The sequence below is a fragment of the Paenibacillus sp. MY03 genome (assembly GCF_002165585.1).
Lineage (GTDB): Bacteria > Bacillota > Bacilli > Paenibacillales > Paenibacillaceae > Pristimantibacillus > Pristimantibacillus agaridevorans.
Map to the genome: position 1 here is coordinate 1 of NZ_MXQD01000025.1, position 112,583 is coordinate 112,583.

A 112,583-nucleotide genomic window follows, 5' to 3' on the forward strand; every position below is an offset into this window, starting at 1 on the left:
ACTTGCCTACGTTGTTTGGCATTTTTGCTTACAGGGATGAAGTAACCATCACCTTTGTGGTAGGTCTGTCGCTTGTCTTGTTATCCTTGTTCTTGATTAATTACAAAGAAAGGGGGATGTCGGACAACGGCAAAAACGTGCAGTCCGGATGGCTGCCGCTGGCCCTATTGGCTTTTGTAGGCAACGGTGCATGCAGCATTGTTCAAACTTCATCGCAAAAAAGCCTTGCAGGCCAATACATGGCGGAATTTATGATTGTTTCTATGTTGGTCGCCGTCGTCATTTGTGTGCTTATTATGGGGTTGCGCAAGGAATATCGTTCCTTTTCGCTCCGCTCGGAAGGTCTTTACGGGATATTAAGCGGCGCTTTTATTGCGACTACCAATTTACTGGTGATGTTATTGTTGGCGGGCAGTCTTCCCGTCAGTTTTATTTTTACCTTGATTTCCGCCGGCAGCGTCATTACGACCTATATCGCTTCTCGCTTTATCTTCCGGGAAAAACTAAACACGATGCAAAATATTGGATTATCCGTTGGTTTATTATCCATCGTTATTATCACCATCTAATTCAGGAGGTTTTCATGATGTATACCGTTAGCGTGCCTGTTTCCATCCAAACGATAAACGAACAAAGTATATTAGACATATTAAAAAAACTTCAACAGCTTAACGCCAATGAAGTTTATCTCATCCCCCTGAAGGTTGATCATTGGGATGACACTTGTAAGACAATACGGACTTATTTGCCTTTCTTCACCAGCCATAACATCGAGGTTTGCGTGTGGATCGGCGGTTCTCTCGCCCATTACATTTATCCGGAAGCGTACGACACGATCATAGATCTTGAAGGCGGGACTTCCCAACGCATATGTCCGCTGGATCAGCGCTTCGAGGCTTACTTCTGCGATCTCTTCCAACAAATCGCGGCAACCGGCGTCAAAAAGATCGCGCTGGACGACGATTACCGAATGAATTGGACGACTACGCCTCCGGCTTGCTTCTGTCCGAAACATCTGGAGCTATACGGCGCCATACTGGAAGAGCCGATGACGCTGGAATCCATGCGCGAAGGCATCTATTCCTCCGATCCCGGCAAATATCGCGACGTTTGGCTGGAAGGCAGCCGCGATTCGCTGTGCCAGCTTGCAACGGCTATACGGAGATCCGTCGATGAGATCGATGAATCCATTAATATCGTGCTTAGCTCCGGACCGGCGCATTGGGGAGCAGACGGAGCGAGCGGCCCCGACCTGGCGACGATCTTTGCCGGCAATAATCAGAAGGAGCTTCGTATGAGCGGAGCGCCTTTCTGGGGACAGCGGGTCGGCACGGCGATGGATTTTGCTCGAAAACAAGCGGCGCATTGTAAAAAACATGGAATCAAAACACTGGCCGAAGGCGATGCTTACCCGCGTCCAAGATATGCCGGGCCTGCATCAGGTATTGAAAATCTGGATTTGATCGCGCGAGCGGATGGCAACTTCGACGGTATTCTGAAGTACGGGCTGGATTACAATTCCTCGCCGAACTATGAACCCGGTTACGCCCAATTTACGGAGAGAAATAAGGAGCTGTACCGGCAGACCGAAGCGATGTTTGCCGGCAAACAGGGTCGGGGCATCCATCTGTTCGAGCCCCTGGACGCGAACTGGCATACGCGCCGCGTCAGTCGTCAGCCGGAATTCGATGCCATGTGGTCGCCCGGCGTCGCCTTTCTCAATGACAATTCCATCCCCGCGGTGTTCGAGCCAGGCGGCGTCAATCTGGTATTTGGCCAACATGCATGGATGCTGGATCCCGAGCTTCTGGCGAACGGTACGATACTGGATTATACTGCGGCTATGATTCTGGCAGAGCGCGGCATAGATGTCGGCATTGTGGAAGAGCTTCAGGGGACGGATGGCAATTTCACTTATGTAGGCGCCGGCAGCTTCGAATATTACAAGGATGAACAGGAAATCGTTGCTCTCTATGGAAATGTGCCTATACACAATTTGGTCGTGAACGAGCAGGCCGTCGTCCTGACCGAAATTAGCGTGAGAAATCAATCCATGACCGGCGCTTATCGGTATGAGAACGCCAACAAGCAGCGGTTTCTTGTATTCCCATTCGACGCTCGGGAGAGCAAGTCGGTTACCGGCTTGTTCCGGAGTTATTGCCGCCAGCGGCAATTGATCAGCGCGCACGAATGGTTATGCGGAAGCAAGCTCGATGCCGTCTGCCTGGGAAACCCGGACTTGTATCTCATGGTCAAAAAGGATGAACAATCGATGGCCGTAGGCTTGTGGAACTTTTTCCCTGACCGCATCCAGCAACCGGTTATCGAATTGGCGGACGACTATGCCGAAATTGAATTTATTAACTGTACGGGCACGTTGTCGGGCCGTACTGTTCAATTAGACACGCCGCTTTACGCTTTCGAATATTGCGCCTTCAGTGTGAGGAAGTGAGTTTCCTGGAAGAGTTTTCTGCTATTTCCTTACCTATAGGTGGGTTTTTTCAGACGGGTCGATTACCTTTAGGCATACAACATTATTAAAAGCTGGGAAATTCTTGTTCACGAAATTACGCAATCGTATACGATTGCAATCGCATTTTTTTGCTTGGATACGTCTAATCCAACGTACTTTGTGGCAAAACTCATATTAGGAACCGACTCCTTTGTTTTGTAGCTCTGATTTGGATTGTATTGGGTGTTCACAAAACTCCATTACTTCCAAATTAACCTACGTAGAAGCAAAGTGGATGTCGGTTTCGTTCATTACAACTATGGGGGCTCATGCGGAAGGTTGACATCATAATGGTCATCCATTATCTTATTATTGTTCCTATCACTTGTGAAGCAGGCAACTTTCGTCGGGACAAGCCTTAAGTCGGTGGATGAAGTATCCGCGCGCTTAAAGGATCCTTTAGGATGGAGAGGCAGGTCATACACATGGAAACTGGCAAGAAAGCTAGTATTACCGTAGAAGTCGAGGTTCACGCGCCTGTTCAGCAAGTGTGGAAGTATTGGACGGAGCCTCAGCACATTATGCAGTGGTCGTTCGCGTCCGACGAATGGCATGCGCCTAACGCAGAAAACGACTTGCAGGCTGGAGGTAAATTCCTCACGAGGATGGAAGCCAAGGATGGCAGCTTCGGATTCGATTTCGCCGGTGTTTATGATGAAGTAAGGGAACACGAATTTATCGCGTACACACTTGGCGATGGACGGAAAGTCGCGATTACGTTCACTGGGCAAGGGGATAGCACAAAGGTTGTTGAAGTTTTCGACGCCGAGGACACCAACCCTATTGACATGCAGCAAGCAGGCTGGCAGGCGTTTATGGACAACTTCAAATCGTACGTCGAAAGATCCGAAGCTTAATAAAGGCAACACACGAAACACGCGTTTAAACTACAAATTCCAATTTCGAATGAACCTTCCGGCAGGAAGGTTTTTTTTTGCGGCGTGCGTACTCTTAAGCTGTATTAACGCTGGGTACCAGTTGAACGAGCTGGCGTGTATGATTTTTCATACACGTCTGCCTCGTCGCCCCCACATTCGGCGGATGCGCAGACTTATGTATACGAGGCGAGGCGTCCGGTAACTTTTAACATCTTTAAAGCAGTCGCGGTCCGCAGGACCAACGCGTGTGGGCTACGGCTTTTTCGCCGCATTTCATTACTTAACAATACGATGCAGCCTCCCCCTATTGCAGGAATTGATTGCAAGCCGCTAAAATATCGAAGCCCTTTCAATCGTATCTACAATTTAAGCTTGAAGAAGGAGGCACACCATCCAAAAGTTTGATGATTTATACGGCTATCCGTCGATTTTTTTTATTTGGAAATGTAAGCCAGTAATTTGTAACGCAATTGAAATATTTCTTTCATCCATCTTTAATGTTAAGAGCCTATAATAGAACTCGACCCCCTTTTTAAAATATAAATTACTTTGGCCCGCTGCCCGTTGCAGCGGGTCCCTTTTTTTGTAGGCAGGAAAAAACCCTTACGGCGCAAGGGTTCGCAGCACTTATGCAGTTGATAAAATGGTCGGCAAACCCGTTTTGGTCGGTTTTTGGTCGGCAGATGCGGGGATATTAGAGGATACAACCTGTTATTTCAAGAGATTTTCCAACGCTTCTGCGGCATTGGATTTGATGTTCGGCATGACGTGTGAGTACAAATCCATTGTAATTTTGTAGGAGCTATGACCGAGCATCGACTGAACGACCTTGGGATGAATATCCAGACTGAGCAGCAATGTCGCACAAGTGTGCCTGAGATCGTGAAATCGAATTCGGCGCATCTTATGCTTCTGCTGGAGCCGCGCCCATACATCGCCCAAACTGCGCAACGACAGAGGTTGACCGCTTTTGGTACAGATCAGATGACCAAGATTATGATAACCATCGCCATACTTCTCTCTCTCTTCCTCAATGGTTTGCAGCCGTATCCGTATTTGCTCAACGATGTAGTTGGGTATATCAACGGAACGAATACCGCTTACCGTCTTGGCACCTGGCTGAAGCGCCTTTTTGAAATTGATAATATTTCGGATCGATAAGCGTTTGTTCTCCAAATCAACATCCGAAACGCGCAAGCCCAGTATCTCGCCGCGACGCAAGCCGCAATGAATGGCGAGAGCGAAAATCAGGTGAAGGCGGTGGCTCCTTGTCGCAACTAAGAACTTTTTTGCTTCCTCTGGAGTCCAGTAAGACATCTCGCGAGATTGACGCTTTGGCTTTGTGATTAGTGACGCTGGATTGCTGGCTATCATTCCTTTAATTACTGCATCCTGAAGCGATTTGTGTATGATGTGGCAGAAATTTTTATTGTGACCTGACGAGAATCCTTTTCCTTCAATAGAACGCACAATGCTTTCTACAGCCATGGTGTTCAAATCCGAAAGCAGCGTTCTTCCAACAATGGGAATGATATGGTTATTGATCATCCGTGTGTAGCTGTGCTTTGTACTTTCACGCAAGTCCCTCCTGTTCTTGATCCATTCAACCAGGTAATCAGCATAGAGTGTTTTCTGCGGCTTAAGCACAACCCCATGATTAACCTCGTTGCGCTTCGCAATCTCCGCTACCTCTGCCTCTTTCTTTGTCCGAAATCCGCGCTTCTTATAAGTAACTCGCTTGCCATGTACATCCCTTACTTCAAAAACGTAGTAATACTTGTTTTTCTTCGCGTTCTCATCGAGTTTCACTGGCATTTCAATTATCCTCCCTTTGATTTTTCGTGAATTATTTCACAAGCTATTCTTTGATGGATCGCCACGAATGCTCACAAGCCGCATTTCGCATCACCTCCCTTCAAGATTCTGCTGTTACTGACCATTCATCCAATTAAAGAAAATATCACGAGTTACTCGAATCGACTTTCCTATACGAATGACATGGAATTGTCCTGAATTGACGAGCTCATATGCTTGGCGGCGGCCAATCCCAAGGATTTGTTGAATATCTGCGACTTGCAAAACATCTGGATAAGATTGATTCATTTGAATCACACTCCTTCTTTGGTTTTAGTAGCACACTTACGCTTTGGCTTCGTATCTTTCACTTCATTGAATTTGTCATTACCTGATATATTTGCTTTCGTTATATCAGGATGCTTCTCGATGACAACGCCTTTCCTGCCGAGTCCTGATGGACTAGGGGCTTCAATCATACGAATGTATCCATGATCGGCTAACACGCTCAATGTGCTGTCGAGGTTGTAAGCATTGGCAAACTTGCCTTTGGTTTTCTTCCATAGTTCCTGCTTCTTGATTACTTCCTCTTTGTCTGCAACAATAATGCTTAATAGATACTTGGCATCATCCAATCGTGAGTCAGACTTCATCACTCCGAATGCTGTCCTCGCCTGATTGACAAAGTATTCGCTATGCTGAATAAGTCGGTTTACGGTTTCTTCTGATATCTCTGTTGGTAGTTGCTCAAGTGAATCGGCAGTCTGTAGATGCTCCGCAATATGAAGTAATGACAAGACTCGCAGCATTTGACCAGGGAATCGCTCTGCCCATGAACGCATGGAATGATGGGTGAATTCATCCGAACCGTTCAATCGGTATTCATGCTTCTCAGCAAAAGCAATCCAAGCCTTTTCGGCAGCTTCCTCCAGATATAAACAGGAGGGGGCTTCTACCTTGTGGTTCATTAGAATTTGAATCTTACGGCTGTAGAATTCCAACTGTCCCCGATCAATGGGGGCTGGAACAACCTTCCGAATGCCTACAGGTTGCGGGGCAGCATACAGAAATCGTCCAAGGAATCCGCGTTCCAACAGACGTGCAGGCAAACCCTGTAACAAGCCAGGTTGGACGAAGAGGCCGATAGTCAGGATTGGTTCATAGAGTGTCTCAGATGGTCTTCCGACACGGTGTACTGTCATGTAATCACCAGTGAAGCTTTTCAAGTAGATGTCCAAAGAAGGCACGTTGCTGTACCTGCCATTGAAGTTGTCGAACAGCCCACCTTCCGACGATAACATTGCCATTTGTTCGTTATTGTCTTTCATTAAACCGATTAGCTTTTCAGGTGTAACATCATCGGTGAGATAGGTAGGCGGCTTCAACTGTTCCTCTGCCACGCCTTCATATTTCCTCCGATACTCAGCTTGAGCATCCTGTTGGAACTTGATTAATGGTTCTGCGAGTAGATTATATACAGCGCTCTTCCGCTCGCCTGATCGCATAGAGACGAGCGTGTAGAGATTTGTCTTTTCGGTGTGCGCTCCATTAAGAAATGGCTTAATGACGAACTTCTTCGCAGTTGCAGCCGATAAAACGGACAATAGAGTAATTCCAGATGCATCAATCGGTGTTTGAGTTGAATCAGCGACCATTTCAATCAGATGGCGGAAGCGTTCTGGCAGGATGGATGCAGGAAACGGCTCAAGATTTGGCGAATCAAAGGGTACGACGTCTTTCCATTCTTCTTTTAGAAATTCGCTGATCTTCACTGCCAAGGTATTAAGTTTTGTTGTCATAGGTTGATGCCTCCATATTCGTATTGGTTTTCGGAATGTTGGCTCCATTCGCCCTCGCTCCATTGCGTGTTGCTTGCTCTGGAGATGACTATAAAGCAGTTTTTCGGCATGTTCAATAGCCCGAAACCCTTGTGTGGTCAGGCTTTTTCACGACTGGATAAATCGACTGATCTACTGCTTTAGGCCATTGATTTGACTGGGAAAAACGTTAATTTGTGTGGTTGACGTGAGTTCTGACCGCACTAATCAAATTAGCGAAAAGGGGATGCTGGACATGGAAAATCAATCTGTTAACGGACAAACATTACTACCTGATGAGATACGGAATCTACTCTTGAAACTACCTGGATTCAGGATGAAGCAAATACGTTTAAAGTTAAATGCTATGTATCCTGGGGAATTTACACTGAAATCTGTTGCTAAAGCTGCGAAGTATTCTGAAAGTGGTTACGCAAAGCTAGAATCAGGTGAAACGATCAATCCTCAAGATGAAACCATAAGGGTATTTAGTGAATACTTTAGCAACTACAATGTCCCGTTAGGATTTTTCGATAAGACACCAGTCGGTTCCGTTGAACCGTTCTTTCTTGGTAAACAAGAAGATATGCTGCCGTACTTCGATTCCTATCACAAGGAATTTGGTCAAAAACACCCTCTGGATTCCAGGGAGCTATCTGATATAGATGATGACTATGTGTATTCTGACTACGCAATAGATGTCGATCAGGATGATGCAGAGGAAAGCGAGGATGGTGGTTACACGCTGAATCAAATTGGTATCGAGGTTACGTTAAATGCTTATCAGGTGTCTACTGGAAGTATTCTATGGGCAAGAAGGTTGAATCAGATGGCGGCAATACCAATGAATGAATTATCCAACTTTGAAAAAGCAGTGCGTAGGGAGGTTAATGGCGTAATCAGCCAATATAGCCAAATGCAATCACTTCAAGAACAATTACAGGATAGCCAGACCAGACAAAGACTGCTTGAAATGCAGGTAGCACTAAAAGAGAAAGATCAGAAATCCGACTCTGATTCATCACTTGAGCGATTAATCGGAACGCTCTTGAAGGTATAAGACACATATGTTTTATAGGGCACTCTCTTTTTGGAGTGCTTTTCTGTTACTTTGAATACGAACATATATTCCTATTGTGTATTTCTTCTGAAATGGTTTCGATGCTGTTTGAAGGGAAAATGCAGGAGATAAGTATGTGCCAGTTTCTTGACACGCATTCCCTATCTTACTAGCAGAGGACAGTAACCATGGACATTCTCACCGACACTAAGCGACTCAAGGTTAGGCTAACCGAGCTTCAGGCCCGCATATTCTTCGACCGTGTAATCAAACCGTACAACAATAGACGCGATGATCCGATGTACTTCTATACCATCCAAGACAAGCACAACGGGGTTTACCTCGGCCTGCATCCACGCGAAGCCTGTATTGCCAAGAAGTATACTGTAGCACTCTCGTTTCACAGCTATTCGCATGGCAGCGCACTATTGGAGCTTATATTCAGTGTTGTGCCGCTGGAACGATGGATGGTAAGTGAAATGCATGTAGCGTTTGATTTCGGCCTCCCATACGATCAATTCCATATTGTTCGGCCAGCTAAGAAGGCCACCGTGGAGATCAATCCAACATCTATGTATGTAGGCAAGCCCAGTTCTGCCTCCAGCTTGTATATCTACGATAAGCAGGTGCAAATGAGGGAGAAGTGGGGAATACTCACCGACATATGGACAAGAGTGGAAATGCGGTATAATCTGCCACGGATGAAAAGGGTATCTGAACTGACTGTAGAGGATTTCGCTGCCGCCGACCAATATTATGTAGTTACCGACATATCGCAGCTTCCTGATCATCTAAGGGGCATTATCGATGATCTGAATGCCGATCTGATCAACTGGAAGGATGATGTACCCAGAAGGACAAAAGATAAAATAAGAGAGTGCGCATCCACACAGGCCATCAACCTGTATGAACCGCTACTCTCTAAGTTGGAGAACACCGATATTGGCGCATTCATATACACACCAACGAAGCAGCATGGCGAGCTGACTTCATAAGCAGAATAAGCATTAGACAATTACTCGTCAAGTGCGGACAAAATGACTAATATGGCTGTATCCCGCACCATTCCTGGTCTCATTCCCGTTCCGAGTATAATACTAGAATAGGACGTGAATAGATGCACGGCGAAATATCCTATTGATGTCTTCATTTTGGTATGATTCTAGTCCGATTTGAGTTACTGGAATCATCTCATATGTATCAAGGGTTTGGAGCATTATAGTATTGTTAGCTTTCCTTTTCGAACAACTGGATTAAGGTATGAAAGTCCCCGATTACTTGTCCTGCGAATCCAATTCCTTTACGTTCAACGTCGTCGATCCCATATTCATCTATTAAATGGTTGAGGCTGGACCAAGCCCGATCAATCTGCTCCCTTTCTTCATTAGTAAAGATGTCGATTAGGAGATCATCCGATATAGTTATTTCCAATGGGATTTGTCTAATGGATTCCCAATCGATAACCACAGGAGAAGGGGCAAATGGTGAATCAACTTGATACTTCCCGAGAACTGCCTTATGTATTTGTCTAGCCGTTTTAAGGATACGCTTGATGTAAAGTAGCCTGAGTAGTTCTCTCCGCTGACGCTCCTTCTCCTGTATTATTACGAATTGCATTCTAACGTGTTCATTGGATTGCCGCCTCTGCGCTTCTTTCTGCTGCGAGCGCATTCCTTTCAGCGGCCTGAGTGTTTCGGCGGGCAGTCCACCAAGAGAATACACTGACGACAATAGCTACAACAGCTAATATCGAAGAAATCCATTCTACGGGTTCCATTTCCATGTACGGTCACTCCTTTCTCATATGAATGTATTAACAGATGCTTTAGCGGTCAAGGGCCGAAGGGGCGAAGCCTTTACCCTTGACGGCGTATCCTTCATTACATGCTGACCAATGCCTCTCCAACTTGCTTGGAGAGCCTGCTTGCGGCGAGCTGCCCTAAGCATTAATCTCTTTCGTGTATGCTCTGATGAATTGAAGAAATGCCCTAATGCAAGCTGATTTGAATTGATCGTAGGTAAGATCGACTTCGTATACTCTTCTTTGACCTTCATTGCCTCGGTCACGTTTGCGATTAAATTCCACATGATTCTCCGCTACAGTCACAGAGTTCATCATACTATAGTCGCTATTAGCGAAACTGAAATTCCAGTAGTTTCCTTCGTGAGCGAAGCAATTTCGTATCTCGTTGATGATCCGTGCGAATATCTCCATCGTAATCTGAGTACTCAAACGATCAGAATTATTGATTCGAGCCTTGTACTCGGTTTCAGTTTCGTGGCTCAGTTGTTTGAACCTGTATCGTTCGTCTCCTAGACTTCTACGGAAACGTTCGAGGATCAAGCGTTTATCGTCGGCTTCGATGAATTGATTGAAAAAGTCTATGACAATTTTGTATTTCAACATCTCAGCCCCTGCCAGTGAGTACAACGTTTCAATGCAGACAACAAAATAGAAAATCTTAAGAGAGTCTTTTCCAGGTCGAACCTCATCCATAGCATCCGCAAGCGTTACTAACCTATGTACGCTATTGAGCATTCTACGCGGAATATTGTTACTCCGCAAACGCAAGGCAGAAGTAATGAACGCGGCAAGCTCCTCCTTGTCCGAAACGAATGGAGCGTAAAATTCCATTAGCTCAGGAAAGAGCGATTCATCATTCATGGCGGTAACAAAATACAAGTAAGCGTCCATTTGAGCATCTTCATCGGCTGTATTTGCTATTTCCAATGCCTGATCTTCGGAAAGATCAAGCTTCTCGCAGAACACCGATAACGGCACATTCGCTTCTTCTAGCATTCGGAGCAATGTTGACATTTGCATCTCCCCCTTAGTGCTGATTATAGCACGTCCCACCCAGAGACAGCGTAATATTTGACCTTTAGTGGGGACGGACATGAAATGCCTAAAACCCAGTAGTGACGCGGCTTCGCAGTCTTTTTGTATCGAGGTGTGTGTAAACATGACGAAATAGAACTTCGCTTCTAGAAAAATTCTCCAGAGGTATTGATTATCAGTTCCCAAATGGTTATATATGTATTGTGAGTTAGAACCGCTACTCAGCGGCGGGGATATCTCCTTCCTTTTCCTTCGGCTCCTCTTCAGCAGGGGAGGAGCCATTACTACATATAGCAAGGAGCTGCTTGTATGCAATATAGAAACCTTACAGAGGAACAGGTGGAAATGGTAATAAGCTATTTGTTTAATACCCGAGAGCCAATGATGATTATTAATGAAGATGTCCTAAGTGTAGGAGACATATTGAAGCTCAAGAGAATACATGACGGGTTCAGTCAGTCCGAACTTTCTCGATTACTCAAAATGTCGACGGGCACTTTATGTGAAATTGAACGAAACATAAGAAGTGTCCCGCCAAGGAAACAGAAAGCGGTGGATAATTACATTTATAAGACGTTGTTCATGCTTGATCGGCTTGAGTTTATAAAAGGTGGCAAAACTGATGAGCAAGGCAACTTCATTCTGGATTTATATGATATTGAGGACGACGAGGAGGATGAAGATAATGAATAGTTATGATGAATTAATTGAGGCTCTAAGGCGGGAAAGTGAGTTAAGCACATGTTCGGAGGCCCAAATGGCCGCGAATGCTCATATGATCAACTTGTACACATGCTTAAAGAACAAACGATCATCAAGCAGCGAGGCTAAGACTGCAAAAGATATTACAATGGACATCATGCTCCAGCGTCTCGCAGACCCACAATACCGCTTCAGCGTTAAATCGCTTAGAGAAGACTATTAATCAGATGTATAAGGGAGAGACGGCCATAATAGCCATCCCTCCGATAATGAATCAATTGGCTCGATAAGCGTCCTCCGCTTCTGATTCTGATACCTCATCCATAGTCCTACGCATTAGATGCTCCAATTGACGAAGCTGTTCGCGGGATAATCCCAATTGTTTTGCTGCTAAAATGGCATAACCTATTGCTGTTTCATTTTTCATGATAAGTACCTCCGTAAGGTTTTGTTTTAAACTGTGATTGGTGGGAATGAACGAACCACAAAGCGCGAAATGAAATGGAGCGTGCCATCCCATCGCCGAAGGCGAGCAGAAAGAGGGAGACAGCAAGTTATGCCGCCTCCCAACGATGATTACATCAAATCTCGTTCCTTCAATGATACGAAACTGTCTTTACTCACAATGACGTGATCAAGACAAGGAATTCCGATGATCTCCGAAGCCTGGGAAAGCCGCTGGGTTAACTGGACATCCTCGGGAGATGGAGTGCAGTCGCCAGAAGGATGATTATGAATAGCGATAATAGAGCTTGCCGAACGCTTTATGGCTGGAATGAACGTCTCGCGGGGGTGAACTAAGCTGCTGTTTAACGTGCCGCGAGATATCATCTCCGTACCGATAATGCCGTTCTTCGTTGAGAGCATGATTATGTGAAATTCCTCGACGTTCAGAATTCCGATTGTATGGCGGAATATATCGAATACGTCTCTCGGTGAGCGGATGAATTTCGGCGTTTCCTTCGGCATATTCAAAAGCCGCGCCAACTTCATGGCTGATTGGATTTGCTTGGCGCGCATTGGACCAATCCCCCTGATCGATTTAAGCTCATGCTCTGTTGCATCCATCAGGTCGAATGGCGTGTTGAACCTGGAAACCAGTTCTTGAACGACTGGGCTGCTCTCCTTGACGCAGAGAGCTTCGGAGAGGGCCGAACGGAATGTATATGAATAATTCATTTGTACATAACCTCCAATGGTTTGATTGAGATAAACAAAAATAGGGAGTCAGCCGAAGCCGCTCCCCCTTGAATGGGTTAGAGATGAATGATATTATTGAATCGAAAAAGGTTTTACTGAGGGCGCTGGCAGGCGTCCTTTTTCATGCTTTGCAGTTGCTCAATCTGCATATCCGTCATAACCAACTTGGCCAAGCAACGCATATACCGTAGCCCATCTTTGGAATGAAGTGGAGCATTGCCATCCAGACGCTTCCTGACGCTCTGTAGAGCCTTTTTACGCTCTTGTAGCTGTTTAATCATTGTGTATCATACCTCCTTAACCAACTCGATTTTGACGCTTTAAATGGCTTTCTAACTGCTTGGGGTAGTACTTGGCGAAGTATCCGCGAACATACCGATTAGAAAGTTCCTCGTCGATCTTCCATACGCGCTGGAAGTACACCCCCAAGACGCGAGCCGCCATAACCAATTGATTCTGCATTACAAGCTGACGCAGCAGAGTAGTCATCTCGTCAGCTATTTGTTTTTTCTCCACGCTTGTTTACCTCCAGTTGATTGTTGATTGTTTCCTGCCATTCCAACATGGCATGCACGACTTCCAACAGGCATACACTGAACGGATAATCCTTGATGAGATGATCGGAATGATTTGGTTCCAATCGCTCAAATTCTTTGCTTAATAGAATCATTGCCGTCGATGCATCCCTTAGCTTCTTATGGAACTCATCCATATGAATCACCTCCTAGTGGCGTACTTCTCATTCCGCCCAATATAGTTGCTGTTAAACAAAAAAAGGCTCCCACCAATACCGTGTTGGTATCAGTAGAAGCCTTAGTGAATCTGTTTTCTTATTAGCTTACGCAGTTGTTGGTTCGCCTTTTTGGAGAAGGGATCTTTGTGCCTGCTCTTTCTCCATTCAATATACTCGTTCCAAATGGTTGAGCGAATTTCTTCCAGAGTAGCTAAGTCAAGTCCCGTCAGCCGATGAAACAAATTGTTGACCTCATAGTTCTGGGCGGACAAAGCACCTGCATCATACCGCCATTTTTCCTGCCCTATGCTCAGCACGGCGGATATGCCATATACCTTGATGCATACTTCTCGCTGGCATACGGTTCCCCGATAATCATTGAACTCTGTGAAATGAAGCTTTTCTGTTTCATAAATCTGGTACTGGATGTTATCGACTTTCCTAACCGCCAGCAGTTTCTTTGTCATGGCTCTTCACTCCGATTCTGAATTGATATGGATGCCGCGCCGAATCAACTCTTGTTTAAGAAGTTCAATGAACTCCTTGTCCAGACTTAACTTATGAGCCAACTCATACGCTCCCAACAATAGTTCGTCGCTCATTTCATTCACTGGCTTCTGATTATTCTGCATTTATTTCTGCCTCCTTCCTTTGTATGGGCATCATCTCACAGCCCTGGATAATCTCTGTCATGCCGATGCACGCAAAAAAAGGCCGTATCCACTCCATCTTGGAATGAATAGGCCTTTTATTGTCTGCTGATTATTCGTCTTTCCAATCAAGCATATAGCTTAGCATTTCGTATGCTCTCTTTTGGTCAGTAACGCTTCTGCCCTGAAATTTGGAAACAAGCAGGGATAAGTAGTACTCATCCCTCCCTTTCTCCAATGGCTGAATGAATCTAAACAACTCCTCGAACGGCACATCAAGTGCGACGGCAACCTTCTCAATGCTTTTCATCGTTACATTGTTTTCGCCTCGTTCAATACGACCGATGTATGTATAATGCAAGTCAGCTAGCTCGCCCAGCTTCATCTGGCTCCACTTGCGTTGTTCTCGTAGTGATCGAATGCGTTCTCCTACTACCTTCATTGTACGACTATTCATTACTCTCACCTCTAAGGCAACGATAGCTTAGAGTTAATAGAGCATCGACAGCGCATTGATATTATCGGACGGATATTATAGCATATAAGTAACAATTGTGATATATATACTATAGATGTTCAGCTGGTTCATTAGTTGTAGTCTGTAAGTACTGCCATTCTGTGGTCAGGGGGTAGGCGATTTAAGATGCCAATTGTCTAATTGGTGCTACATTATGTCCTGCGCTTTTTTTGTAATTTTTGAAATCTACATTATGATTTTTCTTCATATTTATTGAAAGGAGCTATTGTCATGCTATGGGGAGCTGTCGTTGGCCTGGGTTTTCTAATTGCAATGTTCCTTGGAGCAAAGGGTATGGGCGAGAAATTCCAGTTAGGATGTCTTATCGGAATCGTGGTCATCGTCATTCTTGCTATTTTGTTTGTCGCGTTATTAACTTCAATGTAACTGGAGGGCATACATATGAATGCTGTAGGTAGAATGTGCTTGCTCTGCTTATTGGTATTAATTGCAGGCTGTGGTACAGATGCAACAGACAATAGCCAAGCGGGAGCAAAGGCTAAGGTGACTCAATTGGTCAAAGACAGTATAGGTAATCAGTTAGGAGCCACTGTGGCCAAAACGGTAAAGGTAGATATCTCAAAGGTCACTGTAGACGAGTCTGAAAGCAGAATGTACCTTGAAGGCAATGCTCAGTATAAACGTGAAGGCTGGAGTGAGAATGGAGTTGAAAAAGAAAGTATGACTACCTTCAAGTTCCAATACAATTTACAGCACAATGGAACCGAATGGACTGTGAAAAATAAGTTGCACTACGATGAAGAAGCAAGCTATAAAGATAAAAAATAGGGGTGAACGCGTTGCGTCGAATATTCAGTTTGGTTTTGGTTGCACTTACAGTATCAATCTTAGGATGCAGTAATAATGCTAGCCAAGAGGGTTCATCAGTTGTCTATCAAGGGAAAGCTATAGAAGGAATATCGGATGTTGCTTGGAAGTTTAAAACGGAACCAAAAACTAATCTCAGCCAACTTCTAGTTACACCAGAATATACATACTTTGGTACTGATAAGGCGCTCTATGCTATCGACACTAAAACGGGGAAGGAGAAATGGAGCCATCCCATAAATGGACTCCCGTCTGTTCCTGCCTTAGTTGGAAATACCTTGATTTACAATGATATAGGCGGAATTCGTGCTGTAGAAGCCGATAGTGGTGTGGGAATCTGGAAATACGATTACAACGAGAATGTAGCTGCTGAAATAATGGAGAAATCAACGCTTGCATCCTCCAGCCGAGCATTTATTGTAAAAAATATGAGCGATGGGCGAACATCCATAAATGCAATTGATATAAAGTCAGGCAAGGTAAGCTGGGAATATGGCGAAACCATTCCTTACAACGGGATAGTACTCGTCGCGGATAAGCTATACTTCTCTGTACAGGGAGTCATTCATATTGTCGGTGAAAACGATGGCAAGCTTATCGACACCATTCCTCATGATGCAATGATTTCAAATCTGAAGGTTATAGATGACCAACTATTCGCTGCTGATTTGGGAGGAAGTATCACTGCTTATGATTTAAGTTCAAAGGAACGGATATGGCAGTACAACAATGAAGACTTAGCTTTTCCAACTTCGCCGATTCTAACCGTCTTACAAAATCGAGTAGTCATCTCTGATGTGAAAAGTGGCCAAATGATCGGACTTGATTCTAAAACAGGAAATGAATCATGGAATACAAGAATCGGTGACGAAAAATACCTATTAGCCATACCATGGGTTATTACGCAACCGTCTGTACTCTCAGATACATTATATGTAGGTACTTGGGATGGGGAGCACGATATGGCAAAAGGCTTTCCTGCCTATTCAAACCTCATTGCGATTGACAGCAACACAGGAACGGAGTTGTGGCGGCAAAGGGTCGATGATTACATCATGCATTCTCCTGCGTTCATTAATGGTCAGACCATCATTACAAATATGTATGAATCCATAACGGCATATAATGAAGGAAAGGCTCCAAAGCAACCGACAACAAGCTCAGAGTCTTCCGTTGAGCCGTCTAGTAAGCCAGATCATCAATCAATGAGTGAAATAGAAACAGATGCGATATTAGAAGAGGAGATTCAATTAATCGATTTTGAAGGAGATTGGTCAACAGCTGATTCCAATGAGATGGAGATTACTCTAGAATTTACAGATAGCGAGAATGGCATTATCACTTATCATACATCTGGCAGTGATGTACCAACCCCATTTCAATACGTTCATTTTGACTACAACACTCTTATGGCAAAGATTGGTCCTGAAGAGGAACCGACTGTACTTGTCCTTTATGAGAAAGGAAAGTTGGGTTACAGAGATAATCAAAATGATTATACGCTCGAAAAAGCAGATGTAACAAATGATGTTGATGATTGGGCTCAATTAATCAGAGATGGATTCGAAGGTAAATGGTGTGATTCAAGTCAAACGTATTGTTTTGAACTTAAGCTAACTGATGTAGTGGAGGGGACGCTTGATTATTACCAAGAGCGAGAGCCATCCCAAGAATCATTCCGTATCACCTACATGGATATGTATGACATCACGATTGATATTGAAAACTCGGGGCAAGTATTCCTTAGCTTGAGCAAAGATAAGGAGACAATGACATATGAAACAGATTCATTCACTGAAATGATGACAAGACAGAAATAGCGCCCATGCGGCGCTATTGGTATATTAGGAATATCTTGCACAAAATCTAGAAACAAATTACACTTGTTTTTGTTGCATTCAAAAAGTTTTTTCAAAGCCTAATAGTAAAAGGAGATGTTATCTTTGACTCCAGAAGAATTACTGGAAGTTTTGAAACGGTACAGTGACTACACTGCGGCTGTGCCAACTGATTTTGATTTATTCTATAAATGGGCGCCTATAGTTTCTCCTATTGTATCGCTTATACTGGTCCCTTTTTCTATATATATAGTTTATAGAAATGTGGATAGAACCCAAAAAAAGAATAGAGAAAACGATATCTTGAAGCAAAGACGTGATCTGGAATTGAAATCAGCAGAAGAGATGTTGGAGGAATTGACTAAAGTAAAGATAACCTACCAGGACATAATTGGAATCAAGCTAATCTACGAAATGTTCGTATCAATTGGCTCCACAGTAACTGTGGACTCTATTAAGTCTCACATTGCTAAGTGTATGGTAGAGCAACATAAGGTTACTAATTCAGTTGCATCACAGTTTAGAAAAAGAAGGATCATATTAAAAGATTTAAATAGCGACATAGAGAAAGTATATAATTGTGGATCTGATATGGGGGATAAACTAAATCAATTTTATAAATACTTTTCGAGCGAACCAGGTCACACTGATAATGAAATCATGCAAAGTGCTGCTATTATAAGCCAAAGCGCTTTGGATTTAACGGACCATGTAAACCAGATAATTGATAAACTTCAAGATAAATATTTTGCACCTTTGTTTGTCGAGAAATCTTAATTTGGACCTATCATGTTACAAGCATTCAAAGGTATGGCGGCAGAATGAGGAGCGACATTAATAGTTAGAGAACCGCTATAAGTTTTTATAAAGAAGGTGTGTGCGTGCATTATCTTAAATTTAAAAGGGAACAGTCAGGGAAATGCAACATATGCGGTAAAATCGAAAAGCTGACATGGGATCACGTTCCCCCTAAAGGTGGCCAAGCCTTTAATGATATTGAGCAGGAATCTATCTTCCAATACTTGGCTGGTAGTAATGGAGAGCGCAGATATCAGTTTTCTCAGAACGGAGTCAAATATAGAACGATTTGTAGTAACTGCAACAATGCATTATTAGGAGCAAAGGCCGATCCTGTGTTGAACGAACTTGCATCGGACGTCATGCTTATGATTAAGACCAAGATTATGCTGCCACAGGCAACAATTCATGTTAAGACAAAGCCAGCACTAATCTGTAAATCATTACTCGGTCATATGCTCTCAGCAACTGGTGATTACGGTGATAGCAAAATTGACGATAAGTTTAGAGAATACGTGCTGGACGAATCAATGATTGTTCCTAAAGGAATAAAGGTGTTTTATTGGATATATCCGTACATGAGCCTAAAGATAATTAGGGATATCGCAATGCCGCAATACAGAGGTACATGGAGTGATTTTAGCAGAGGGGATATTGGTATGTTCAGCATACTCAAATACCCCCCTGTCGGTTATTTGGCTACAGATTTAGATGCCTACGAAGGGTTGCATGAATTGACGCAGTATTGCGGAAAACGCTTGGAGGACGAGACGGAGATTCCGTTCAGAATGGACATAATCCATCCTGAATACTGGCCTGAAGCTGGTGAGGGTACCTTTGTCATGGGAGGAGAAAAATTGGGGAATGGAGTGTCTGCCAAACCCCGCAAACGAAAGTAGAGTTTGAAGCAACCGCTAATATATTCCAATTCATAACAAAGGCTGCGGAGGAGTTAGTCCCACACAGCCTAAGCTAAGCATTCAATGTGTTCGTCTCAGTTGTTCTAACTGCTCTGTTGAAAGCCCAGTCAGTTCTGCTACGATTGATAAGTCCATTCCTTTAGAAAGCATGTTCTCGGCAACTTCCAATTTCCCTTTTAAATTACCGAAAGACTCTCCTTCTGCTCTTGCACCCTCTAGCATGGAAGCCTCATCATGCAGAGCCTTTTGTCTCATCTCGTACATGCGACGTGCTTCTGCATCCTGGCTTAGATATTCCAATGCAGTCATCGCTTTACCCAAAGCTGGTTCGTTCACCCTCAACACCTCCCAGTTCGTTGTATCTTCGCTTTTCAGAAACAACAGCCAGTTGAGCAGGCCGCCTTCACTCGGTATGTTCTGCGCATTCAGCTTGGACAGCTCCATGATATGGATTTCAATATCGTCGACCAGCGTAATGCCGCTATGGTCTTCCCGTAGATGGAAGACGCTGTGGTAACGGTCGTTAGGCAGAATGGAGAAGTTAAGAATGTTGATCGTGACACACTTGCGAAGCCGCTTGTATGACTGTCCTTCTTCAAGCTGCCCTGCGTACTGCTTGCTCCAATAGTACAGCGTGCGCTTCTCATTATCGTACTTATTGAACAGTTGCATTTCCACGTTAATGAGCTTGCCTTCAGCCGTTCTGGCCTGAATGTCGAAGATCGATTGCTTATCGCGCGGCGAATCCTTATCCGTGTATGGGTTCATAAGGACGATTTCGGTGAGCGGCGGTTCTCCAGCCTCCAGAAAGGTTCTGTTAAGAAAGGCAAGCAATATATCCTTGTTCTCTTCACTGCCGAATATACGCTTAAATACGAAGTCGTTCTTGGGATCAAGCAGTTCATGCATCCGAATCAACTCCTATCTTTGTCAATATTATACCATAACAGGCTCGTATTCCACATACGCAAAAATGCCCGAAAACACTGCATCAAGCAGGGCTCCGAGCATTCCACGCGAGTATACCAGCTTTGTTTTTTTGGTCGGTTTTTGGTCGGCAACCCCAGGAAACCGACCAACTTTTTGGGATACCACAGGACAACTCCCCCTCTGCCGACCTGCCTCAAAGCCTTTTAAATCATGACATTAGGACACCTCCGCAATTACACGGATACGCGAGGAAACTGGTCGAAAACCACTGACTCACTGCCCGTTGCAGCGGGTCCCTTTTTTTGTAGCGGGATGCCGCTCGTAGAGGTCGATCATACGTGCTCCAATGATTTCCGTTTACCAGTGTCCAATGCCCTGAGGAGCTGTGCGGTTCTTGTACGCCGCCTTGCTCAGTATTTGACTGTCGCGCTCCATTCGGTATTGTCGAACTGGGTGTTGCCGATCGAGTCGAGCACGAAGTAAAGATTGTCTCCGGCCGTCACGGATACCGACAATTCGTAATCGATTCCGACCGTGTTCGTGGCCCCGATCGTTTGCCAACCCGATGCCGGCCAAATTTGCGTGCCGTTCTTCATGATTTTCGCCTGGACGCCGTTGCCTCCTTGTCCCTCATAGCCTTTCGCGATATGCCCGAATACGGTCACCGTGCCCGTTGTCGGAGCGGTCCATGTCCGGGCCGATTTCACCGTCGTATCGGGATGGTTCCAGTAACGGGACAGGATCGAATAGCCGGTTCCTTTCCAGTAGCCGTTTGCCGCGTTCCAGGTCAGATTCGTGTAAGTGACGAGATCGCTAGTCTGCTTATAAGACCAATTTCCGGCTCCCTGTACATTTCCGAACGAGTTCGCCGCATTGTCTCCCGAAGTCGCCGCCGTCGCGAACGCGGACTTATTGTCGTCTCCGTCAACCGTTCTTATTGTATACGAATCGGATAGCGAAGCTCCCGCGAGAAAGACATAATTGCCTTTGGCGACCTTCGTGCTGTATACGCCGTTTTTGTAAATTTCGTAATGGGACACCCAATTGTTGTCGGCGCCGGCCGTCCATGTCAGCGAAACGCCTCCGCGGTTCATTTGAGTCTCGAGCGTTTTGGCAGCGGCGGATGGCGCTGTTGGATTCGTCGAATCGGTTCCCGCGCCCGGATAGTTGGTGACGTTAAGCCAGACGAGATCTCCGCCCCAATCTTGCGCGCCTATGCCGTTGGCCATCCAATAGGCTCCCGTATTCGAGACCTGAAAGCCCGAATTGTGGAAGCGGACCGTATAATTCAAAGCCGGCTGCAACCCTTTGGGATATACAGTGACAAAATTGGCGTTGAAATGGCTGTGCAGAGGAATAATGACGCCTTTGGTGTTGTCGTTGTTCATCCGCTGGACGTAATACGTTTTATCGTCGTTGGTAACCTTGTCCGGATGATACATTTTTGACCAGCGTCCGGCCAACCCGATCGATTTCATGAAATGGTAGATGTCCGCGTTTTTCCGGAATGCTTCCAATTGCGCTGGAGTAGGCGTTCCGTCCGCGTTCCATTGCCATGCGCTGCCCAACAATGCCCTTAAAGTGACTTGGCTCGCGGACCAACTCAGATTAGACCCCGCATCCAGATCTCCCCAATACTTATCGGGCGCATACAAATAAGAAGGCGTATATATCGAATAATGCCCGTTCGCGCTGTCCGTCGTCTGAACGATGTCCGCGTAGCGGAAAGCTTCCACCGACATTTGACGACCGCCGCAATTGTTGACATTGATGCCTGAATTCGGATTTGCCGTTTTGAAGTCTTTCATCAGTTTAAAATAATTAAGGCTCGCATTGATTTGATTTACGCCGGCGCCGTCAAAGGAGCCCCCGCCAAAATCTTGCCGCCAGATCCAGTCTCCCCACTCCGCGCGTTTGGAATTCAACTTATTCAGCATCCAGCTATTTACCGCCGAATTGGACATTATGAGCTCGTTTTGCATATTGTTCGCAATGCTGCAATCCGAAACCGTACCTGCGGTATCCCATGTTGGATTGGCCGTCAATACCGCCGAGCTTGCATTCGCATTCCAAATGGGCATCCATACCATCAAGTCCATTTCATTCTTCTTTGCCAGCTTGTTCAATTGCCCGAAATTCGTCGTCGTAATATTATTCCAATCGCCCGCACGGTCGTACCAATGGTCGTCGATATGCCACATATCCGCTCCGACGTAACGGAAATACTCTGTAAATCTAAACATATTGGCGTGATCGAATTTGGTGCCCGCGCTCCATATAAAAGGCTTGACGGCACCCACCCACTTGTCTTTAGTCAAATCCCATTTGTAACGGTATTGGAAATCTTTTAACGCGTTGCCCGCGTCATCCAGATCTCCCTTGTATACCATGATGTGGGTGAGCGGAAGCCTTAGCGTGGCGCCGGCGGCCAGCGTCGTTCCGTTCGCGCCGTATGCGTCAACTTGCACTGTGCCATTGCCGCTAAACCTCGAAAACCAGTTGCTCCCGTAACTCCAGCCGAGCAGAACTCCGTCGTCGTGGGCCGTACGCCGGTACACGACTTCCTGCAAATAGTCTTCCGCGCCGTAATGCACGGATTGCAGTTCCCTGATCCAGCCGCTCGAAGGCGTATCGGTTTGCAATCGAAGAGATGTCGCCTTGTTATTGCCGCCGGTAAAATAGTAGAACTTCGTGTCTCCGGACGCGATATCGGTGGACATGACATTCGTAGACAGTAATTCCGGATCGGAGATCGTATAGCCGCTGCCTGTACGGTTTTTGAATTCCGTATATTGCTCGATGACGCCGGTGCTCGGCCATATGATGTAATGCAGCGTCACGTCGAGCACGCTGTTGCGGATCGTAATGTCCTGGGTGACTGAACCCTGTTCCCCCACAGCCGAAGACTCGCTCACCAGTGTCCATCCCCCGCCGTTGCCGTGGTAGCTCGCGCCGGACACCGTTATGCGGAATTCGGTGCCGGTCTGGCCGCTCTGAAGCATTTCGCGCGAAGTAAGTTTGTTGTACAGACGGGTCATTCTGAAGTTTCCTCCGCTCAGCTGCACCTTCTTCTCGATCGTCCCCGTTCCCATCGTCCAAGTACCCGTGACACTGTCATAGTTCGCATAGGCGTCGCCCGAAGTCGCGGCGACGACTTCGTTTCTGTCCATCGTCACTAATAATCCGCCGAGTACCAGGATGGCGGCCACCAGTTTGATCAAAATCCGGTTCATCTCTTCCCGGTTTTTCACTGAACATCGCTCCTCATTTCGAAAGATTTGGCCTTGTAAACAATGAAGCTTCTCTTCACCTCCTCTCCGGACGAGCGTAAATGAATGAATGAATGAATTATCCTTTCACCGCCCCTGCCGTCATGCCTTCGATCAAATATCGCTGGGCGAACAAGTAGAAAAGCAGCACCGGCATCGCACAGACGACCAATACCGCAAACAGCAGCTCCCATTGCGTGCCGTATATCGAATTGAATTGATAGACCGTCATTGGCAGCGTCTGCTGAGACGATTTCGGCAGCCATATAAACGGGCCGATGAAATCATTCCACGTACCCATAAACGTCAGAATCGCGCCGGTAACCAGAATCGGCTTCAACTGCGGCATGATGATTACGAGCAATAGGCGGAAAACGCCGCAGCCCTCCATCATCGCCGACTCGTCGATTTCTTTCGGAATCGATCGGATAAAACCTGTGATCAAAAACACAAGCAGGGAAGTCCCGCCCGCCGCACCAAGCAGGATGAAGCCGATCCTAGTTCCGTACAGTTGCAAATAGTCCATGACAAGCACGGTAGGAATAAGAAAACCGCCGGGAATAAGACCGAAAAGAAAAAAGCCATATAAAAGCCGGGTGATCCCATCCTGTCGTCGCGCCAGAATGAACGAGGTCGCAGAAGACAGCAGCATCTGGACAACGATGGCGAACGCCGCGAAATAGATGCTGTTATACAAACCGGTCTTGAAATTCGACGTTTTTAACACTTCAGTATAGTTTTCGAAATGTAGCCGTTCGGGCAGCGCGAAATTCAATTGAGCCGCTTCGACAGGTGATTTCAACGAAATCTGGACCGCGAAGTAGAACGGAATGAGCACGACCAGCGTCAGCAGCAACGTGAACAATTCCAGAGCGCCGAGTTTGAGTTTGTTTTTTTTGGTCCGCATCACAAATCGACCTCCCGCCGCTTGAAGTAGTAAATCATCGGGATCGCGAGAAGCAGAATGCTGACGACAAGAATCAGGTTGATCGCCGTGCCGTAAGCCCGTTGGCCGGAGCTCATATGGAGTACGACGAGTCCCATGACCGTCGGAGCGTTCGTGCCTCCGCTGCCGGCCATGAGATACGGCAGATCGAAAGCTTTCATCGTTCCGATGAAGGCCGAAATCATGTTGACCGTAATGGCCGGTCCGATAAGCGGGAAGGTGATGTTGCGAAAATTTTGAAACGCCGTCGCTCCGTCGATTTTCGAGGCTTCGTTTAGCTCGGACGGTATAAGCTTCAGGCCCGCGAGAAAGATCGTCGCCGAGAAACCCATCCACCACCAGCCATGGATGGAGCTGATGACGAATATGTTAATATCCTTGTCCGTCAGCCATCCCATGATTTGGTCCCCAAGCCCAAGCGCCGTAAGAAGCTGATCGAAAGGGCCGTTCGGATACAAAATCGCGGAAAACGTGTACGAGATGATAAGAGAAGAAAAAATGACGGGCGAGAAGAAGGCGCTGCGAATGTAGCCGCTCGTTTTAAATGCCATGTTCATAAGCAAAGCCAGGCCCAAACCGACGATATTTTGCAGCACCATAACCATGAAGGCGTAGATGACCGTATTGCGAAAGGCGAGAGCCGTCTGTGGATCGTCGAACAACGCGTATCGGATATGCTCGAGTCCTACAAAGTGAATGCCTTTGTCGTTGAGCGCATGCCAGTCGGTAAACGCCGCCCCCATCCCCACGGCGGCCGGAACTAAAAACAGGACGGCATAAATCAATGCTTGCGGTAAAACCAAGTAGAGCGAATAATATTTGTTTCTCATTTCACTTCACCTTCTGATGTATGAATTAAAAAAGGGAAGGAGCAAGCTTTCGACCCTTCCCTTCGGTATAAGCATTTCTCTTAGAAGCCCGGCAGCTTTGCGTCTTTTCCGCTCTTCAGATAACCTTTTTGCGTCTCTTCGAGCACCTTGTCGACCGATTTTCCTTTCAGCACAATCGACGCGCGATCAAAGTCGACCGAGATGCCGGGTGCCAGAATGCCGTGGTAAAACGGCTTCGCTTTACCTTCCTCCATCAAGCTCGCGACTTCGGCTGTGCCAGGGTTCAGCTCGGTATTGATGCCGACGAAGGACGGCATACCTTTCATTTGTCCGTAGTAGGCGTTCAAGTTTTCGTCGCTCGTAAAAAATTCGAAGAACCCTTTTGCCGCATCAAGCTGTTTTGAGTTTTTATTTAGATATAGCGCCCAAGGATCGGAAAACGCGAGATACGGATCGTCGTTGATCGGCAATGGGAACATTCCGATATCTTTTCCCGCTTCCGGAAACTTCTCGATCAAGACCGGAATCGCCCAGTCGGCTTGCAGAATCATGCCCGCCGTGCCGTTCGCAAGCGCCGCGATTTGGCTGTCATAGGTTGCCGACCCGGCATCTTTGTTGTATAACCCCTTGTCCGCAACTTCCTTCAATTTTTCAAGCACTTGCCGGAAAGCCGGGTCCGTCGTGAAATCGTAACTGCCGCCATTGATTTGATCGATAATCCCTGGATTGTCTTTCTGGACAATATTTGCGACCAGGGAATAGTGGAACAACAACGTCGGCCAACCGTCCTTCAATGCCTCATAAATCGGCGTCACGTTTGCCGCTTTCAGCTTTTCTGCCGCTGCGATAAACGCTTCCCATGTCGTCGGCACTTCGATGCCGTTGGCGGCGAACACTTTTTTGTTGTAGATGACGCCCGTCACGTTGACCGCCGCGGCCGGAATGCCATATTGTACGCCCCCTACCTTCAAATAAACGGGAACCTCGGCGATGGCCGGGCTGATTTTCGAAATATACGGTTCCCCGGAAATGTCGAGGAAATTTTGGTCCGCCTGAATGCTTTTCAGCTGGCTTTCCGTACCGTAGTACGCGACAATGTCGGGAATTTCATTGGCTGCCATCTTGCCGGCCAGAGCGTCGGAGAAAGGCTGTCCGCCCGGCGTGACTTGAACGTCGAGCTTGTTGCCCGTTTTCTCTTCGTAACGATTGAGTGCGGCTTGAAACGACTCCGTGTACCAATCCTTATTGATCAGCATCGTCAGCGTGACCGGATCGGCTTGCGGTTTTTCGCCGGCTGGCTGGCTGGATTCCGGTGCGCCCGGTGCGGTCGAAGCCGCTTTGCCGTCGTTCTTTGAATTTGCGCACGCGGACAATAACAACATGACCGCCAGCAAGACGTTTAATGTAACCGCGATCTTTCTGGATTTCCTCATTCTTCTTTCCCCCCGAAATTTAAGTCGTACTGCCCTTGCATCTAAATGATAATGGATGAAAGCGCTCAACAAAATGGATGATGTTGTTCGGGGGTTTGCATTATTTTGCTGAAATTGCCCGGTATTCGGAAGGGGTGCAGCCCGTCTGGCTGCGAAATACGCGGCTGTAGTAGTATTGATCGGCGAATCCGACCAATTCTGCGATTTCCTTGAACTTAAACGAAGGGTTTTCCACAATGAGCTTTTTCGATTGCTCAATGCGAACCTTAAGCAAATATTCAATCGGAGATTCGTCCTTGTATTTCTTGAAAAGTTTACACAAGTGGGACTCGCTCAGTCCGAATTGCTGCGCCAACTCGCGCAATGTCAACTTATTTGGATAATGTGTTTCCATATACCTGCAGACGAGGTTTACAACCTCTTCGTAATCCGTTCTCGTCGGTTCCGGGTTTGCATCAACCGCTTCTTCGATCGTCGAGGCGATCACCCGTCTAAGCCGATCGGGTTCTCCGCAATCCGAAAGCAAATCCTCCACGAGACGCTCGGCGTTGCGGCTTTGCGAAAGCTCGATATGATTGGCGCTGCGCCCGACGAGCGTCAGCAATCCGACGAGATCGCGTTCGAGAGTTACGTTCGGCACACGGTCCGACGTCCAGCGCTCCAGCAATCGGTCGACTGCAGCGAGAAGCTGCGGCGTCTGACCGTTATGACAGAGCAAGGCGATCGATTTCTCGTCCGCCGTCGTCCATCCTGATTGAGCCTGCGGCTCCCGATGTTTAAATAGCCGGCTTAGTCCCATGACGGCTCCTTCTCGCGAAATCGCCCGCAAGCGGTCGATTTCCGTGGACAAAGCCTCGGCGTTCAACTCAGAGCCCCCGGACGCTCCCGTCGCGTACCAGGAGCGGTCGATGGCAGAGGCCGAAAGGCGATTCCAAACGTTTATCATCCGCTGAGGATCATTACCCGACTCATCGAACGCAATGATGATCTCGTTATTGAAGTTTCCTTCGATGATCCACGCCGGTTCCTCCGGTATTTCTCTTAACTCGTCCAATATCGGACCCAATCCGCGATTCGACCATGCCTCCGCCATAAAATCCCGCGACCGCGATCCTTCGGGATGGTTGCGGAAAGGGTGGTTAATCACGACGTATAGCAAACCAATGCGGCGGGACTCCGGATCGTACTCGGCGGCAATGCGGCTGCGGCGGATAAAAGCGTTTAAGGCCGTGTTCATGTCGCGGTCATATCGCTCGTCCGCCTTCGCTTTGGCGGCTCTTATGGCTCTCTCGAACGCTTCGGGCGTAACCGGCTTCACCAGATAATCGTCAACGCCGAGTTGCAATGCGCGCTGTGCGAAGTCGAACTCGCGATATCCGCTCAGAATCACGCAAACGATTCCCTGAAACTCTGCCTTGACCGCTTCAATCAAGGAAAGGCCGCTTCGCATCGGCATATGGATATCCGTAAGCAACACATCCGGCCGAAGGGTTCTGACGCGCTCGAGCGCTTCTTCCCCGTCCCAGGCTTGGCCGACGACGCGAAAGCCCGCCCCCATGCCTTCGATTTTCTGAATCAGATCGCGCAAGATCGGCGGTTCGTCTTCCGCAACTACAATTCTGCAAACCATGTCTTGACCTCCCCGTTTATTATTTTAAAAACTTGAACCTGACGGTAAATCCCCCAGCTTCGTTTCGGCCAAGCTCGAACGAGAACCTGGCCTTGTTAAGCAGCGTCAAGCGACGAATAGAGCCGATTAAGCCGATTCCTCCCGCTGCCGGGTCGGCGATTCGGCCGTCCTGCGGCGAAGATGCGGGAATCAGCCGCGAGTAAATGGAGGCCAGCTTGCCGTCTTCGATCCCGATCCCGTTGTCGGCGACGGATAACTCCCAACCGGCATTGCTTTCGAACGCCGAAATCCGCACAGTCCAAGGCGGCTTGCTGAGCTTGAACCCGTGATTGAAGCAATTTTCGATCAGAGGCTGAAGCACTAGCTTCGGAAGCGGCATTGACAGAAGCGTTTCCGGGATATCGATATCGTAAATCAATTTTTCCTCAAACCTCATTTTCATGAGAGACAAGTAATCCATCGAATAGTCGAGCTCGTGCTGGAGCGTCGACATCGTTTCGCTTTGGGTCGAGGCGTAATACAGCATATCGGAAAGCTGATAGCACATCCGCGCCGTCTTCTCGATATCCCCTTCCTCGCTCGCCGCGGCGATAACCGCCAGCGTGTTGTGCAGGAAATGGGGATTGATCTGCGCCTGAAGCGCCGCCATGTAAGCCTCTGCTTCTCTCGTTCTCGCTTCTATAGTGTCGTTCATCGACTCCTCCAGCCTCGAGTACGTATCCTTAAACGTAGAATATACTTGCGAAATTTCCTCCGCGGAGGATGCGATTTTCTTCTCCTGCTTCTCCGTCAAAGGATTGAGATTCAAGCCCCTCCCTCTTTTGCGAACTGCGCCGTGCAACAGTTTCAAAGGGCGGGTAATACTTTTGGAAACGAAATAAGACAGCAAAAAGGCGAAAATGAGCATCAAAGCGCTGACGGTAGCGATATTGTTGCGAAACGCGTAAAGCTCGGCGTATAGAACTTCGTAATCCATCGACAGCGCGATCGTCCAGCCTGTATAGCCGGACCTCATGGCAATTAGCGCTTGTCGGCCAGAATCCTCCGACTCGTTCCGTTCCGTCAGGAAAGCCTTGTCCGCTTGCGGCGCATAGGAAGCCAGCCGTTCCGGGTGCAGCCTCTCGGAGACGGCAGCTTCGACGGGATAAACGAGTTCTCCCTCGGACCCGTAAATATGTACACGATTCGCGTAGGAACCGAACGATGATTCTACGATCTTTACGATCTTCTCGTAGTCCTGCTGAATTTCGATGACGGCTCTCCGCTCGGGATCGGATGTAAATCGAAACGTTCGGAACCAGGAAAACACGTGCCCCGGCTTGCTTCCGTACCAGTTCGTCCGGTATGGTCCGAGCAGATGCGTATTCCCGTATTCCGATATAAGCTCGCGAAACCAGGGAGCGGAGGCAAGCAAGTCGCGGCGCTCCCGAATCATTTCTTCCGCGATGTTAAACGGAGCCGAATACATAATGTCGTTCATATCGTAAAGCAGCACTTCGGTCGCGCGATAATTCAATCCGTTTACCGCATTGATGATACCCGTGATCAGCTCCGTCTTTCCGAGCTCCGGATTTTCGAAGGCGATTCCTTCGGCAACCGTTCTGTCGAGAAAAAAGAAATCATTTAAATACAATATGGGATTGGCGAGGGGCGGGAGGTTCATCTCATCCGCATATGGAATGCGGCTGACGATCGTATCTTTGGCAAGCACATCCATGTCGGAGACGACGATATCGTACTGGGAGGAGGCAGAAGTCACGAGCTGCTTGTAAGTAGACAAAACCTTGTTTTGGATATACGAGGATACGAACAAATAAAAAACGCCGCCAAGAATGAGAGCTATGACCAGAATTAAAGAAATATAGCTGACGAATAGCCTGCTTTGGATCCCCAGCAATTTCATCCGTCGTCCCCCTCTGACGCGATTAATTCTATTATTCTAAAAGACAATTCCAATATTGACAAGCTCACAAAAAATAGACCCGAAGACGGGTCTGTACAGATTTATCGCTTAATTCATTAAATTATAATTACCGCCTCTTGCGCCTCCGGGCTTTGCGTATGCGTCCGCGGCCCCTCCTGACGGAGCTGCTTTCAGCGCTTGCCAGCTCCTCTTCCTCCACCGTGCTCTCGCCGGAGCCCGTAATTGTTTTGGAACTCGAGCTCGGGGAATTTTCCCATATATGTCCGAAAATAATCGTGCCTTCGTTTCTGACTATGACAACTTTCCCATGGTAGCAGGGCATGGTCTCTCATCCTTCGATTTCGTCATGATCCATACCCTATTGTACGCGATCGGGCCGAGCAGCGCATTGGCTCATCCATTAGGAACAATCGCCTTTTTGTAAGCTTGCCAAGAACAATTTTACGAAGTTCCTCCTCCGCGAACCAGATCCACCGAAATCATCTCGGGCCGGTTAAATAACCGTTGAGGAATAACGCTGTTGCCGAGGCCTCTGCTGATAATGAGCGATGAGCCGTTTTTGTCGTGTTTTCCCTCCGACAGCTCCGGCCAGAAGCCCTGCTCGGGCGAATAGACGCCCCCCACGAACGGAATACGGAATTGACCGCCATGCGCATGTCCGGCGAAGGTCAAATCCAGTCCTTGCTCGGCATATACGTCGAACAGCTCAGGCCGGTGAGAGAGAAGAATCGTATACGATTCCGGATGTTCGATGCCTTCCATCGCTTCCGCCAGATGCATATTCAGCTTGTCCGCGCTCCCGTCGCCTTCCCGGTTAAACAACGGATCATCGACGCCGACCAGCCGCAAAAAGCCGTCTCCAAGCGGGATCATATCATGTTCATTGCGCAGCACGCGCACGCCCAGCTTGATCAGACGCTCCTCGAGCTCCGGATACTCGGCCGCCGAATATTCGTGATTGCCTACCACCATGTAGACCGGCGCAATACGTACGATTCCTTCCATCATTGCGTAACTCGCTTCCCCGTCATAATGATGCGCGTCAACGAGATCTCCGGTGACCACGATCAGATCCGGCTTCAGCTTCTCCACTTTCTTGAGAAGTGGACGCTGGTCCCTTCCGAACATTTTGCTCTGCAGATCGGAGAGCTGGACGATTCGATAGCTGTCGAACCCTTGCGGCAGCTTCTCCGATGCGATTCGGTGAGTCGATATTTCGATCGCGTTGTTCTCAAAATGCAAGAAGAGATACATCGCCAAAATGAAAGCCGGAATGTAGAGCAACAGCCATCGTTTTCTCCTGCTCAAGCTTTCACCTCCCGTCCTATCCATGACTTTCTAATTTCTCAACCCTTCTATGCGACAGGTTCCAGGACTGCCATCCCTTCCTGTCCTTCGCTTCCAGCCTTAATTCCGCTAAAATATCTCGAACTTCCTTAAGCTCCGGATGCCGCTCCTGCAATTTCAGGAGAGCCGGCGCCGCATCCGCCGACAAGGTGGACATATACGCCCAGTCCATGCGTCCGTTCCGCTCATAGCGCTCCGCGTTGTTCTCCGCAATCCGCGCGTCAAGATTAGCATAATTCATAATGACGTAGGCTACAACCGCAAGCGCAATATTGACCTTGGCCAGCGAATATCTGCCATACCAGATTCGGACGATAGCGGCCGTCATCATAATTCCGAGCAGAATCATGAAGCCATGCACGAGCAGCCGCTGCTGTGTAAAACCATATGCCTCCTCGTATAAAGATAACCTGCTGTACGCGGATATTAACATGACGAGCGTACAACTCATGAGCACGGTCAGCAGCACTTGCCTGAATCGGTCTAGCAGCCCGCTCTCCTTCTTGACGAAATGCAGCCCTAACAACAGGATCCCCATGTTGATCATGGCAATGGCGACGAGCTCCGCGAAACCTCGACGAGCGTATTCTGCATATGCCGTCCCTGCAGGCAGCAATCCCTCGGCCGCGCCGAACAAATAAGAGAATTGGATCGCTACGAAAAAAACATAAACGAAGTTCACGCAGACCAGAACGGTGGCAGCGATCGTCGAATCGACATGGGCTCCCGTACCTGATTTTTCCGCCGTGCTGCCATGGGGTTCCCTGGGGAATGCTGCCTCGAGCCCTTCATCGTCGTTTTTCGTCTTTCGGAACAACAGTCCCCATACAAAACAGAACAGATAGAAGGAGATGCATCCGCCGATGAATATTCTTACAAACCAGTCACCGACCGATTCGACGTCGAAAAGATTGGGAACGTTCTCGATCCAGGATCGGAAGATGCCGTCTGCAGAAGCAAGAAGCGCCACGACGACAATCAACAGCGGAGCCGCAATCACAAGGCCCAGTAAGATCTTGCCGAGCTTCCCGCTTAAGCGGCCGCTCCCCTTCTCGATGCGAAACCAACCGGCAAGGATGCCGAAAGGCACCCCTATATGGGTTAACGGAATGAGCAGCCACTGCTTCAACAAGTCGCCGTAAAACCCGAAACGATGCCAGGGCTGCGAGCCGCCTCGCGTTAACAGCATGCTTTGAGCAACCATTAGCAGCATTAGGCCCAAAAAATTCAGCGAACGGAACAGTTCATTTGCAAACAAGGCATAGCTGACCGCAAGCGCCGCGATCGGTCCGAACAGCAGCCACCCCGTCTTCGACTGCCCCTTCCATCTATCAAAACCGCCGAGCCTGCCTTTCACCGAATAGAAGAACAAGCCGTAACACAAGGCGACGAATATGGGTACCGACAAACCGAAAGTTTGCCTTACGAATAAGTATTGTCCTATGAAACCGAGCAGCAGGGCGATCATCCACATCCGGCTATATCTTTTCAGCCAAGGCGCTGGATCTCTCATCACGCGTGCCTCCCTTTACTTTGCTTTTTCCTAATTTTATTGTAACCTATAAAATAAGAACAAAAAGTGCAATTTGCGAAGTCGTAATTTCATGTTTTAGAGGAAGGGGCTGGCGGATATGAAGATCCGGAGGCATTATATCGCGCTCCGACGCGCCTATTCGTCGATTGCCGACGGAGAGGCCGCGCTGACGACCACCTTTGAGCTGGCGGAGCGACTGGCATGCACGACGCGCAATATGGTCATGATCTTGAAGAGGATGGAAAGCGACGGCTGGATCAGATGGGAGTCGCGCCGCGGCAGAGGCAATCGGTCGGAGCTCGTGTTCCTCGTGCCTCTTGAACATATGTTGCTGGAAGAAGCCAAAGAGCATGTAGGGCGCGGCGATCTGCAGGCCGGGCTGGACACGCTTCAGGGGGCGGACGGGCTCGCTGCAAGAGAAACGTTCCAGGATTGGCTGGCGAGCCAGTTCGGATTTCGGTCCCAAGTAGACGGCAAACGCAGGACCGATACGCTGCGCTTTCCGCTGCCCGGCAAGATTGCCAGCCTCGATCCTGCCAATATTCATTATTTTGGAGAATCGCATCTCGTCCACCAGCTTTTCGACGGCCTCGTGCGAATGGACAGCCGCGGCAACGAAGTGCTTCCGCATCTGGCGCATGCATGGGAGTCGGACAACAGCCGGACCGAATGGACATTTTATCTGAGGAAAGGCGTCATGTTCCATCATGGACGGGAGATGACGGCCGCCGACGCGGCCTACTCCATCGAACGTTTGCGCCGGCAAGCGCCGGACGGCTTGTACAGCTGGGTTTACCGCGGGATACAGTCCATCGAGACGCCCGACGACACGACTATCCGGTTCCAGCTGATGAAACGGTGCGAGCTGTTTCTACCGTTCCTCGCCACGAACCGCGCTTCCGTCGTGCCGCAGGATGTGTGCGAAGCGGAGGGCGAGCGGTTCGGAGTTGGCAGCCTTGGAGGTTCGACCGTAGGCACCGGTCCTTTTCGACTTCTTTCCAGCGACCAGAGAATTTTGACGTTGGAGGCGAATCCGGTTTATTTTCAGGGACGGCCCTTTCTGGACCGGGTTGAATTGTGGACGATGCCGATTCCGGACGGCCAGCCTCATCAGGACAGCAGCGAGCTGCGGCAATATCAAGTGATGCACAACGTAAGGATGTTGGAGAACGAGGGTTCCAAGTGGCAGCAAGTCCGGCAGTCCGGCACGACCTGCAAGTTCCTGTCCATGAACGAATTAAAGGACGGCGCGTTGGCTAACCCAAGGCTCCGAAGGCTCCTGAATCGCGCGATCAACCGCGGCGAGCTGCTTCGACTGCTGTCTGGCGACGTTATCGAGGAAGCCACCAGCTTCTGGCTGCGAGCCAGCGGCGGAGACAAGGAAGGCAGACAGGCTCCATCCGTTCCAGAAGCGCTTTTGGAGGAAGAGCTTGAGGAGCTTATCGCCGGTTTGAACAGCTATTACGAACGCTCTGGCAACAACGCGTTAACGCTGTTGACCATTCCGCAATATGCGGCGGATGCTTCTCTGGTCGCGGAACTGTTGGCAGCGCAAGGCATCCGTCTCGACATCCGGCTTCTGCCGGCGGAGCAGTTCAAGGGCGGCGAACGGATGGAAGCCGACTTGCTGCTGTTCGCGATTATGCTTGACGAATACCGGGAGCTCCGGCTCGTCGATCTGTATACGAGCATGCTGCAGCACATGCCGGATCGCGATGCCTCGATCATGAACGATAGACTGCGGGCCGTTATGGCGGAGGCCGATCCCGCTGCGCGTGCCAAGCTGTTCATCCGTATCGAGCAGGAGCTTACCGGCCGCGACAGCTTATGCTTCCTTTATCGCAAACATCTAAAGACAGCGTTCCACCCCTCCGTTCAAGGCATTACGCTTGAGTCTTTAAGCTGGGTGCGGTTCAAGGATTTATGGTTTCGATAAGGAAACTTTTTAACACGCACACGTACACGCACTTAAAGGGAGATTGCGATGAAGTCTGTTGGATTCTGCAACATTTTCCCGGGAAATGACGTAAAATGAAAATCGATAAAATTTCAAGATAACAGGAGGTATTACTATGGGAGATCCTTTCGGCGCTCCGGCCGGCTTTGACTTCATGATTACAGTTGTTCCTATTATTATCGTCATCGGCTTCGCGGTCGTTATCGGCGGTATCATCTTCTCAGGGGTCAAACACGCGAAAAACGCAAGTTCGCCCCAAGAAAGCACCTTCGCCAAAATCGTGGCCAAACGGATGGACGTGCGACATCATACGAACCACCATAATCACGGCAACGATGGCATCGGTCATATGTCGTCCTCTTCGCGCACTTATTACTACATCACGCTGGAGTTCGAGAATGGCACGCGCCGCGAATTTCTCGACGTCAAAAATATTTACGGCCTGGTTGCCGAAGGCGACTCCGGCTACGCAGCGACGAAGGGTGAATGGATCGTCGCCTTCGAGCGCAGTATCGGGTAGCGGAGTGTGGCTGGCAGCTTGAAAAGCAGTTGGTCGGCGAGCTTTAGATCGATGCCGCCGACTTAAATCTTGAAAAGCAGCCGGACGGCGAGATTTAGATCGACGCCGCCGACTTAAATCCTGAAAAGCAGCCAGTCGGCGAGCTCTAGATCGATGCCGCCGACTTAAAGCTTGAAAAGCAGTTGGTCGGCGAGATTTGGATCGATGTCGCCGGCTTAAATCTTGAAAAGTAGCCAGTCGGCGGGATTTAGATCGACGCCGCCGACTAGTATTATTGTAAAATATGGGATTACTAAGGCAGCAGTAGTGGGGGACCGCCTATCAGGTATAAATGCAGCAAAAGACAACGGTTTGGTTGCCATAGGATGTAATTTTGATTTCGCACAAAGCGATGAACTTACTCAGGCTGATATCGTTATAAACGAATTGATTGAACGGAAGACACTATTACCAGTAAACAAAAAGGACGACCATTAGTCGCCCTCAAATATGTTATTCATATGCAATACTTACCCCATGTTTAGCCTGTGCATTCGTGAATCCCTCAAACTCTAATTGTTCTATTAAACCCTGCTCTGAGAATGACGAGTATTCAAGATAATTTTTTGCCTTTTGAGCGGCTTGCTCATTCCAATCTGCGTTTACCCGATCAACTGCATATTCGGCATCAGTATTATCGTAACCTTCAAACACTAACTGCTCTATCAAACCTTTCCTTGAAAATGCCGTGTACTCTAGGTAATTCTTTGCTGTACGTACTGCATTGCGTTGGCTTGCTGTTTCTTTGACTGTTGGCTCAGGTGTTGGTTTGACTGTTGGTTCAGGTGTCGCAACAGCTACTTCTACTTTATCTTCAACAACTGCTTCTTTCTTATCTGTCTCACTTGTAGGTTCAGATTTTGTTTCCGACTCCGTTTCGACAACTGATTTGTCAACATCGGCAGTCATATTCGTATCGTCAGAATCTACGCTAAAAGCTACAATCAAGACAATGAATGCAATAAGACCAAATAACATGCTTTTCTTGAGGGTGAAGCTTGGAGAAATCTTTCGCCTAAGTGGTGGGATAATCGCCATCACTATGAAGAAAAGTACTGCAAAGAATGAAAATAGACCGATAACTGCCATGACATAATACACTCCCTTTTCATATGTATGTAGGACTATTGTATTATATTATATCATAGCGGTTACCAATTAATATACTATTTTCTAGTAAATTGGACGGGCATTCATTGTCGAAAAATATTTCAAAGCCCCACGCGCAGATCGATGGACTCACCGAAGGGACTCCTTCGCTTGGAAGCTCAAGTACCTGTTTACCTGAAGGACTGAAATCTGAAAAGAGCTGCTGTACTCCTCAATCTGCAACAATTCAATAGCGCGGCCAACCATTATGCTCGTTTATTTAAATTAGGAAAAAATAAAAAAGACTCTTTACGTTAAAGGTGGGTTATTTGTGGAGCAATTGTCAAATTATCTACACGTTCAATCCATCGCTAAATCCACAATAAGCGAGTTAAAGAATGTAATTAAAGAAGGCATTTCAGAACGTGAAATTGTTTGTATAACCGAAGACATTATGAGAGCCAATGGCGTAAATAGTTTTTGGTATCATGGTATAGGGGCATTTGTTCACGTTGGAAAGAGAACAACCATTTCCGAATCAGGCAAGGGTTATAAGCCTTCAGAAACATTAGTCGGCAGGAATGATATTGTAACAGTAGACCTTAGTCCGGAGTTTAATACCTATTGGGGCGACTATGCCCGAACGTTTATTATCATTGATGGGAAGGCTGTAGGCGTAGATGCATTAGAATGTAGCAATAATGAATTTGAGCTTATGGATGGGATTAAAGTTGAAGAGAACCTGCATAACATATTTATGAACTATATCAAACCTGACATGACTTTTGAAGATGTCTACCTGCATATGAATGAGGTAATAAACCAGCTCGATTATATTAACCTTGATTTTGCCGGAAATTTGGGCCATACAATTGAGTTTAATAAGGACAACAGGAGATATTTTGAGTCGGGAAATAAGACTAGGCTGAGTGAAGTAACCCTCTTTACATTTGAACCACATATTAAGCATAGGAGCTTAGAATACGGATTTAAGAGAGAGGATATTTATTATTTCCTCGATGGCAAATTGTTTGTCTTATAAAGATAAAGACTGAACAAATATAGGGGTAACTCGGCGCGCAATCCTCATTCGAAGTTGTTGCATCATTTCCTAATCGACAAAAAACAGCCTATAGAGGCGGGAACCATTCTTCCCGCTTCTCATAGGCTGATTATTTTCTCCATACAGTAGCTGGACTCGCATTCCGCATATTCTCCGAACCTATCGATCTCGTAGAAACCTTGCTTTCGGTAGAAACCGATGGACTCGAATTGAGGCTCGCCCGTTTCCAGCCGAAGCCTCGAATGCCCCCGCTCAGCTGCACGCTTCTCCAGAAACCGATACACCTTCCCCGCGATCCCCGCCCTGCGAACATCCGGTACTACGTAGAAGCGCTTCAACTCTGCAGTGTCGCCGTCCAGGCTCCGAATTCCGCCGCAGCCCACGGGTCGGCCATCCAGGTACGCCACAGCGAAAACCATGCTTGAAGTAGAAGGGTCCGAGAAGTCCACGCCGAATATTTCGCCTGGCGGATACAAGCCCGCCAGGTAATCGTCTAGCTGTGCGATCAACATGGACAAACACTCGTCATTCGCGGACACTTCCCTCACGACAACACGCGCACTGTTCTGTGCACCTTCCTTTAAGGCGGCAACAGGCGCATCTGGATGGACGAATTCCATTACTGCCGCGCCAGGCGCATCTGAATGGCCGGATTCATTCATTTCGACAGGCGCATCCGGCTGACTGGATTCCTTCGATGTGATCGACACATCTGCCTCGCCGGATTTCCTCACGGCCGTACCATGCACATCTGCCCGTCTATATACATGCCCGGTCGCAGGCGCATCTGCCTGTCCATCTTCATTCCCGGTCGTAGACGCATCTTGCTGCTCCGCGTCCCTCCCCGGCTCATCCACGCGCCATTGTCTCCTCGAACCATTCGTAGCCAAATCCGACTTGCTCCGGCTTATGCGAGTCGGAGCCGTACACGCAAGCAATGCCGCGTTTCGCGCACTCCGCAAGGAACCATGCCGGTACATAAGGTTTCCCGCAAGTAGCCACGCGCATCCCCGCCATGTTGACGTCAACGCCTACGCCGGACGACTCCAGCAATGGAAGCAGGCCCTCCAACCGGCGGCGAATCAATTCTTCGCTAATCTCCGGCAGCTCCGTCCGGAACTTCTCGATCAGGTTGATATGTCCGACCCGCTTGCGCATCGGCAGCTTGGCGGCTGCACGAATCGCCGCTTCTACATGATTGTAATATTCGTTCGCTACCTCATCCATCGTGCCATAATGGGCGAGCAGATGCCGACGAAAGTCCTCCGCGGTGAAATCGATGCAGCGCATGCCGCCGACGCCGGGCAAATAATGCACGGAGTAGACAACATCCTCGAGCTCGTTACCCCATTTCTCCAGCAGCTCCTCCGTGAACGATGACGCACCCGGCAAATAATCGATTTCCAGACCGATAGTCACTTCGATTTTCCCTTCGTACTTCGCTTTCATTTCTTTAACGTAAGCCAGATAGTCCGGCATCTCGTCCATCGACATCGCAAGCTCGTCCATCAGCTTAGGATCGTCGATCCAGCCTGCCGGAAGCGGCGGGTGTTCGCTAATGGTGTAACGCTGGAATCCCAGCTCGATCGCCCTGTCCAAATACAATTCCTGCTTCGCATCGCTTCCGTGATAACAGAACCGCGTATGCGTATGTCCATCCCATTTCAACATAACCCATGCACTCCTTCCATCCTGCTTGCCCGTTTTTTCAGTTATCTTTGCACTCCATTACACTCGTACCATAGCGTACCATGAGTCCGCGCTAAGGTACAATCCGACTTTCCATCAAGATGCGGCAACGTTTTTTCCTCCCATGCAGGAATTAAGGCCTATTCTGTCGAATAAACAGGGTTGTGCAAGAGTAGGATTGAAGTAGGAGGTCCAGGAGCCTAAATGAAACGGTTATCCAAGCTATTTACTTTCGTCATTATTCCCGAAGCGAACCAATCCGTAAAACGTTTTACCGTAAGCGGATACATATTAGTAATCGTACCGTCGGCCATCGCCTTGCTGGCAATATGCGCGGCTATATTCATCTCCCTGTTCAGCGGCAGCGCTGCGAAGCTCGCACATCTGCAGGCTCGGCTTGATCTATCGCAGTCTGGTTACGAAAAGTCGCTGCAGTTCAAAAACGACCGTATTGCTGCTCTGGAAGCCGATCTAACGACTCTGTCGGCACAAGCCGATCAGATCGAAAACAAGATAAGCGAAATTGCGGAGTTAGAGAGCCAATTGAAAGAAATCGTCGGCATCCAATCGACGGACGTACATATCTCCTCGGCAAATAGCATGCCCCTGAGCGAAGGAGGACAAGGCGGCGAAGAATTCAGCCTGATGCAATCGGCTGAAGCATCTTCCCTTGCGAATCGCACCGGGCAGGAGTTCGACCTGCTCGCAAGCCTCATGGACGAGCTGAAACCCAGCTTGGAAGCAACCAAGTCCGCTATACTAAAGCACCAGCAATTGCTGGACATTACCCCGACGATCTGGCCTTCGGACAATCGGAAAATCACCTCAACCTTCGGCGTTAGACGAGATCCTATATCCGGCCGTTCCGCCGTTCATAACGGATTGGACATCGGCGGCAATCGCGGCGATCCCATCTACGCTGCGGCAGACGGCGTTGTCTCCTTGTCGGAGAGAACCTATCCGCAGGGCAACAATATTTTGATCGATCATGGGAGAGGCATCGAGACTCGTTATCTCCATCTTAACGCCAGACATGTAGAGGTAGGCGACAAGGTGCACAAAGGCCAGTTGATCGGCGAGCTCGGCAACACGGGGCGCAGCACGGGCCCCCACTTGCATTATGAGGTTATCGTAAACGGCACGCATGTCGACCCTACCCCCTATATCCAAGAGGACAGAGAGGAACGTGAGTAAACATGTTCAAGAGCAAATCCGGATCGGGCAAAATTAACCCGGATACGACAGATACGCTCATCGGGGAAGGTACGATCTTCGAGGGCAAGCTTCGCTCCGAAGCAAGCATTCGCATCGAAGGCAGCATTATCGGGGATATTTCCTCTAACGGAGATGTCATTATCGGGGAGAATGGCGTTGCCAACTCCAATTTAAGCGCCCGCGACCTCGTGCTTGCAGGACAGCTAAACGGCGATGCCGAGATACGCGGCAAGCTGACCATCAGCTCCACGGGCGTGCTTAACGGCAATATTACGGCAGCCTCGCTCATCATCGAGTCGGGCGGCGTCTTTAACGGCAGCAGCAAGATGACAAGCACGAAGCCCGAGGCCGTCCAGCCGGTCAAAGCAACATCCTGATCGGTTAGGTCCAGACGCAAGAAGAAAAGTATATAAGTCAAGAAAACCTCTTCCTTGTTTAAAGGGCCTGCGAGCAGATGTCCTTCACCCTAGGAAGAGGTTTTTCATGATTTTAAGATCTCTTTATCTCATCTTTGTTTTATAGGCTTAGAAATTGTTGTAGATCCGCTGCGCGGTGACTTTGCCGCTTGCCACGTCATCCGAAGTGAAGCCGGATACCGCGTTGCCAACTTTGAACTCTTTGCTGACGAGCTGTTCGGAAGCTTCGGGCGCATTAGGGCCCGGGATGCCGTATTCCGTCTCATCCGTTACCGATACCCACAGATCGCCCACGCGGAAGCTCTTGCCGTCCGCTGCCACTTCTTCGATTACCCCGTCGATGTTAACGACGGCTTTGCCGGAGCTAGGAGGAGCCGGCTGCTGCGAATCCACTACGCCGTTATTCGTGCCCGGCGCCGGCACGTTGCCGCCGTCGTTGCCGCCCCAAGCTACAATGCCTACCGCCAGCACCGCGCAAGCCGCTACGCCTACCGACCATGCTGCCCATTTGTTCTTTTTCGTCGTGTTCACTGTATTCATTCTAATCTCTCCTTTGAGTGTTCCATCGGCTTCCATCTTGTGTTGTTCTCTTTCCAGCATCGCTATGGTACGTTCCCGAAAGTCCTCGCTCATCTTCAGCTTGGATAATGCCTCCTTGTACCCTGGTTTCTTCATGCCTGTCCTCCTCCTATTACGCTCCTCAGCATCTTGCGTCCGCGCGCGAGCCATGTTCCGACGGTAGCGGGTTTGGAATGCAGCATATCCGCGATCTCTTCCAGCGAATATCCTTCGTAATAATGAAGGTGGATCGGGACCCGGTACTTTACGTCCAAGGACATCACTTCCTGCAAAACCGTATGTTCGTCCCGCGGAAGCTCGCCCAGATTGTCCGGCATTGCCGCGCGTCTCCGGAACCATCCCGACTTCAACCTGTTCTTGCACTTATTGATCGTGGTCCGGATCAGCCAAGCCTTCTCGTGTTCGCCGCTCGCGAAGACCGGAGCCGACTGCAAATAGGCCAGAAACACATCTTGCGCGACTTCTTCCGCATCCGACATGTTCTTTAGATAGGAGAAAGCTACCTTGACCAGATTGTCCGAATAGTTGATGACGGCGTTGCGAGCCGCTTCCCCTCGCTCAGATAAATCCTGCACCTGTTGTCCCTCCTTCACTACTAACACAATCCAACATGTCTTTATTTTTCACAGTGCCCAATAAAGTTTATTAGTATCTATGGACAATGGGCGAAAAGGGATGAAGTCCGATCTTAAACAAAACTTTATATTCCTTTTACATTGCCAGCACATTTCAGGGGTAGACTAGGGGCAATAGATGGCATTAAGCCTATTCATTCAACGCTCATACCCGGGAGGTATCCTTATGAATCTCATAATTCGCAATGCCTCGATCTTAATTATTGCAACCGCCACTTTGCTGGGAGGGCTGTTTAACCCTCCATACGTGGAACCAGCAGCGGAATCGGCGGTCGTTCCCAGCGTCGAGATCCTTCGCGCCGGAGACGGCGCCGTTCCGATCGAGCATGCGCAGCTCGGGGCACTTGATTTCTCCCAAAAAACATCTATCGAGAGAAACGGCCAGGTTTATGTGCCGATCCGCGAATACGTGGAAAAACATAGCGGACAGCTCTTTTATAATCGAGAGACTGCATCTGCCGATATTACGATAGGCGCGGTTTCCTTTTCGCTGCTGTTTGAGGAAGGCAGCATCATGTATAACGGGCATGTTTTAGAAGGCGGAGTTTTCGTCCAAGACGACCTTGCCTATATCAATGCAGAACAGCTTGCCGTTATGATGAACGGCCAACTCGCTTTTTCTCCAGCTTAACTGCAGAACCTTTCCAGCCACTCTACGCCATAATCCCACCTGCTCCGCCATATCCGATAATTTGCGTCAGCATCACCAGCGCTAAACAAGTACACAAAAAAACCACAGCATTACGCCCGAGAAGAGCGTACCTGTGGCTTGAATATATTTTCTGATTAACGCGGCGGTTATATACATTTATCTATTTCCGCTAGGCCGTCTGCGACACGACCACTCCGACAGCTTCCAAGGCCGCAACCCGTTCCAGCAGCATGATTCCGCTAAGCTGGGTGCTCAGCGTGACCCGCTCCGACGGCAGGGAAGACCAATCCGTGTGGAAGACGTTGCGCTCCATATCGCGCGCCCGGCTCCACAGGCTGTTTGCATTGGAGAGGAGCAGCTCCTCGGCTTCCGACCTCCCCGGCGCTACCAGGGCGAGATCCGCCAAATACCGGACCAGTATGCCTTTAAACAAACCGCCGTCGCCGTCGCCTTCGTCCGGAAACAGTCCCGTAACGATATTCGTCAGTATTCTTTTCGTCTCGCCCGCCGTTCGGATGGCATCAAGCATATACGCCTCGTCTTTCGTCAGTTTGTACAGCTCCACTCCCGCTCCGACAAAGACGCCCTGACAATAGGTGAACTTCCAATCCTTGTCGATGGAGCCGTCACCCGTCCGGTTCATGCCGTCCCAGACGAAGCCGCTGTCTGGATCGACGAGCTTCTCCTTCTGCCAAGCGTAGATGCGAAGCGCCCACTGGAGATCCTCTTCCTTCTGAAAAAGTCGATACAATCTGGCCGCAAGGATGACGGCAGGGGCGTTAGCAGGCGTGTTTTTGTAATCGAGCTGACTCTTCTGCCATGCGATGCCCCCTCCCATATGATTGTTCCAGCCTGTCTGAATATCCTCCCATAATAGAAGCGCCGCTTCCTTGAATCGTTCTACGCCCGTCGCTTCGTATGCGCGCAGCCAGGCAATCGCCATCCACTCCATGTCGTCGTACAGCTCGTTCGGGAAAGCCCCGCCGTTGCGCTTCAGCAAGCCGTCGTACAAGGATTCCAGCCTTTGCACATAAGCAGCATTCCTTGTCCGAATATAGCCATCCGCCAGCGCATCGACGGCATGGGCCATCCACCAATAGTGAAAAATCGTATTGCATTCCCCGTTCGGACAAGGCGTCTCAATATTGTACAAACCGATATGTTCATTCCAGAATTGTTCTTCCAGCGCTGCTTGGGCCAGATCGGCCCGTGTGCTCCATACCATGCTGTCTCCACTCCCTTACTCTCGCTCTAGTCGCTATGCCATTCTGCCTTAGTCATTCTTCTATCAATCGTTAATCGTTATGGAAGCTGGCCTTCCCGCTCCAGAAGAGCAAGCTGCTCCAGCAGCATCATGCCGCTAAGCTGAGTGCCGAGCTGGACGACTTCGTCCGGCGTCTGCGCCCATGAATTGCTGAACAACGCCGCGTCCGTTCCCTTGCCGTATTCCCACAAGCCGCCGCCGATACAAGGATGATCGCCGCGGCAAGCGCGACCGCCAATCTGAAGTTTCTCCGCTTCATGCACCCTCCATGCTACAGTCCGTAGATTTTGTCCAGATTCAAATAATTGTTATTTCCCTTCGAGCTGTCGTAGCCGATCACGATAGTATTATGGCCTGCGTTCAGGTTGACGCTGAACGTAACCGTATTCCAGCTTCCCCAGCCTCCCGTATTGCCGAACGACAGATTGTTAGCCACAACGGTTCCGTTAACGGCAACATATCGTCCTGCATTGCCCGCTCCGGCTGCGTACCTGATCGTCACCGTTCGCGTGCTCGCCGAGTTCTGATTGACATGGAACGTAACGGAAGAGCCGTTGCTGTTCCATCCCGCCAGATAGCCGCGCGCGCTATAACCCGCATGCGTGCTTTCGGAAATGATCGCGCCCGTCTTGCGCGCGTTCTCCGCTTCGTAAGTTCCGTTGCCTGCGATGTTGCCGGTGTAATTGTCCGGCGGCGTGAACTGCAGAATCGAAGCGCCCGCGGCGGCCGCGAGGCTCTGCACGTAACCCGACCCCGTCGGCGCCGTCCAGTCGCTGCCGATGATATTGTCCGACGTCCTCCGATGATTAAATGCCTGCGTGGCGTTCTGCTGCAGGAAGTTTAAGTAGGAGGCGTTGCCCGTCGCGATGCGGAGCTTGTTCAGGTTCCGCGCGAAAATCATTTTAAACCCGGCTGCGTCGTTCTCCCCTTCGTACAACAAGGAGTAGGACAACGTCATATTGTTGATGACGTAATTCGCGGCGTTGTTCGCGTCCGTCAGATAACTTGCCGTTCCCGTCGCCTGGTGCAGGGCCAAAGCCGCGCCGAGGAACGTACCGTAGTTGTAGGTGAAATCCCAGTCCACGACCGTCCCGCTGCCGCTTCCCTCCACATGGTCGTTCACTTTGCTGCCGGAGATCAGCCGGCTCTTGATCCATGAATAGATGTTTTGAGCCTTCGTCAGATACGTCGTGTCGCCGGTCGCGTTTAATAGCTTGATTGCCGTCATGACCATCGGCGCGTTGGTGGCGATGTTCTTTTGCGGAGACGTGCCGTCGCGCTTCCACCAGATTCCGCCTCCGTACGTGCTGTCGTAGTCGCTGTAAATTTCGTTGAACAAGAACCACGCCCGGTTCCTGTATTCGTCGGTCCCTGTCAGCTCGTAAGCACGCATGCAAGCCAGCGCCCACCAGCCCAGATCGTCGTTGAAATTGTTGACGAGCATATCTGGCACCTTGGCATTAAATCCGTCGTACACATCGTCGATCATGGTCCGGTACGCGCTGCTTCCTGTCCGCTCATAAGCGTCCATAACCGTTTCCCATAGCTGGGCTTCCCACCAGAAGTCGGTATACAACCCGCCGTTTGGACCGTGAGCATGCTCGGGATGGATCAGATGGTCGCTGTTCGTGTAGAAATACTTTGCGACTGGATCGTAGAACGTGCTGACGAATCCGTTCATAGCCGTGTCGGCGTTGGCCGCCGTAAAAGCCTCGGCCTTCTTGGCTCCCGTTGCGAAGACGGGCAAGGCAAGCGCGGCAGCCAGCAAGACCGCCATCAATCGTTTTCCCGATATCCATTGCTTATTCATCACATGCACTCCTTCGCCATATTAGAATGGTTTAGCACATTATGCCGTCCGCGATGATTGAAGTTGCCTGCGCTTGCCCGTTACCCCTTGACGCCAGTAAAGGCGATGCCCTGCACAAAATATTTCTGAAGCAGCAAAAACAGCACCAGAATAGGCAAAATCGCGATCAGCGCGCCGGCCATCATGGGGCCGTAATCCGTCTGATAGTTGTAAGAGAACGCCTGCAATCCCATCTGAATGGTCGCCTTGTCGGGATCGTTTAAGATGATCATCGGCCACAGAAAGCTGTTCCAGCCCGCCTGGAACGTAAAGATGCCAAGCGTCGCGAGCGCGGGTTTCGTCAACGGCAGATAGATGTTCCAGAAGATGCGGAACTCCTTGCAGCCTTCGATCCGGGCCATCTCCATCATGTCCGAGGGCAGCGTCAGGAAAAACTGGCGCATAAAGAACACCGCGAACGACCCCGAAGCGCCGGGCAAAATAATGCCCCAAAACGAGTTCAGAAATCCGTTGCCGCCGCCGCCGAGCAAGTCGTTGCCGCCCACCAGCGGGAAGTGCTTGAGCACATAGAAGCTCGGAATCATCGTAACGATGCCGGGAATCATCATAGCGGCCAGCAGGACGCGGAACATCGCCTTGTTGCCCCGGAAATTCAACTTCGCGAAAGCGTAGCCGCTAAGCGAACCAAAGAACAAATTCGCCAGCACGCCCGATACGGCGAGCACTAGCGAGTTCCAGAAGTAAAGTCCGAACGGCACGGTCGTGAACGCCTTGCGGTAATGCTCCAGCGTCACTTCCGACGGCAGCCATTGGATCGGAATCGAAAAAATTTCGTTGCTGGGTTTCAGCGACGTCATCAAGCTCCAGAAGAAAGGCAGGAACATGACGACCGCTATGGCAATGCTGACTGCGTAGAACAACATCTTGCCGATCATGACCCGAGCCGGGTAGGACAAGGCCGGGGACGAGGTCAGAGCATTTGCCGGTCGGTTCGCAGGTAACGTCTTCATCCCATCCCCTCCTATACAATCGGCTCTTCGGATTTGTTAATGCGCATATTGATGAATGAGAAAATAAGAATAGCAATGGCCAGAATGAACGCTTGCGCGGACGCATACCCCATCTGCAGCTGATTGAAACCTTGCTGGTAGATCAGGTACACCGGCGTTTTCGTCACGTTGCCGGGTCCGCCTTGCGTCAGGACAAACGCCTGGTCGAACAGCTGGAGCGCGCCGATGATCGACATCGTGCTGACAAGAAACGTCGTCGGACGAAGCTGCGGCCATGTGATATAACGGAAGCGGTCGAAGGCGGTCGCCCCGTCCAGCTTCGCGGATTCGTACAAATATTCGGGAATCCCTTGCAGTCCGGCAATGTAAATAATCATATTGGAGCCTACGGATTGCCACAGCGTAACGAGAATGATCGACAGCATGGCCGTCTCCGTCTGCGCCAGCCACGCCGGCCCGATGATGCCGAAGTAACCCAGAATGCCGTTAACGAGACCGAACTCCGGGTGCAGCAGCCAAATCCATACGGTGGCCGCGGCGACGGCGGACGTCAGCGTCGGCAGATAGTTCATCGTGCGGAAAAGTTTGATGCCCATTCGTTTGAAGTTCATAAGCATGCCGAGCATGAGCGAGATCACGATGTTAAGCGGTACGAAAATAATGGAGTAATAAAACACGTTCTTGAACGTCTGCCAGAACAAGGCGTCTCCCGCCAGCCTCTTGTAATTGTCCACGCCGACGAAGTCCATCCGGCTGACGACGTCGTAATTGGTGAAGCTGAGAAACATCGCCATAACGACGGGCACGATCGTAAACGCCGCAAATAGCAGCATCGTCGGAGTAATAAAGAGGAACGCCATCTTTTCTTGATGGCGGCCTAATTTGCTGATGGATGCCATGTCGCTCTCCCCCCTTGCGGTTGCCGGGAACACGGGCGGGAGAGGTCAGCCTCTCCCGTTCGCTCCCGATCCTGTTTGGTGCTTGGCGCGAATCACTTCACGTCCGCATTATCCGCGAGCAATTTGTCTCCTTGCGTCTGGGACTTGTTCAGCGTATCCTCCAGCCCTTGCTCTCCTTGCTGGAACAGCTGGAGATTCGGGATAAGTCCGTCGTTCTCCATGACGGAGTAGCCCGGATGCGCCGGACGGATCTTGGCGAATTCCAGCGTCTCCATAAACGGCTGCCAAAATGGATCGTCCTTGAAGAACGGATCTTCGAGCGCTTCCTTCAGACCCGGCATGTTGAGACTTGTTTTGGCCCAGAGCAGCGCGTTGTCCTTATTTGCCGTCCACCATTTGACGAACTCCCAAGCTTCTTCCTTATGCTTCGCTCCCTCCGGAATGACGAGACCGAAGCCGCCCATGACGCTGCCCTTGTCGCCGTTCGGACCTGCCGGAGGCGGCACGATGCCGAAGTCGAGATCCTTGCCGTACTTTTTGTACGTGCTTAACATCCAGGGACCTGTGTATTGCATGGCCAGCTTGCCGGTGACAAACGCGTCCGTGCCTTCGCCAAGTCCTTGCTCGAAGCCGACCTTATACACTTTATCCTCGTTCAGAAGCTTATCCCAGAATTGCAGCACCGACTTGCCCTGTTCGCTGTTGAAGCCCGTCTTCAGTCCGTCCTCCGACAGCATCGAGCCGCCCGCTTGCTGCAGGTACATATTAAACAGACCATTGTCGCCGAGGGAGAAACCCGCTACTTCCAGCTTGCTGCCGTTCCATTTGGTTGTCTTGACCGCCGCTTCCTCCAGCTCCGCCCAAGTCGTAGGTGGTTTTACGCCCGCTTCGTCCAGAATCTTTTTATTATAAAAGAGTGCTCTTGCATCAACCGTAAGCGGCAGTCCGTACAGCTTGTCGTTGTAGGATAATTCCTTGATGGACTCCCCGTAGAACGCATCCTTCGAGAGACCGTCCTTCTCCAAATATTCGTCAATGGGATGCAGCACGTTTTTCGGCGCGTACAGCGACGTGCGCCATCTGTCCCAGAACAGAATGTCCGGCGACCCGCCAGAGGTTGCCGCCGTCAGGAATTTCGTTATCATATCCTGTTGCAGCACGTATTTGACGCGGATGCGGTCCTGCGATTTGTTGAACGCGTCCACCATCGTCTCGAACTGTTTCTGCCCTTCTCCGCCCCAGTCTCCCCAGAACGTCAGCTCAACGGGTTTGCCTCCGCCTCCTCCGTCGCCGCCGGATCCGCCTTTATCGCCGCCTCCATCGTTGTTGCCGCTGCAGCCGATAACGGATGAGAATAATACCGCCGATAAAGCCGTAACCGATAACCATCTTTTCATGTCAAATGCCTCCCTTTTCTTTTTCGATTCTGACCTCATCATTCCGCCTCATTGGTTATCGCAATAAACCGCTTACATTTTTGATTATATGATTGATCATATAGTATGTCAATATAAATTGTTTATTAGTTATCATGCTGATATGCCTTATTATAATATCGATATAATATTATATGACAATTTTCGACCCATCAACTTCCGGAATGTCTTCACGCAACTTTTCCCTTAATAATCCGTCTATACAATATAAAATTTGGAAACCTAGGCGATTACTTGGTACAGATGATTCGTGCTCCAGTAAAAAGAAAGGGATGACATAATAATGAGAAGAAATTGGTCAAGATATGCGCTAGCTTTTTTATTTTGTTTGATCCTTATGATGCCTGCGGTACAAATCAGCGCTTCGGAAGCTAACGTAAAGGTTACCCTGCCAACTTTTAAGGTGAACCTGAATGGTCATGTGGTAGAAAATCAGTACAGGGAATATCCTCTGCTTGTCTATCGCGGTATAACCTACTTTCCGATGACTTGGAACGATACCAGAATGCTGGGTCTGGAAACAACTTGGTCACAAACAGCTGGCTTACATATAAAGCAAAGCCAGGTGACCTCCGCTTATGCGTCTTATAAGTCCGGGAGTCGCAATGCTTCTTCATACTCCGCAAAGATTTCCACATCGGCCATTACGGTCAATGGCAAAGCAATTAACAACTCGAAAGAACAATATCCCTTATTAAACTTTCGAAACATTACCTACTTCCCGCTAACCTGGCGTTTTGCGTATGAGGAGTTCGGATGGGATTATAAGTGGAATGCCGTCAGCGGACTCAGCATTACTTCCCGTAACCCGCAATTGCAATCGACTGGCCTTCCAGCATTTGCTGCCGATAATGATGTCGCCTTATTTAAGGGATATTATTATTTTACGCAAACAACGGGCAGTACCAATCAGGTCTACCGGGCTCCCATACAGCAACCATCTGCTAAAGAAGAGATCTATTCCTATAGTTTCGGAGGTCCGGATTCCGAATGGCATCCGACTAATGTCAGCTTCATGATCCGGGACAATGCGCTATGGTTTACTTATCATCTTGGGGGAGGGGTTATGGGTAGCGACCAGTTTGTAAAAGTCGGCGACAACGGTAAAGCGGAATTGTTGCATGAGGGATATTTGGACTTCCGCGCTACGTCTCACGGCACCCTGATCGTCCAATTAGGAGCTTGGGGATTTGAAGGCGGCAATTTGTATTTATCGTCGGCAGGGGAAAAGAAAAAAGTCGGAGATCCCGGTCTGATGTATGCTGTTACGCTTAGCGGTACTCAGTGGTCATTGGGCGGCGGCAATGCCTCCTACATGGCTGTCAACGGAGACCATGTGTACGTGCTGGCTTCTCGCGACGAATCCGACGCCAATAAGATCTATGAAATTAATCTAAAGACCAACAAAACCAAAAAGATCGTTGACGCAAACGTGGGCTGGTTCCAGGTTATCGATCAAAAGCTATATTACGTTAAAGACAAGGATAAATCGTTATATTCTTCCGATATAGACGGGAAAAACGAAGTTAAATTGTCCGAACACGCCGTCACATGGTTTGAAAGCATCGATGGTAACCTTTTTTATACAACAAAAAAGAGTTCAACCCAATACGATTTGTACAAGGTCAATCCAAACGGGGACGACACGCTTGCATGGGGAGCGTCGATTGCCGGCGTTCAGGTTGTAAATAATCAGCTCGTTTGCCTGCTTGGCGGCAATAATGGCGTTGCGCTGCTAGACGGTTCAGGCCGTCTGCTGCTAAAAGTTTCTGAACCTATTGGGCGTGTTTTCACTTCCGATAATGGGCTTCTATTTCAAAAATCAAACGATTCTTCGTTAGCCATTATTCGTTAAACGAATCAAGGTGCAACTTCTTTCGAGGCTATTCAAGGATGAGCGATAACAAGGCAGCCATTCGGCTGCCTTGTTTGTTTCTTGCGAAGCAGGATAGCCGACTGATCGATTCGCAGCTAAGTCGTCCGGATCTTAGCCTTACCGGTCGACTCTCCGATGACGAGCTCCGCATCAAGCAGGACACGGCTCGGAAGCGGCTCTCCGTCCAGAAGTCTCGTCACGTGCTCGAAGGCCAGTCGTCCAATCTCCTCCTGGTTCTGGCGCAGATGCGTTAATGGTTGCAGCCCGCTCCGATAAGGACTGTCAAAGCAGATGAGCGACAAGTCCTCCGGAATGGCCAGCCCAAGCTCCTGGGCCGCCTTCTCCGCAAGCAGAGCAACGTTATATTCCGTCGCGAACAGCGCCGTAATATGCGGATGTTTGGTCAAATGGGCCTTGATCTTATCGATATCCTTGCGTCGATTGACTTCGATATGAGCGCTCGGCAGCGTGGACATAATATCCTGAATCCAGGTGTCGCGGTCCGCGACGATGCCTCTCTCCGTATGCGCCTTGACGAAACCCTCGATGCGATCCTCGATCGCCGTCGTATCCCGGGGCGGCGGAGTGAGAAATGCAATGTGGCGGTGGCCAAGATCGAACAGATGGTTCGTTCCTTTGGCAGCGCCCGTCACGTTGTCCGTGCAGATGGAGGCCGCCGGCAATCCTTTCAGATGGCGATCGACCAGCACGAACGGAAATTGGCCGATGACCAGCTTTAGTATCTCCGCATTGAAGTATTCGCCTTGCGCCGGCAATATGATCATGCCGTCCACGCCAAGCTCCAGCATGCCCTTGATCTCCTCTTCTTCATTCGCCGCTATGCCGAACGACCTGCGAAGAATGAGATACGAACCCTGCTCGCGCGATGCCTGCTCCATGCCGTAGACGAGCCCCGATCCATAAGCATCGCCGAAGTCCGTCATCACGAGCCCGATCAGACGCTTGCCCGGGTTACGCCCCGATCTGGTTTGCCCCATCGGTGCAATCGAGGCATGTCCAGCCGCCGTTTGGACAGTTCCTTGCTCCGCCACGAAAGAACCTCTGCCCGGCTGACGGACGATATAACCATCCAACGCGAGCATCTCCAGCGCTTTCTTGCTTGTAATGCGGCTGACGCCAAACTCATCGCCAAGCTCCTTCTCCGAAGGAACACGATCTCCTACCGCATATTGCCCTTCCTTGATCCGTTCCCGCAGAGCTTCGAATATTTGTTCATACATGGGCTTGGACGCCGACTCGTTAGCCATCCGGTATTCCCCCTCATTCAATAGCCATATCTATTTATATAATAATATAACATGATATATTCAAGTTGTGAACTACCCCGTCTCTCAAATAATGAAAAGAAGGACAACTTGACAATCATTGATTACGTCTGTAATCTATATTCGTAGACTACATAGGTAATCCATGGAACACGTTTGCCAATTAAGATTACAATTGTAATCATCGGGAGGGAATACGATGCGGGAACTGCCGCACATTTCGGACGCGGAATGGGATGTAATGAAAATCGTATGGCAAGCTGCGCCGTTGACGGCCGCCGAAATCATTGAACGACTGAGCGGAAGCAAGCCATGGAAACCGAAAACGACGAAAACGCTGATCGGCAGACTGGTGCAGAAACAGGCACTCGGCTGCAACAAGGACAATCGCGAATACCTCTATTTTCCATTAGTTAGCGAAGACGAGTGCGTGCAGGCGGAAAGCCATTCGTTTTTGCAGCGTATTTTCGGCGGATCGCTGAAGCCGATGATGGCGCATTTTCTGGAAACCGAAAAACTCTCCTCCGAGGACATTCGCGAGTTGAAGGAGCTGCTCCAGAAGAAGGTGAAATAAGAGGTGGAATGGCTAACAAACTTATTCGAGCGAACGCTTATTGTTTCATTGGAGGCGGCCCTAATGGTCTTGCTGCTGGCCCTGGTGACGGCGGCGTTTCGGAGCAAACTTGTCCCCATGTGGAAATATGCGCTATGGACGCTGCTGGTCGTGAAGCTTCTGATGCCCTGGCTGCCAGGAAATATAGAGAGCGAGCTGCGCTGGACAATTCCCCTTGCCGGTATGGAAGAGCGAATCTTTTCTATTGAGAATTTGGAAGCTTCGATCATCGGTTCATACGCGAGCGGCATTTCGCCGATCACGCATACGGATCAAGCAGATTCGAATCTTGCCCAATCTCATCCTCCAGCATCACAGGAGCGTCTGGCTACGAAGATTCCCGGATTCCAAATCGCGGTATTCGTATGGCTTGCCGGAACGGCGGCAGTCCTGTTGTACATCGCGGCTGGTTATCTGCGAATGTCGGTTGCCCTCCAGCGAGAAACCAACATTCAAATACCCGCCGATTTGGTTGCGCTATTCGTTCGAATCCGAGCGGACAACGGCATCCTCGCCAAAATCCGGCTGCGCGTAACGAAGCAAGTATCCGCGCCGGCATTGTTCGGCGTATTTTCGCCCACTGTGCTAATTCCGGAGCAAATGGTCAAGCATCTAAACGCCGCGGATTGGGAGTGCGTATTTCTTCACGAGCTGTCCCATTACAAGCGGCGGGACATTCTGGTCAACGTTGCGGCAACAATGCTGGCCTCGTTCCATTGGTTCAACCCCGCTGTTTGGTACGGGCTGCGCAACATGCGACTACACCAGGAGACGGCCTGCGATGCAAGCGTGCTTAACGTCCTGACCCAAAAAGACACGTATGCCGCTTGCATCTTAAAAATATTGGAGCTTGGCAAGTTTCATAGAACCGTTTCGGCCGGCGCCGGAATTACCGGCTATAAAAATCAAATTGCAAGGAGAATCATTATGATCCGAAACTTTCAATCGCCGAAAAAACGAGCTTGGTTTTTCGGACTGCTCATTCTTGTCTTAGCAGCCGCATTGTCGCTGCCATCCGCTTTCGCATCGGGAAACGATAAAGAAGCCGCAGAAACGCCCAATGAGCACATTCCCGTGCAAGCCGCCATTGATACATCGCCCGCAAACGACGCATTTCCATCGCAAGCTGCCAATGACGACATTCGATTCGTATTCCCGACGACCGGCAAAATCGTTTCGCGTTACGGGGAGCGTATTCATCCAATCACCCAAGAGAAGTCGCTGCATGAAGGAATCGACATCGCAAATGTTGAAGGCACGGAAATACGTGCAGCCGCCGACGGCAAAGTCATTAAAGCGGAATATGACCCCGAACACGGCTTCTGTGTGATCATTGAGCATAACGAGATCTGGCAGTCCGAGTACCGCCATCTGCAGCAATTATCCATAACAGTCGGCGACGAGACCAAATCCGGCGATCTTATCGGACTAATGGGCAGCACGGGCCAGTCGACCGGTTCCCATCTCCATTTCTCGATCATAAAGGATACGAACTACGTAGATCCGACCGATTATCTGAAGTAAACGCCTGAACGACTATTGTTCAATCAGACAACCTGCGCCGATCGATGAAATGAAATAAAGAGGAGACCCGTGATCCCTGTTATGGATCATGGGTCTCTTTGCCTTGGACGTATCCAGAAAAGATGATGGCTGGAGGTCTGTGATTGTGCCGCTATTTCTTAAAAAGCGAAATAGATGAATGAGCTTGCTTCGCCGTTCATGAGCAGCATGAGCAGCACGATGGCAATGGCCGCATACACCGCGCCGCGTATAAGCGAAGGAACCGCCGCCTCCCAGCCGAGCGACCAGCGCTTGAAGTACTTCACGGCCAGGAACTCCACGATATGAAGCAGATACAGACCCGCGGAGATCGCGAGCAGCAGCATGGTCTCTTTCGTAAACGACACGCCGCCGAGCAGCGTCATCTGCTTGATCATGTGGACAGCGTCCCCCCAGCTATTAGCGCGGAAGAACACCCAGCCGATTACCGTCAAATGGAAGAACACGGCGATGGCGAATATTTTGTACAACCAGTCGCCCTGCAGCTTCGTCCAGCCCATCTTTTTGAGTCCTTTGCCATACATTCGATGGGCTGCGGACAAGACGCCGTGGTAGAATCCCCAGATGATGAACGTCCACGCGGCTCCATGCCATAAGCCTGAGATCGTCATGGCCGCGATCAGGTTGGCGTAGATGCGCCAATTTTTCACACGCGAACCGCCCAGCGGGATAAAAATATAGTCCCTGATCCATTGCGACAGCGTAATATGCCACCGTCTCCAGAACTCGGCGGGGTTAGAACTCAGGTATGGCGTCTTGAAATTCAGGTCCAGCCTGAGACCGAGCAGCAAGCCGATGCCGACCGCCATCTCGCTATAAGCCGAGAAGTCGAAGTAGATTTGGAAAGCGAAGAGATAGGAAGCTACCCATGACTCCACGCCGTTTAACGTCGCTGCGACGCCGAAATATTCGTTAACGTATGGAGCGATCTTCTCGACGATAAATACTTTTTTAACGAGGCCCAGCAGAATAAACGCAAGACCAAGCTTCACGCGCGGCGTGCGGAATTTGATCGCCACGATATTGCGAAGCTGCGGCAGGAAGTCGCCGCCCCGCAGAATGGGGCCCGCGGCCGAATGCGCGAACAACGAGATGAATACCCAGAACTCGAAAAGCGAGCGGCTTGGCTTCAGCTTGCCCTTATGCACATCCACCAGGTAGGCGATGAGCTGGAAGGAGTAGAACGAGATGCCGATCGGCAAGGCAATTTCCCGATCGACGAACGGGGTCCCTTGCAGCGATATCGTGAACCCCAGCAGTTGCTCGACGCTGCCCAGCAAGAACATGGAATATTTAAAAAAGACCAGATTGGCCAATACAACGATGAGTCCGGCTGTCAGCGCAAGCCTGCTTCGGCTGCCGCCAAGAAACTTTGAAATGCCGTATACGGAAGCCACGACGCAGAAGAACAACACGAAGTAGCCAACTCCGGCATACGCGTAAAATGCGGCGTTTGCAACGGCAAGCACGAGCATTCGCCAGCGAGGGAAGAAGTAATACAGCGCGAATACCGCTAATAAAAACAACAGAAAAGTCGGCGAGTTAAACAACATGCGCTATTCCCCCTTCCCCGTCCAGGTGTCCCATACGAAACGGGCAAGAAGCTCGTTGCCTTCTTTCGTCAAATGAACATGATCGGTAAACAAGTTTGGATCGATCTTGTCTTGCATGATCAAGTAAGGCGAGCCGAGCCCTTGCAAATAGGTCTCGATCGCTTCCGTATTCGCCACGTAACCCGGATTCGTCACTTCCTTTTTGGAAAGCTCGCCATTGCCGCCCGACACGAAGGTGAGCAGACGTTTGCCTTGCTGAAGCTCCGCGATCTTGTTCATGAAATAAACGCCCCAATTGCTCTCGCTCATATCGAACGGTTGCGGATCAAAGAAGCTCAGATAAGAAGGATCGGCGAGCCACGTCTCGGAAAATTGTTTTTCGTTCCAGGCGCGCGGATCGCCGAGCAGGTCGGTTCCCGCCTTCCGCTGCTCCCAATAAGCAGGAATGACTTCCTTGTACTTCACGACCGGGATTCGGTGAAGGAGCGTCTCCAGCGCCTGCTCCTCCGCATGCTTCCAGCCTTCCTTGTATTCGAAGCCGTTTGCCTGCAGATGCGGCAGCACGTCCGCGAAAGCCTTGGGATCCTGCGTGCGCAAGTAATCGCCAAGCCAGAACACTTGCCGCGGCCCCGGCTTAGGCTCCACGAATGCCGAGTAGGACAGGCCGATCATGACATTGTCCGTCTTGATGCCGTGATCCTCCATCATAAGCAGCAGCGTGTACGCATCGCCAGCCATGATAGAAGGAGCCGACAGATTGAACACGGCCTGCAGCCTGTCCTCGCCTTCGGCGGATGTCGCCAGGTCGGACAAATAACGGCCCAGGGAATGCTCGGAGCTTTCGTTCGTCCCCCAAGCGACGGAGTTGCCGATAAGGATGGCGTAGTCCGTCAGGCCGTCCCGCTTGATCGTTTTCGCCATCTCTTCGATGACGACTTCAATCATGCCTCGATCTTCCAGAAACATATTATAGTTCATGCGATGTTTGTAGACGGTATCCAGCTTTACATAGGCTGTGACAACGAATTGGGCTGCGACAAAAAAAGCCAAAGCGAATGCGAGTCCCAGCAGGCCGTATCTTTTCCGTCGGATTTGGCTTAGTTTCATACGTCGTCCTTTCGTTTGCGGCAGTGCCGTTAACTGTCGCATCATTCCATTATTTACAGACTATGGCGCGCGTTTCGGAAGCAGTTTAACATAACCATCCGACAATCGCATTAATTCCAGCACATAATCATAGTCGCTTCGATACTGGCTAAAATCTGTTATCTTCTCAAATGTCTTCAGATCGAAAGCTTCTCCATCATCAAAGCCTTCTCCCGGCACAAACATGATGTCGTCATTAAAGAACGTCCCCGTCGGCATATAATACCGCATGCCAACGACATTGCTTGTCGCATTGATCAGGTCCTTGCCAAAGAAAGTAAAGTTTTCGGCCTTCAAATCAATGCCCATCAGGTTAGCCAGCGTCGGCATCATGTCGACATGACCGCCCACTTGCTCTATCGTTTTGCCTTCCACGCCGGGAACCCGAATGATAAATGGCACGTTGAAGCGGCTGATCCGGTCGTCATATTTGACGCCAAGCACTTCTTCGACCCAAGCGGGATCGTTATCCTTGACCTGGAGGCCGTAGTGGTCGCCATACAGCATAATGACCGTATTGTCCCACATGCCGTTCTCCTTCAGCCCTTCGATCAGCTCGCCTATCGCCTTGTCCGTATAGTTAATCGCCGTGATATAGTGGCCCAACTGGGTGCCATGCAGGCGCTGCGGCACTTGGATGTTAAGAAATTTCCCAGGGATCCAGAACGGATGATGGCTGGAGGTCGTGACGAACTGTGCGTAAAAAGGCTGATTTTTCCCGTGCAGCTCCGTCAGCTTTTCCAGCCCGACACGATACATCTCCCCGTCGGAGGCGCCGAGAGCGTTGAACTCATCGTTAATGAAGTAAGGCCTGTCATAATACGTCGTAAACCCAAGGGCGGGATACATATTGTTCCGGTCCCAAAATGTCACATCGTTGACATGGAACGTATTCGACACGTAGTTGCGTTCTCCCAAAAGACGCGGCATGCTGGGAACCTCGCGGTCTCCGAAGCCCTTGGACATGGCGACGGAGCCGGTCGCGTATATCCCTGTATTGGCGATGAACTCGGAGTCCGAGGTATTGCCCTGCCCATTTTGCTGGAATACATTAGGGAAATAAAAGGCTCCTTCGCCAATCAGGTCGTTCAAGACCGGCGTCACTTCCTGACCGTCCACTTCAAGACCTATCATCAAATCCTGGAACGACTCCAGTTGAATGACGATCACGTTCATATCTTTGGCCACGCCAAAATAGCTGCTGGTGCCCGCCGGCACTTTGCCTCCCCCGGCATGGCCCTTCTCCAATTGAGACAGCGCCTCTTGCGTCACCGCCACAGATCCGTCCTTGATCGCGCTGTTGAGCCTGCTCTCGTTAATGGCCGTGGCCACTTGATAATTGAGCACGCCCAGCCGCTTCGATTGCACAAGCTCGTTCGGAATGTCCAGATCCATGCGAATATAAAGGAAGGACGCCGCAATGGCGATCACCATCCCGATTGCCATATAAAGCGGCTTGGCCGCCGGACGGCTCTTTTCCCGTTTCCCCCTGCTGCGCAAAGTCGCCAGCCATAATCCAATAAGTACCGCCAAATCGACAAACAGGACATAAAATTTTACATGGATCGCCGATTCCACGCTATCCTTTACTTGTCCAACCTGATCCAGACCATGCAGCGCCGTGTAGGTCGGAATGCTCCCGAAAAAGGAAAAATAGACGCAGCAGGCGAATAGCAGGAGCGACAATACTCCGTTGAATACGCCAAAGACAACAGGCTTCCATCTGCTTGTCGTCATTAACTCCACCAAGCAAATCAGCGTCAGCACTGCCGCGGCATCCGTAAGCAATCCCGATACGGCAAACTCGCCGAACGTAAATTGCCGGAACAATACCATCTTTAACATGATCAGAACGAAGCTTGCCCAGAACGGCGACTTCCGGTAGACATTCAATACTGTATTCACTTGCCCACTCTCCCTTAACTGAACCGGACTGCACACGACCGCACGGGTACAAAACAAAAACCGTCTATTAACGACGGCTTTCCCTATCAAATAGTTGCATAAAAAATAATATTAAGTTCATATTAACGCAAATGGACGCAGAAATAAATAGGGCTTATCCGAGCGCAATTCAGCTCTGCCGACGGCCGGGAGGACTGGCTTCCGTCAGTCTTCCCCATTAACCTGTTCCGCACGGTCCGGCAACTGGCTCACGTAGCTGTCCGATAGATGAAGCAGCTCCAGCGCGCGGTTGAACTCGTCTTCCGTCGAAGCTGACGCTTCGGTGCTATCGCCCCCGGACAACGTATAATGTTTGCCGTCCTCGAACCCGCTCCCCGGCAGGAACAGCTCCTCGTTGTTGACGAACGAGCCTGTCGGCAAATAATAACGCTGAGGCAGCAGATTATAGTGTTTCTGATTCAGCAAGTCCTGCCCGAAATGGATCTGCTCCTTCATGGATAGGCCCAGCAGGTTGGCCAACGTCGGCAAAATATCAACCTGTCCGCCAAGCTGCCGGAACTCGGCCGGCGTCGTGACGCCCTCTCCCGCGATAATGAACGGCACGTTGATCATTTCGCGTTCGACGTAGGTTCCGCCGAAAATTTCCTCCAGCAGCACGCGGTCCTCCTCGTCAAGCGAGAAAACCGGAAGTCCGCGATGATCCCCGTAGAACAGGAGCAGACTGTCCTCCAGCAGCCCCCGCTCCCGCAAATCCTCGAGGAATATGCCCAAGCAGTAATCCGCATAGTTTTGGGATTGAATATAATCTCCGACGTATGTCCCCTCGTAACGCTCCGGCAAAACCATCTTCTGCTTATCTTCGGGCAGCGAGAACGGGTTATGCGCGGACATCGAGATCACATGCGCGTAGAACGGATCCGGGCCCGCATCCATGCGCTGCAGCTCTTTTGCGGTCTTGTCGTACAGCACCTCGTCCGAAGGACCGAACCATAGCTCGTCGTTCCCTTCGCCGAAAAACGCCTTGTCGTAATAGCGATTAAAGCCGAGCCCTTGGTACAAATCCTCGCGATTCCAGAAATCCACGTCGTTTGTATGGAACGTAGCGGTGTCGTAGCCGTGCGACTCCAGCAGTCTTGCCATGCTGGGAAGCTCCTTCTTGGCATAAATCTGCGTGGCGGGTCCGTCTGGGGGGACGTAGAACGAAGTGTTTACGACGAACTCCGCATCAGACGTATTGCCTTGTCCGACCTGCTGATAGAACCTGGGGAAATAGTAGTTGCCATGGGCAAGAGCGTTCATGACGGGCGTAATTTCTTGCCCGTCGATCTTTAGATCGATCAGGAAGTTCTGGAACGATTCCATCTGCACGAGAATCACGTTTTTCCCCTTCGCGCTGCCGAACAGGACAGGCGATTCCGATTCCGTTATGCCTTTTAAATCATAGATCGATGATTGAGTGATCAGCTCTTTCTCGACAGGCGTTTCCTCATCGTTATCCAGAAGACTGAAGGCTTCGTAATTGAGGATGCCCATCTGCTCCGCCTGCACGGTTTCGTTAATACTTTCCGTGTGTGGAAGAATATTAAACAAACAAGCGAACAGCGAGATGGTAAATACGGCGGCCACCGTCTTGCGGCTCGTCCTCGCGGACAACGCGCGTTTCCAGCCTACGGCAATGCGCCGGCGCAGCAAGACGTAGGCAAGGATGAGAATATCCATATAAATAAGCAGATATTTCGGATGGATGACGGAAAAGATGCTTTTTTTCACCGCTCCGACCTGATCGGCCTGCTCTAGAACATGATAAGTGGGAATGATTCCGAAGTGTCTGTAGTACACGATAAGAGTAAAAAACAGGACCGTTATCAAAAGATTGACGATCAGGTACATAAGCAATTTGCGTTTGGTCGAAAACCATTCGATTATGCAGAATATAATGAGAATAATAGGCAGCTCTTTCAGCCACACCGTCTTGAACGAGCTGTTCTCGAACAGAACGGTCCAAGTGAGGTAGCTTTTGACAAGCATAATAATCGAGAATACCAATATCGACTTGGTACTCCATCTTGGGGGCAAATATTGTGCCATCGTACGTTCTTCCTTTCCATGCGTCTATCGGCCAGCCTGCGGCAAAATCGACAAGTCCTCAAGTTGCTCCTCTATCAAAAACGGGAGCTATTCCATGATAAGACGTCGGCGCGAGAAGTGCAATGCCTGCCATGCAAACAAGCCATTCGGCAGCACCCTTCGGGAGGATGCGACCGGACGGCTTTTCGGCATGACGTCGATAATCTGTCATCAGGACGGTTACGGATACAAACTGTTTAGCAAAACTCCCCCCAGCGCTCCGATGATTACGACGGCCCAAGGCGGCAGCTTCCAATAAGTTAAGAGAATAAACAGCGCTGCCGCAAGCGCGAAGTCGGCGGAGGAGGTTACCGCGCTGGTCCAGACGGGATCGTACAAAGCCGCCAGCAAAATGCCGACGACGGCGGCGTTCGCCCCCGCCAGCGCCCGCTTAACGTTTGGCCGCTGGCGAAGACTATGCCAAAACGGCATTACGCCTGCCATCAGGAGGTAGGCGGGTAGGAAAATGGCCGCGGTAGCCGCTATCGCACCCATGGCGCCATCCGATACAGCGCCAAGGTAAGCCGCGAACGTAAACAGCGGGCCCGGGACCGCTTGCGCCGCGCTGTAGCCCGCGAGGAACTGCTCCTGCGTCACCAACCCCACCGGCACGACCTCCCGCTCCAGCAGCGGCAGCACGACATGACCGCCGCCGAATACGAGCGAGCCCGAACGATAATAACCCTCCATGAGCGCCAGCCAATGATTTGCGGTCAGCTCCTTGGCGACAGGCATTAGCACAAGAAGCAACAAGAATATAAGCAAACAAATGGCGCCCGTTCTACGCGAAAGTCCTGGATGGTTGCCCGCGCCAGCGACAATTGTCGCAGCCGAGCCGCTATCGGCGCCTTTAAGCGGCAACGAGCCAAAACTTGTTGCTCCCTTGCCTGACTGGGCGCTTTCAGCCCCGTGCTCCTGCTCCCGGAACAGCCACAATCCCAGCACGGCGGACAACACGATGACGACTGCCTGGCCGTACACGGCCTCCCATAACAAGGCAGCGATGGCCGCCGCCAGCGCAAGCGTCATGCGCGCGCGTCCCGCCGCCAGCTTTTGCCCCATTCCCCATACCGCATGCGCCACAACGGCGACCGCTACGAGCTTGAGGCCTTGCAGCCAATCGGCATCGGCAATGCCCATTCCCTCTAACAGCAGAGCAAACAGAGCGAGAGCAGCTGCGGATGGCAGCGTGAAGCCAAGGAACGAAATCAAGCCGCCCAGCAAGCCGCCGCGCATAATACCGATGCCAATGCCGACCTGGCTGCTGGCAGGTCCCGGCAGGAACTGGGCCAGCGCGACCATGTCCGCGTAACTTCCATCGTCCAGCCACTTTCGCCGATTGACGTACTCTTCTCGAAAATAACCCAAATGAGCAACCGGTCCGCCAAACGACGTTAATCCAAGCTTCAAAGAAGCGGCGAACAGCTCCAGCAGTCTCTTTCCTCTACCCGACATCCTCTGTGCCTCCCATACAGCAAAGCCTGCGCCAGCCTTGCCTCTTGGAAACCATTATAGCGTTAGAGGACAACACGCTAAAGTGGAGGTTTTGTAAATCAAGTATAAACGGCTAACGCCGTCCTTTGGACAAGCGCGTTTACCGATGAAGTATAAGCCTAATTATAAAAGTGAAACTTTATAACGCTTATAATTTGAGAAAAACCTTCAGGGATTTGCCCTGGCGTTCCTTTCTGTTCTATCGCCAAAAATGATCTAAAGCATCTCTCATGTCTGTTCGATCACCATTCTCTCTAATAAGAGGAAAAACGCCCTCTAATCGCTTTATCTCATCCATTAATTGAGATTTATAGGGATATCCTCCCTATAATTCAATGTAATCATAGAAATTTAGTCATAATCACCTCAATTAAAGGGAACTTTTCCCTCTAAGTTGAGCCCATTAGCTTATTTATCCCAATTAGAAGGAGTTTTTCCCTCTATTTTCTGATGAGGTCGGTTGTTGGCGGTTGGCTGTTTGCTGTTGGCGGTTGGCTCTTGGCGGTTGGTTGTTGGCGTGATCGCTCATTGCACATACTGCTGCGGTTAGCATGCCTCGATTAAAGCCCCTGAAGGGGAACAACCACACGTTATCTTTCTTTCGTAGACCCCAAACATATCCCTTCATATGCGAAAGAAAACGCCTGACGGTGCATATCTACTTTTGGGTTCATCAAAGAACATGCGTTTCAGAATGTTTGGCTCCTTTCTTCTTGCGGTCTCCAAAGCCGGGATTTCCAAGCAAAGCCCTTGCCCCAGCTGCGGTGACGAGAATAAAGCAGGCGGCCGCGGTCAGCGGCAGCGCCGACCATTCCAACAGCCCGCGGCCAAGCAGCGTCTGCCAGCCCATCGCCATTAAGCCCAGGAAAAACGCAATGCCGGATATATGAACCAACATGCGGCGACTGGCGTGCGCGTACATCGTTCCGGCGGCCAGCCACGCAATGAACGGCAATGCCTGAATCGCATGAAAGCCCAAACCGTGCAGCCAGATCAGATTGCCTTCCGCGCCCACGAATCTGCTGCTGTTTACGGAGATCGCAACGCCTCCCGCAAAGGACACCATAATGGAAAGCATCGCATACCGTGTCCCCAGGACAAGCTCGGGATTTTTTTCCAAAGTCCTCTTTTTGAAAAAATAGCTCGCGAACAGGACGTAAAACACGACCAGCAGAAGCGCGACCAGGGTGAAACCTCCGGCCACGATTACGTCGAAAAGCGAGCCGTTTACGGGAAATCTGGGATTAACGCCTCGTATATGCTGCACCGTCTCCGCAAAATAAGAATAAAGAGCCAGCGAAATATACGAAACTCGGAAAAAAGCCGCCATCTTATGCCCCATCCCCGACACGGGCATAATCGCGGCAGTCGACAAAAGGAACAGGCCAAGCGCCGAATTAAACGAAAAAGCTTTCCAAAGATTCCCGTCCGTTCCTGTTTCCGCTCCTGCAACCAGCGCCCAGCATGCGCATCCTATCGCCAATACAAAACCTAACAATCCTGTCGCGATCATTCCTCTTTCTTGCTTGAACCAACGCATGAGCTTATTTTCCATCACGTCCAACGACCTCTCTCCTGGTTTTCCTCAAATTTACAGGAATTGAGATTCTGTCGTAACGGGCTTGAGGTTGGTTCAAAGCTATCCCTCAGGAGGGTTGATAAATCCGTCCAAAGTTGGAGGCACGATCCACGATCCGAAACTTCCTGCAGGACCGTTTCGTCTAATGACATAAGATATTGTCATATCCTTTAAATAGAGTGCAACCGGGAGGGATGATGGAATGAACGATCAACATAACGGAGCATGTCCATTAACAATCGAAGTGACGGGAGAAGGGGTCGCGACGGCGAAGCCCGACGAGACGAGCGTAACGCTGGGAGTCATTAGCGAAGGAGATAAGCTGGCGGAGCTGCAGAAGGAGAATGCGGCTGCCATTTCGTCCATTATCGGAGCGCTGACGGCGCTCGGCATTCCCAGGCAGGCAATAGCGACGGCGGCGTTCACCATTGAACCGCAATACGATTATGTCGATGGAAAACAGCAGTTCCGCGGCTACAAAGTCACGCATCTGCTCGAGATTACGCTCCACGGCACGGAGAATGCGGGAACTGTTATCGATGCGGCGGTCTCGCATGGAGCGAACACCGTCACCGATGTGTCGTTCAGATCGAGGGGCTCCGCCGCCGCCAGGCAAGAAGCGCTGACTATGGCCGTTCGCGACGCGGGAGCAAAGGCTCGGGTTATCGCGGACACGATTGGCGTCTCTCTCTCCGCCGTGCCTTGCAAGATCGAGGAGACGCCGAGTCGGGGCTTCGAACCCGTTCTGTTTAAAGCCGCGTCCTTCCCCGCAGGGGATGCCGCGACGGAGATCGAACCTGGCGTGTTGACCTTCAAGTCTTCCGTGCGCGTCTGGTACGCGTATGCTTAGAAGCATGACCTTTACATCCGCATAGAAATGACATTTAAGGTCGGTCGGTTATAGTCCCTCGTACTCCAGCAGCGGATCGGGAATGGCAATCACATAGGCCTCGGCGTCGCTGGCGCCGACATACAAATCCGCCGATCCGCTGCCGTTGCGAATCAGGCCGCCGCTAAAAATGACATCCTGCAAATCGCTGCGTTTAGCCGGTCCGTCCGGAAAATCGGAACGTTCGGCAACCAGCTTGAGCGGCGTGCGTTCCAGCGTATCGGGATGAAGCGCAAACGTCATCGCATAATAATGCCGGTGACCGGCTTCGTCAAACCAAGCGATATGGCCGAGCACGCCAATCAACCCGTTCGCCAGCAAATGCGCTTCGTTGGCCCCGCCCCATTCCTCGTCGATAAACATGCCTTCAAGCAAAGGCGCTTCGGCAATATCCGCTTGCGTAACGGCTTCGAGCGAAGCCGCCTTGAAAAAGCCGATTTTCCCTCTGCCGCCTTTCTCCCCTTGCGGACGGGTAAATACGCCGATCGCGCCGTCCGCAAGCTCAACCATCCGGATATCCTTCATATGGCTCGGCCCGACCAGAAACGGCTGCAACCCGGCAATGCCCGCACCGCGATAAAATACCGTTTCCCATGACATAATCTTTCCTGGATTTTGCTCATCCACGATAACGCGGACGCCGCCAAAAACCAGTTCCTCTCCGATACGCGTATAAAAAGGGTCCTGCAAGGCCAGTTCAGGCAAAGTTTCATCGACCTGCCAGCTGCCGTCCTTCTGCCCCCCGCCTTCCTTCCGACGGAAAAACTTGACGCAGGAAAACTCCGTGTCGCGCGCTTCGACGCGGCCGACCAGCACCGGAGCGCCATCGTCCGCGAAAGCGGCGGTAATGTTGTAAACGTCTCTGCCGTCCACGCCTTCGAACCGAAGCTTCGTCCCTGTCGCCGGCTCTCTGCCGCCCCTATAGGACTTCAGCAGTTGACCGCATGTTTGCGGGTGATGATGAATCTGAAGCATGAACAATCAAACCTCCGTCAATGCGGGGCTACGCCCGCGTATTGTAGTCAATGACAATCCCGTTGCAATACCGCTTGCCGTCCGACTCCGCGACATCCGCCCCTTCGGGGAGCAGGACGGCCAGCACCGCCGAACGAGCGGGTATGATCAGCTTGCCGTTCCGCAGCGTTGCCGGGCTATGCGCATAAGCGTCGTAGACGGCGCCAAAGTCGCTTCCGCTTCCATCGATCGTAACCGCCTGCTCCTCGTTGTGCGGATTATAATACAAATAAGTCGGATGCGCCGCCTCGCGGAAAAAGTCGGTCCTCAGGCAATCCAGTCGCAGTATGCCTTCCACATCGGTCTGCTCGATCATGCCGCCAAAAATGCCGACGTGGGAGGAGCCGTAAAGTCCCAGATCGATCGCCCCCCAGCTGTAGCGGATCGGATCGCCGGTCGCATACGGGCTTTGGTGATCCCACCATTTGCGCAAGCCTTCGTACGCCATGACATCATCCGGATCCGGCTTATAGAACGCGCATGACTGGGCTTTGCCGGAATGCGCTCCAGGGTAAAACAGTCGAGCACCATTGGCGGCATTCAGCATCCATTTGCCGATGTCCGGCGCGAATCTGCTGTCGTAGCGAACGAGCGGCACAAGCGGCCATGCGAGCGCAAAGGTGTTGGCGGTAAAGGCGTAGCCGCTCCGCTCGCCGTCGAACGGCTTCCATGGCCCCGCCCCTTCGGCATCCCAACGTTGCCCCCAATCGGTGATGCTCCCGGCCAGCCCGTAACAATCGTAGCCGCCCCAATTGTCGGCAATGACACCCCAGCCGGGCCGGCATTCACTGTCGCCGTCGAACACCCAGTTGACCAATTTGTCTACCGAATGGGCATCGCCCAGCTCGGCGTTCATCCGCGCAGCCACGCAAGCGCCGAAGGGCAGCAGCACCTCATAAAACGGATTGGCGCTGCGCCGCTCCAGGAAGGCGAGGCAACGCCGCGCTCCGTCCAGGTAACCGCTGTCGTTCCAACGCTTGTACGCCATATAAAGCAGCCAGGCAACGCCGGCGGCGGCATCCGGCTCGCGCCAGCGGCCGTTGTCCACCGGCTTGCCGGTATCGAAATCGAAGGACAGATGGTCAAAGTCGGGCACGCCGTCTTCTCCCGTCAGCTTGTTGCAAGCGTCCAGCCATTGATCCGCCGTGCTGCGCATCATCATGTCCAGATTGCCCGTGTCGGGATACAGATCGGTTAACGCATACATTAACGCATGAGGATAAATCTCGTACCAGAAGGTCGATCCCGCGCGGCCGTTTCTCCGATTCAGGAACAGAGGAGCCGCCTGCTCCCCGCCATAATAACATTCCAGCATCTCCACCCAGTTGACGCCATTTTGATTCGACTTGTCGATGCCGCACAACGTGGCGCCAAGCACGGCGGTCGCCGTGTTAATCGCTTCGTGCCCGTTCTCGCCGCGCCGGCCGCCCAAATAAGAAGGCAAGCCGAAAGCCGGCTTGCCCGTTCCGCCTGGCGTGTCGTCGCGCCACACAAGCGGAAAAAAATCGCCGGTTGCTTCGGCATCGAACACAAGCCGATCATAGGCTGTCGCTACCTGCTTCCAGTTCCGCATCGCATAGGGCTGCGGCATATCCGGCATTTGCTTCACTTTGCGTATCATCCATATGCCTCCTTCAAGGGGAGCGGTTCCGCCGCCCCCCACGATCTCATGCCGCTTCTCGCTAATCTCACTTCCGCCTATTTCTGCGCCGCCTGCTGATCCAGGAACTCTTGCGTCTGACGGATCAGCTCTTCCTTGATTTTGGCAATATCGGCTTGCAGCCTGCCGTTCGCTTCCCATTTCTGCTGCAGCTTCGTCAAGCCCTCCGCGGGACCCGGCACCATGCCAAGCTTGTAGGCCAGCTCATCGGATGAAATAGTGCCGAAATCGGGATTGGCCAGCTCGTTTTTGACCGGTTCCTGATTGAAGGCAAAGCCGGCCAGCGCGGAGCGGACATACGTTTTTTCGTCGGCAAGGTAGCGGAACGCGTCAACCAGATTGTCCGGCACATTTTCCGACAGGCGAATATAATTAGGGTTCCAAGTCAGCATGTAACCGGGGAACACATAGTTTTGGCTCAGATCGACGCCATCCGGATATTTGAATTTGTCGTCTCCGATCGCTTCCCAATGCGTGCCTTCGATGCCCAGCTCGAACAAATCGTGATTGTCCTGGCTTTCGAACAGCCAGTTAATAAACGACATGGCCCGGTCGGCGTTGATTGACGTTTTCGGAATCGCCAGGAAGTTCCATACCCGGAAATCGGAAATATACCCGGGATTCGGCTGCACCTTGTCGCGAGCAGCTTTGGAAGACAGGAATACGCCCAGTTCGGCCGAAGGCACGCCTGCCGCAAGCTGCGCCTTAATATTGTCGAGATTGGACAAGCCTTCCGCCATCGCTGCCGCTCTTCCCGCCGAGAACGTTCCGCTGGCGTCTTTGCGCACGATCGGCTCCTTCTCGATGTAGCCCTTTTCATGCCATTCGCGAACCGTCTCCAATATGCTGTAGTCCGCCTGATTGAACGGTTCGGGGAACGCTGCGATCGCTTCCTGCTTTTCGCCTTTAATGCTAGCCGTCACAACCTTGTTGTCCTGAATCAGGACCGTGCCGTCCACATTCGGTCCAAGCGTGATAGGCCATAGACCCTTCTCGTATTTCACCGGCGCCGATTTGTTGACCTCGATCGTCGCTACTGCGCCATAATTTCCGTCGTTTTTGATCACGAACGGAATCATGCCTTTATCGTTTTCCGTCACCTTGTCGAAAAAGGCCAGCAAATCCTCATAGGTCGACAGCTCGCCTATGCCGTAATTCTCGGCCAGATCCTTGCGATAGTAGATCGCGCCAAGATCGCCCAAATATTGACCCAGAGGCACGCCGTACACATGCAGATTGCCATCCGCTCCGACAAACCGGTTATTGTCGAGGAAACCTTCGCCAAACGCTTTTTTCAGGCCCGGGTATTGATCGTTGTTGAAATAATCATCCAGATTCGTATAGTTGTCCTGCGCAATAAAGGTGTTCATGTTCATCCATGGCGCGTCGAACGCGATATCGACCTGCTCGCCGGCAGACAGCTTAAGCTTCAGCTTGTTGACGTAATCGGCCTGCGGCGTAAACGTAAAGTTGAGCTTCAGGTTCAATGTATCCTTCGTTCTGCGTTCGAATTCGGCGACGACCTGGTCGAATTGCTTGGGCTTGTCGCCCCATAACATGATGTTCAGAGTGGCCGGTTCAGGCGCCTTTGAGCCTTGCTCTTCTCCTGCGGCCGGAGTCTGCGTCGCTGCCCCCTGGCCGTTATTGCCGCCTTTATTGCCCCCGTTATTGTCATTGCCGCTGCATGCCGCCAGCGTGGTCGAGACCATGCCCAATGCCAATAAAAGCATCGCTCCTTGCTTTCCCCATCGTTTCATGTGTGAACCCTCCCGTTTTATATCGTAATGCTGTATGCCAACCGGCGCAAACGCCGGAATTAGCCTTTGATGGCGCCTACCTTCAATCCGCCCACAAAATAACGCTGCAAGAACGGATACAGGAAAATGATTGGCCCGACTGTCACAATCGCCGTTGCCAGCCGCACCGTATAAGCCGGAGCGATCTGAGCGGTCGATTGCGCGCCTGCTACCGCAATATTTTGCGCCATATCGACGTTGCGAATAATTTGCATAATGATATATTGCAGCGAAAATAATTTGGTATCATCGATGTACAGCATCGCCGGCATCCAGCTGGACCAGTAGCCAAGCGCGTAGAACAAGCCGATCGTCGCCAGTGCCGGCAGCGATAGCGGCAGTACAATCGACCGCAGGATGACAACCTCTCCCGCGCCTTCCAGCTTCGCCGATTCGAACAGCTCCTTCGGAATGTCGTTAAAGAAGTTGCGCATCAAGAACATATTCCACGGCGACAACAGCGCCGGCAATATATAGACCCAGATGGAATTGCCCAGATGGAGATACTTGGTGATCAGAATATAACTCGATACCATGCCGCCGCTAAACAACATCGTAAAGTAGAAAAACAGCGAGATATGCGGCGCAAAGCGCAGTCTGCGCCCGGACAAGGCGTATGCCGCCATGCTGGTGACGAGCAAGCTGAGCGCCGTTCCGGCCACCGTAATAAATATCGTAATGAGATAGGCGTCGGGGATGGTGGAAGACGAGAAAATCGCCTTGTAAGCCGCCAGCGAATATTGTTCCGGGAATAGCCGGTAACCGTCGCGCAGCAGCGTCACTTCCGCCGTAGCCGAGCTTGACAGCACCAGCCAGAACGGGTACAGGCACGCTGCGGCAAAACATGCGGTAAACAGATAGAACAATACTGACATGACGCGGTCTTGCCTGGAATTTTTCATGCTGCCTTCCCTCCTAAAATAATGCGGAATCCTTGTCAAGCCGCGACGCGACCTTGTTCGCCACGATAACCAGCACGAAGCCGACTACCGACTGATAGAGCGCAATGGCCTGCGTCATCCCCATCGAGCCGGAGGTGCGCAGCGCGCGGAACACATACGTATCGATCGTATCCGTCGTTCGGAACAGGAAGGTGTTGTCGCCCACCAGCGAATAGATCATGTCCAGATTGCCGCCGAAAATATTGCCCATGCTGAGCAGGAACAGCAGCACGACGGTGCTCCGCAGCAACGGCAGCGTAATGCGGAAGATGCAGGAGAGACGCGAAGCGCCGTCGATTCTGGCCGCCTCGTACAACTCCTTGTCGATGCCCACGATGGCTGCCATATAAACAATCGCTCCGAAGCCGGCCGTCTTCCACAAATTCATCAGCACCAGAATCGGCGGCCAAACTTCCGGATCGGTATAGAAAGCGATCGTCTCCCAGCCAAGCTTGACTAGCAGACTGTTGATGACGCCCGTATCCGCAGTAAAAAAAGCTACGGAAAACAAACCGATGATCGGCCACGAAATAAAATTGGGCAAAATCATGAGCGACTGCATCGTTCGCACCAGCCAGTTGCGTCCAAGCTCCGTCAGCATAATGGCGAGCGTCAGCGACATCAGCGTGCCGGTCACGATAAACGAGATGTTGTACAGCACCGTATTTAATGTAATTTGGATCCATGCCTGGCCCCGGAAAAAAAAGCGGAAATTGTCAAGCCCGATCCATTCGCTGCCGAATATGCCCTTGAGCGGATTAAAATCCATAAACGCGATCGATACGCCGATCATCGGCAAATAAGCGAAAATGATGCTGAACAGTACAGCCGGCACGGCCAATGCATACAGATAGCGGTTGTAAATCAGATCGCGCAATCCGGCCGATTTTATTTTCCTGCTCATGCCTCATCCCCCTCAAGCGACGCCAGCACTTGCCGCAGGCTGATCTCGGCATAACCGACGGAACGATCGGCGGCGCCGTAATACAGCCTGATCGTATCCCCCTCCACAAGCGCTCCGCACGGAAACACGACATTGGCGAAAAAACCGTCCCTTTCGAAAGCCGCCTCCGGCTCCATAATCGGACGGGATGAGCGGGCAAGCACTTGCCATGGCCGCTCCGCATCGAGCAGCACGGCCCCTACCGCATAGCGGTTGTCCTCGTCCGCGCCGTGATACAGCTCCAGCCAGCCGCGCTCCGTCCTGAACGGTACCGCGCTTGCCCCGATGCGGCCGCCGTCCCAGCCGCCTTCCCTGACGCCGAGTATGCGCCGATGATTGCCCCAGCGCAGCAGATCGTCGGAATCGGCGATCCAGATGTCCGGCTTCGCATAGTGGGAGCTTGACGGGCGATGCAGCGCGTAATAGCGGCCGCCGATACGCTCGGGAAACAAAGTGACATCCTTGTTGTCGGGATGGAACAGGATGCCTCTGCGTTCAAACGACACGAAGTCTCGCGTATGCAACAGCGGCACGACAATGCCGGATGGCGAAATGGCGCTGTACGTAATGTAATAACCGTCCTCCAGCTCGGTAATGCGAGGGTCCTCGATACCGAACGTCTCGTATTCCGTCTCCGGCAGCACAGTCGGCTGCTCGTCGATCCGGAAGTTGTAGCCGTCCAAACTGCGCGCAACGCGCAAGTGGGAGATCGAAGTCAAATAGTTCTGGTACGGCGTCCGAATGACGCGCGGGTCGGAGATATCCGCATCCTCCGTTCGTTCGATGCGCAAGATGTCCAGCGCTCCCGTCTCGTGGCGCCAGATTGGCGTCAAATACGCCTCCGGGTCGTTCGGCACAGGACGTTCGGCCACGCGCAGCAGCAGGATAACCTCGTCTCCCAGCTTCGACACCCCGGCGTTAAAAACGCCGATGACCTCCATATCGGGTCGCGATGGCTTTACATGCTCGGGCGCTATAATCGGATTGATCTCGGCGCGATGTACGTTTACTTTCATCGTTGCTAACCCTCCTTCCGGCTCATTCCGGTTCCGTCTCTATGTCTATATTGTAGCGCCGCGCCGCCGCCAGGCGTTACATGCCCTTTTGCCGCATTGGGCGGATAAATTTATTGCGTACAACCTCCGCAACAAAAAAACCGGACATTCCGCACATAAAAAAACGTGCCGATTGTCCGATTTCCTCGTTGCCTATTGCCCGCATGCCGTGCGCCCGCCGCCGCTCACCGCTTGCTTCGGCTTTGAAGCCTATATTCGCTCGGCGAGCAGCCCAGCTTTGTGCGGAATATTTTGCCGAAATACTTCTCGTCGCTGAACCCCGATTTATCCGCCACCTCATAGATCGGCAGATTGGTTGCCTCCAGCAGCAACTGCGCATGCCGCAAATTCATCTCCTGCACATAATAGACAAAAGATACGCCGACAATTTCCTTGAAGCATTTGCTGAAATAGCTGACGCTCATCCCGACCTGCTTGCAAATGTCGGACTGGCTCCATCTGCCGTCTTCCGCGCCGCGCAACAGATCGAGCGCCTGCATAATCGAGGCGATGACCTGCTCCGAATACATCGTCAGGCATAACCGGTGCATGGCCGCGTCGCGAAACAGCTCCACCCACTCGAGCAGCTCCGGTATGGAGTGCAATGTCCCCAGCTGCGCGCCAACACGGTCGATCTCCGGGGCCAGCAGCGGGCAAAATCGTTGCCATTCGCCTTTCGTGCAATACGTCAATAATTCCTTCCATGACGCGGCGTCGAATACGCGGAGCGTATCCGCCGACAACGTCTCGTACAATTCCTCGCGCGCCACCCAATGAAGCGAGCTCCAACGCTCAGCCAGCCGCTTGCGAATGCTCGGGTCCAGCTCGGCCTGCTCCGCCTCGGCATGCCGTTCGACATGGCGGGAGATTCGCCCCAGCAGGTCGTAAACGGAATCGTCATCAAGCTGCGTTTTGACGATATAGTCGACGGCTCCAAGCCGCAGCGCCTGCTGCAAATAATCAAAATCCTGATGACAGGTAATGACAACGGAACGGACGGACGGATGGTCCGTCTGCATTTTTCGAATAAAAGCAAGCCCGTCCATGCCCGGCATCGAAATATCGGTCAGCACCAGATCGATTCCCCCGGCATCCAGCGCCTTCAGCGCTTCCTCGGCCGTGGACGCCTCCCCGGCCCATTCCATGCCGAAATCGGACAACGGCATAATACTGCGTATGCCTCTGCGCACCAACGGTTCGTCATCCACGAGCAATACCTTGATCATGTTCTTCCTCCCCTTTCACGCTGTCCGGAATCATAATCGTGACGGTCGTCCCCTCGCCGATCCGGCTGTCGATGCTCATCGAAGCCGCGTCGCCGTAATGCACATCCAGCATTTTCTGCACATAGTTCAGTCCGATGCCAATGCCGGTCGACTTGCCTCCTTCCCCCTTGAGCAAAGCGGCCACGGTGTCCGGGCTCATGCCCTGCCCGCTGTCGGCGACCGTAATCAGAATATAGCGCCCGGTCATTCGTTTCAGCTTGACCGTAATGCGGCCTTGCTCGCTGCTTATGCCATGGTACAACGCATTTTCCACGATCGGCTGCAGCACGAATCTTGGAATCGGCACCTCGGCAATATCCGAATCCACGGTGGAATCGACCTTGAAACGATGATCGTAACGAATATTTTGCAGCTCGATATAGTCGTTTAACGCGGCAAGCTCCTCGCGGATTTTCACGATCATGCTTCTTTTGCCCAAATTGTATTGCAGCACCCGCGTAAACACCTTTACCAGATCGTAAATTTCGCGTTGCCCCTTCTCCAGCGCCAGCCATTGAATCGTATTCAAGGTGTTGTGCAGGAAATGAGGATTAATCTGGGAAATGAGCTTTTCCACCTCCAGCTCGCCCTTCCGTTTTTCCTTCAGCTCCACCTCTGTAATCAATTCGACGATTCGGCGGCTCATATCCCTGAAGCTGGAATAGATCACTTCAAACTCCGTCAAGCGGGTGTGCAGCTTTTGCAAGTGGTTGCCGTCATGACTAAAGCGGTTCATCGCCTTGTTCATCGTCTGAAGCGGACGGTACACCATCCTCCAAATATACGAAACCGCGCCGACGGTCAGCACCAGCGACAGACAGGACATAATGACGTACAGGATGCGCCATTGCTGAACCTCCTTCTCATACACGCTCCGCTTGACCAGGGATACCAGCTCCCATCCGTTTTTGCCGGTCATGGAAAATGACTTGTAGGCGCGCAAAGCGACGCGCTCATCGTCCAGTTTCGCCCCTTCGCGCAGCTCAAGCGGCAGATTGCTGTAGCGGATCGCGCCGTCGTTGCCGACCAGCAAATGGTAGACATCGTCGGTTTGGGCACCATCTCCCGCGGGCGGGACAAGCTGTCCCCATTCCGTCTCCAGATAGACGTAATAAGTTTGACCGCTGCCGTAGGAAATCGGCCGCAGCAACGACAGCACCGTTTTGTCGGAATTATGAAGCACCGTCGGGTGAGGGCTGTTATAGGTCAACTGGTTGGCCTGAAACAGCGGCACAAACGGCATATCATCCATCGATGCGATCATGAAACGATGCTTTAATGGAGCCGACTCGAACTGAATCGTTTTATAATGCTCCTCGAAATAAACAAACAACGAATGGATCGAGGGGTTGGAATAAATGATATTCGTAAGAGAACGATCGATCGAACGGAAACGCTTGGTCTTCTCGAGCGGATCTTCGCTTTGCATGTACAGCGCAATGTCGTCGCCCAATCCTCCGTCGGCAGCCAGCAGCTGCGAGACGCTCGCCAGATTGTCGAACGCCTTCTCCAGCGCGTCCCGCTCGCTGCGCAGCACCGTCTCGTAGCTGGCATTGATTTTCTCCATCTGAACCTGGTAAAACCAGAAATAAGAAGTGATCCCGATCAGCACAATAGGCGTAATCGTCACGAAAATAAGCAAAATGCTCAATCTGCCCTTCAGCGTATCCGGCCACAGCCATTGCAGCAAACGTCTGACATTCATTCTATCTCTTCCTTTCGCTGCTCTCTCGCCTCCTTTTATTTTAAAGCGACGGAAGAAATAACGATACGTTATTTTTTGATTCGAATGGAGGGTTTTTATATGAGAAAATCTCGTTTCAATGACAAAAGGCCTCCGCATCCGTATAAGCTACGGAGCGGAGACCTTGTAACGTTACTACATGCAAATACGCTTATCGTACAACAGCGCTATAGAAATACATCTCATTGTCGCCGTTCGCCGCATCCCAGCCTTGGGCAAACAGCCATCTGCCGCGATATTGGATCAGCCCGCCCCACGCCAGAGTACCGCCCTTGTTCAGCGACAGTTGCCGGAACGGCTCGCGCCGCGCGTACAACGCCTGCCCCGCCGCATTGCGCCCGTCTCCGTCCCGATAATAAAAATCCATCACCAGCCGCTCGTCGCCTGGGCTGCGGTCTGCGGATACGCAAGCCAATTCGTACAGCTTGCCGTATGCGGACGTATCCAGATAGGTCTGCGGCTCGAAATGCCAGTTCAACATATCTTCGGAGAAGCCTACATGCTGGCGCCCGCCGCAGCCTTCGCTCAGAAACATCATATAGCGGCCATCGATGCGCACAGCCCTGCCACCGGGATCGCGCGGGATGACCGCGCCTTTCGCCCAATATTGCGAGACGTCATGCGGCACCACGATGCCTCTTTTCTCCCAGTGCAGCAGATCGTCCGACACCGCCATGTTAATGTCGCAGCCGACTTGCACCTCGTACCCCATCGATTCTCTTACGCTTGCCGCCTGCTCTTCGCTCACCGGCCATACCCCGTTGTAGAACATATAATATTTCCCGTCGGCCTCATATACTTTCGGGTCTTCGCAGCCTAGCAGTTCATTGTCCACCGTGGGATAGATGATGGGATTATGCCCGCAATCGCTCCATCCCGCTCCCTCCTCGTAGACGGCCAGGCCAATCCGCGAGCCTGTCGCTTCTTTCTTGGGCGCGGCCCGATAGAACATATACAGCTTGCCGTCGCGCTCGATCAGGCTCGGATTAAACAGAAAGCCGCTTTTCCAGCCGAAATCGTAAGGATCGCGCCACTGCCGCCCCAATTGGAAGGTCATCCGTTCTTCCTTGACGAACGGACCGATCGCCCAGTCCGGCTCCTCCTCATACGCTCCAGAAAAATAGAGGGTGGACAGCCAAGCGTGATCGCCCACATTCATGGCCAGCGACGCTTCGTAATGCTCTTTCATTTCCGCTTTGCGATGAGCGAGATTCATGATGCTTTTCACCATCCTGCTTCGGTTATTGTTATTCATTTATGTCCGTTCGCAACCCAAGCTCGGAGCATATAGTCGATCCACTCCTGCATCAGCGCGGCTGCCTGGGCCCGCGTCAAATGGTCGCCGGGCGCAAAGCGGTTGCCTTCCTTGCCATGAATAATGCCGACATGATGCAGCGTTCGCACCGCCTCCGCCGCCCATGGCCGTATGTCCGCCGCATCGGCAAAATCTCCTGCCGTCTCGGTTGCGCCGGCCGCAGCCGGCAGCTTCTGCCCGGCGTATTGCGCGTAACGCAGCAGCAGCACGGCCATCTCCTCGCGCGTCACCAATCGGTTTGGCTCAAATTTCCCGTTGCCCGTTCCGGCGGCTATTCCCTCTTCGTTAGCCCAACCGACAGCCGAAGCGTACCAGGCGCCATCCTCCGTATCCGTAAACGGCAGCTGTCCGGCCGGACCAGGAAGCGTTCGTTCCAGATTGGCCAATAGGCGCACGGCCATCGCCCGTGTCATGCCTTGATCCGGCGCGAACTTGCCGCCGCCCACGCCTTGCATTATGCCTCTGGCCGTTGCCAGGGCAATGCTGTCCGCCGCCCAATGCGAAGCGGTATCGCCATAAGGATTCGTCGACGGCGATGCCAGCACGACATAAACCTTTGCGCCGACGATAAAGCTTATGCCTCCCGCCGTCCGCCCCGACAAAGGATTGGCTCGTTCGACGCCGGCTGCCGACAGCTCATTTACAACCGCATCGGTACCAGTGATCGGCAAAGTAACTAGAGCGAGCCCCGCATCGTCCGAGAGCTCCCGTCCATCCAATGATGCGGCGAACACATACACCTGACGTCCGTCCGCCGCTTCGCTCACGGGTCCGGGAAGCTGTCCGTCAGCGGCTTTCCACAGCGTCAGCTCCAGCGTTCCCGTACGATCGCGATTAAGCTCAAGCAAGTCTTCGATGCTTAATTGAATATCGCCCAGCGGACTCGCCAGCAGCAGATGCCGAACGCCCGCTTTTTGCCACAAATCGTCCTTCCATATATGATCCGGAATCGCGACCGAGAAACCGTTTGCCCCTGTCAAATCCGATTCGGCCATCTTCAGCTCGATTCGCGCCGCGCCGCCTTGCGCTGCTGCTTCTTCGACAGCCTGAGCCACGCCGTCCGGGAGAAGCTCCGCCACATAGCGGCCTTCTGTCCATTCGCCTTTATACGCGGCGGCTTTATCGCCGTTCGCTCCGCCGCCGGTGCCGCTGCCGTTACCGACAGTGACCGTGCCGCCGGGCGTATATCCGCTTACTTCGATGCTTGCGCCCGCGTAATGATCCTCTGTCTTGATATCGATGACTGCTTTGCCCGCTCCGGTTACGCTAACGATGCCTTCCGGACTCACCTGAGCGACCGATGGATTCGAAGAACGGAAAATCCACTTGTCATTGATCGCGTTAGCCGGCGATACGACCGGCCGCAGCGTCAGCCGGCTGCCGACGGCAAGCGAGGATTGCGGCGCTTCGGCCGTGACGGCAACGGCGCGTTCCGGGCGAACGGCAACCGTCATCGTCGCCTTTACTCCCGGTTGATCGCTGCGTGCGGCGTCGATTACGGCCGTGCCGTTGCCGATTGCCGTGATGCGTCCGCTTTGATCGACCATCGCCACGGTCTCATCGGAAGAGCTCCATCGCACAGCGGCGCCGATGTCTCTGCCCTCCAGCGCTGCGGCCGCTTGCGCCGACCCGCCTGTCGTCAATTCGACCAGCTTCTTGTCAAGCTTAATGGCATAACTTTCCGACTGCCCATGCTGCAAGGAAATGCCCTTTACATCGACGGAAGCGCCCTCCGCTCCGTTTGCCATCACATACAGCGTCGTCCGCTGCAAGCCCGTTTTGTCGAACGAAACGTCGTATTGGCGCAGCATAGTCGCCGCGTCTACCTCCGTAACCCCGGTTGTTGTGCGGTCCGCCACCAAATATTTCGGATGTTCGTCGCCTTCGAACTTCAATTGCAGCGTCCATCTGGCCGTTGTTTGCGCCACATCGATCGCAAGCCGGATCGGCTTGTCGAAGTCGAGCAGGAACGGAGTCGACCGGACCGTGCCATAGTCGCCGTCGGGATGATTTTCCGTCACGCGCGCCGCCGCGTTAATATAGCCGATCTTCCCTGGCGCAGAAGAAGATTCGAACGTCTCGATCGTCGCTTTGTCCGCCGCATAAGCCGTCGTTTCGTCTTCATAAACAACCTTAAGCGAATCGACGATAAAATAAGCCCCTTTTTTGTCGGTAGCCCACAACTCCAGCCTTGCTTCGCCGGAGCCGGTCGGCGCCTGATTTTGATAGTCCAGAATGCCCTGTGGCAGATTGATTGTTTGTATGCCGGTAGCCGTTCGGTTAGCGTAGATATAGTAGGAAGAGCCGCCAAACAGCAGCTTGAGCGTATACGTGTTTCCTTCGCCTACTTCCGCAATATCGATCGCCAGAGTTGGATTTTTCGCAAAATCAAGCGTAAATGCGCCGGACTGAACGCCGCCGTATCCCTCGTTGTCGGTTCTGTTCTCCATAATCGCTTTTTTGCCGATCAGCGTTGCCGTACCTGGTGATTCGCCCGACGCAAAGCTTGCGATATCCACCGCATCGAAGACAACATCGGCGGCCACGGCCGGCGGATCATCATAGAACAGCTTGAGCGACTTCAGTCCAAATGACGCTCCTTCCTTGCCGTTCGCCATCAGATAGACGCGGAGCGACGTCAGACCCGTTCGTTCCCGGTCGCCGAACGAAGCAAGCGCGCTTTTTAGATCGATCAGTTTTTTGCCGGCATTCATTCCGTTCGACAGCACATATTTGCCCCATTGCTCATTCTCGAACTTGATCTGAACGGTATAATAGGGGTCGGGCTGATTCGTATCCAGCTCCAGATACGGCCGGCGGGAGAAATCGACTTCGATCGTTTCGGATTGCACCGCGCCCCAGTCGCCATCCTCATTCGTTTCCGTAATAAGCGTATAACCTTCGCCGCTATCCGTTACCGCTGCCGGCATCGCCGCTACCGGCGTATACTGCAGCGCATCGGCCGCGGATGCCTCATAGATGACGTTCGCTTCATCGGGACGGCTGATCTCGAGCTTGATATTGGCCGTGTCGCTTAGCCCGCTCGCTTTTACCGTTACGGCTACATCCGAAATTCCGTTCGCCATCCGGGTCGTATCCAGCGTATAGTCGGCCACAAACGGGCCGGCATATAGCAGGGTATCGCCTGCGGCAATTTCCATCTCGGCGTTGTCGCTGCCAGTCAGCGCAAGCTGCAGCTCAACCGCATCCGCCGTTATATGCTGGCGTTGAACGGACGGCGACAAAATGCTGACCCCGATCGCGTCCGTGGCGATCGTCCGCGCTCCGACCATCCAGCTTGCGCCGACATGACGGATATCCGCCTCGGCGGGCAGCACAACGACGTTCAAGGACGACAGCGCCGGGATCGTCAAATTGTAATCGCCCGATACATGGGCGGCAATCGTGGCTTTGGAAGCGGCATCGAACAGCTTGGACGGACCGTCCAGTTCGACTGTCACGCTTCTCGCCTCCGGGTACGGATTATAATACAAATATTGCGGAAAACTGCCCGGCTCGCGATAATAATCGGTTGCATTTAGATCGAGGCGCAAAATGCGCTCGACGCTGGTCGGATCAATAATCGCCGCAAACACGCCAATCAGCGACGAACCGTAAATGCCATAGTTGGTCTGTCCCCAGCCATTGCTGACCGGATCTCCCGTAGCGTACGGCGAAACGTCGTTTGCCGTGCGACGAACGCCCTCGTAGCCAATAACGCCGTCCGGATCATGCTGAAACGCACCCCCATGCGACTGATTGGCAGCCGGCAGTTCGTTCGGATACATAAGCCGCACGCTGTTGGAAGCGCTCAGAAACCATTTGCCGACAGCGTCGGAATAACGAGGATCGTATTTGGCAAGCGGCGCAAGCGCCGAGCCTAGATGATAGGTATTCATAAGGAAGCCGAATCCGCCGCCGTCGCTTCCCGCGCCGACAAGGCCATCGGCCTGATATCCGCCCCATTCCCCTTCCATGACGCCCCAAGCGGTGCGGACATCGCTGTCCCCATCGAACAGCCAGTTGATCATTTTATCGATATTATAATTTTGGCCAAATCGGAAGTTCATTACGGCCGCCATCAACGGACTGTAATCCTGGGTCACCTCATAGTTGGGATTGATACCGCTTGCATTTAGCTCATCCATAACGAGCGTCATGGCGTCCAAATACTTCTGCTGGCCTGTCGCCTCATAAGCCTAATAGAAGATATACGCCAGCGCCCCGCCAGGCGGTTCCGTCCACCTTCCATTGCGGACCGGCTCACCCGTCTTCATATTATAGGATGTGAAGTCGAACGACAGCTTGCCGCTGCTGTTTTTGAAATTCGGCAGGGCATCGAGCCATTTCTCCGCTCCTTGCACAATGATGTTGCGCATCGAAGGGATATCCTGCCCGTATTGGCGCTTGGCCGTCTCGTAAATCTGTATGTAGAGCAACTGCGGATACAGCTCATACCAGAAGCTTTGGCCGGTTGACGTATTCGTTCGGTTCAACACCATATTTTCGCCGTTTGCGGTATTGTGAAAGCCGTTTGCCATTTCCGCCAAATTGTAGCCGTACTGGTCGGTCTTGTCGATACCCGCGAGCATGCCGGACAGCAGCGGGGCCAGCGTCGAAATCGCCTCTTGGCCTCCCGGTGTCATTGTGCCTTCCCCCGAGCCATTGACGTGGCCGATGTATGAGGGGAAACCGAACATTCGGCCGTACCCGTTGCGGTTGGTGTCATCCCAATAGCCAATCGGCATGTAGGATTCCGTCTGATCGACAGGCACGTATTCCGGATTCGCGGCAAAAGCGAACAACAAATCGTCCAACCTTTGCGCCATCCCGTCAAAATCCATATACCGGTAATTGCTGGCCCAATCGGTCATTCGATCCACTTTGCGCACCGATTTGGCGGCGACAGCCGCGCCGACCGCCTCCCCTCCATCGGACGGATTCGCAGCCGCCGCTCCGACCGTCGCGCTCCCGTCGGACGGATTCGCAGCCGCCGGGCCGGCGTACAATAAGGACCCGAACACCGCTCCCGCAATAAGCGCAGCCGTTGTCCGCTTTATTGATTTTTTCATATCTTTTTCAAACCTCCCCGTCATTTATTCGTGCTTTCCCACAGTATAAAGCCGGCTGAAGACGAGGGGTTACATGTCTATTTGTCAGGATATGGCGGTCGTTTTCTCTAATTCGCGCCGTCGGACAAAAAAACATCCCGGCCATGGATTTTTTCTATCGTTATCCGAACCCCATCTCCTCACGTCAACGTCAACGTCAACGTCAACGTCATCGTCCACGAGACCCTTTTTAACGGTAAGACGACTCCCTTTCCTTGGTGCCACTCGAACCGCCCCACCGCGCGCTGGGAGCTGCGCGCGGTGCAGATACCCGCACCATTTAGATTGAAATGCACGTGTAGTTATACTCCGCTTTGTTGGCAATTGAACCACATCACTCCGACGGGTGATTGGAGGTTAATGTTTGCGAGTATACCTCCCACACAATCTATAATAGACGGCAGAGGCGCTTTTTTTGCCGATTTTCTGGTTAACACACCCTGCGAGCGGAGAGCGAATGGACTATTATAGCGGAAATATCCGCTTTATTGGGCTAAGCCGGGGGAGATCGCACCGTTAAAGCGGAATTATCCGCTTTATTTGGCTGAGCCAGGGGCGAACGGTCTAGTATAGCGGAATTATCCGCTTTATTGGGCTGAGCCAGAGGCGAATGGACTTTTATAGCGGAATTATCCGCTTTATTGGGCTGAGCCAGAAGCGAATCGACTTTTATAGCGGAATTATCCGCTTTATTGGGCTGAGCCAGAGGCGAATGGACTTTTATAGCGGAATTATCCGCTTTATTGGGCTGAGCCGGGCGAATGGACTTTTATAGCGGAATTATCCGCTTTATTGGGCTGAGCCAGTGGGGCAGAACAAGCGAATAACGTGGACGAATGAAGTTTTATGCTTCATTTTCTCCTGGAGCCAGGCCATGCGGCAAATTTGTTCAGAAGTCCTTGGAGTTGCATCATTTCCTAAACAAACAACAAAAAAGAAAAGCATGCCCCGAGCTAATGTCGGAGCATGCTGTATAGGAAATTATTATTTCACGAACCTTACGCGCTCGGAGAGCGGTTGAACTTGTTTGTCGCCGGCCGGAGCTGTCACTTTGCCGAAAGGCATCTGAGCCAGCAGCTTCCAGCTTGCCGGAATGTCCCACTCCGCTTTCACCTTGTCGTCGATCAGCGGGTTGTAGTGCTGCAGCGAAGCGCCAAAGCCTTCCAATTCCAGCGATGTCCAGATGACGTATTGCAGCATGCCGCTCGATTGGTTGGACCAGACAGGGAAGTTGTCCGCGTAAGCTGCAAACTGCTTCTGCAGGCCTTCAATGATCGCCGTGTCCTCGAAAAACAACACCGTGCCGTAACCCGCTCCAAATGCGTTCATTTTGTCCTGAGTCGGACCAAATTGATCCGCAGGCACGATTGCTTTCAGCGTATCCGTCGTGATGCTCCACAGCTTATTGTGCTGCTCGCCAAGCAAAACAACGACGCGCGCGGTCTGGGAGTTGAAGGAGGAAGGCGTGTATTGAACCGCATGGTTAACGACTTCCTGAATACGTTCGTCGGAAACAACCCGTTCGTTGCTGATGGCGTAGATGGAACGTCTCGCTTGTATTGCCGTGTAGAAGTCCTTAGTTGCTGTTAATGTTCCCATGATAATACCTCCGTATGTCGTAGTTGATTTTTTTTCGTTGATAATGCGTTGCGCCAGTTTGAACAATACCTATGAACGGGAGACCAGCAGTCTTACTCCGATGCCGAACGGATCTCGCAGATATACGGCATCCTGCCGCTCTTCGAAGGAGTAACCTGCTTCGGTGACGGAAGACGTCAGTTTATTCAGCTCTTCTTCGTCCGGCAAAACAATCGTAAAGTAATCGATCCCGGTTCCTTTGCCCGATACAGGCGGAGCGCCGACTCCCGCCCAAAGATTAAGACCGACATGATGATGATAGCCGCCAGCCGCGATAAACAGAGCGCCCATTCTCATCCAATCGGCAACAATGTCGAAGCCAAGCACATCGCAATAGAAGCCTCGCGCCTTGGCCATATCTCCCACATGGAAGTGAACATGTCCCATCGTTGTGCCGGGGGGAAGTCCGCGCCAGTTCTCGTTTCCCGCTTCCGCCAGCAAGCCATGCCAGTCGATGGGATCGCTTGCCATCCGTACGGTTCCATCGCTATTAAGATTCCACTCGGACCGCGGCCGGTCTCTGTAGATCTCGATTCCGTTCTGGTCCGGGTCGGACAAGTATAGCGCTTCGCTGACAAGATGATCGGCTTGGCCGATTGCCACGCCCTTATCCACCAGATGTCTCAATGTAATGCCCAGGTCCTTCCTTGTCGGCAACAGAATCGCAAAATGGTACAATCCGCTATGCGAACGTTCCGGGGTAACGACTGCTCCCGGTACTTCTTGCAGCACGAGCAGAGTCGTCTTGCCGTCGACCGTCAGCTCGGCGGTTCGCTCATCGTGTTTCCTCAGAAGCTTAAGACCAATGACTTCTTCATAGAATGCAAGCGAACGGCTCAAATCGCTCACTCTTAGCTTAACCTCGCCCAGCGATATGCCGGGATGTAATTTATGGGGCATTGGAAGCTTGACCTCCCATTTCGTTGGATTTAATTTATTGTTACTTACTATTTGTAAGTATATATTGCTTATTAACTTAAGTCAAGCGCAACGTTCCAAAACAAATCCGCAGAGCTTTAATGAGCTTGTGGATTTTTGGTCATTGTTATTCCGCAAAACGAAAAACCCGCTCCGGCCGAAATGAATCGACAGGGCGGGCTATGACATGCAGCCGATTATTTAACAATGCTTACACCGATCCGCTCAATCGGCTCCGTACGGCCCGCTACCGAGGTCGCGCCTGGCGTTGGCGCAGCCCAGCGGACGGCATTGCCGATGACCTTAAGCACCTCGGACTGATGATAGACGGGGAAAGTCTCATGGCCTGGACGGAAGTAGAAGATTTTGCCTCTGCCCCTGCGGTAGGTACAGCCGCTGCGGAACACTTCTCCGCCTTCGAACCAGGAGATAAACACTAGTTCGTCGGGTGTCGGGATTTCGAAGCGTTCGCCGTACATTTCTTCCTTCGGAATTTCGAAGTAGTCGCCTAACCCTTCCGCGATGGGATGTCCGCTTTCGATGACCCAGACACGCTCGCGTTCGCCATCGTCGCGCCACTTCAGCGTGCCCGTCTTCGTGCCAAGGAGCCGCTCGAAGATTTTGGAGGCATGCCCGGAGTGAAGAACGATGAGGCCCATTCCGTCCAGTACGCGGTCGCGCACCTTTTCCACGATATCATCGCGCACTTCGCCGTGCGCCAGATGACCCCACCAGAGCAGTACATCCGTATTCGCCAGCACCTCGTCCGTCAGCCCATGTTCCGGCTCGTCCAGCGTCGCCGTTGTTACCTCCACGCTCTCCGCTTGCAGCAAGTAATCGCCGATGGCATTGTGGATCCCTCTCGGGTAAATTCCCGCCACATGCTCGTTTTGCCTTTCGTGCCTGTATTCGTTCCAGATCGTCACTTTTAATGTCGTCATGGTATAACGGCCTCCTTCTATTATGATTCCCAATTGATTCTAGAGCCTCTTACTCCGCCGATACCCAGCGTCCTTCCGCAAACGATTCGATAATGGCATCGATCGTACGCTGATTCATGTACCCATCCTCGATCGTCGCGTTTAGCCCGTCGTCCTTTCCCCTTACCAGATCGAAAAACGATTGCATCTGCTCGGCTTTATGCAACTCCGGTATGTCAAGAAATCGGAAGCCGCCTTCTTCGTCGTCAAAGTTGCCTTCCAGCGTATCTTCGGCTTCGAGACTGTAGACGAGCGAGCCCTTGGAGCCGTATATTTCGATCCGTTGGTAATTGCCTCGTCCGTAAGCGAAGCGCGAAATTTCCATCGAGGACGAGATCCCGTTTTCCATGCGGCCAAGAACATGGCAGAAGTCGTCTACATCAACCTCGCCTTTGCCGCTGCCATCAGGCAAGCTGCGTTCTCGGACGATCGTATCGCCGTGACCGACTACGCTCGTCGTCTCGCCAACCAGGAAACGATGCAGGTCGAGAATATGCGAGCCAAGATCGCCTAATGCGCCTGAGCCGGACAGCTCCTTGCTAAAGCGCCAATAGAGCGGAACGTCCTCGGGAATCGCCCAGCCCTGCAAATATTGGCTGTACACATGGCGGATCGTCCCCAGTTTGCCGGACTGGATCAATTCCCTTGCATAACGGGCCGCACTCCTGTACCGATACGAAAAACATACAATATGCGGAACCGGCTTATCGGCCAGCTCCTCGCGGAGCGCGAGCGCTTCGCGCATATTCAAGGCAATCGGCTTCTCCAGCGCGAACGGCTTGGCCGCCCGAATCGCATCAAGCGCAACCGCAAAGTGATTGTTGTTCGGCGTGCCGATCATGACGGCATCTACTTCCTTGTTCGCTAGCAGCTCCTCGTGGCGCAAGTACCGTCTTTCCTGCGGAATGCCAAGCGCTTCGCCCCGTTCCTCCAATGCTTTTGCATTGACGTCGCAGATAGCGAACAGCTCCGCATCGGGACTGTTCTCGATACCCCAAATATGATAATTGGCGATGCCTCCCATGCCGATGACACCGATCTTCAGCTTTTCCATAGTCACCATCCATTCCTTCATATCGCTTGCATGTTTCCACCACAGTATAGAATGTGCTAGACTATTCGGGAATGTGAGATCGTGACGATTTTTGTATAAAACCGACTTTTAATACTCTGGGTAAGGATGGGACGGACATGCTGGAGATGAATGTAGAGCGCGTGCCGAAGATCGAATTAATGGGCTTCGTATCTTATGGTACGCCATGGATTCACTTCTTCCGCAATACGGACGAACATGTTCTGTATGTGATCAAAAGCGGGGAGCTTCATATGAGAGAGGAAGGCCGCGAATACGTGCTGCGGCGAGGCGACATGTTGCTGCTGGAGCCGGGACTCGATCACGAGGGGACGAATAAGGCTGTCTGCGACTATTATTTTTTCCACTTCCGGCATTCCGGACTTACGCCAACGCCCAGAGTGATTGACCCTGCGGAGCTTGCCCGAAGCTACGTGCTGGATGACGATGATGGTCGCGGCCAAGTGCCTCTTCATTATTTCCCCAAACATTGTACGATCTCCGACAAAAACAGCTTCCAACAGCTCATGCGCGCCATGAACGAATTGCTGCTGCTCTACCGGCGCAAGCATTACAATCGAGGGGTGACCGCGCTTCGATTTTCCGAGTTTCTGATCGAGCTGTCCCGCGAATATTTGCTCGGCGTGTTGCAGAACGAAGGCGGCAAAGGCTCGAAGGCAATTACGAAGGTACACGCGCTGCTCGACTATATTCAGCAGCATTATACCGAGAAGCTGACAAGCACGGAAATCCAGGCGGAGCTGGAAGCGAACTACGATTATTTGAACCGCGTATTCAAGGAATATACGGGCGAGACGATCATGCGCTACGCCAACAAAATCCGGATTCAGCATGCGCAGGAGTTGATAAGGGCCACGCCAATGAGCTTCGGCGAGATCGGTTATCTGGTCGGTCTGGAAGATCCCTATCACTTTAGCAAGGTATTCAAGCAATATGTCGGCCTGTCGCCTATGCAGTACTATAAGAAGGTGCGGGAGATGTAGCTGGCTGACTGTTGGAAATAGGATGGAGAGTAGTTGGGGTGGCGATGGGATGGAGGGTGGATGAATTTGCGTGAACGCGCTTTGGCAGCTTGTCTGCCAGTTGGTGCGTTATCGGGTATGGAGGTAAATACGCGGAACGCGCTTGGAAGCACATTCGCCAGTTGGTGCGCTATCGGCTATGGAGGTATTTCGTGGAACGCGCTTTAGCAGCACATTCGCCAGTTGGTGCGTTATCGGGTATGGAGGTAATTACGCGGAACGCGCTTGGAAGCACATTCGCCAGTTGGTGCGCTATCGGCTATGGAGGTATTTCGTGGAACGCGCTTTAGCAGCACATTCGCCAGTTGGTGCGTTATCGGGTATGGAGGTAATTACGCGGAACGCGCTTGGAAGCACATTCGCCAGTTGGTGCGCTATCGGCTATGGAGGTATTTCGTGGAACGCGCTTTAGCAGCACATTCGCCAGTTGGTGCGTTATCGGGTATGGAGGTAATTACGCGGAACGCGCTTGGAAGCACATTCGCCAGTTGGTGCGCTATCGGCTATGGAGGTATTTCGTGGAACGCGCTTTAGCAGCACATTCGCCAGTTGGTGCGTTATCGGGTATGGAGGTAATTACGCGGAACGCGCTTGGAAGCACATTCGCCAGTTGGTGCGCTATCGGCTATGGAGGTAATTACTTGGCACGCGCTTTGGCAGCACATTCGCCAGTTGGTGAAACAGCGACTATGTGCCTGCTTAGCTTTGGCTTTCTATCTACATTTAATAGGAAAAGTGCCCACTAATTCCAGCGTAGCGCCAACATTTCCGCGAAGAAAGGGAATTTCTCCCTCTAATTCATTCAGCCTGGTGTGATTTCGACCGTTCCCCCCATATTAGATGGCACTTTTCCCTCTATTTGAGTCGCAAACGGCAAATCGGGCATAATAGAGGGAGGTTTTCCCTCTATTGGTCTTGGTAACTTGCAAAATATTCGTTGGCTTCGAGTTTGTGGTCGCATGCTGATAATTAGCCATATATAGAAGGGACCTCTATTGTGAAGCACGCCGCTACGTTGTTACTTGCCCTCTGCGCCTGTGTGCCTGTGCGCCTGTGCCTGCCTCAGACTCTGCCTGTACCTGCACCTCTGCGCCTGTGCCTGCCTCTGCCTCTGCGCCTGTGTGCCTGTGCACTTTTGCCTGCCTCTTCCTGTACTTGTACCCGTGCATTTGCCTGTGCCCGCCCCCGCCCTCGCATATGTACAAAGAAGGCCGCTCTAATAGAGCAGCCTCCACAAGTAAAAAGTCGCGTACGCCTCCCAGCCCGTCCAGCCTTGCGACATGGCAGAAAGCTCTCCCTTGGTCGGTTTGCGGCTCTCGCCAGTCAACGACTTAATCGCGTTATGCAGACCAACGTCGTCGATCGGGAATGCGTCCGGGTAACGAAGACATCGCATAATGACGTAATGGGCCGTCCAGGGACCGATGCCCCGCCGACTGACAAGCACGCGCTCGGCTTCCTTTATACTGCCCGATGCCAGCAGCCTCTCCTTCGTCAACTCGCCCGATGCCACGGCCGCAGCCGTGTCGATGAGGTATTCGCTCTTCCGCGTCGTCATTCGCAGCGGTTCAAGCTCCTCTACCGTCAGCCCCGCGATCGTCTCCGGCTCCGGGAACAGCCAGTAGGCATGCCCCACATGCTCGATGCATCGGCCATATCGTTCGACCAGCCTACGCTTTAGCGTGTACGCGAACGCCAGATTAATCTGCTGGCCAATAATTCCCCAGCATAACGCTTCGAACAGATCCGGTATGCCCAGCAGCCGAAGACCATGGAAGCGGCGAATGGGCTCCCGAAGCCAAGGATCATTCTCCGCCAGCGAATAGAACGGAGTCAAGTCCCGCTCCAGATCAAACCATTCGCGCACGTAAGCAATTGCTGCGGAGGTAAGAGACTCCTTGGCAGACAGAGACCGCGGACCACAAACATCCTTCGATGCCGCCTGTTCCTGCTCCGACGCCAACAGCAGCACCGGCTCTCTGCCGGCAGATTCCTTTTCGGTTCCCGTGAAGCCGGAGAGACCGGCAACCGCAACTGGCTCCGTCAATCGCTCCAGCTTCACCCCGCCTTTATCGCCTTCACTCACACGCCACACAGCCCCGTAGACCCCATCAGTTATCGCCTTATAGACCGCACCGGCATCCGTGCGGAACAGGCATTCGTTCGCCGAACGCTCCAGATAGGCCAGATTATGACCAAAATGAAAGCCTTCCGGGGCGGGCAAGTTGATCGTCTCCATCGCATATCACTATCCTCTCGGCCTACTCTTACTCTTTAGTTGTACCACAGAACGTCGGCCGGAGGTTTTCGGGATCTTGTTGTTCTACTCTTGCTCTATTTCACCCTGTCGTCCTTAGCCTACGTCCACCTTGTCTATGTCGCGGAAGCTCCAGAATGCCAGCAAAACGCCGATAGCCGATAACGAGAGCGGGATCGCGATGATGGAGCTCAAGGTAAAGCCCATATTGTTGGAGGCCACCAGCATGACGATAAGAACGGCGGATACAATCGTCGCAACCACGGACTTCTTCCTCATGCCGAAGAGGAGCGGCAGAAGACTGATACCCGCAGCTCCGATGGCTTGCATGAGTATCGTCAAACCGTGTTCGTACAGAAGCGAATTGCTCCATTGATCATTAACGTAACCCATATTTTCGTTGATGATAAGGAAGATTGTGCCGACGAGCACATTCGCTATAACAACGTTCGTAAACGTCCATATGAAGACGATCGACAGCTTGGCGTACATAAGCTTCTTCCTGCTGACCGGATAAGCGAACAGAAGCCCCATCGTTTTGTCCCGGAATTCGCTAATGACAAGTTTGGACAGCAAAGCCGCCCCATAGATGATGAACGTAGCCCGGACTAACACGTCGATCATCTCCAGCATGTCCGGGTAACTCGCGAAGATCGGTTCTTCCGAGATCGGACCTTCGGTGAAATAGATAAGCGCCAGGAAACCGGCGATGATGCCGTATGCCAGCACGGAACCCCATGCATAACCTTTTAGATGTCCTTTGCGCAGCTCGAGTTTAATGAGATTAAGCATGGACCGCACCTCCTTTGGTCAATTCCAGGAAGAAGTCTTCGAGCGAATGATGACGCCGATTTATGGACTCCACGGATACGCCGTTTAGAATAAGTCCCTTTGCCAATTCGTCCTGCGGCACATTCCTGTCATATACTCTCAGCGTGCGTTCGCCGATAAGCTTGAAGTTCCGAATACCCAGCTTCTCCTCCAGCACGTATGCGGCTTGCTTGGCATCGGCCGTCACGATCTCCACGTAATCGGTCCTGGATGCGCGTATATCCTCCATCGTCACTTCCCTGACAAGAACGCCCATATCGATAACGCCGATGACATCGGCCACCTGCTCGATCTCGCCCAGAAGATGGCTGGATACGAGCAGCGTCATTCCGAATTCGTCGCGAAGCCTGCGGAACAGCGACCTCATCTCCTGAATGCCGGAGGGATCCAGGCCGTTGATAGGCTCGTCGAGCAGCAGCAGCTCGGGACGCGTCGAGATCGCTCTTGCGATACCCAGACGTTGTCTCATGCCAAGCGAATACTGTTTGACCGGCTTGCCTTCGATGCCGATTAGTCCCACCATGCTCAGCGACTCCTTCATGGCGTCCTGGTTGTAGAACCCCATATATTCGCCATGCAGCGCCAGATTTTGTTCCGCCGTCAATTTCTCGTAGAAGACCGGCGTCTCGATCATATGGCCGATTCGCTTGAGAGGCTCCACCGAACCCGGAAGCATCCTGCTTCCGAACAGTTCAATCTCGCCCCCGGAGGGTCTGACGAGACCCAGCAGCATCTTCATCAAGGTCGACTTGCCTGCCCCGTTGGGACCAAGGAAGCCGTAAATACTTCCCTTTTTAACCGTCATATTGACGTTTTTTACGATATCCGCTTTGCCATATGTTTTGCTAAGCAGCCGCGTCTTTATTACATCCGTCATGTCGTTCACTCCCCGCCAGATTTCGATCTCTTGCTGATCTGGTTCTATCTTATCGCGGGCCCCTCTCTTTTTCCTTTCCCGTTTCTTACTTATTTCTTACTCTCCTCGCCTTGCCCCTGCGGAACGCGGCATCGTCAGCTTAAACGTCGTGCGGACGAACGGCAAACTGGATACTCCGATGACCCCGCCCATTCGTTCGGCTAGCCGCTTCGTAATTGTAAGTCCAAGCCCGCTCCCCTGCGAATGTTTGTTTCTGGAGTCATCCAGCGTGTACAATCTCTCGAAGACCCGATCTTGATCGGCAGCGTCAATGCCCCGGCCACGGTCCGTTACTTCGATGACGGCTTCGCTCCCTTCGGCGTACAGCGACAATCCCAAGTAACCGCCATCCGAGCCGTAACGCACCGCATTGGACAACAGATTGTTTAAAATGCGACCCAGCGCCTCTTCGTTTGCGTATAGCCAGACAGGCTCTTCCGGCAGTTTAATGTCTACCTCCAGCCCCTGGTCCGACAGCAGATCGTAGAAGGCCAGCACGCCGTTTCTGCAAACCTCTCCCGCATCCACCATCGACAGCGCCAGCTCGGAATCCCCTGATTCCAGCTTGGCGAGATCAAAGAACGCGTTCATAAGCTCCAGCACTTCTTCCGTCTTCCGGTGCACTTTCTCTAACAACCGGAGGCGTTCTTCCGCGGTCATATTCACATTTTTGGCCAACATCTCCGCATATCCCAAGACGACGGTGAGCGGCGTTCTTAAGTCGTGGGACACGTTGGCAAGCATTTTGCGCATGGCCCTCTCCGTCATCGCATAGTCGGCAGCCGACTTGCCGGCACGGTCCAACAGATCGTTTATCCCGACCAGCAGCTCCCGCACGGCATGGGATTCAGTCGTTAACAGGATTCGTTCCGTCGATTGGTCCGAAGGAGCTTGGGCTATGTCGTCCAGTTTCCCCTTGATATAAGCAATCTCCCTCTGATAAGCGCGATTGCGCAGCCTCTCTCTCACGGCAAAAAACAGCAGCACGGCAGCCGGCAACAACCACAGCCCTGCCATGCTACTGTTCTCCCAGACGATAGCCGATGCCCCATAACGTACGGATGTAGCGGGGATTCGACGGATCGTCTTCAATCTTCTCGCGCAGGCGCCGCATATGTACGTTAATCACATTCTCGTCGCCGTAATACGTGTCGTTCCAGACAAGCTGATACAACAACGCTTTGGTATAAACCCGTGTCGGGTGCTCCACGAACAGCTTTAGAATTTGGAATTCCTTGGCGGTCAGCTTTAGTTCCTCGCCTCTCTTCGTTACGATGAAGTTGGAAGGATCCACGATCAAATCGCCAACCGTTAGCTTGTCCGACGTGACTTCTGCTTCGTCCGCGATAACCTCCGAATACTGAGTCGCCCTGCGAATGGAGGCCGCTACGCGCGCCGACAACTCCAGCAGCGAAAAGGGCTTCGCGATATAATCGTCCGCGCCGAATCGCAGCCCAAGCGCCTTGTCCACCTCTCCGTCCTTGGCCGACAAGATCAGGATCGGCACGCGGCTGCGCTCGCGGAACCTCTGCAAAACGTCAAGTCCGTTCATCTTGGGCAACATGAGGTCGAGCAGCACCAGATCGAAGCTCTCCGCGCGGAATGTTTCAAGCGCGGCAACGCCGTCACGAACAACCGTGACGGCGTAGCCTTCTTTCGTCAAATAATCTTCGACCATCTCTCCGATGGAGAGATCGTCCTCCACGAGCAGCAATTTGCCAGACATATTCTTATTCTCCTTCTTGCTCGTTGTCCCGTTTCTTCGCGACGAGAAGCAAGATCGTGATGAGGGTAAATCCCGTCAACGCGAGGAAAGGAATCGTAATAAAGCCCAGCCAGTTGATCCACTCGGTCGTGCACGGAACGCCGTTCGTGCAAGGGCGCACCTTCTCGAACCCGGGGATTTTCTCCATCATATAATGGAAGGTCGAGACGCACATGCCGACGATGGAGAGCGGCAGCACGTATTTTTTTATTTTAAAATCGTCGTAAAACGCTGCAATGCCAAGAATAATGCTAAGCGGGTACATCAATATGCGCTGGAACCAGCACAGATCGCAAGGGATGAATTCGCGAATTTCGCTGAAATACAAGCTTCCGAGCGTCGCTATGACAGCGACCAGCCAGGCGAAGTACAACGCGTTCCTCCTGAATGCCATGAGCCCACCCCTATTCCAGGTTCGCTTCGATCGCCGCTTTAATCGCCGCGTAATCGAACGGATTTGCGATTTGCGTCTCGTTAATCATGATGGTTGGCGTTTGGTTGACGTTGAACTTCTCGTACAATGACTTGTCCAAGAGATACTGTTCCTTCATCTCGTCGGATTTCATAATGGTTCGGAAGACGGTTTCGTCCAGGTCCGGAATGGTTGCTTTGGCCACTTCCACGGCTTTGTCCTCCGTCAGCCATACCTCATCGTGCTCGGAAGTCGGCTGTTCGTCGTACAGCGCCTTGTGGAACGCCCAAAATTGATCGGGATAGGACTTCAACACCGCTTCGCTCGCCAGAGCTCCGTAAACGGATGGCTGTTTATGGAAATCAACGTTAACGTACGCAAACGTAGCCTTGCCCGTATCGATGTAATCCTTTTGCAATTGCGGCCACACCGCCTCTCCCCAATATTTGCAGGACGGGCACATGTAGTCGCCGAATTCGACGATGGATACTTTGGCGTTCGCATCGCCCATCACCGGCTGCGACTGAGTGGAAGGCGCGCTGGCCAGTTCCTTGTTTTGTCCTTCGCTTTTCTTCTGTGTCTGATTAATAATAACGAGCAATACGATGATCAGTACGACAATAGCCGTATACAATACGAAATTGCGTGACCCCGATTTTTTCTTGCGCCTAGCTTGTGCACTCATTCCATTTTCACCTCGTTTGGTTTATGTCATTTAGCGTACCATAATAGTCGGACATCCTCTACATCCCCCAGAGGGAAAAATCGAACATTTTTTTACGATTGATATGAAAGTTACTTTAACAAAGAATGTGTATTTGACAGAACAAGCTAAATAATAATATCATATGAACAAGTATTCATATGTTGAGACGAGAAGGAAGGCGAGCGGTATGAAGCAGTATCAGGTGAAGGGACTCTCCTGCGGCGGCTGCGCAATGCGGCTGGAACAAGAAATTCGGGAACTTGAGCATGGCGAGGGAGCTACGCTTAATTATAATTCGGGCAGATTGCGAGTCAACGAAGAGATCTCCATGGATGCCGTGCGCCGCATTCTGAAGTCGGACGGCGCCTCGCTCTCGGCTGCTCCAGCGGATGCCGCAGCGCATACCGAGGCAGCCGGAAGCATAAATGGTCATGCCCACTCGCATGCGGGGCAACGGATCCACTCCCATGACGACCACGAGATTGAGCACGGGCATGACCATGCCGAACATGGAGACGAACATGACCATTCCCATGGCAGCGGTTGGACGAAGCTGAGGCCCGTCCTCGCCGCGGCCATCTTATATGTCGTTGGACTTCTGCTTGATGGGCGAGCGGAGTCCTGGATCGTTGTGACCATTTATTTGGCGGCGACCGCCATCAGCGGATATTCGACCTTCATGAAGGGTCTCCGCAATCTGCTGCGGTTCAAATTCACGATGGATACGCTGATGACCGTTGCGCTCGTCGGCGCCATTGCGATCGGCGAATGGAAAGAAGCGACGCTGGTAGCCATCCTGTTCGGACTGAATGAATGGCTCGAAGGACTGGGTATGGAGAAAGCCCGGCGTTCCATGGATGCGCTGCTCAAGACGGCGCCTAAGGAAGCTCGCAAGATGGAGGGCGGTCGCGAGGTGATCGTGCCCATACTTGCGCTTGCCGCGGGCGATATCGTAAAGATCAGACCAGGCGATCAAATTCCTTCCGACGGCGAAGTGATCGAAGGGGTCAGTTCGGTTAACGAAGCGGCCATCACGGGCGAATCCTTGCCGCTCTACAAAGCCGCCGGCGACATCGTTTTAGGCGGCAGCCTCAATCAGGACGGCCTGCTGCTCGTGCGAATTACGAAGGCGTACCGAGACTCCTCGCTCGCCCGTATCCTTCATCTCGTGCAAGAGGCTCAAGAGACAAAGACGCCTACGGAAATGTTTATCAACAAGTTCGCGCGTTATTATACGCCCGCCATTATGATCATTGCCGTCATCGTCATGTTGGCCCCTCCCCTGCTCTTCGGAGGAGACTGGTCGACTTGGCTGTACCAAGGATTATCCGTCCTGATCGTAGGATGTCCGTGTGCCCTCATCCTGGCTTCGCCGATCGCTATCGTTTCCGGTATCGCACGCATGGCAAGGCATGGCATTCTCGTCAAAGGCGGCGTTCATCTGGAGCAGCTTGGAAAGCTGGAGCTGATCGCCTTCGACAAAACAGGCACATTGACCAAAGGAAAACCGCATGTGACGGAAGTGCGGGTCTATGACCAGGAGCGCCTGTTCCGCGTAGCGTCCCTCATCGAGAGCGGCTCGACCCACCCGCTTGCCAAAGCCGTGTTGGAGGAAACAATCCGAAGAGGCATTACGGATGCCGGAGAGACGCCGTCTTCCCTCCGCACTATAGCGGGGGTCGGCATGGAAGCCGACATCGACGGAAGCATCTACAGACTCGGCAATGAGCTGAGCGCCTCTCATCTCGATATGCCGGAGCAGGTTCGAAACGATATTGAAGCGCTGAAGGCAGCCGGACTCACCCTTGCGATCGTATCTGACGACTCGGCGGTGCTTGGTTTGTTCGGCATCGAGGACGAGGTTCGCGAAGAAAGCCAATCCGTCATTGCGGCCATTCACGGACTCCATATTCGTAGAACGGTCATGCTGACAGGCGATCATGAGAAGACGGCGCGCAAAGTTGCGAGGCGGATAGGCGTATCGGAAGTAAAGAGCGGCCTGCTTCCGGAGGATAAAGTAGACGCGATTCGCGCATTGGCGGCGGAAGGACGCGTCGGCATGGTTGGCGACGGGGTCAATGACGCTCCCGCTCTTGCCGCCGCCACGCTTGGCATCGCTATGGGCAAAGGTACGGACAGCGCCATGGAGACGGCCGATATCGTACTGATGCAGGATCACCTTGGCAAGCTGCCTTATGCGATGCGGCTTGCAAGGCGCGTCGACCGGATTATACGGCTAAACATCGGCATAGCCCTTGGCCTGAAGCTGATCGCGCTCCTTCTCACGATTCCAGGCTGGCTCACGTTATGGATCGCTATTCTGTCCGACATGGGAGCGACGATTCTGGTTACTCTAATCGGTCTCACTCTATTTTTGGAGCGCAAGGAGAGCAGCACGGCGCAGGGCTGACGGACGATCTGATCATTTTCGGGCCGGACGGGTCGAGGCCTCGGGGCTTGCGGACGATCTTATCTTACTCGGGCTGGATCAAGTCTCGGAGCTGACGAACGATCTGATCATATTCGGGTAGGATCGAGGTCTCGGAGCTGACGGACGATCTGATCATATTCGGGTAGGATCGAGGTCTCGGAGCTGACGAACGATCTGATCATATTCGGGTAGGATCAAGTCTCGGAGCTGACGAACGATATGATCATATCCAGGCTGAGTCGAGTGTCGAGGCGGTTATGCCGACAAATATAGCTGCAAGAACTGGCGCCGACCTTTGTCGGCGCCCCGCTTTCCGCTTTATGAATCAGCCAGCGGCGACTGCGCAGCAACTTTACACTCTACTGGCGTACGGAGTATTCATCGCTACATTACCGCTCGGTGAGGACACTTTTTTTGCAAAGCAGTCGGCAAAACAATTGTATTTTTAGCCTGAAACGTGGCCTTCTCTCCACAATTTGTATGCCCCGAGGCTCGTGGTTTCTCAGCAATTTGCCTAAGTTTCGTGTCTTCACCACAATTTGTATGCACTGAGTCTCGTTGTTTCTCCACAATTTGTACGTCCCGCGGCTCGTTGTTCTCTACAACTTGTAAGTCCCACGGCTCGTTGTTTCTCCACAATCTGTATGTACTGAGTCTTATCCTCTCTCCCTAATTGTACATATCTACACAATTTCACAGACTTTACCTACCCCAACTCAGCAAATTGTACAAATATACACAAATACTCGCCCCATATTGAAACTCGAGAGCTTTCCGATCCATAATTTGTGTATAATTGTACAAATTCACGGAAAACTAGCACTTACGCAGTTATATTTGTGTATTTTCGTACAATTGTTAATCGACTAAACGTAACTGAAGAGCAGATACCAGTGTATGTCTGTAATTGTACACGTATGCATAAGATGGATCACGCCCAACACATTCCCCCACTATGTGCTTTGGTATGTAACAGTTCATTGCGCATAAATGACCGTAATCAAACTGCAGGATCACGGACCCGCATTTTAGTCTGTTCTCAAAAGTTACTCACGTGTAGGTAGAGGTTGAGTAGGGAGAAAACGCTTCCGGAACGGAGCCCAAACCGACGTGTACTGGCAATTCCAAAGCTTCTGCTTCTCAATCGCGGCTTCCAGAACCGTCGTAAGCGCGCCGTAACCGAGATGCGTAGCACAGCCGTATTCAGTCCGGTATAGAAAAAACTAAAAAGCCTTCGGTCCCACTAGCGGAACCAAAGGCTTTTTCCTGATTTAATACTAGTCCGTCGCCAGGGAGCTCAAATAACGGTAGCTGATCGCCAGGCTTTCGAACGGATCGCGCAAGCAGACATCCTGCTCCACCACGTACCACTCTACGCCGATCTCGCGACAAGCGTCGATGATAGCCGGGAAGTTCATATTGCCTTCGCCGATCTCCGCGAACACTTGCTTGTTGTCGACGATCGCCATGTCCTTGAGATGCACGACGCGCATGCGGCCGTCAACCTCCCGCACCGCTTCTACTGGGCTCGCGCCGCCGGCTTGCACCCAATACATATCCAGCTCGAAGTGCACCGCATCCTTGTCGCTGTCGCCTTGCAGGATGGCCATGCCCGTTCTGCCATCGTAATTCGTATATTCGAAGTGATGGTTATGGTAGATGAATTGCAGGCCATGCTCCTTCAGCTTGCGGCCAATGTCACTGGCAATGCCGGCAAATTCGGCATAACCCGCGCCGCCCGAATTACGGAACGTTTCCGGAATGGAGCCCAGACCGACGTATTGGCAGTTCCAGAGCTTATGCTTCTCAATCGTTGCTTCCAGATCCGTCGTAAGCGCGTCGTAACCGACATGCGTGGCGCAGATCGTCAGGCCGTATTCATCGGCAATCGCTTTCACGATCTCCGGAGCAATGGGGCCGACACCGGACACTTGCACGGCCTCGTAGCCGATTTCCTTCACCTTGCGCAGCGACTCTCTCAGACCTGCCTCATCCTTGCAAAACTCTCTAAGCGTGTATAACTGGGCTGCTATCATCGATTTTTTCATAACAAGCTCGCCGCCTTCTCATCGTTATTGGTAGGAATGCTTAACCTTATACGATGAGTATACCACTTCCAATCGCGGCCGCTTGTCTCGTATTAACGACTGCTGCCGTCCCGTTTGACTCTGGTTGCACTATTGAAAAAAATGCTGGAGCTTAAATAAGCTTGGCTTCAATCTGTTCGATCTTGGCGCAAAGCTCTTGATGCCATTCGGCATCTCCGGTCGTGTAGGCGACAAAGGCGACCGACTTGAGCGAATCCAGATTGGAGACAAGATCGAAGTTCACCTTCAGACAATGTTCCAGCTCTCTCTTCTCCAGCGGAGACAACATGTGATACCCTCCGATCGCCCTCGCTTTGAGCGTTAGCTCCGCCATGCGGCGATGCACGGAATGAATGCCAACCATGAAACATTCCCTCCTTTGATTAGATCCCATAATCGCGGTCTTATCAGCATGTCCGCTTGGCTGCGATCTCAAACCCATGAATTCCCGTCGTACTGCCGCTCCCGACGAACACCCCATTGTACTCGCTTTTTCATACACATCCGCCCGTTCCTACCTGCCATCGCCCAACAGGGGGCCAAGGACGGTGGACTCGTTCCCCGCCTGGTTCTTTAGCTTAAAATTGAGAAAACCTCTATCGAGGCCACTCAGTGATGAGCGACCGCGTTTAGAGGTGGGTTTTATCGCCAAATAGAATTTCGGTTTCCGCGTGCTTGGAAACTTATAAATTCTATTGTGGTAAAAAAAGCACAGCCACGCAGGTAAGTGCGCAGCCGTGCCGTTGAATTTGTTATCTTGCGGTCGATCAACTATGGAAATCGGTGCCGTCCGCGACGGCTTTTACATAACCGCTGCGAATGACGAAGTCGCCGAAATGCTCGCCATGCTCGCGATCCGAAGCGTAGTGGCTCAGGATCGGCTTCAGCGTGTCCAGAATTTCCGTCTCGCCGATGTTCTCGCGATACAGCTTGCTAAGACGATCGCCGGAGAAGCCGGCCCCCAGGTACATATTGTATTTGCCCGGAGACTTGCCGATAAAGGATACTTCGCCCAATGCCGGACGGCCGCAGCCGTTCGGGCAGCCCGTCATCCGAATATTGATCTCTTCGTCGCGAAGCCCGACTTCCGTAAGCACAGGCTCCAGCTTCTCGATCAACGTCGGCAGGTATCGCTCCGCTTCCGCCATTGCGAGTCCGCAAGTCGGCAGCGCCACGCAAGAGATGGAACTGCGGCGTAGGGCAACCAGCTCGGAGCCGTCCGTGATGCCGTACTGCGCCATCAATTCGGCGATTTTCTTTTTCTTCGGAGCGGCGACATTGCCGATAATCAGATTCTGATTTGCCGTCAGACGGAAGTCGCCGGTATGAATCTTGGCAATCTCGCGAAGGCCGGTCATCAGCTTGCTCTCTTCGGTATCGATGATCCGTCCGCTATTGACGTAAATGGCGAAGTTCCATTTGCCGTTTTTGTTCTTCGACCAGCCGTAACGATCGCCGTTGGATTCGAAGTGGAACGGACGGGACGGCGCAAGCTGCCAGCCGAGACGCTCGTGCAGCTCTTCGACGAACCAGTCGAGGCCGTGACGGTCGATCGTATATTTAAATCTTGCATATTTACGTACGGAACGATTGCCGTAATCGCGCTGAATCGTGATCGTCTTCTCCGCAACGTCGAGAATCTGCTCCGGCTTACAGAAGCCGATGACTTTGCCGAGCTGCGGATAAGTGTTGTTATCGCCATGAGTCATGCCCATGCCGCCGCCTACGGTGACGTTGAAGCCGACGAGCTTGCCCTTCTCCATAATCGCGATGTAACCGAGATCCTGCGAGTAGACATCAATATCATTGGATGGCGGCACCGCGATGCCGATCTTGAACTTCCGCGGCAAATATACCGGCCCATACATCGGCTCGACGGCATTGCCGGCAAGGCCCATTTCCGCCTTCGGCTTGTCGCCGGTATCCACCTTCTCGCCATCCAGCCATATCTCGTGATAAGCCGGCGTTTTCGGCGCCAGATGTTTCGTCAACTGCTCCGACCAGCGATGCACCTCGGCATGCACCTCGGATTGCTCCGGATTCGGCGTGCACATGACGTTGCGGTTTACGTCGCCGCATGCCGCAAGCGTCGTCAGCATCACGTCGTTGATCTGACGAATCGTCTGCTTCAGGTTCCACTTCAGCACGCCGTGCAATTGGAACGCCTGTCTTGTCGTCAGGCGAATGCTGCCGCTGCCGTACTTCTGGGCCAGCTTGTCGATCTCCAGCCATTGCTCCGGCGTGGATACGCCGCCCGGCGTCACGACGCGAAGCATAAATTGATACGACGGCTCCAGCTTCTGCTTCTGACGTTCGTTCCGCACGTCGCGGTCGTCCTGCATATAGCTGCCATGGAATTTCATCAGGCGGTTGTCCAGGTCGCTCATACCGCCCGTAACCCGGTTTGCCAGCGTCTCGACAAGCGAACCGCGCAAATAATTGCTTTCTATCTTCAACTGCTCGACATCGCTTGGAGTTCCGCCGACCGGTTGTACCTTCTGTTTCGTCATTGCTGCTTCCGCTCCTTCCCGTTTCACCCGTTGCTACCCTCTATGATCAAAAATAAATGATATTAATAAACATCGCGTTGATAACGCCCGCTTACTTGCAGATCCGCTAAATACGCCGCCGCTGCCTCCGCGTTCAGGCCTCCTTGCTTCTCGACCACGGACAGAAGCGCCGCATGAACGTCATGCGCCATATGTTTTTCGTCGCCGCACACGTAGACATGCGCGCCCTCTTGCAGCCATTTGTACAGCTCCGCGGCTTGCTCCAAAATACGATGCTGTACATAGACCTTCTCCTCCGTATCGCGGGAGAACGCCACATCCAGCTTCGTAAGCACGCCGTCCTTCAACATGCGCTGCCAGTCCGTCTGGTAGAGGAAGTCGGTTACGAAATGACGGTCCCCGTAAAATAGCCAAGACTTGCCGCTGGCTCCCATTTCCTCGCGCTCTTCCATAAACGCCCGGAACGGAGCTACGCCCGTGCCCGGACCTATCATGATTACAGGAGTATCCGGATTAGCCGGCAGCTTGAAGTTCGGATTATTCTGGATGAAGATCGGCAGCCTGCCGCCTTCCTCCAGCCGTTCGGATACTTGCACGGAGCATACGCCGCCCCGCTTCCGTCCATGCGCTTCATACTCCACCTTGCGAATGGTGACATGCACTTCTTCGGGATGCGCGTTGCCGCTGCTGGCGATGGAATACAGTCGCGGCGGCATCTTGCGAAGGATGGATACAAGATCGGCGGCGGACAGCTTCCATGGACCGAAGTCTTGCAGCAAATCCAACAGATCGCGGCCGCTGGTATAAGCCCTCAACGTCGCCTTGTTGTCCGGCAGGATGAGCTCGGCCAGCTTGGCATTTTCCGAGAATGCGGCAGCCTTCTCCAACAGAGGACGGGTCAACACCGTAACCTCGAACTGAGCCAGCAAGGCGTTTCGAAGCTGTCCTTCTGCCCCGTCCTTGGTCGGCACGACGTTCTCGCTGCCACTCCACTTCATCTCCGCGATAATCGCATCGACGAGAGCAGGGTCATTTTGCGGGTAGATGCCGACGCAATCGCCAGGCTCGTAGGTCAGTCCGGAGCCCTCCAGCGAAATTTCCAGATGGCGCGTCTCGCGGTCCGAGCCGCGGCCGTTCAGGTTAATCGTCGCAAGCACTTCGGCCTGGAACGGGTTGGAACGGGAATATTCCGACTCCGTCGTCGTTGCTGCAGAGCTTGCCGGTGCAGCCGATGCAGATGCAGCTCCTGCAACAGTCGCCGAAGCTGCGGGAGATGCCGTAACCGCGCCAATGACGCTCGCAAGCCACTGCGAAGCCGGCCCGTCGAAGTCAACGTCGCAATCGATACGCGGCGCAAGCCGCTCCGCTCCCAGCTCGGCGAGACGATTGTCGAAGTCCTGGCCCGTTTTGCAGAAGAACTCATAGGACGTATCGCCCAGCGCCAGAACGGAGAATTTCATGCCGTCCAGCTTCGGCGCGCGCTTGCTGAACAGGAATTCGTAGAACGTCAGCGCGTTGTCCGGCGGATCTCCTTCGCCATGCGTGCTCGCCACGATGAACAAGTAAGGCGTCTTTTTAAGTCCGTTCGTCTTAAACGCGTTCATCGCCGACAACGTGACTTCGAAGCCTTGTTCCTTCAGCTGCGCGGCCAGCTTGCCCGCCAACCGCTGCGAATTTCCCGTCTGCGAGCCGAACAGGACAGCCGCCTCGCGCGGCAAAGCCGGCGCTGCGGGCTGAGCCGCTTCCTCAGCCGGAATAAGCGTAGCTACCGCTGCCGCCGTCTGCTCCTGCAAAGCTATGGCCGATTCTGCGGAAGCGGTACCCGCCCTATAAAACGCCATATAACCGTTAAGCCATTGAATCTGGGAGTCCGTCAAAGTCGGCAGCAATTTGTTAAGCAGCTCGACCTGCGCTTCGTTAAACGGACTGTTCGTCACCTTAAGTTGCAACTGCATCCACCTCGCATCCAATCTGTGCACATCAATTCCAAGTTTACCAGTATGAATTTATGATCTAAAACTACCATAGTCCCTGGTTACGGTCAATGAAATCTGACGAATTCTGTCTATAAGAAATATTGAACCAAAGCGTGAGCTTTTCTTATGTAAGGAGCCGATCATCTTACATAGCGATTATGATCTGCCTTATGATAATTCCTTGGAATTACCAACTTTCCGACAACGCTGGAGGCACTTCCTGAGAACTCTTATACTGACTACATAACGGGAAGCGCTTACATTCGTCCATTCGAAGGTACTACATTGTCCATTCTACGTTCAGCTTGGCTCCGGCTTCGGCCCGGTTGGACGCCCGTTAACTTAAAGGCCGCTTCGCCAGACGATCGTTGGATCGCGGCGAAACGGCCTTTTTGCGATTGGCTCTTCAAGTTACTTTTTCGCCGCGAGCCAGCCTGCGAGCGAATTGATTTCTTCGTCGGTCAACTGGCCTTTAAAAGCAGGCATGCCGCCCTTGCCGTTTACGATTGTATCCTCGATTTGATCCGCCGTCATTTCGCTGCCGACTTTCTGCAGGTTCGGGCCTACACCGCCCGCCAGATCAGCGGCGTGACAGCCGATACAACTCTTTTTGTAGACTTCCTCCGCTGCCGCCGTATCCACTGTCGCGCCATTGCCCGCATTACCCTCATTTCCCGGATTCTGGGCATTATTGCCTGTTCCGGCATTGTTCGTGCCTTTATTGGCGTTTCCTCCGCATGCAGCCAAGCTAATCGTTAGCGCAATTACGGCCAACCCCAACACCCATTTGTTCGGACTCCTCACTTGCATACACCTCATTTGTCATTAAAGATGTGGTTACTTTTCCCGATCCGCGACAGGAATATTCGGCTTGGCAAAGTCGAATAAGGCGACGCGCTTTGGACAATCTATAAGAAACGTATGGAAAATGAGGAAATGAGGTGATTCCTTGGAGATGCAGGAAGATCTCGTGAGACATCTCGCCGAGCTAAGGAAACGGCTGATTCTCGTCGCCTGCTGGTTCTTCGTCACGATGTGCGCAGGTCTCTATTTGTCACCAAAAATCCTGCAGTACATCAAATCCAGCAACGTCTCGACAGAAGTCGAATGGAATGTATTCTCGTTCACGGACGGGCTTTTCATCTACCTTCGCTGCGCCTTCCTGTTTGCCTTTCTATTCACGCTGCCGCTCTTGCTGTACCAGACTTGGGCGTTCGTGCGGCCGGGCCTGACGGAGAAGGAAGCGAAGGGAACGCTCGCATACGTCCCTGCATCGTTCGCGTTGTTCCTTGCGGGGGTGTCTTTCAGTTATTTTCTCGTCTTCCCTATGATGATGCGGTTCATGATGCAAATGAACCACACCGTCGGAGCGGTGGAAACGTATGGGATCGACAAATATTTTGTTTTCCTGTTCAGCGTCGTATTTCCGCTCGGAGTCGCATTCGAAATGCCGATTGTCATGCTGTTCCTGACGCGGCTCGGCGTTCTAACGCCCGAGAGGCTGACAGTAACGCGCAAATACGCCTATGTAGGCCTTGCCGTCGTCGGCTCCTGCATCTCTCCGCCGGACTTCGTCTCCCATCTGTCCGTGACCGTGCCGCTTATCGTGCTCTTCGAGCTCAGCGCGCTGCTGTCGAGACGGTATGCGAAACGTCATTACGCGGTTCCGGTCCTTAGGACGGATCCTACCTGATCCTGACACGCATCTTAATTCGCCATTACGAAAGGAGCCAACTTCATGTTCAACAACATCGGCGTATCCGGGCTGATCATTATTCTGCTCATTGCGCTTATCGTGTTCGGGCCGTCCAAGCTTCCCATGCTCGGCCGCGCGTTCGGCGATACACTCCGCGAGTTCCGCAGTTCAACACGCGGGATCGTGGAGGATGATACGCCCGGCGCTGCCGCAATCGACGTCCAAGATGATTTGAAAAAGCTGCTGTAGCCCTAACCCGAACCCATAACAAACACGCAAAAACCTCTATAACCACCTCGAGTGGTATAGAGGTTTTTTGCCGCCATAGAAGCACCCGGGCGAAACGGCCGGCGTCCTTTGCGACGCGGCTCGTTTCTTTCCGGGAAATAGAGAGATGGTCTGGAAAAAGGGCAAGCTGCTCACACGAGCAAGCCGCCCTTCTCCCTGTATTTCAAGATGCCTTCGGCCGTACGGTAAGCGAGCGCGCCGACCGTGGCCGTCGGATTGTAGCCGGCATTTTGCGGGAAGGAGCTGGCCCCGACGACGAAGACGTTGTCCGCGTCCCACATTTGGCAGTACGTGTTGACCGCCGAGGTCGATGGTTCCGCGCCCATGATGACGCCCCCCGTGTTGTGCGTTGACTGGTAATTCACGATCTCGTATGGACCGATTTCCTTCAGATAGTCGACATGATCCGCCCCCATCTCCTTCATGATCTCGGCGCTGCGCGCGGCCAAATATACGCCCAGTTCCCGATCCTGCTCCTCGAAGTCGAAGGTAACGCGCATGAGCGGATCCCCAAACGCATCCTTGTACGTAGGATCCAGGTCCAGAAAATGATGTTTGAACGACATCGAAGCGCCTTGCCCGCCCACGCCGAGCGTCCGGTACGCATAATGAAGCGACTTTGCCTTAAATTCCTTGCCCCAGGTCGCCGTGCCCGACGGCACCGGGTTGTTCTGGATCGGACGGGAGCCCGTCTGCGACAATGCGATCGCTCCGCCGTGGATGAACTTCAAATCGCTATGGTCGAAGTTGTCGCCGTTATAATCATCCAGCGTAACGCCCAGCGAGCCCGCACCGGCATACGTGTTGAATTGCTGCTTCTCGAAGAAACCCGCCGCGCTGCCTTTAATAACCTGATAGGCGTAATTTTTGCCGACAACCCCCTTGCCCGTCTCCGGATTATAACGTTCCCCAAGCTCCGAGAGCAGCAGCAGCCTGACGTTATTGAACACGTAACTTGTCACGACGACGATGTCCGCCGGTTGCACGATATCTTCTCCGGTCGTAACGTCCGTGTACATCACTCCCGTCGCCTTGCCGCCCTTGTGCAAGATGCGCCGCACGTTCGAATGGGTGCGAATCTGGAACTTGCCGGTTTTGTTCGCGACGGGGATGACCGTCACAACAGGATCGGCCTTCGCTCCGTATTCGCAGCCAAACCGTTCGCAATAACCGCAATATTGGCAGGCCGCCCGGGAAATACCATCCGGATTCGTATATCCCTCCGATAGATTGGCCGCCGGCATCATGTACGGGTTCAGCTTCATCCGCTTGGCTGCATCCTCGAACAGTTGAAGCGCCGGCGATTTCTTCATCGGCGGCGTCGGATACGGGTTGCTGCGCGCTCCCCCCAGCGGATTCGGCTCGCCGGAAATACCGGCCATCTGCTCGAACTTGTCGTAATACGGCTCGAGCTCGTCGTACGTAATGCCCCAGTCCTGAATCGTCATTTCCGCGGGGATTTTGTTTTTCCCGTACTTTTCGATCGTCTTGCTGCGTATCTGGAAATCGTACGGCAAAAAACGATACGTCTGTCCGTTCCAATGAACCCCCGAGCCGCCCAGACCGTCCCCGAGCAGGAACGAGCCGTAGGAACGCATCGGCAGCGCCCTGATCCCCTCATTGCTTCGGAACGTGATCGTTTCCTTGGACAAATCCTGCATCATCTCGTATCTGAGCGCGTAACGCAACTCATCGTGCACCATAAAATAATCCTCGGTCTTGCGGTCCTTGCCCCGTTCAAGACCGACGACGTTTAATCCGGCTTTCGTCAGCTCAGCCGCGATAATGCCGCCGCTCCAGCCGACTCCAATAATGACGACATCCGTTTTCGGTAACGTTTTGGCCATATGCCGCTTTGTCCCTCCGCTTCGCTAATGGGCCATATGATCTTGAAGACTGATCGGGTCCATCTTCGTATAGTCCTTGTCAATTACAGCCGTGTAGCTCATCTGATTGCCGGGATAACCGCGCATCCTCCAGCCGTTCATGTCCAGGTTGCCGCCGTACAGCGGGTCGCTGTAGGCGCCCTCGAGCGTGTTCGTGCGAAGCATTTTAAAGAAACTGCTCGCCGAGATCGTCGTCAGCTGCACCGCATCCGACTCGAACGCCTTCAATACTTCATCCTGATCTTCCGCAACCAGCTCCGGGAAACTCTTCTGATATTGCGTCAAACTGTAGTTGTTCAGTTCCTTGATGCCGATCTCAATAATTTCGCGCCGCTTCAGCCGTCCCTGATACCCTTGCTCCTTCTCGCCCACATAGAACGGCGCCTGCATATAGTCGCGCCCGTTAAACCCCCATTCTCCTGCCAGCTGATGGTCGATGAAGTAAGCAACACCGAGCGTTTTCGCTCCGGGGCCGTTCTCGTCCTCGGGAAAAATACGTTCCGTCGCGCTCTCCACGATGCGAAACTGTTCCTGCGTCAGAAACATGAGCGCGCGGTTGTAATTTCGCGGTTGAGCCTTTTCCTCCTCTCCCTTTCCCGGCTCCCCGGTGGGTGTCGGCTCCTCCGAGTTGTTCGTGCAGCCGATGAGCGAGCTTAACGCCCCTCCCAGCGCCAGCGTGCCAAGCGTATACCCTGTCGTCTTCAAAAATTTGCGCCGGGAGTTGTTTTTCGCTTCCTGTTCATAGGTCAGCGGTCCTGCCGGATTTGCGGTCGGCTGCTCCATTGTAGCGACAGATCCGTCTTCCGCTTCGCGGTTCGGCTTGTTCTTGCTGCCGGTTGAATCCAATACGATGCACCTCCTGAATGGCAATGGTTTCGTTCGCGATTATTATTTTCCATGGAACGATGAATATTCATTTCGGTGAAAAGCTCATCCTAAATCATGCAGACAGCTTGAATGGAGGTTGATAACAAATGATAATGACGCGAATATGGCTGGCGGGGGCGACGGCAGCCGCTGTGGCCGCAATGCTGCTGCTCGGAGGCTGCAGCGCCGCCATGGATACCGATGACAGACATCCGATCGAAGCGCATTCCGCGGAACATGAGCACCAAACGAAGATGCTGCGCGATCCTTCCGTCATTCCGAGCGAGAATGGCTTGAAACGGCAAACGACGAACAGGCAAGGCGGCACAACAAACGGAATGGGGACATCGGTGTACAGCATGATCGGCAGCTCCGGACTGCATGCGGCCGGTTTCTCCGCGCATCTGGAATCCCGACTGAGCGGAGCGGGCATTCCGGACGTAAAGGTATTCGTCTTCGACGACACGGTCGTGCTCGCCACGGCGAAACGTACGCCTTCAGGCGCGCGCTATGACAGCGTTCAGATGAAGCTTCTAAGTCCGATCGAAGGGATGTCGGGTCAAGGAACGGCGCCGGGCGAAGGTCTTGGCGGCATAACGGGCACCGATAAGTCCGCTCATGACAACCTGTCTATGGCCGCCGAGCGGATCACCGGTTTTATGGGCGGGGGAGAAGTGCGCGTGCTGACCGTGGAGAATGAATTGGCCGTACAGCTGATCGACAAAATCCGAACGGAGGCCACGGCCGATAAACTGTCGCCGACGGCCATCGCGGACGATATCCGCGCGCTGCTGGAGCTGGCGGTGCAAGGAACAAAGTAGTCGCGGGATCGGCATCTGCCTCACCCAAGAGAATTGGTTGCTTCAGGAAAATAAAAGCTTGTCAAACTACACGCCAGCGTGTTAAGATCTTATTTGTGTCCAAGAGGCACAGACTTTAAGTGTGGAGCTGTGGTGTAGAGGCCTAACATGCCTGCCTGTCACGCAGGAGACCGCGGGTTCGAATCCCGTCAGCTCCGCCATTTAAAGTATACACATAGGCAAAATAACAAACAGAGCGGCTATGCTGCTCTTTTTTTGCATTTCCGTTAAGGTGAGGGTGAACCATGTCGAAGCAACTGGACCATCATCAGCCAATCATACGCCGCGGACGTTTCGCGCCTACGCCGTCCGGGCTTCTGCATATCGGCAACGCCTTTGCCGCGTTGGTTGCCTGGCTTCAAATTCGGCAAGCCGGCGGCGAGTTTCTGCTCCGCGTCGAGGACATCGACAAGCCGAGGTCGCGTCCCGCTTTTGCAGAGCAGCAGCAAGACGACTTGCTCTGGCTTGGACTCGACTGGGACGAGGGGCCGCGGATGGGCGGGCCCTTCGCCCCCTATGAGCAGAGCCTTCGCGATGAGCTATACGAGGAGGCGCTGGCGCGGCTCAATGCTGCCGGCCGCCTTTACCCTTGTTATTGCAGCCGCGCGGAGCTCGCCTCCATCGCCAGCGCCCCGCATGGCTTGTCGTCGGAGGGGCCGGCTTATCCCGGTTTCTGCAGGCATCTTACGCTGGAGGAGCGCACAGCCAAAGAAGCCCACAAGGAACCCGCGCTCCGCTTCGTCATGCCGAGCGAGCCGATCGCTTTCGTCGACGGTTTTGCGGGAGCACGCTCCTATGATGGCGACGCGCTGGGCGACTTCGTCGTCAAGCGCGCCGATGGCATGTTCGGCTACCAACTCGCCGTCGTCGTTGACGATGCCGCCATGGGCATTACCGATGTCGTGCGCGGCGCCGATCTGCTCGACTCCACGCCCAGGCAGCTGGCGCTCTACGATGCGCTCGGTTTGAAACCGCCGGCCTTCGCCCATGTGCCGTTGCTTGGCGATGCCGGCGGCGAGCGTTTCTCCAAGCGCGACAAATCGTTAACGCTGGCCGCGCTTCGCGGCGAAGGCGTCATGGCCGAACGGCTTGTCGCCCTGCTGGGGCATATCGCCGGTTGGCTCGACAAGCCGGAGCCCATGCGCGCGTCCGAGCTTGTCTCTTGCTTCGCGCCGATTCGGACTGGCGATCAGCCGCTCCCGATCACCGATGATATGCTGCGTTGGCTGCGGGGATAAGGCTTGCCGCAGCAAAAATATCCGGCTCACCGAGACGAGGCCACAGTTGAACTTGCATTTTTCTATTCCGGTAAGTCTGTCAAAGTAAAAAAAGGCATCCCATCTCCTATATCAGGGAGATGGATGCCTTTTTCTTTTGCTTTAGTGGACTGTTAGCTTGAAACGCCATATGTCTAGTTGGACACCAACTAGGTTACTCGACAGGCTTAACGCCGAACCGCTTGGCGTTGCGCTCGCGCGCCCGCTCCCGCTCAACCTCGCGGTTCTTGGGCTCCGAGTTTGTAACAAGCGATTCCAGCAGCCGCTGGGACACTTCCGTCACTTCCGCCACGGCGCGGCGGAACGCTTCCTCGTTCGCCTTAGAGGGCTGGATAAAGCCTGATATTTTTCGCACGTACTGAAGGGCCGCCGCCTCAACCTCGTCCGGCGTCGCAGCGGGCTCGAAATTGAACAGCTGCTTAATGTTCCTGCACATTATCTCTCGCCTCCTATGGACTAATCTCCGATCACTTTCACATGGAATTTCCGTCTCCGCGGTCCGTCGAATTCGCAGAAGTAGATGCCCTGCCAAGTGCCCAGCACCAGTCTTCCGCCCGAGATGAGCACCGTCTGGCTCGTTCCCGTCGTAATGGCCTTCAGATGCGCGGCCGTATTGCCTTCGGCGTGCCGATCCAGACGATGCTCCCAGGGGTACAGCTCGTCAAACCGGCGCAGCACGTCTCTGACCACGTCGGGATCGGCATTTTCATTAATGGCCATGCCGGCGGTCGTATGCGGACAATATACGATTGCGTAACCTTCGCGCACGCCGCTCTCGGCCACCGCCTCGCGAACGAACGATGTCACGTCGACCATTCCATCCCGTTCTTTTGTCGACAACTCATAAGTTCTCATCATCCTACTTCAACTCCTCCCACTTCGTCCACAGCTCTCGCGGATTAAGCTCATAAGTCTCATTCTCGCGGAACATAAACTGGTGCATAATAAACTCCCGTCGAATCGTCGCGAAATCATCATGAACCAGCTTGATAAAGGCGTTGATTTCCGATTCCCCGTATTTCCGTCCGTTCTCAAGCCTGGAAACCAGATGCTCCAGCACGATCAGCTTCTTCTTCATCTGGCTCGGAATGCTCTTAAGCCTGCCCTCCGCGTCGAAGAAGTTGCGAATGACCGAATCTCTCAGCCGCGTATATTCGTCTTGCTCCATCATATCAGCATCGCCCCTCTTATGAAATACAAGCCCCAATACCCCTTCGGCTCCTCGCTTCAGGAAATAAGGATTTAACGAGAAGTAGATCGTATTTTTTTCTCTTCGCTCGTAAATAAGCGCCGCCTCCCGCAGCTTGGCGGCATGGAAGGTAATCGTCGCCGGCGTAAGAGCCAGCTTCTCCGCCAGCACTTGTCCGTTAAGCTCGCCTTCGGCGAGCAAGGCCAGCATGCGTATCCGCGTCGCGTCGGACAAGGCTTTATGGTATTGCACGATTTTGTCCAATTGCATGGCGTGACGTCTCCCTTGATATTCGATTAGACATTTATCTAATTAGATATTTATTAAAATACAGTATTGGGATTGGATTGTCAATCCAAAAAGTACACTATCACCTGACGGTGATTAGCAAGCTCAAATAGGTTAGCTGCCGCCAAACTCGAGCCATAGACGCTATTTACGCCTATGGACGCTCATCCGAGTTCCTTTCCGGGCCATCGGCGTTTTTAACGCCTACAGCAGCCCGTTCGCCTACTTTTTGGAGCCATAGACGTTATTTACGCCTATGGACGCTCATCCGAGTTGTTTTCCGGGCCATCGGCGTTTTTGACGCCTACAGCAGCTCGTTCGCCAACTTTTTGGAGCTATAGACGTTTTTTACGCCTATGGACTCTCATCAGAGTTCCTTTCCGGGCCATCGGCGTTTTTAACGCCTACAGCAGCTCGTTCGCCTACTTTTTGGAGCCATAGACGTTATTTACGCCTATGGACGCTCATCCGAGTTGTTTTCCGGGTCATCGGCGTTTTTAACGCCTACAGAAGCTCGTACGCCTACTTTTTGGAGCCATAGACGTTATTTACGCCTATGGACGCTCATCTGAGTTACTTTCCGAGCCATCCGCACTTTCGTTTCAGTTCCATA

General features: G+C 52.0%; 102 protein-coding genes, 1 tRNA gene and 1 pseudogene. 32 read left to right on the top strand and 72 right to left on the bottom strand.

Annotated features, from left to right (window positions below; translation table 11 throughout):
* The 3 genes from B1748_RS36910 to B1748_RS19890 all read left to right on the top strand — a co-directional run.
* On the top strand, positions 1 to 569 hold a 569-nt coding region (locus tag B1748_RS36910), incomplete at its 5' end, for a hypothetical protein (RefSeq protein ID WP_179215690.1).
* Between the two features lie 14 nt (positions 570 to 583).
* Positions 584 to 2,452 (top strand): hypothetical protein, encoded by a 1,869-nt coding sequence (locus B1748_RS19885; RefSeq protein WP_143810342.1) that lies wholly within the window; start codon positions 584 to 586, stop codon positions 2,450 to 2,452.
* 485 nt (positions 2,453 to 2,937) lie between these two features.
* Positions 2,938 to 3,369, top strand: a complete 432-nt coding sequence (locus tag B1748_RS19890; protein WP_087569783.1) for an SRPBCC family protein — start codon at positions 2,938 to 2,940, stop codon at positions 3,367 to 3,369.
* Between the two features lie 732 nt (positions 3,370 to 4,101).
* Here B1748_RS19890 and B1748_RS19895 read toward each other — a convergent pair.
* The 3 genes from B1748_RS19895 to B1748_RS19905 form a co-directional block, all read right to left on the bottom strand.
* Positions 4,102 to 5,205 carry a site-specific integrase gene (locus B1748_RS19895; RefSeq protein ID WP_087569695.1) on the bottom strand — a complete coding sequence of 368 codons (1,104 nt, stop codon included), beginning with the start codon at positions 5,203 to 5,205 and terminating at the stop codon, positions 4,102 to 4,104.
* 114 nt (positions 5,206 to 5,319) lie between these two features.
* Positions 5,320 to 5,493: a helix-turn-helix domain-containing protein gene (locus tag B1748_RS19900; protein WP_087569696.1), complete on the bottom strand. Its 174-nt coding sequence runs from the start codon at positions 5,491 to 5,493 to the stop codon at positions 5,320 to 5,322.
* Between the two features lie 5 nt (positions 5,494 to 5,498).
* Positions 5,499 to 6,983, bottom strand: coding sequence for a YfjI family protein (locus B1748_RS19905; protein ID WP_179215691.1), 1,485 nt, complete (start codon positions 6,981 to 6,983; stop codon positions 5,499 to 5,501).
* A 274-nt stretch (positions 6,984 to 7,257) separates the two neighbouring features.
* Here B1748_RS19905 and B1748_RS19910 point away from each other — a divergent pair, with 274 nt between their 5' ends.
* Both B1748_RS19910 and B1748_RS19915 read left to right on the top strand, forming a co-directional pair.
* A complete protein-coding gene (locus tag B1748_RS19910; RefSeq protein ID WP_087569698.1) occupies positions 7,258 to 8,061 on the top strand; it encodes a helix-turn-helix domain-containing protein in 804 nt (267 codons plus the stop codon).
* Positions 8,062 to 8,249: 188 nt separating this feature from the next.
* Positions 8,250 to 9,056 carry a hypothetical protein gene (locus B1748_RS19915; RefSeq protein WP_087569699.1) on the top strand — a complete coding sequence of 269 codons (807 nt, stop codon included), beginning with the start codon at positions 8,250 to 8,252 and terminating at the stop codon, positions 9,054 to 9,056.
* 944 nt (positions 9,057 to 10,000) lie between these two features.
* Here B1748_RS19915 and B1748_RS19925 read toward each other — a convergent pair.
* Positions 10,001 to 10,879, bottom strand: a complete 879-nt coding sequence (locus tag B1748_RS19925) for a hypothetical protein (RefSeq protein ID WP_087569701.1) — start codon at positions 10,877 to 10,879, stop codon at positions 10,001 to 10,003.
* A gap of 330 nt (positions 10,880 to 11,209) precedes the next feature.
* Here B1748_RS19925 and B1748_RS19930 point away from each other — a divergent pair, with 330 nt between their 5' ends.
* Entirely contained in the window at positions 11,210 to 11,593 is a 384-nt protein-coding gene (locus tag B1748_RS19930; protein ID WP_087569702.1) for a helix-turn-helix domain-containing protein, read from the top strand.
* On the top strand, positions 11,586 to 11,825 hold the full coding sequence (locus B1748_RS19935) for a hypothetical protein (RefSeq protein WP_087569703.1): 240 nt from the start codon (positions 11,586 to 11,588) through the stop codon (positions 11,823 to 11,825). Before B1748_RS19930 ends, B1748_RS19935 begins: the two co-directional genes overlap by 8 nt.
* Positions 11,826 to 11,876: 51 nt before the next feature.
* Here the strand turns inward: B1748_RS19935 and B1748_RS36915 are convergent, their stop codons facing one another.
* From B1748_RS36915 to B1748_RS19970, 8 genes are all read right to left on the bottom strand, one after another.
* Positions 11,877 to 12,029: a hypothetical protein gene (locus B1748_RS36915; RefSeq protein WP_179215692.1), complete on the bottom strand. Its 153-nt coding sequence runs from the start codon at positions 12,027 to 12,029 to the stop codon at positions 11,877 to 11,879.
* Positions 12,030 to 12,178: 149 nt separating this feature from the next.
* Positions 12,179 to 12,781: a JAB domain-containing protein gene (locus B1748_RS19940; protein ID WP_087569704.1), complete on the bottom strand. Its 603-nt coding sequence runs from the start codon at positions 12,779 to 12,781 to the stop codon at positions 12,179 to 12,181.
* A gap of 113 nt (positions 12,782 to 12,894) precedes the next feature.
* A complete protein-coding gene (locus B1748_RS19945; protein WP_087569705.1) occupies positions 12,895 to 13,083 on the bottom strand; it encodes a hypothetical protein in 189 nt (62 codons plus the stop codon).
* 16 nt (positions 13,084 to 13,099) lie between these two features.
* Complete coding sequence (locus B1748_RS19950) at positions 13,100 to 13,318, bottom strand: hypothetical protein (protein WP_087569706.1); 219 nt, start codon at positions 13,316 to 13,318, stop codon at positions 13,100 to 13,102.
* Positions 13,296 to 13,514 carry a hypothetical protein gene (locus B1748_RS19955; protein WP_087569707.1) on the bottom strand — a complete coding sequence of 73 codons (219 nt, stop codon included), beginning with the start codon at positions 13,512 to 13,514 and terminating at the stop codon, positions 13,296 to 13,298. The genes B1748_RS19950 and B1748_RS19955 overlap by 23 nt, the downstream gene beginning before the upstream one ends.
* Positions 13,515 to 13,615: 101 nt before the next feature.
* Positions 13,616 to 14,002, bottom strand: coding sequence for a hypothetical protein (locus tag B1748_RS19960; RefSeq protein ID WP_087569708.1), 387 nt, complete (start codon positions 14,000 to 14,002; stop codon positions 13,616 to 13,618).
* A 6-nt stretch (positions 14,003 to 14,008) separates the two neighbouring features.
* Positions 14,009 to 14,167: a sporulation histidine kinase inhibitor Sda gene (gene sda / locus B1748_RS19965; protein WP_087569709.1), complete on the bottom strand. Its 159-nt coding sequence runs from the start codon at positions 14,165 to 14,167 to the stop codon at positions 14,009 to 14,011.
* Positions 14,168 to 14,297: 130 nt separating this feature from the next.
* A complete protein-coding gene (locus tag B1748_RS19970; protein ID WP_256975782.1) occupies positions 14,298 to 14,642 on the bottom strand; it encodes a helix-turn-helix domain-containing protein in 345 nt (114 codons plus the stop codon).
* A gap of 291 nt (positions 14,643 to 14,933) precedes the next feature.
* Between B1748_RS19970 and B1748_RS36920 the strand changes: the two genes are divergently transcribed.
* The 5 genes from B1748_RS36920 to B1748_RS19990 all read left to right on the top strand — a co-directional run bounded on the left by B1748_RS36920 (position 14,934) and on the right by B1748_RS19990 (position 19,065).
* On the top strand, positions 14,934 to 15,089 hold the full coding sequence (locus tag B1748_RS36920) for a hypothetical protein (protein ID WP_179215693.1): 156 nt from the start codon (positions 14,934 to 14,936) through the stop codon (positions 15,087 to 15,089).
* Between the two features lie 15 nt (positions 15,090 to 15,104).
* Positions 15,105 to 15,491, top strand: a complete 387-nt coding sequence (locus tag B1748_RS19975) for a hypothetical protein (RefSeq protein ID WP_087569710.1) — start codon at positions 15,105 to 15,107, stop codon at positions 15,489 to 15,491.
* Positions 15,492 to 15,502: 11 nt separating this feature from the next.
* Complete coding sequence (locus B1748_RS19980; protein ID WP_179215694.1) at positions 15,503 to 17,350, top strand: outer membrane protein assembly factor BamB family protein; 1,848 nt, start codon at positions 15,503 to 15,505, stop codon at positions 17,348 to 17,350.
* Between the two features lie 123 nt (positions 17,351 to 17,473).
* Positions 17,474 to 18,145, top strand: a complete 672-nt coding sequence (locus B1748_RS19985; RefSeq protein WP_087569712.1) for a hypothetical protein — start codon at positions 17,474 to 17,476, stop codon at positions 18,143 to 18,145.
* Positions 18,146 to 18,249: 104 nt separating this feature from the next.
* On the top strand, positions 18,250 to 19,065 hold the full coding sequence (locus B1748_RS19990; RefSeq protein ID WP_087569713.1) for a hypothetical protein: 816 nt from the start codon (positions 18,250 to 18,252) through the stop codon (positions 19,063 to 19,065).
* Positions 19,066 to 19,146: 81 nt separating this feature from the next.
* Here the strand turns inward: B1748_RS19990 and B1748_RS19995 are convergent, their stop codons facing one another.
* From B1748_RS19995 to B1748_RS20040, 9 genes are all read right to left on the bottom strand, one after another.
* Positions 19,147 to 19,995, bottom strand: coding sequence for an Rpn family recombination-promoting nuclease/putative transposase (locus tag B1748_RS19995; protein ID WP_087569714.1), 849 nt, complete (start codon positions 19,993 to 19,995; stop codon positions 19,147 to 19,149).
* 431 nt (positions 19,996 to 20,426) lie between these two features.
* Complete coding sequence (locus B1748_RS20000; RefSeq protein WP_087569715.1) at positions 20,427 to 23,267, bottom strand: hypothetical protein; 2,841 nt, start codon at positions 23,265 to 23,267, stop codon at positions 20,427 to 20,429.
* 97 nt (positions 23,268 to 23,364) lie between these two features.
* Complete coding sequence (locus B1748_RS20005) at positions 23,365 to 24,192, bottom strand: carbohydrate ABC transporter permease (protein ID WP_087569716.1); 828 nt, start codon at positions 24,190 to 24,192, stop codon at positions 23,365 to 23,367.
* Positions 24,192 to 25,061, bottom strand: coding sequence for a carbohydrate ABC transporter permease (locus tag B1748_RS20010; RefSeq protein WP_087569717.1), 870 nt, complete (start codon positions 25,059 to 25,061; stop codon positions 24,192 to 24,194). The genes B1748_RS20005 and B1748_RS20010 overlap by 1 nt, the downstream gene beginning before the upstream one ends.
* Before the next feature lie 80 nt (positions 25,062 to 25,141).
* Entirely contained in the window at positions 25,142 to 26,494 is a 1,353-nt protein-coding gene (locus tag B1748_RS20015) for an ABC transporter substrate-binding protein (protein WP_087569718.1), read from the bottom strand.
* Positions 26,495 to 26,594: 100 nt separating this feature from the next.
* Complete coding sequence (locus B1748_RS20020; protein ID WP_087569719.1) at positions 26,595 to 28,124, bottom strand: AraC family transcriptional regulator; 1,530 nt, start codon at positions 28,122 to 28,124, stop codon at positions 26,595 to 26,597.
* A gap of 19 nt (positions 28,125 to 28,143) precedes the next feature.
* Positions 28,144 to 30,027: a sensor histidine kinase gene (locus tag B1748_RS20025; protein WP_087569720.1), complete on the bottom strand. Its 1,884-nt coding sequence runs from the start codon at positions 30,025 to 30,027 to the stop codon at positions 28,144 to 28,146.
* Between the two features lie 462 nt (positions 30,028 to 30,489).
* Complete coding sequence (locus tag B1748_RS20035; RefSeq protein WP_179215695.1) at positions 30,490 to 31,356, bottom strand: metallophosphoesterase; 867 nt, start codon at positions 31,354 to 31,356, stop codon at positions 30,490 to 30,492.
* 16 nt (positions 31,357 to 31,372) lie between these two features.
* Entirely contained in the window at positions 31,373 to 32,908 is a 1,536-nt protein-coding gene (locus B1748_RS20040; RefSeq protein ID WP_087569723.1) for a DUF4153 domain-containing protein, read from the bottom strand.
* A gap of 118 nt (positions 32,909 to 33,026) precedes the next feature.
* Here B1748_RS20040 and B1748_RS20045 point away from each other — a divergent pair, with 118 nt between their 5' ends.
* From B1748_RS20045 to B1748_RS37595, 3 genes and pseudogenes are all read left to right on the top strand, one after another.
* Complete coding sequence (locus B1748_RS20045; protein WP_087569724.1) at positions 33,027 to 34,865, top strand: ABC transporter substrate-binding protein; 1,839 nt, start codon at positions 33,027 to 33,029, stop codon at positions 34,863 to 34,865.
* A 136-nt stretch (positions 34,866 to 35,001) separates the two neighbouring features.
* Positions 35,002 to 35,406 (top strand): DUF2500 domain-containing protein, encoded by a 405-nt coding sequence (locus B1748_RS20050; RefSeq protein ID WP_087569725.1) that lies wholly within the window; start codon positions 35,002 to 35,004, stop codon positions 35,404 to 35,406.
* A 267-nt stretch (positions 35,407 to 35,673) separates the two neighbouring features.
* Positions 35,674 to 35,883, top strand: a pseudogene (locus B1748_RS37595) (nucleosidase); the annotation flags it as partial.
* A gap of 15 nt (positions 35,884 to 35,898) precedes the next feature.
* On the opposite strand, the gene B1748_RS20060 reads toward B1748_RS37595, so the two are convergent.
* The gene (locus B1748_RS20060) at positions 35,899 to 36,534 is read right to left on the bottom strand and encodes an Ltp family lipoprotein (RefSeq protein WP_218781645.1); all 636 of its coding nucleotides are present in this window, start codon (positions 36,532 to 36,534) and stop codon (positions 35,899 to 35,901) included.
* A 331-nt stretch (positions 36,535 to 36,865) separates the two neighbouring features.
* On the opposite strand from B1748_RS20060, the gene B1748_RS20065 reads away from it, so the two are divergent.
* Positions 36,866 to 37,576 carry a M24 family metallopeptidase gene (locus tag B1748_RS20065; protein WP_179215696.1) on the top strand — a complete coding sequence of 237 codons (711 nt, stop codon included), beginning with the start codon at positions 36,866 to 36,868 and terminating at the stop codon, positions 37,574 to 37,576.
* A gap of 119 nt (positions 37,577 to 37,695) precedes the next feature.
* Here the strand turns inward: B1748_RS20065 and B1748_RS37600 are convergent, their stop codons facing one another.
* Together B1748_RS37600 and hisJ are read right to left on the bottom strand one after the other, a co-directional pair.
* Positions 37,696 to 38,454: a GNAT family N-acetyltransferase gene (locus B1748_RS37600; protein ID WP_256975783.1), complete on the bottom strand. Its 759-nt coding sequence runs from the start codon at positions 38,452 to 38,454 to the stop codon at positions 37,696 to 37,698.
* Entirely contained in the window at positions 38,447 to 39,268 is an 822-nt protein-coding gene (gene hisJ, locus B1748_RS20075; RefSeq protein WP_087569726.1) for a histidinol-phosphatase HisJ, read from the bottom strand. The genes B1748_RS37600 and hisJ overlap by 8 nt, the downstream gene beginning before the upstream one ends.
* Positions 39,269 to 39,490: 222 nt before the next feature.
* On the opposite strand from hisJ, the gene B1748_RS20080 reads away from it, so the two are divergent.
* Together B1748_RS20080 and B1748_RS20085 are read left to right on the top strand one after the other, a co-directional pair.
* Positions 39,491 to 40,480 (top strand): M23 family metallopeptidase, encoded by a 990-nt coding sequence (locus B1748_RS20080; RefSeq protein ID WP_087569727.1) that lies wholly within the window; start codon positions 39,491 to 39,493, stop codon positions 40,478 to 40,480.
* A gap of 2 nt (positions 40,481 to 40,482) precedes the next feature.
* Positions 40,483 to 40,878, top strand: a complete 396-nt coding sequence (locus B1748_RS20085) for a bactofilin family protein (protein WP_087569728.1) — start codon at positions 40,483 to 40,485, stop codon at positions 40,876 to 40,878.
* Positions 40,879 to 41,025: 147 nt separating this feature from the next.
* Here the strand turns inward: B1748_RS20085 and B1748_RS20090 are convergent, their stop codons facing one another.
* Positions 41,026 to 41,592, bottom strand: coding sequence for a hypothetical protein (locus B1748_RS20090; RefSeq protein WP_087569729.1), 567 nt, complete (start codon positions 41,590 to 41,592; stop codon positions 41,026 to 41,028).
* Positions 41,589 to 42,071 (bottom strand): RNA polymerase sigma factor, encoded by a 483-nt coding sequence (locus tag B1748_RS20095; protein ID WP_087569730.1) that lies wholly within the window; start codon positions 42,069 to 42,071, stop codon positions 41,589 to 41,591. The genes B1748_RS20090 and B1748_RS20095 overlap by 4 nt, the downstream gene beginning before the upstream one ends.
* Before the next feature lie 226 nt (positions 42,072 to 42,297).
* Between B1748_RS20095 and B1748_RS20100 the strand changes: the two genes are divergently transcribed.
* Complete coding sequence (locus tag B1748_RS20100; RefSeq protein ID WP_087569731.1) at positions 42,298 to 42,762, top strand: hypothetical protein; 465 nt, start codon at positions 42,298 to 42,300, stop codon at positions 42,760 to 42,762.
* A gap of 190 nt (positions 42,763 to 42,952) precedes the next feature.
* Here B1748_RS20100 and B1748_RS20105 read toward each other — a convergent pair whose 3' ends face one another.
* The 6 genes from B1748_RS20105 to B1748_RS20130 form a co-directional block, all read right to left on the bottom strand.
* A complete protein-coding gene (locus B1748_RS20105; RefSeq protein ID WP_087569732.1) occupies positions 42,953 to 44,008 on the bottom strand; it encodes a glycoside hydrolase family 76 protein in 1,056 nt (351 codons plus the stop codon).
* Between the two features lie 77 nt (positions 44,009 to 44,085).
* Positions 44,086 to 44,310, bottom strand: a complete 225-nt coding sequence (locus tag B1748_RS20110) for a hypothetical protein (RefSeq protein ID WP_087569733.1) — start codon at positions 44,308 to 44,310, stop codon at positions 44,086 to 44,088.
* Positions 44,311 to 44,318: 8 nt separating this feature from the next.
* The gene (locus B1748_RS20115) at positions 44,319 to 45,857 is read right to left on the bottom strand and encodes a glycoside hydrolase family 76 protein (protein ID WP_087569734.1); all 1,539 of its coding nucleotides are present in this window, start codon (positions 45,855 to 45,857) and stop codon (positions 44,319 to 44,321) included.
* An 80-nt stretch (positions 45,858 to 45,937) separates the two neighbouring features.
* On the bottom strand, positions 45,938 to 46,792 hold the full coding sequence (locus B1748_RS20120; protein ID WP_087569788.1) for a carbohydrate ABC transporter permease: 855 nt from the start codon (positions 46,790 to 46,792) through the stop codon (positions 45,938 to 45,940).
* An 86-nt stretch (positions 46,793 to 46,878) separates the two neighbouring features.
* A complete protein-coding gene (locus B1748_RS20125; RefSeq protein WP_087569735.1) occupies positions 46,879 to 47,766 on the bottom strand; it encodes a carbohydrate ABC transporter permease in 888 nt (295 codons plus the stop codon).
* Positions 47,767 to 47,858: 92 nt separating this feature from the next.
* Positions 47,859 to 49,163 (bottom strand): ABC transporter substrate-binding protein, encoded by a 1,305-nt coding sequence (locus tag B1748_RS20130; protein ID WP_087569736.1) that lies wholly within the window; start codon positions 49,161 to 49,163, stop codon positions 47,859 to 47,861.
* Between the two features lie 544 nt (positions 49,164 to 49,707).
* Between B1748_RS20130 and B1748_RS20135 the strand changes: the two genes are divergently transcribed.
* The gene (locus tag B1748_RS20135; RefSeq protein ID WP_179215697.1) at positions 49,708 to 51,057 is read left to right on the top strand and encodes a DUF5050 domain-containing protein; all 1,350 of its coding nucleotides are present in this window, start codon (positions 49,708 to 49,710) and stop codon (positions 51,055 to 51,057) included.
* Between the two features lie 116 nt (positions 51,058 to 51,173).
* Here the strand turns inward: B1748_RS20135 and B1748_RS20140 are convergent, their stop codons facing one another.
* Positions 51,174 to 52,346, bottom strand: coding sequence for a GntR family transcriptional regulator (locus tag B1748_RS20140; protein WP_087569738.1), 1,173 nt, complete (start codon positions 52,344 to 52,346; stop codon positions 51,174 to 51,176).
* Between the two features lie 217 nt (positions 52,347 to 52,563).
* Between B1748_RS20140 and B1748_RS20145 the strand changes: the two genes are divergently transcribed.
* Entirely contained in the window at positions 52,564 to 52,938 is a 375-nt protein-coding gene (locus B1748_RS20145) for a BlaI/MecI/CopY family transcriptional regulator (RefSeq protein ID WP_087569739.1), read from the top strand.
* Positions 52,939 to 52,941: 3 nt separating this feature from the next.
* Positions 52,942 to 54,501, top strand: coding sequence for a M23/M56 family metallopeptidase (locus B1748_RS20150; protein ID WP_256975784.1), 1,560 nt, complete (start codon positions 52,942 to 52,944; stop codon positions 54,499 to 54,501).
* A gap of 158 nt (positions 54,502 to 54,659) precedes the next feature.
* Here B1748_RS20150 and B1748_RS20155 read toward each other — a convergent pair whose 3' ends face one another.
* From B1748_RS20155 to B1748_RS20180, 6 genes are all read right to left on the bottom strand, one after another.
* Entirely contained in the window at positions 54,660 to 56,093 is a 1,434-nt protein-coding gene (locus tag B1748_RS20155) for an MBOAT family O-acyltransferase (protein ID WP_087569741.1), read from the bottom strand.
* A gap of 3 nt (positions 56,094 to 56,096) precedes the next feature.
* The gene (locus tag B1748_RS20160) at positions 56,097 to 57,200 is read right to left on the bottom strand and encodes a PIN domain-containing protein (protein WP_087569742.1); all 1,104 of its coding nucleotides are present in this window, start codon (positions 57,198 to 57,200) and stop codon (positions 56,097 to 56,099) included.
* Between the two features lie 60 nt (positions 57,201 to 57,260).
* Positions 57,261 to 59,144, bottom strand: coding sequence for an LTA synthase family protein (locus B1748_RS20165; RefSeq protein ID WP_256975785.1), 1,884 nt, complete (start codon positions 59,142 to 59,144; stop codon positions 57,261 to 57,263).
* A gap of 204 nt (positions 59,145 to 59,348) precedes the next feature.
* The gene (locus B1748_RS20170) at positions 59,349 to 61,232 is read right to left on the bottom strand and encodes an LTA synthase family protein (RefSeq protein ID WP_087569743.1); all 1,884 of its coding nucleotides are present in this window, start codon (positions 61,230 to 61,232) and stop codon (positions 59,349 to 59,351) included.
* Positions 61,233 to 61,451: 219 nt separating this feature from the next.
* Positions 61,452 to 62,726, bottom strand: coding sequence for a chromate efflux transporter (chrA, locus tag B1748_RS20175; RefSeq protein ID WP_087569744.1), 1,275 nt, complete (start codon positions 62,724 to 62,726; stop codon positions 61,452 to 61,454).
* A 712-nt stretch (positions 62,727 to 63,438) separates the two neighbouring features.
* Positions 63,439 to 64,320: a hypothetical protein gene (locus B1748_RS20180; protein WP_256975789.1), complete on the bottom strand. Its 882-nt coding sequence runs from the start codon at positions 64,318 to 64,320 to the stop codon at positions 63,439 to 63,441.
* A gap of 226 nt (positions 64,321 to 64,546) precedes the next feature.
* Here B1748_RS20180 and B1748_RS20185 point away from each other — a divergent pair, with 226 nt between their 5' ends.
* The gene (locus B1748_RS20185; RefSeq protein WP_087569746.1) at positions 64,547 to 65,194 is read left to right on the top strand and encodes an SIMPL domain-containing protein; all 648 of its coding nucleotides are present in this window, start codon (positions 64,547 to 64,549) and stop codon (positions 65,192 to 65,194) included.
* Between the two features lie 48 nt (positions 65,195 to 65,242).
* Here the strand turns inward: B1748_RS20185 and B1748_RS20190 are convergent, their stop codons facing one another.
* From B1748_RS20190 to B1748_RS20260, 15 genes are all read right to left on the bottom strand, one after another.
* Positions 65,243 to 66,208 (bottom strand): DUF1861 family protein, encoded by a 966-nt coding sequence (locus tag B1748_RS20190; protein ID WP_087569747.1) that lies wholly within the window; start codon positions 66,206 to 66,208, stop codon positions 65,243 to 65,245.
* Between the two features lie 28 nt (positions 66,209 to 66,236).
* Positions 66,237 to 67,868 (bottom strand): hypothetical protein, encoded by a 1,632-nt coding sequence (locus B1748_RS20195; protein ID WP_087569748.1) that lies wholly within the window; start codon positions 67,866 to 67,868, stop codon positions 66,237 to 66,239.
* A 77-nt stretch (positions 67,869 to 67,945) separates the two neighbouring features.
* Complete coding sequence (locus B1748_RS20200) at positions 67,946 to 69,664, bottom strand: extracellular solute-binding protein (RefSeq protein WP_087569749.1); 1,719 nt, start codon at positions 69,662 to 69,664, stop codon at positions 67,946 to 67,948.
* A gap of 59 nt (positions 69,665 to 69,723) precedes the next feature.
* Complete coding sequence (locus B1748_RS20205; RefSeq protein ID WP_087569750.1) at positions 69,724 to 70,605, bottom strand: carbohydrate ABC transporter permease; 882 nt, start codon at positions 70,603 to 70,605, stop codon at positions 69,724 to 69,726.
* Positions 70,606 to 70,618: 13 nt separating this feature from the next.
* Complete coding sequence (locus B1748_RS20210; protein WP_087569751.1) at positions 70,619 to 71,548, bottom strand: ABC transporter permease; 930 nt, start codon at positions 71,546 to 71,548, stop codon at positions 70,619 to 70,621.
* Positions 71,545 to 72,603 (bottom strand): glycoside hydrolase family 130 protein, encoded by a 1,059-nt coding sequence (locus tag B1748_RS20215; RefSeq protein WP_087569752.1) that lies wholly within the window; start codon positions 72,601 to 72,603, stop codon positions 71,545 to 71,547. The genes B1748_RS20210 and B1748_RS20215 overlap by 4 nt, the downstream gene beginning before the upstream one ends.
* A gap of 224 nt (positions 72,604 to 72,827) precedes the next feature.
* Positions 72,828 to 73,868, bottom strand: coding sequence for a response regulator (locus B1748_RS20220; RefSeq protein WP_087569753.1), 1,041 nt, complete (start codon positions 73,866 to 73,868; stop codon positions 72,828 to 72,830).
* Positions 73,843 to 75,612: a sensor histidine kinase gene (locus B1748_RS20225; RefSeq protein WP_179215698.1), complete on the bottom strand. Its 1,770-nt coding sequence runs from the start codon at positions 75,610 to 75,612 to the stop codon at positions 73,843 to 73,845. The genes B1748_RS20220 and B1748_RS20225 overlap by 26 nt, the downstream gene beginning before the upstream one ends.
* Before the next feature lie 190 nt (positions 75,613 to 75,802).
* Entirely contained in the window at positions 75,803 to 76,867 is a 1,065-nt protein-coding gene (locus B1748_RS20230) for a glycoside hydrolase family 130 protein (RefSeq protein ID WP_179215699.1), read from the bottom strand.
* A gap of 35 nt (positions 76,868 to 76,902) precedes the next feature.
* A complete protein-coding gene (locus B1748_RS20235) occupies positions 76,903 to 81,126 on the bottom strand; it encodes an S-layer homology domain-containing protein (protein ID WP_087569756.1) in 4,224 nt (1,407 codons plus the stop codon).
* 39 nt (positions 81,127 to 81,165) lie between these two features.
* Positions 81,166 to 82,038, bottom strand: coding sequence for a hypothetical protein (locus B1748_RS20240; RefSeq protein ID WP_087569757.1), 873 nt, complete (start codon positions 82,036 to 82,038; stop codon positions 81,166 to 81,168).
* A 1,023-nt stretch (positions 82,039 to 83,061) separates the two neighbouring features.
* Positions 83,062 to 83,676 carry a nitroreductase family protein gene (locus B1748_RS20245; RefSeq protein WP_087569758.1) on the bottom strand — a complete coding sequence of 205 codons (615 nt, stop codon included), beginning with the start codon at positions 83,674 to 83,676 and terminating at the stop codon, positions 83,062 to 83,064.
* A gap of 69 nt (positions 83,677 to 83,745) precedes the next feature.
* Complete coding sequence (locus B1748_RS20250; protein ID WP_087569759.1) at positions 83,746 to 84,615, bottom strand: VOC family protein; 870 nt, start codon at positions 84,613 to 84,615, stop codon at positions 83,746 to 83,748.
* Positions 84,616 to 84,830: 215 nt separating this feature from the next.
* Positions 84,831 to 85,574: a ThuA domain-containing protein gene (locus tag B1748_RS20255; protein ID WP_087569760.1), complete on the bottom strand. Its 744-nt coding sequence runs from the start codon at positions 85,572 to 85,574 to the stop codon at positions 84,831 to 84,833.
* A 49-nt stretch (positions 85,575 to 85,623) separates the two neighbouring features.
* Positions 85,624 to 86,667, bottom strand: coding sequence for a Gfo/Idh/MocA family protein (locus tag B1748_RS20260; protein WP_087569761.1), 1,044 nt, complete (start codon positions 86,665 to 86,667; stop codon positions 85,624 to 85,626).
* A 137-nt stretch (positions 86,668 to 86,804) separates the two neighbouring features.
* On the opposite strand from B1748_RS20260, the gene B1748_RS20265 reads away from it, so the two are divergent.
* From B1748_RS20265 to B1748_RS36495, 3 genes are all read left to right on the top strand, one after another.
* The gene (locus B1748_RS20265) at positions 86,805 to 87,689 is read left to right on the top strand and encodes an AraC family transcriptional regulator (RefSeq protein ID WP_087569762.1); all 885 of its coding nucleotides are present in this window, start codon (positions 86,805 to 86,807) and stop codon (positions 87,687 to 87,689) included.
* Between the two features lie 60 nt (positions 87,690 to 87,749).
* Positions 87,750 to 87,896, top strand: a complete 147-nt coding sequence (locus B1748_RS36925) for a hypothetical protein (protein ID WP_179215700.1) — start codon at positions 87,750 to 87,752, stop codon at positions 87,894 to 87,896.
* Between the two features lie 93 nt (positions 87,897 to 87,989).
* On the top strand, positions 87,990 to 88,262 hold the full coding sequence (locus B1748_RS36495; protein ID WP_143810345.1) for a hypothetical protein: 273 nt from the start codon (positions 87,990 to 87,992) through the stop codon (positions 88,260 to 88,262).
* A 476-nt stretch (positions 88,263 to 88,738) separates the two neighbouring features.
* Here B1748_RS36495 and B1748_RS37605 read toward each other — a convergent pair whose 3' ends face one another.
* The 8 genes from B1748_RS37605 to B1748_RS20305 form a co-directional block, all read right to left on the bottom strand.
* Positions 88,739 to 88,861, bottom strand: coding sequence for a hypothetical protein (locus B1748_RS37605; protein ID WP_256975786.1), 123 nt, complete (start codon positions 88,859 to 88,861; stop codon positions 88,739 to 88,741).
* Positions 88,862 to 88,944: 83 nt separating this feature from the next.
* On the bottom strand, positions 88,945 to 89,967 hold the full coding sequence (locus tag B1748_RS20275; RefSeq protein ID WP_087569764.1) for a DNA-3-methyladenine glycosylase family protein: 1,023 nt from the start codon (positions 89,965 to 89,967) through the stop codon (positions 88,945 to 88,947).
* Between the two features lie 114 nt (positions 89,968 to 90,081).
* Positions 90,082 to 90,777: an ABC transporter permease gene (locus B1748_RS20280; protein WP_087569765.1), complete on the bottom strand. Its 696-nt coding sequence runs from the start codon at positions 90,775 to 90,777 to the stop codon at positions 90,082 to 90,084.
* Complete coding sequence (locus B1748_RS20285; RefSeq protein ID WP_087569766.1) at positions 90,770 to 91,693, bottom strand: ATP-binding cassette domain-containing protein; 924 nt, start codon at positions 91,691 to 91,693, stop codon at positions 90,770 to 90,772. Before B1748_RS20285 ends, B1748_RS20280 begins: the two co-directional genes overlap by 8 nt.
* Before the next feature lie 96 nt (positions 91,694 to 91,789).
* Positions 91,790 to 92,749 carry a sensor histidine kinase gene (locus B1748_RS20290; protein ID WP_087569767.1) on the bottom strand — a complete coding sequence of 320 codons (960 nt, stop codon included), beginning with the start codon at positions 92,747 to 92,749 and terminating at the stop codon, positions 91,790 to 91,792.
* Position 92,750: 1 nt separating this feature from the next.
* Positions 92,751 to 93,458, bottom strand: coding sequence for a response regulator transcription factor (locus B1748_RS20295; RefSeq protein WP_087569768.1), 708 nt, complete (start codon positions 93,456 to 93,458; stop codon positions 92,751 to 92,753).
* Positions 93,459 to 93,462: 4 nt separating this feature from the next.
* A complete protein-coding gene (locus B1748_RS20300; protein ID WP_087569769.1) occupies positions 93,463 to 93,891 on the bottom strand; it encodes a disulfide oxidoreductase in 429 nt (142 codons plus the stop codon).
* Between the two features lie 10 nt (positions 93,892 to 93,901).
* Positions 93,902 to 94,594, bottom strand: coding sequence for a DsbA family protein (locus B1748_RS20305; protein ID WP_087569770.1), 693 nt, complete (start codon positions 94,592 to 94,594; stop codon positions 93,902 to 93,904).
* Positions 94,595 to 94,802: 208 nt separating this feature from the next.
* Between B1748_RS20305 and B1748_RS20310 the strand changes: the two genes are divergently transcribed.
* Positions 94,803 to 97,025, top strand: coding sequence for a heavy metal translocating P-type ATPase (locus B1748_RS20310; protein WP_087569771.1), 2,223 nt, complete (start codon positions 94,803 to 94,805; stop codon positions 97,023 to 97,025).
* A gap of 1,298 nt (positions 97,026 to 98,323) precedes the next feature.
* On the opposite strand, the gene B1748_RS20315 is transcribed toward B1748_RS20310, so the two are convergent.
* The 5 genes from B1748_RS20315 to B1748_RS20335 all read right to left on the bottom strand — a co-directional run bounded on the left by B1748_RS20315 (position 98,324) and on the right by B1748_RS20335 (position 104,423).
* A complete protein-coding gene (locus B1748_RS20315; protein ID WP_087569772.1) occupies positions 98,324 to 99,094 on the bottom strand; it encodes a sugar phosphate isomerase/epimerase family protein in 771 nt (256 codons plus the stop codon).
* Between the two features lie 151 nt (positions 99,095 to 99,245).
* Positions 99,246 to 99,497, bottom strand: a complete 252-nt coding sequence (locus tag B1748_RS20320; RefSeq protein ID WP_087569773.1) for a DUF7667 family protein — start codon at positions 99,495 to 99,497, stop codon at positions 99,246 to 99,248.
* Positions 99,498 to 99,900: 403 nt separating this feature from the next.
* A complete protein-coding gene (gene cysI / locus B1748_RS20325) occupies positions 99,901 to 101,643 on the bottom strand; it encodes an assimilatory sulfite reductase (NADPH) hemoprotein subunit (RefSeq protein WP_087569790.1) in 1,743 nt (580 codons plus the stop codon).
* Between the two features lie 62 nt (positions 101,644 to 101,705).
* Entirely contained in the window at positions 101,706 to 103,592 is a 1,887-nt protein-coding gene (locus B1748_RS20330) for an assimilatory sulfite reductase (NADPH) flavoprotein subunit (protein ID WP_087569791.1), read from the bottom strand.
* A gap of 438 nt (positions 103,593 to 104,030) precedes the next feature.
* Positions 104,031 to 104,423, bottom strand: coding sequence for a c-type cytochrome (locus B1748_RS20335; protein ID WP_256975787.1), 393 nt, complete (start codon positions 104,421 to 104,423; stop codon positions 104,031 to 104,033).
* Between the two features lie 151 nt (positions 104,424 to 104,574).
* Here B1748_RS20335 and tatC point away from each other — a divergent pair, with 151 nt between their 5' ends.
* Positions 104,575 to 105,312, top strand: coding sequence for a twin-arginine translocase subunit TatC (tatC, locus tag B1748_RS20340; protein ID WP_373271290.1), 738 nt, complete (start codon positions 104,575 to 104,577; stop codon positions 105,310 to 105,312).
* A 45-nt stretch (positions 105,313 to 105,357) separates the two neighbouring features.
* On the top strand, positions 105,358 to 105,564 hold the full coding sequence (gene tatA / locus B1748_RS20345; RefSeq protein ID WP_087569776.1) for a twin-arginine translocase TatA/TatE family subunit: 207 nt from the start codon (positions 105,358 to 105,360) through the stop codon (positions 105,562 to 105,564).
* A 170-nt stretch (positions 105,565 to 105,734) separates the two neighbouring features.
* Here the strand turns inward: tatA and B1748_RS20350 are convergent, their stop codons facing one another.
* Positions 105,735 to 107,450 carry a GMC family oxidoreductase gene (locus B1748_RS20350; RefSeq protein WP_087569777.1) on the bottom strand — a complete coding sequence of 572 codons (1,716 nt, stop codon included), beginning with the start codon at positions 107,448 to 107,450 and terminating at the stop codon, positions 105,735 to 105,737.
* Between the two features lie 24 nt (positions 107,451 to 107,474).
* Complete coding sequence (locus B1748_RS20355) at positions 107,475 to 108,335, bottom strand: gluconate 2-dehydrogenase subunit 3 family protein (protein ID WP_256975788.1); 861 nt, start codon at positions 108,333 to 108,335, stop codon at positions 107,475 to 107,477.
* 128 nt (positions 108,336 to 108,463) lie between these two features.
* Here B1748_RS20355 and B1748_RS20360 point away from each other — a divergent pair, with 128 nt between their 5' ends.
* From B1748_RS20360 to gluQRS, 3 genes are all read left to right on the top strand, one after another.
* Positions 108,464 to 109,177, top strand: a complete 714-nt coding sequence (locus B1748_RS20360) for a hypothetical protein (protein WP_087569778.1) — start codon at positions 108,464 to 108,466, stop codon at positions 109,175 to 109,177.
* Positions 109,178 to 109,300: 123 nt separating this feature from the next.
* Positions 109,301 to 109,377, top strand: a tRNA-Asp gene (locus B1748_RS20365).
* Between the two features lie 84 nt (positions 109,378 to 109,461).
* Entirely contained in the window at positions 109,462 to 110,454 is a 993-nt protein-coding gene (gene gluQRS / locus B1748_RS20370) for a tRNA glutamyl-Q(34) synthetase GluQRS (protein ID WP_087569779.1), read from the top strand.
* Between the two features lie 193 nt (positions 110,455 to 110,647).
* Here the strand turns inward: gluQRS and B1748_RS20375 are convergent, their stop codons facing one another.
* From B1748_RS20375 to B1748_RS20385, 3 genes are read right to left on the bottom strand one after another with little or no spacing between them, the layout of a single operon-like run.
* Positions 110,648 to 110,929 (bottom strand): DUF2277 domain-containing protein, encoded by a 282-nt coding sequence (locus B1748_RS20375; protein WP_087569780.1) that lies wholly within the window; start codon positions 110,927 to 110,929, stop codon positions 110,648 to 110,650.
* A 20-nt stretch (positions 110,930 to 110,949) separates the two neighbouring features.
* The gene (locus B1748_RS20380; protein WP_087569781.1) at positions 110,950 to 111,351 is read right to left on the bottom strand and encodes a secondary thiamine-phosphate synthase enzyme YjbQ; all 402 of its coding nucleotides are present in this window, start codon (positions 111,349 to 111,351) and stop codon (positions 110,950 to 110,952) included.
* A 1-nt stretch (position 111,352) separates the two neighbouring features.
* A complete protein-coding gene (locus tag B1748_RS20385) occupies positions 111,353 to 111,952 on the bottom strand; it encodes a DUF2087 domain-containing protein (RefSeq protein ID WP_087569782.1) in 600 nt (199 codons plus the stop codon).
* Between the last annotated feature and the right edge of the window lie 631 nt (positions 111,953 to 112,583).

Coding starts and splice junctions, on each gene's coding strand:
- B1748_RS20350 (WP_087569777.1), bottom strand. CDS start 107,450: ATGGCCAAAACGTTACCGAAAACGGATGTCGTCATTATTGGAGTCGGC.
- B1748_RS20235 (WP_087569756.1), bottom strand. CDS start 81,126: ATGACGCTCGTTATGGATGAGCTAAATGCAAGCGGTATCAATCCCAAC.
- B1748_RS36920 (WP_179215693.1), top strand. CDS start 14,934: ATGCTATGGGGAGCTGTCGTTGGCCTGGGTTTTCTAATTGCAATGTTC.
- B1748_RS19995 (WP_087569714.1), bottom strand. CDS start 19,995: ATGCATGAACTGCTTGATCCCAAGAACGACTTCGTATTTAAGCGTATA.
- B1748_RS20160 (WP_087569742.1), bottom strand. CDS start 57,200: ATGAAACTAAGCCAAATCCGACGGAAAAGATACGGCCTGCTGGGACTC.
- B1748_RS20180 (WP_256975789.1), bottom strand. CDS start 64,320: ATGGAAAATAAGCTCATGCGTTGGTTCAAGCAAGAAAGAGGAATGATC.
- B1748_RS20015 (WP_087569718.1), bottom strand. CDS start 26,494: ATGAGGAAATCCAGAAAGATCGCGGTTACATTAAACGTCTTGCTGGCG.
- B1748_RS19925 (WP_087569701.1), bottom strand. CDS start 10,879: ATGTCAACATTGCTCCGAATGCTAGAAGAAGCGAATGTGCCGTTATCG.
- B1748_RS20360 (WP_087569778.1), top strand. CDS start 108,464: ATGATAATGACGCGAATATGGCTGGCGGGGGCGACGGCAGCCGCTGTG.
- B1748_RS19945 (WP_087569705.1), bottom strand. CDS start 13,083: ATGATTAAACAGCTACAAGAGCGTAAAAAGGCTCTACAGAGCGTCAGG.
- B1748_RS20215 (WP_087569752.1), bottom strand. CDS start 72,603: ATGAAAGTAAACGTACATCGCGCCGAGATCAATCCGATTATAGCGCCC.
- B1748_RS20210 (WP_087569751.1), bottom strand. CDS start 71,548: ATGAGCAGGAAAATAAAATCGGCCGGATTGCGCGATCTGATTTACAAC.
- B1748_RS19955 (WP_087569707.1), bottom strand. CDS start 13,514: ATGGATGAGTTCCATAAGAAGCTAAGGGATGCATCGACGGCAATGATT.
- B1748_RS20145 (WP_087569739.1), top strand. CDS start 52,564: ATGCGGGAACTGCCGCACATTTCGGACGCGGAATGGGATGTAATGAAA.
- gluQRS (WP_087569779.1), top strand. CDS start 109,462: ATGTCGAAGCAACTGGACCATCATCAGCCAATCATACGCCGCGGACGT.
- B1748_RS20200 (WP_087569749.1), bottom strand. CDS start 69,664: ATGAAACGATGGGGAAAGCAAGGAGCGATGCTTTTATTGGCATTGGGC.
- B1748_RS20050 (WP_087569725.1), top strand. CDS start 35,002: ATGGGAGATCCTTTCGGCGCTCCGGCCGGCTTTGACTTCATGATTACA.
- B1748_RS20080 (WP_087569727.1), top strand. CDS start 39,491: ATGAAACGGTTATCCAAGCTATTTACTTTCGTCATTATTCCCGAAGCG.
- B1748_RS20230 (WP_179215699.1), bottom strand. CDS start 76,867: ATGAATCTCGCTCATCGCAAAGCGGAAATGAAAGAGCATTACGAAGCG.
- B1748_RS20310 (WP_087569771.1), top strand. CDS start 94,803: ATGAAGCAGTATCAGGTGAAGGGACTCTCCTGCGGCGGCTGCGCAATG.
- B1748_RS20205 (WP_087569750.1), bottom strand. CDS start 70,605: ATGAAAAATTCCAGGCAAGACCGCGTCATGTCAGTATTGTTCTATCTG.
- B1748_RS20185 (WP_087569746.1), top strand. CDS start 64,547: ATGAACGATCAACATAACGGAGCATGTCCATTAACAATCGAAGTGACG.
- B1748_RS20285 (WP_087569766.1), bottom strand. CDS start 91,693: ATGACGGATGTAATAAAGACGCGGCTGCTTAGCAAAACATATGGCAAA.
- B1748_RS20085 (WP_087569728.1), top strand. CDS start 40,483: ATGTTCAAGAGCAAATCCGGATCGGGCAAAATTAACCCGGATACGACA.
- B1748_RS20045 (WP_087569724.1), top strand. CDS start 33,027: ATGAAGATCCGGAGGCATTATATCGCGCTCCGACGCGCCTATTCGTCG.
- B1748_RS20060 (WP_218781645.1), bottom strand. CDS start 36,534: ATGGCAGTTATCGGTCTATTTTCATTCTTTGCAGTACTTTTCTTCATA.
- tatC (WP_373271290.1), top strand. CDS start 104,575: ATGCAGGAAGATCTCGTGAGACATCTCGCCGAGCTAAGGAAACGGCTG.
- B1748_RS20305 (WP_087569770.1), bottom strand. CDS start 94,594: ATGAGTGCACAAGCTAGGCGCAAGAAAAAATCGGGGTCACGCAATTTC.
- B1748_RS20265 (WP_087569762.1), top strand. CDS start 86,805: ATGCTGGAGATGAATGTAGAGCGCGTGCCGAAGATCGAATTAATGGGC.
- B1748_RS20020 (WP_087569719.1), bottom strand. CDS start 28,124: ATGGTTTGCAGAATTGTAGTTGCGGAAGACGAACCGCCGATCTTGCGC.
- B1748_RS20250 (WP_087569759.1), bottom strand. CDS start 84,615: ATGCCCCATAAATTACATCCCGGCATATCGCTGGGCGAGGTTAAGCTA.
- B1748_RS20380 (WP_087569781.1), bottom strand. CDS start 111,351: ATGATGAGAACTTATGAGTTGTCGACAAAAGAACGGGATGGAATGGTC.
- B1748_RS20195 (WP_087569748.1), bottom strand. CDS start 67,868: ATGATACGCAAAGTGAAGCAAATGCCGGATATGCCGCAGCCCTATGCG.
- B1748_RS20155 (WP_087569741.1), bottom strand. CDS start 56,093: ATGTTGTTTAACTCGCCGACTTTTCTGTTGTTTTTATTAGCGGTATTC.
- cysI (WP_087569790.1), bottom strand. CDS start 101,643: ATGACGAAACAGAAGGTACAACCGGTCGGCGGAACTCCAAGCGATGTC.
- B1748_RS20125 (WP_087569735.1), bottom strand. CDS start 47,766: ATGGCATCCATCAGCAAATTAGGCCGCCATCAAGAAAAGATGGCGTTC.
- B1748_RS20275 (WP_087569764.1), bottom strand. CDS start 89,967: ATGGAGACGATCAACTTGCCCGCCCCGGAAGGCTTTCATTTTGGTCAT.
- B1748_RS36925 (WP_179215700.1), top strand. CDS start 87,750: ATGAATTTGCGTGAACGCGCTTTGGCAGCTTGTCTGCCAGTTGGTGCG.
- B1748_RS20090 (WP_087569729.1), bottom strand. CDS start 41,592: ATGAAGAAACCAGGGTACAAGGAGGCATTATCCAAGCTGAAGATGAGC.
- B1748_RS20100 (WP_087569731.1), top strand. CDS start 42,298: ATGAATCTCATAATTCGCAATGCCTCGATCTTAATTATTGCAACCGCC.
- B1748_RS19900 (WP_087569696.1), bottom strand. CDS start 5,493: ATGAATCAATCTTATCCAGATGTTTTGCAAGTCGCAGATATTCAACAA.
- B1748_RS20010 (WP_087569717.1), bottom strand. CDS start 25,061: ATGAGAAACAAATATTATTCGCTCTACTTGGTTTTACCGCAAGCATTG.
- B1748_RS19905 (WP_179215691.1), bottom strand. CDS start 6,983: ATGACAACAAAACTTAATACCTTGGCAGTGAAGATCAGCGAATTTCTA.
- B1748_RS20295 (WP_087569768.1), bottom strand. CDS start 93,458: ATGTCTGGCAAATTGCTGCTCGTGGAGGACGATCTCTCCATCGGAGAG.
- B1748_RS20115 (WP_087569734.1), bottom strand. CDS start 45,857: ATGAATAAGCAATGGATATCGGGAAAACGATTGATGGCGGTCTTGCTG.
- B1748_RS20385 (WP_087569782.1), bottom strand. CDS start 111,952: ATGCAATTGGACAAAATCGTGCAATACCATAAAGCCTTGTCCGACGCG.
- B1748_RS20290 (WP_087569767.1), bottom strand. CDS start 92,749: ATGGCAGGGCTGTGGTTGTTGCCGGCTGCCGTGCTGCTGTTTTTTGCC.
- B1748_RS19970 (WP_256975782.1), bottom strand. CDS start 14,642: ATGAATAGTCGTACAATGAAGGTAGTAGGAGAACGCATTCGATCACTA.
- B1748_RS20320 (WP_087569773.1), bottom strand. CDS start 99,497: ATGGTTGGCATTCATTCCGTGCATCGCCGCATGGCGGAGCTAACGCTC.
- B1748_RS36495 (WP_143810345.1), top strand. CDS start 87,990: ATGGAGGTATTTCGTGGAACGCGCTTTAGCAGCACATTCGCCAGTTGG.
- B1748_RS20005 (WP_087569716.1), bottom strand. CDS start 24,192: ATGCGGACCAAAAAAAACAAACTCAAACTCGGCGCTCTGGAATTGTTC.
- B1748_RS20105 (WP_087569732.1), bottom strand. CDS start 44,008: ATGGTATGGAGCACACGGGCCGATCTGGCCCAAGCAGCGCTGGAAGAA.
- B1748_RS19890 (WP_087569783.1), top strand. CDS start 2,938: ATGGAAACTGGCAAGAAAGCTAGTATTACCGTAGAAGTCGAGGTTCAC.
- B1748_RS20245 (WP_087569758.1), bottom strand. CDS start 83,676: ATGGGAACATTAACAGCAACTAAGGACTTCTACACGGCAATACAAGCG.
- B1748_RS19975 (WP_087569710.1), top strand. CDS start 15,105: ATGAATGCTGTAGGTAGAATGTGCTTGCTCTGCTTATTGGTATTAATT.
- B1748_RS20040 (WP_087569723.1), bottom strand. CDS start 32,908: ATGAGAGATCCAGCGCCTTGGCTGAAAAGATATAGCCGGATGTGGATG.
- B1748_RS19895 (WP_087569695.1), bottom strand. CDS start 5,205: ATGCCAGTGAAACTCGATGAGAACGCGAAGAAAAACAAGTATTACTAC.
- B1748_RS20140 (WP_087569738.1), bottom strand. CDS start 52,346: ATGGCTAACGAGTCGGCGTCCAAGCCCATGTATGAACAAATATTCGAA.
- hisJ (WP_087569726.1), bottom strand. CDS start 39,268: ATGTTGAAATGGGATGGACATACGCATACGCGGTTCTGTTATCACGGA.
- B1748_RS20260 (WP_087569761.1), bottom strand. CDS start 86,667: ATGGAAAAGCTGAAGATCGGTGTCATCGGCATGGGAGGCATCGCCAAT.
- B1748_RS19885 (WP_143810342.1), top strand. CDS start 584: ATGATGTATACCGTTAGCGTGCCTGTTTCCATCCAAACGATAAACGAA.
- B1748_RS20190 (WP_087569747.1), bottom strand. CDS start 66,208: ATGCTTCAGATTCATCATCACCCGCAAACATGCGGTCAACTGCTGAAG.
- chrA (WP_087569744.1), bottom strand. CDS start 62,726: ATGTCGGGTAGAGGAAAGAGACTGCTGGAGCTGTTCGCCGCTTCTTTG.
- B1748_RS20255 (WP_087569760.1), bottom strand. CDS start 85,574: ATGACGACATTAAAAGTGACGATCTGGAACGAATACAGGCACGAAAGG.
- B1748_RS20135 (WP_179215697.1), top strand. CDS start 49,708: ATGCTGGGTCTGGAAACAACTTGGTCACAAACAGCTGGCTTACATATA.
- B1748_RS20025 (WP_087569720.1), bottom strand. CDS start 30,027: ATGAAATTGCTGGGGATCCAAAGCAGGCTATTCGTCAGCTATATTTCT.
- B1748_RS20130 (WP_087569736.1), bottom strand. CDS start 49,163: ATGAAAAGATGGTTATCGGTTACGGCTTTATCGGCGGTATTATTCTCA.
- B1748_RS19940 (WP_087569704.1), bottom strand. CDS start 12,781: ATGAATTATTCATATACATTCCGTTCGGCCCTCTCCGAAGCTCTCTGC.
- B1748_RS19935 (WP_087569703.1), top strand. CDS start 11,586: ATGAATAGTTATGATGAATTAATTGAGGCTCTAAGGCGGGAAAGTGAG.
- B1748_RS19930 (WP_087569702.1), top strand. CDS start 11,210: ATGCAATATAGAAACCTTACAGAGGAACAGGTGGAAATGGTAATAAGC.
- sda (WP_087569709.1), bottom strand. CDS start 14,167: ATGCAGAATAATCAGAAGCCAGTGAATGAAATGAGCGACGAACTATTG.
- B1748_RS19960 (WP_087569708.1), bottom strand. CDS start 14,002: ATGACAAAGAAACTGCTGGCGGTTAGGAAAGTCGATAACATCCAGTAC.
- B1748_RS19915 (WP_087569699.1), top strand. CDS start 8,250: ATGGACATTCTCACCGACACTAAGCGACTCAAGGTTAGGCTAACCGAG.
- tatA (WP_087569776.1), top strand. CDS start 105,358: ATGTTCAACAACATCGGCGTATCCGGGCTGATCATTATTCTGCTCATT.
- B1748_RS20220 (WP_087569753.1), bottom strand. CDS start 73,868: ATGATCAAGGTATTGCTCGTGGATGACGAACCGTTGGTGCGCAGAGGC.
- B1748_RS20375 (WP_087569780.1), bottom strand. CDS start 110,929: ATGTGCAGGAACATTAAGCAGCTGTTCAATTTCGAGCCCGCTGCGACG.
- B1748_RS36915 (WP_179215692.1), bottom strand. CDS start 12,029: ATGAAAAATGAAACAGCAATAGGTTATGCCATTTTAGCAGCAAAACAA.
- B1748_RS20240 (WP_087569757.1), bottom strand. CDS start 82,038: ATGAAAAAATCAATAAAGCGGACAACGGCTGCGCTTATTGCGGGAGCG.
- B1748_RS20315 (WP_087569772.1), bottom strand. CDS start 99,094: ATGAAAAAATCGATGATAGCAGCCCAGTTATACACGCTTAGAGAGTTT.
- B1748_RS20280 (WP_087569765.1), bottom strand. CDS start 90,777: ATGCTTAATCTCATTAAACTCGAGCTGCGCAAAGGACATCTAAAAGGT.
- B1748_RS20300 (WP_087569769.1), bottom strand. CDS start 93,891: ATGGCATTCAGGAGGAACGCGTTGTACTTCGCCTGGCTGGTCGCTGTC.
- B1748_RS19910 (WP_087569698.1), top strand. CDS start 7,258: ATGGAAAATCAATCTGTTAACGGACAAACATTACTACCTGATGAGATA.
- B1748_RS20170 (WP_087569743.1), bottom strand. CDS start 61,232: ATGGCACAATATTTGCCCCCAAGATGGAGTACCAAGTCGATATTGGTA.
- B1748_RS20225 (WP_179215698.1), bottom strand. CDS start 75,612: ATGAATGTCAGACGTTTGCTGCAATGGCTGTGGCCGGATACGCTGAAG.
- B1748_RS20120 (WP_087569788.1), bottom strand. CDS start 46,792: ATGATCGGCAAGATGTTGTTCTACGCAGTCAGCATTGCCATAGCGGTC.